Source organism: Polaromonas sp. SP1, from assembly GCF_003711205.1.
GTDB lineage: Bacteria > Pseudomonadota > Gammaproteobacteria > Burkholderiales > Burkholderiaceae_C > Polaromonas.
Genome location: NZ_CP031013.1, coordinates 1077639 through 1186636 on the forward strand (window position 1 = coordinate 1077639; position 108998 = coordinate 1186636).

General features: G+C 61.3%; 124 protein-coding genes, 1 pseudogene and 1 riboswitch (2 of these 126 cut by a window edge). Of the genes and pseudogenes, 49 read left to right on the forward strand and 76 right to left on the reverse strand.

Annotated features, from left to right (window positions below; genetic code table 11):
- Positions 1-63: the beginning of an ATP synthase subunit I gene (locus tag DT070_RS05095; protein ID WP_122954423.1), read on the reverse strand. The gene continues 462 nt to the left of window position 1, outside the view; 63 of the gene's 525 nt are visible here — the first part of the coding sequence; the start codon lies at positions 61-63; its stop codon lies off the left edge, out of view.
- A 228-nt stretch (positions 64-291) separates the two neighbouring features.
- Here DT070_RS05095 and DT070_RS05100 point away from each other — a divergent pair, with 228 nt between their 5' ends.
- From DT070_RS05100 to lipA, 7 genes are all read left to right on the forward strand, one after another.
- On the forward strand, positions 292-741 hold the full coding sequence (locus tag DT070_RS05100) for a CopD family protein (RefSeq protein ID WP_122954424.1): 450 nt from the start codon (positions 292-294) through the stop codon (positions 739-741).
- 79 nt (positions 742-820) lie between these two features.
- Positions 821-1888 carry an MBL fold metallo-hydrolase gene (locus DT070_RS05105; RefSeq protein WP_228778574.1) on the forward strand — a complete coding sequence of 356 codons (1068 nt, stop codon included), beginning with the start codon at positions 821-823 and terminating at the stop codon, positions 1886-1888.
- Positions 1885-2418, forward strand: a complete 534-nt coding sequence (locus DT070_RS05110; RefSeq protein WP_122954426.1) for a DUF2062 domain-containing protein — start codon at positions 1885-1887, stop codon at positions 2416-2418. Before DT070_RS05105 ends, DT070_RS05110 begins: the two co-directional genes overlap by 4 nt.
- A 49-nt stretch (positions 2419-2467) precedes the next feature.
- Complete coding sequence (locus DT070_RS05115; RefSeq protein ID WP_122954427.1) at positions 2468-3373, forward strand: D-amino acid aminotransferase; 906 nt, start codon at positions 2468-2470, stop codon at positions 3371-3373.
- A gap of 13 nt (positions 3374-3386) precedes the next feature.
- The gene (locus DT070_RS05120; protein WP_092130346.1) at positions 3387-3704 is read left to right on the forward strand and encodes a YbeD family protein; all 318 of its coding nucleotides are present in this window, start codon (positions 3387-3389) and stop codon (positions 3702-3704) included.
- A 122-nt stretch (positions 3705-3826) separates the two neighbouring features.
- Positions 3827-4531: a lipoyl(octanoyl) transferase LipB gene (gene lipB / locus DT070_RS05125; RefSeq protein WP_122954428.1), complete on the forward strand. Its 705-nt coding sequence runs from the start codon at positions 3827-3829 to the stop codon at positions 4529-4531.
- Positions 4532-4634: 103 nt separating this feature from the next.
- Positions 4635-5690 carry a lipoyl synthase gene (gene lipA / locus DT070_RS05130; protein WP_122954429.1) on the forward strand — a complete coding sequence of 352 codons (1056 nt, stop codon included), beginning with the start codon at positions 4635-4637 and terminating at the stop codon, positions 5688-5690.
- A 420-nt stretch (positions 5691-6110) separates the two neighbouring features.
- Here lipA and DT070_RS05135 read toward each other — a convergent pair whose 3' ends face one another.
- Positions 6111-6638, reverse strand: a complete 528-nt coding sequence (locus DT070_RS05135) for a hypothetical protein (RefSeq protein ID WP_122954430.1) — start codon at positions 6636-6638, stop codon at positions 6111-6113.
- A 116-nt stretch (positions 6639-6754) separates the two neighbouring features.
- On the opposite strand from DT070_RS05135, the gene DT070_RS05140 reads away from it, so the two are divergent.
- From DT070_RS05140 to DT070_RS21225, 3 genes are all read left to right on the forward strand, one after another.
- Complete coding sequence (locus DT070_RS05140) at positions 6755-7468, forward strand: hypothetical protein (RefSeq protein WP_122954431.1); 714 nt, start codon at positions 6755-6757, stop codon at positions 7466-7468.
- A 70-nt stretch (positions 7469-7538) separates the two neighbouring features.
- Complete coding sequence (locus DT070_RS05145) at positions 7539-9305, forward strand: hypothetical protein (protein ID WP_153976285.1); 1767 nt, start codon at positions 7539-7541, stop codon at positions 9303-9305.
- The gene (locus DT070_RS21225) at positions 9283-10014 is read left to right on the forward strand and encodes a hypothetical protein (protein ID WP_153976284.1); all 732 of its coding nucleotides are present in this window, start codon (positions 9283-9285) and stop codon (positions 10012-10014) included. The genes DT070_RS05145 and DT070_RS21225 overlap by 23 nt, the downstream gene beginning before the upstream one ends.
- 267 nt (positions 10015-10281) lie before the next feature.
- On the opposite strand, the gene DT070_RS05155 is transcribed toward DT070_RS21225, so the two are convergent.
- From DT070_RS05155 to DT070_RS05165, 3 genes are all read right to left on the reverse strand, one after another.
- Positions 10282-11535, reverse strand: coding sequence for an RES family NAD+ phosphorylase (locus DT070_RS05155; RefSeq protein ID WP_122954434.1), 1254 nt, complete (start codon positions 11533-11535; stop codon positions 10282-10284).
- On the reverse strand, positions 11532-12077 hold the full coding sequence (locus tag DT070_RS05160; protein ID WP_122954435.1) for a HEPN domain-containing protein: 546 nt from the start codon (positions 12075-12077) through the stop codon (positions 11532-11534). Before DT070_RS05160 ends, DT070_RS05155 begins: the two co-directional genes overlap by 4 nt.
- A 394-nt stretch (positions 12078-12471) precedes the next feature.
- Positions 12472-12747 carry a helix-turn-helix domain-containing protein gene (locus DT070_RS05165; RefSeq protein ID WP_122954436.1) on the reverse strand — a complete coding sequence of 92 codons (276 nt, stop codon included), beginning with the start codon at positions 12745-12747 and terminating at the stop codon, positions 12472-12474.
- Between the two features lie 105 nt (positions 12748-12852).
- On the opposite strand from DT070_RS05165, the gene DT070_RS05170 reads away from it, so the two are divergent.
- Together DT070_RS05170 and DT070_RS21550 are read left to right on the forward strand one after the other, a co-directional pair.
- Positions 12853-13545, forward strand: a complete 693-nt coding sequence (locus DT070_RS05170; protein ID WP_122954437.1) for a hypothetical protein — start codon at positions 12853-12855, stop codon at positions 13543-13545.
- A gap of 224 nt (positions 13546-13769) precedes the next feature.
- A complete protein-coding gene (locus DT070_RS21550; RefSeq protein ID WP_228778573.1) occupies positions 13770-14057 on the forward strand; it encodes a hypothetical protein in 288 nt (95 codons plus the stop codon).
- A 47-nt stretch (positions 14058-14104) separates the two neighbouring features.
- Here DT070_RS21550 and DT070_RS05180 read toward each other — a convergent pair whose 3' ends face one another.
- From DT070_RS05180 to DT070_RS05215, 8 genes are all read right to left on the reverse strand, one after another.
- Positions 14105-14536 (reverse strand): barstar family protein, encoded by a 432-nt coding sequence (locus DT070_RS05180; protein WP_122954439.1) that lies wholly within the window; start codon positions 14534-14536, stop codon positions 14105-14107.
- Positions 14537-14551: 15 nt separating this feature from the next.
- A complete protein-coding gene (locus DT070_RS05185) occupies positions 14552-15223 on the reverse strand; it encodes a hypothetical protein (protein WP_122954440.1) in 672 nt (223 codons plus the stop codon).
- A 15-nt stretch (positions 15224-15238) separates the two neighbouring features.
- Positions 15239-15634, reverse strand: coding sequence for a hypothetical protein (locus DT070_RS21230; RefSeq protein ID WP_153976283.1), 396 nt, complete (start codon positions 15632-15634; stop codon positions 15239-15241).
- Positions 15616-16203, reverse strand: coding sequence for an RHS repeat-associated core domain-containing protein (locus DT070_RS21555; RefSeq protein ID WP_228778572.1), 588 nt, complete (start codon positions 16201-16203; stop codon positions 15616-15618). The genes DT070_RS21230 and DT070_RS21555 overlap by 19 nt, the downstream gene beginning before the upstream one ends.
- A gap of 13 nt (positions 16204-16216) precedes the next feature.
- Positions 16217-17230 carry a transglutaminase family protein gene (locus DT070_RS21560; RefSeq protein WP_122954441.1) on the reverse strand — a complete coding sequence of 338 codons (1014 nt, stop codon included), beginning with the start codon at positions 17228-17230 and terminating at the stop codon, positions 16217-16219.
- Between the two features lie 406 nt (positions 17231-17636).
- Entirely contained in the window at positions 17637-18167 is a 531-nt protein-coding gene (locus DT070_RS05205; protein WP_153976282.1) for a hypothetical protein, read from the reverse strand.
- A 136-nt stretch (positions 18168-18303) separates the two neighbouring features.
- A complete protein-coding gene (locus DT070_RS05210; protein WP_122954443.1) occupies positions 18304-19032 on the reverse strand; it encodes a hypothetical protein in 729 nt (242 codons plus the stop codon).
- Positions 19029-22076 (reverse strand): class I SAM-dependent DNA methyltransferase, encoded by a 3048-nt coding sequence (locus DT070_RS05215; protein WP_164483716.1) that lies wholly within the window; start codon positions 22074-22076, stop codon positions 19029-19031. Before DT070_RS05215 ends, DT070_RS05210 begins: the two co-directional genes overlap by 4 nt.
- A gap of 94 nt (positions 22077-22170) precedes the next feature.
- Here DT070_RS05215 and DT070_RS05220 point away from each other — a divergent pair, with 94 nt between their 5' ends.
- Complete coding sequence (locus DT070_RS05220; RefSeq protein WP_122954445.1) at positions 22171-23079, forward strand: WYL domain-containing protein; 909 nt, start codon at positions 22171-22173, stop codon at positions 23077-23079.
- 92 nt (positions 23080-23171) lie between these two features.
- Here DT070_RS05220 and DT070_RS05225 read toward each other — a convergent pair whose 3' ends face one another.
- The 7 genes and pseudogenes from DT070_RS05225 to DT070_RS05245 all read right to left on the reverse strand — a co-directional run bounded on the left by DT070_RS05225 (position 23172) and on the right by DT070_RS05245 (position 28133).
- Entirely contained in the window at positions 23172-23600 is a 429-nt protein-coding gene (locus tag DT070_RS05225; RefSeq protein ID WP_122954446.1) for a DUF2513 domain-containing protein, read from the reverse strand.
- Between the two features lie 70 nt (positions 23601-23670).
- Positions 23671-24189: a hypothetical protein gene (locus DT070_RS21565; protein ID WP_228778571.1), complete on the reverse strand. Its 519-nt coding sequence runs from the start codon at positions 24187-24189 to the stop codon at positions 23671-23673.
- Positions 24190-24246: 57 nt separating this feature from the next.
- Positions 24247-24690: pseudogene (locus DT070_RS21750) on the reverse strand (TniQ family protein); the annotation flags it as partial.
- Between the two features lie 5 nt (positions 24691-24695).
- Positions 24696-25592 (reverse strand): TniB family NTP-binding protein, encoded by an 897-nt coding sequence (locus DT070_RS05235; protein WP_122954448.1) that lies wholly within the window; start codon positions 25590-25592, stop codon positions 24696-24698.
- Positions 25592-26752, reverse strand: a complete 1161-nt coding sequence (locus DT070_RS21570; protein WP_228778570.1) for a Mu transposase C-terminal domain-containing protein — start codon at positions 26750-26752, stop codon at positions 25592-25594. Before DT070_RS21570 ends, DT070_RS05235 begins: the two co-directional genes overlap by 1 nt.
- A 56-nt stretch (positions 26753-26808) precedes the next feature.
- Positions 26809-27489 carry a helix-turn-helix domain-containing protein gene (locus tag DT070_RS21575; protein WP_228778569.1) on the reverse strand — a complete coding sequence of 227 codons (681 nt, stop codon included), beginning with the start codon at positions 27487-27489 and terminating at the stop codon, positions 26809-26811.
- On the reverse strand, positions 27486-28133 hold the full coding sequence (locus DT070_RS05245) for a TnsA endonuclease N-terminal domain-containing protein (RefSeq protein WP_122954449.1): 648 nt from the start codon (positions 28131-28133) through the stop codon (positions 27486-27488). The genes DT070_RS21575 and DT070_RS05245 overlap by 4 nt, the downstream gene beginning before the upstream one ends.
- 198 nt (positions 28134-28331) lie before the next feature.
- Between DT070_RS05245 and DT070_RS05250 the strand changes: the two genes are divergently transcribed.
- Positions 28332-29024 (forward strand): AraC family transcriptional regulator, encoded by a 693-nt coding sequence (locus DT070_RS05250; RefSeq protein ID WP_122954450.1) that lies wholly within the window; start codon positions 28332-28334, stop codon positions 29022-29024.
- Here the strand turns inward: DT070_RS05250 and DT070_RS05255 are convergent.
- Complete coding sequence (locus DT070_RS05255; RefSeq protein ID WP_122954451.1) at positions 29021-29227, reverse strand: hypothetical protein; 207 nt, start codon at positions 29225-29227, stop codon at positions 29021-29023. The two genes, DT070_RS05250 and DT070_RS05255, sit on opposite strands and share 4 nt — an antisense overlap.
- A 227-nt stretch (positions 29228-29454) precedes the next feature.
- Here DT070_RS05255 and DT070_RS05260 point away from each other — a divergent pair, with 227 nt between their 5' ends.
- Positions 29455-30297, forward strand: a complete 843-nt coding sequence (locus DT070_RS05260) for a DMT family transporter (protein ID WP_122954452.1) — start codon at positions 29455-29457, stop codon at positions 30295-30297.
- 35 nt (positions 30298-30332) lie between these two features.
- On the opposite strand, the gene DT070_RS05265 is transcribed toward DT070_RS05260, so the two are convergent.
- The 10 genes from DT070_RS05265 to DT070_RS05310 form a co-directional block, all read right to left on the reverse strand.
- A complete protein-coding gene (locus tag DT070_RS05265) occupies positions 30333-31658 on the reverse strand; it encodes a cell wall metabolism sensor histidine kinase WalK (protein ID WP_122954453.1) in 1326 nt (441 codons plus the stop codon).
- Positions 31655-32338: a response regulator transcription factor gene (locus DT070_RS05270; RefSeq protein WP_122954454.1), complete on the reverse strand. Its 684-nt coding sequence runs from the start codon at positions 32336-32338 to the stop codon at positions 31655-31657. Before DT070_RS05270 ends, DT070_RS05265 begins: the two co-directional genes overlap by 4 nt.
- Before the next feature lie 52 nt (positions 32339-32390).
- Entirely contained in the window at positions 32391-32762 is a 372-nt protein-coding gene (locus DT070_RS05275; protein WP_122954455.1) for a hypothetical protein, read from the reverse strand.
- On the reverse strand, positions 32759-33160 hold the full coding sequence (locus DT070_RS05280; RefSeq protein WP_240642560.1) for a DUF4260 domain-containing protein: 402 nt from the start codon (positions 33158-33160) through the stop codon (positions 32759-32761). The genes DT070_RS05275 and DT070_RS05280 overlap by 4 nt, the downstream gene beginning before the upstream one ends.
- Positions 33161-33206: 46 nt before the next feature.
- Entirely contained in the window at positions 33207-33665 is a 459-nt protein-coding gene (locus tag DT070_RS05285; protein ID WP_122954457.1) for a Spy/CpxP family protein refolding chaperone, read from the reverse strand.
- Between the two features lie 223 nt (positions 33666-33888).
- Positions 33889-35658, reverse strand: coding sequence for a phosphoenolpyruvate--protein phosphotransferase (ptsP, locus tag DT070_RS05290; protein WP_122954458.1), 1770 nt, complete (start codon positions 35656-35658; stop codon positions 33889-33891).
- Positions 35659-35804: 146 nt separating this feature from the next.
- Positions 35805-36074: an HPr family phosphocarrier protein gene (locus DT070_RS05295; protein WP_122954459.1), complete on the reverse strand. Its 270-nt coding sequence runs from the start codon at positions 36072-36074 to the stop codon at positions 35805-35807.
- Positions 36043-36486 carry a PTS sugar transporter subunit IIA gene (locus DT070_RS05300; protein ID WP_122954460.1) on the reverse strand — a complete coding sequence of 148 codons (444 nt, stop codon included), beginning with the start codon at positions 36484-36486 and terminating at the stop codon, positions 36043-36045. Before DT070_RS05300 ends, DT070_RS05295 begins: the two co-directional genes overlap by 32 nt.
- The gene (locus tag DT070_RS05305; protein ID WP_122954461.1) at positions 36483-37802 is read right to left on the reverse strand and encodes an MFS transporter; all 1320 of its coding nucleotides are present in this window, start codon (positions 37800-37802) and stop codon (positions 36483-36485) included. Before DT070_RS05305 ends, DT070_RS05300 begins: the two co-directional genes overlap by 4 nt.
- Positions 37803-37817: 15 nt before the next feature.
- Entirely contained in the window at positions 37818-38372 is a 555-nt protein-coding gene (locus DT070_RS05310; RefSeq protein ID WP_122957263.1) for a hypothetical protein, read from the reverse strand.
- 242 nt (positions 38373-38614) lie between these two features.
- Here DT070_RS05310 and DT070_RS05315 point away from each other — a divergent pair, with 242 nt between their 5' ends.
- The 8 genes from DT070_RS05315 to cynS all read left to right on the forward strand — a co-directional run bounded on the left by DT070_RS05315 (position 38615) and on the right by cynS (position 45598).
- Entirely contained in the window at positions 38615-39199 is a 585-nt protein-coding gene (locus tag DT070_RS05315; protein WP_153976280.1) for a hypothetical protein, read from the forward strand.
- A 30-nt stretch (positions 39200-39229) separates the two neighbouring features.
- The gene (locus tag DT070_RS05320) at positions 39230-40414 is read left to right on the forward strand and encodes a PAS domain-containing sensor histidine kinase (RefSeq protein ID WP_122954463.1); all 1185 of its coding nucleotides are present in this window, start codon (positions 39230-39232) and stop codon (positions 40412-40414) included.
- A 56-nt stretch (positions 40415-40470) separates the two neighbouring features.
- Positions 40471-41130: a response regulator transcription factor gene (locus DT070_RS05325; protein WP_122954464.1), complete on the forward strand. Its 660-nt coding sequence runs from the start codon at positions 40471-40473 to the stop codon at positions 41128-41130.
- Between the two features lie 164 nt (positions 41131-41294).
- Entirely contained in the window at positions 41295-41714 is a 420-nt protein-coding gene (locus tag DT070_RS05330; RefSeq protein WP_122954465.1) for a CBS domain-containing protein, read from the forward strand.
- Positions 41715-41992: 278 nt separating this feature from the next.
- On the forward strand, positions 41993-43396 hold the full coding sequence (locus tag DT070_RS05335) for a CmpA/NrtA family ABC transporter substrate-binding protein (RefSeq protein ID WP_122957264.1): 1404 nt from the start codon (positions 41993-41995) through the stop codon (positions 43394-43396).
- A gap of 5 nt (positions 43397-43401) precedes the next feature.
- On the forward strand, positions 43402-44262 hold the full coding sequence (gene ntrB, locus DT070_RS05340) for a nitrate ABC transporter permease (protein ID WP_122957265.1): 861 nt from the start codon (positions 43402-43404) through the stop codon (positions 44260-44262).
- 49 nt (positions 44263-44311) lie between these two features.
- Positions 44312-45106: an ABC transporter ATP-binding protein gene (locus tag DT070_RS05345; RefSeq protein WP_122954466.1), complete on the forward strand. Its 795-nt coding sequence runs from the start codon at positions 44312-44314 to the stop codon at positions 45104-45106.
- 48 nt (positions 45107-45154) lie between these two features.
- Positions 45155-45598, forward strand: coding sequence for a cyanase (gene cynS / locus DT070_RS05350; protein ID WP_122954467.1), 444 nt, complete (start codon positions 45155-45157; stop codon positions 45596-45598).
- A 454-nt stretch (positions 45599-46052) separates the two neighbouring features.
- Here the strand turns inward: cynS and DT070_RS21235 are convergent, their stop codons facing one another.
- The 3 genes from DT070_RS21235 to DT070_RS05365 form a co-directional block, all read right to left on the reverse strand.
- Positions 46053-46622, reverse strand: a complete 570-nt coding sequence (locus tag DT070_RS21235) for a hypothetical protein (RefSeq protein WP_153976279.1) — start codon at positions 46620-46622, stop codon at positions 46053-46055.
- 9 nt (positions 46623-46631) lie between these two features.
- On the reverse strand, positions 46632-47996 hold the full coding sequence (locus tag DT070_RS21240) for a hypothetical protein (protein ID WP_153976278.1): 1365 nt from the start codon (positions 47994-47996) through the stop codon (positions 46632-46634).
- Between the two features lie 183 nt (positions 47997-48179).
- Positions 48180-48674, reverse strand: coding sequence for a hypothetical protein (locus tag DT070_RS05365; RefSeq protein ID WP_122954470.1), 495 nt, complete (start codon positions 48672-48674; stop codon positions 48180-48182).
- A gap of 224 nt (positions 48675-48898) precedes the next feature.
- On the opposite strand from DT070_RS05365, the gene DT070_RS05370 reads away from it, so the two are divergent.
- From DT070_RS05370 to phnD, 8 genes are all read left to right on the forward strand, one after another.
- The gene (locus DT070_RS05370; protein ID WP_122954471.1) at positions 48899-50131 is read left to right on the forward strand and encodes a CaiB/BaiF CoA-transferase family protein; all 1233 of its coding nucleotides are present in this window, start codon (positions 48899-48901) and stop codon (positions 50129-50131) included.
- Positions 50131-50862 carry an alpha/beta hydrolase gene (locus DT070_RS05375; protein WP_122954472.1) on the forward strand — a complete coding sequence of 244 codons (732 nt, stop codon included), beginning with the start codon at positions 50131-50133 and terminating at the stop codon, positions 50860-50862. The genes DT070_RS05370 and DT070_RS05375 overlap by 1 nt, the downstream gene beginning before the upstream one ends.
- The gene (locus DT070_RS05380) at positions 50859-51338 is read left to right on the forward strand and encodes a hypothetical protein (protein ID WP_122954473.1); all 480 of its coding nucleotides are present in this window, start codon (positions 50859-50861) and stop codon (positions 51336-51338) included. The genes DT070_RS05375 and DT070_RS05380 overlap by 4 nt, the downstream gene beginning before the upstream one ends.
- 153 nt (positions 51339-51491) lie before the next feature.
- Positions 51492-52034: a GrpB family protein gene (locus tag DT070_RS05385; RefSeq protein WP_122954474.1), complete on the forward strand. Its 543-nt coding sequence runs from the start codon at positions 51492-51494 to the stop codon at positions 52032-52034.
- Positions 52035-52217: 183 nt separating this feature from the next.
- Positions 52218-52337, forward strand: a riboswitch (glycine riboswitch).
- Between the two features lie 121 nt (positions 52338-52458).
- Positions 52459-53772: a D-amino acid dehydrogenase gene (locus tag DT070_RS05390; protein WP_122957266.1), complete on the forward strand. Its 1314-nt coding sequence runs from the start codon at positions 52459-52461 to the stop codon at positions 53770-53772.
- A 70-nt stretch (positions 53773-53842) separates the two neighbouring features.
- Positions 53843-54052 carry a DUF1737 domain-containing protein gene (locus DT070_RS05395; RefSeq protein ID WP_122954475.1) on the forward strand — a complete coding sequence of 70 codons (210 nt, stop codon included), beginning with the start codon at positions 53843-53845 and terminating at the stop codon, positions 54050-54052.
- Entirely contained in the window at positions 54049-54582 is a 534-nt protein-coding gene (locus tag DT070_RS05400; RefSeq protein ID WP_122954476.1) for a DinB family protein, read from the forward strand. The genes DT070_RS05395 and DT070_RS05400 overlap by 4 nt, the downstream gene beginning before the upstream one ends.
- Positions 54583-54800: 218 nt before the next feature.
- Positions 54801-55760 carry a phosphate/phosphite/phosphonate ABC transporter substrate-binding protein gene (phnD, locus tag DT070_RS05405; protein ID WP_228778651.1) on the forward strand — a complete coding sequence of 320 codons (960 nt, stop codon included), beginning with the start codon at positions 54801-54803 and terminating at the stop codon, positions 55758-55760.
- Between the two features lie 114 nt (positions 55761-55874).
- On the opposite strand, the gene DT070_RS05410 is transcribed toward phnD, so the two are convergent.
- Positions 55875-56588 (reverse strand): DUF4197 domain-containing protein, encoded by a 714-nt coding sequence (locus tag DT070_RS05410; protein WP_122954478.1) that lies wholly within the window; start codon positions 56586-56588, stop codon positions 55875-55877.
- Between the two features lie 48 nt (positions 56589-56636).
- Between DT070_RS05410 and DT070_RS05415 the strand changes: the two genes are divergently transcribed.
- On the forward strand, positions 56637-57119 hold the full coding sequence (locus DT070_RS05415) for a TlpA disulfide reductase family protein (RefSeq protein WP_164483798.1): 483 nt from the start codon (positions 56637-56639) through the stop codon (positions 57117-57119).
- 180 nt (positions 57120-57299) lie between these two features.
- Here DT070_RS05415 and DT070_RS05420 read toward each other — a convergent pair whose 3' ends face one another.
- Entirely contained in the window at positions 57300-57755 is a 456-nt protein-coding gene (locus DT070_RS05420; RefSeq protein WP_122954480.1) for a cytochrome c, read from the reverse strand.
- A gap of 203 nt (positions 57756-57958) precedes the next feature.
- Between DT070_RS05420 and DT070_RS05425 the strand changes: the two genes are divergently transcribed.
- Together DT070_RS05425 and DT070_RS05430 are read left to right on the forward strand one after the other, a co-directional pair.
- The gene (locus DT070_RS05425) at positions 57959-58648 is read left to right on the forward strand and encodes a cytochrome b/b6 domain-containing protein (RefSeq protein ID WP_122954481.1); all 690 of its coding nucleotides are present in this window, start codon (positions 57959-57961) and stop codon (positions 58646-58648) included.
- 96 nt (positions 58649-58744) lie between these two features.
- On the forward strand, positions 58745-59233 hold the full coding sequence (locus tag DT070_RS05430; RefSeq protein ID WP_122954482.1) for a GNAT family N-acetyltransferase: 489 nt from the start codon (positions 58745-58747) through the stop codon (positions 59231-59233).
- 203 nt (positions 59234-59436) lie between these two features.
- Here the strand turns inward: DT070_RS05430 and DT070_RS05435 are convergent, their stop codons facing one another.
- From DT070_RS05435 to DT070_RS05535, 21 genes are all read right to left on the reverse strand, one after another.
- On the reverse strand, positions 59437-59943 hold the full coding sequence (locus DT070_RS05435) for a peroxiredoxin (protein WP_092130380.1): 507 nt from the start codon (positions 59941-59943) through the stop codon (positions 59437-59439).
- Positions 59944-60173: 230 nt separating this feature from the next.
- The gene (gene rpsQ / locus DT070_RS05440) at positions 60174-60443 is read right to left on the reverse strand and encodes a 30S ribosomal protein S17 (RefSeq protein ID WP_092130381.1); all 270 of its coding nucleotides are present in this window, start codon (positions 60441-60443) and stop codon (positions 60174-60176) included.
- Positions 60440-60649, reverse strand: a complete 210-nt coding sequence (gene rpmC / locus DT070_RS05445; RefSeq protein WP_011481236.1) for a 50S ribosomal protein L29 — start codon at positions 60647-60649, stop codon at positions 60440-60442. The genes rpsQ and rpmC overlap by 4 nt, the downstream gene beginning before the upstream one ends.
- A 12-nt stretch (positions 60650-60661) precedes the next feature.
- Complete coding sequence (gene rplP / locus DT070_RS05450) at positions 60662-61078, reverse strand: 50S ribosomal protein L16 (RefSeq protein ID WP_122954483.1); 417 nt, start codon at positions 61076-61078, stop codon at positions 60662-60664.
- Between the two features lie 24 nt (positions 61079-61102).
- The gene (rpsC, locus tag DT070_RS05455; protein ID WP_092130382.1) at positions 61103-62011 is read right to left on the reverse strand and encodes a 30S ribosomal protein S3; all 909 of its coding nucleotides are present in this window, start codon (positions 62009-62011) and stop codon (positions 61103-61105) included.
- 12 nt (positions 62012-62023) lie between these two features.
- Positions 62024-62353, reverse strand: coding sequence for a 50S ribosomal protein L22 (gene rplV, locus DT070_RS05460; RefSeq protein ID WP_007866508.1), 330 nt, complete (start codon positions 62351-62353; stop codon positions 62024-62026).
- 10 nt (positions 62354-62363) lie between these two features.
- Positions 62364-62642 (reverse strand): 30S ribosomal protein S19, encoded by a 279-nt coding sequence (gene rpsS / locus DT070_RS05465; protein ID WP_007866503.1) that lies wholly within the window; start codon positions 62640-62642, stop codon positions 62364-62366.
- 9 nt (positions 62643-62651) lie between these two features.
- Positions 62652-63476 carry a 50S ribosomal protein L2 gene (gene rplB, locus DT070_RS05470; protein WP_122954484.1) on the reverse strand — a complete coding sequence of 275 codons (825 nt, stop codon included), beginning with the start codon at positions 63474-63476 and terminating at the stop codon, positions 62652-62654.
- Positions 63476-63805, reverse strand: a complete 330-nt coding sequence (rplW, locus tag DT070_RS05475) for a 50S ribosomal protein L23 (protein ID WP_122954485.1) — start codon at positions 63803-63805, stop codon at positions 63476-63478. Before rplW ends, rplB begins: the two co-directional genes overlap by 1 nt.
- Positions 63802-64422 (reverse strand): 50S ribosomal protein L4, encoded by a 621-nt coding sequence (rplD, locus tag DT070_RS05480; RefSeq protein ID WP_011481230.1) that lies wholly within the window; start codon positions 64420-64422, stop codon positions 63802-63804. The genes rplW and rplD overlap by 4 nt, the downstream gene beginning before the upstream one ends.
- Positions 64422-65105 carry a 50S ribosomal protein L3 gene (gene rplC, locus DT070_RS05485; RefSeq protein WP_011481229.1) on the reverse strand — a complete coding sequence of 228 codons (684 nt, stop codon included), beginning with the start codon at positions 65103-65105 and terminating at the stop codon, positions 64422-64424. The genes rplD and rplC overlap by 1 nt, the downstream gene beginning before the upstream one ends.
- A gap of 216 nt (positions 65106-65321) precedes the next feature.
- A complete protein-coding gene (gene rpsJ, locus DT070_RS05490) occupies positions 65322-65636 on the reverse strand; it encodes a 30S ribosomal protein S10 (protein ID WP_007838118.1) in 315 nt (104 codons plus the stop codon).
- A gap of 25 nt (positions 65637-65661) precedes the next feature.
- Positions 65662-66852, reverse strand: coding sequence for an elongation factor Tu (gene tuf / locus DT070_RS05495; RefSeq protein ID WP_122954486.1), 1191 nt, complete (start codon positions 66850-66852; stop codon positions 65662-65664).
- Between the two features lie 145 nt (positions 66853-66997).
- Positions 66998-69100 carry an elongation factor G gene (fusA, locus tag DT070_RS05500; RefSeq protein WP_122954487.1) on the reverse strand — a complete coding sequence of 701 codons (2103 nt, stop codon included), beginning with the start codon at positions 69098-69100 and terminating at the stop codon, positions 66998-67000.
- Between the two features lie 222 nt (positions 69101-69322).
- The gene (rpsG, locus tag DT070_RS05505; protein WP_011481226.1) at positions 69323-69796 is read right to left on the reverse strand and encodes a 30S ribosomal protein S7; all 474 of its coding nucleotides are present in this window, start codon (positions 69794-69796) and stop codon (positions 69323-69325) included.
- 223 nt (positions 69797-70019) lie between these two features.
- Complete coding sequence (rpsL, locus tag DT070_RS05510; protein WP_092130055.1) at positions 70020-70397, reverse strand: 30S ribosomal protein S12; 378 nt, start codon at positions 70395-70397, stop codon at positions 70020-70022.
- Positions 70398-70768: 371 nt separating this feature from the next.
- Positions 70769-71995, reverse strand: a complete 1227-nt coding sequence (locus DT070_RS05515; protein ID WP_228778567.1) for a D-alanyl-D-alanine carboxypeptidase family protein — start codon at positions 71993-71995, stop codon at positions 70769-70771.
- A gap of 60 nt (positions 71996-72055) precedes the next feature.
- Positions 72056-72697, reverse strand: a complete 642-nt coding sequence (locus DT070_RS05520) for an alpha/beta hydrolase (protein WP_122954488.1) — start codon at positions 72695-72697, stop codon at positions 72056-72058.
- A 117-nt stretch (positions 72698-72814) separates the two neighbouring features.
- The gene (locus DT070_RS05525) at positions 72815-73162 is read right to left on the reverse strand and encodes a ferredoxin (RefSeq protein ID WP_122954489.1); all 348 of its coding nucleotides are present in this window, start codon (positions 73160-73162) and stop codon (positions 72815-72817) included.
- A gap of 44 nt (positions 73163-73206) precedes the next feature.
- Positions 73207-74277, reverse strand: coding sequence for a VanZ family protein (locus tag DT070_RS05530; protein WP_122957268.1), 1071 nt, complete (start codon positions 74275-74277; stop codon positions 73207-73209).
- Positions 74278-74537: 260 nt separating this feature from the next.
- Complete coding sequence (locus DT070_RS05535; protein WP_122954490.1) at positions 74538-74966, reverse strand: CopD family protein; 429 nt, start codon at positions 74964-74966, stop codon at positions 74538-74540.
- A 557-nt stretch (positions 74967-75523) separates the two neighbouring features.
- Between DT070_RS05535 and hemB the strand changes: the two genes are divergently transcribed.
- The 6 genes from hemB to DT070_RS05565 all read left to right on the forward strand — a co-directional run bounded on the left by hemB (position 75524) and on the right by DT070_RS05565 (position 80435).
- Positions 75524-76555, forward strand: a complete 1032-nt coding sequence (hemB, locus tag DT070_RS05540) for a porphobilinogen synthase (protein WP_122954491.1) — start codon at positions 75524-75526, stop codon at positions 76553-76555.
- A gap of 38 nt (positions 76556-76593) precedes the next feature.
- Positions 76594-77241, forward strand: coding sequence for a hypothetical protein (locus tag DT070_RS05545; RefSeq protein WP_122954492.1), 648 nt, complete (start codon positions 76594-76596; stop codon positions 77239-77241).
- 99 nt (positions 77242-77340) lie between these two features.
- Entirely contained in the window at positions 77341-78456 is a 1116-nt protein-coding gene (locus tag DT070_RS05550) for a magnesium transporter CorA family protein (RefSeq protein WP_122954493.1), read from the forward strand.
- Positions 78457-78505: 49 nt separating this feature from the next.
- Positions 78506-79084 (forward strand): DUF2799 domain-containing protein, encoded by a 579-nt coding sequence (locus tag DT070_RS05555; protein WP_122954494.1) that lies wholly within the window; start codon positions 78506-78508, stop codon positions 79082-79084.
- Positions 79085-79092: 8 nt separating this feature from the next.
- Positions 79093-79845, forward strand: a complete 753-nt coding sequence (locus tag DT070_RS05560; protein WP_122954495.1) for a DUF72 domain-containing protein — start codon at positions 79093-79095, stop codon at positions 79843-79845.
- Positions 79846-79877: 32 nt separating this feature from the next.
- Complete coding sequence (locus DT070_RS05565) at positions 79878-80435, forward strand: DUF1003 domain-containing protein (protein WP_228778566.1); 558 nt, start codon at positions 79878-79880, stop codon at positions 80433-80435.
- 4 nt (positions 80436-80439) lie between these two features.
- Here the strand turns inward: DT070_RS05565 and DT070_RS05570 are convergent, their stop codons facing one another.
- From DT070_RS05570 to DT070_RS05590, 4 genes are all read right to left on the reverse strand, one after another.
- Positions 80440-81105, reverse strand: coding sequence for a glutathione S-transferase family protein (locus DT070_RS05570; protein ID WP_122954497.1), 666 nt, complete (start codon positions 81103-81105; stop codon positions 80440-80442).
- Positions 81106-81250: 145 nt separating this feature from the next.
- Entirely contained in the window at positions 81251-82108 is an 858-nt protein-coding gene (locus DT070_RS05580) for an amidohydrolase family protein (protein WP_369973945.1), read from the reverse strand.
- A 68-nt stretch (positions 82109-82176) separates the two neighbouring features.
- Positions 82177-82866, reverse strand: a complete 690-nt coding sequence (locus DT070_RS05585) for a dienelactone hydrolase family protein (protein ID WP_122954500.1) — start codon at positions 82864-82866, stop codon at positions 82177-82179.
- A 59-nt stretch (positions 82867-82925) separates the two neighbouring features.
- Complete coding sequence (locus DT070_RS05590) at positions 82926-83540, reverse strand: 2-hydroxychromene-2-carboxylate isomerase (RefSeq protein ID WP_122954501.1); 615 nt, start codon at positions 83538-83540, stop codon at positions 82926-82928.
- A gap of 137 nt (positions 83541-83677) precedes the next feature.
- On the opposite strand from DT070_RS05590, the gene DT070_RS05595 reads away from it, so the two are divergent.
- From DT070_RS05595 to creC, 4 genes are all read left to right on the forward strand, one after another.
- Positions 83678-84424, forward strand: a complete 747-nt coding sequence (locus tag DT070_RS05595) for an SDR family oxidoreductase (RefSeq protein ID WP_122954502.1) — start codon at positions 83678-83680, stop codon at positions 84422-84424.
- Positions 84425-84545: 121 nt separating this feature from the next.
- Positions 84546-85178, forward strand: a complete 633-nt coding sequence (locus DT070_RS05600) for a MarC family protein (RefSeq protein WP_122954503.1) — start codon at positions 84546-84548, stop codon at positions 85176-85178.
- Positions 85178-85876: a two-component system response regulator CreB gene (gene creB, locus DT070_RS05605; RefSeq protein ID WP_122954504.1), complete on the forward strand. Its 699-nt coding sequence runs from the start codon at positions 85178-85180 to the stop codon at positions 85874-85876. The genes DT070_RS05600 and creB overlap by 1 nt, the downstream gene beginning before the upstream one ends.
- Before the next feature lies 1 nt (position 85877).
- Positions 85878-87275, forward strand: coding sequence for a two-component system sensor histidine kinase CreC (creC, locus tag DT070_RS05610; protein WP_122954505.1), 1398 nt, complete (start codon positions 85878-85880; stop codon positions 87273-87275).
- A gap of 14 nt (positions 87276-87289) precedes the next feature.
- Here the strand turns inward: creC and creD are convergent, their stop codons facing one another.
- The 6 genes from creD to DT070_RS05640 form a co-directional block, all read right to left on the reverse strand.
- A complete protein-coding gene (creD, locus tag DT070_RS05615; protein WP_122954506.1) occupies positions 87290-88666 on the reverse strand; it encodes a cell envelope integrity protein CreD in 1377 nt (458 codons plus the stop codon).
- 327 nt (positions 88667-88993) lie between these two features.
- The gene (locus DT070_RS05620; protein WP_122954507.1) at positions 88994-89560 is read right to left on the reverse strand and encodes a Crp/Fnr family transcriptional regulator; all 567 of its coding nucleotides are present in this window, start codon (positions 89558-89560) and stop codon (positions 88994-88996) included.
- 33 nt (positions 89561-89593) lie between these two features.
- Positions 89594-90304 (reverse strand): ABC-type transport auxiliary lipoprotein family protein, encoded by a 711-nt coding sequence (locus tag DT070_RS05625; RefSeq protein WP_122954508.1) that lies wholly within the window; start codon positions 90302-90304, stop codon positions 89594-89596.
- Positions 90301-91236 carry an MlaD family protein gene (locus DT070_RS05630; RefSeq protein WP_122954509.1) on the reverse strand — a complete coding sequence of 312 codons (936 nt, stop codon included), beginning with the start codon at positions 91234-91236 and terminating at the stop codon, positions 90301-90303. Before DT070_RS05630 ends, DT070_RS05625 begins: the two co-directional genes overlap by 4 nt.
- A gap of 12 nt (positions 91237-91248) precedes the next feature.
- Positions 91249-92037: an ABC transporter ATP-binding protein gene (locus DT070_RS05635; RefSeq protein WP_122954510.1), complete on the reverse strand. Its 789-nt coding sequence runs from the start codon at positions 92035-92037 to the stop codon at positions 91249-91251.
- Positions 92034-93158: an ABC transporter permease gene (locus DT070_RS05640; RefSeq protein ID WP_122954511.1), complete on the reverse strand. Its 1125-nt coding sequence runs from the start codon at positions 93156-93158 to the stop codon at positions 92034-92036. Before DT070_RS05640 ends, DT070_RS05635 begins: the two co-directional genes overlap by 4 nt.
- Before the next feature lie 338 nt (positions 93159-93496).
- Between DT070_RS05640 and DT070_RS05645 the strand changes: the two genes are divergently transcribed.
- Positions 93497-95239: a GMC family oxidoreductase gene (locus DT070_RS05645; RefSeq protein WP_122954512.1), complete on the forward strand. Its 1743-nt coding sequence runs from the start codon at positions 93497-93499 to the stop codon at positions 95237-95239.
- 7 nt (positions 95240-95246) lie between these two features.
- Here the strand turns inward: DT070_RS05645 and DT070_RS05650 are convergent, their stop codons facing one another.
- Entirely contained in the window at positions 95247-96089 is an 843-nt protein-coding gene (locus DT070_RS05650; protein ID WP_228778563.1) for a phosphate/phosphite/phosphonate ABC transporter substrate-binding protein, read from the reverse strand.
- Between the two features lie 234 nt (positions 96090-96323).
- Here DT070_RS05650 and DT070_RS05655 point away from each other — a divergent pair, with 234 nt between their 5' ends.
- On the forward strand, positions 96324-96740 hold the full coding sequence (locus DT070_RS05655; protein ID WP_122954514.1) for a hypothetical protein: 417 nt from the start codon (positions 96324-96326) through the stop codon (positions 96738-96740).
- Between the two features lie 118 nt (positions 96741-96858).
- Here the strand turns inward: DT070_RS05655 and DT070_RS21755 are convergent, their stop codons facing one another.
- The 6 genes from DT070_RS21755 to DT070_RS05690 form a co-directional block, all read right to left on the reverse strand.
- On the reverse strand, positions 96859-97323 hold the full coding sequence (locus DT070_RS21755; RefSeq protein ID WP_369973922.1) for a hypothetical protein: 465 nt from the start codon (positions 97321-97323) through the stop codon (positions 96859-96861).
- Between the two features lie 37 nt (positions 97324-97360).
- On the reverse strand, positions 97361-98824 hold the full coding sequence (locus tag DT070_RS05665) for an ammonium transporter (protein ID WP_206074066.1): 1464 nt from the start codon (positions 98822-98824) through the stop codon (positions 97361-97363).
- Positions 98825-99461: 637 nt separating this feature from the next.
- On the reverse strand, positions 99462-101546 hold the full coding sequence (gene mrdA, locus DT070_RS05675; protein ID WP_122954516.1) for a penicillin-binding protein 2: 2085 nt from the start codon (positions 101544-101546) through the stop codon (positions 99462-99464).
- Positions 101547-101735: 189 nt separating this feature from the next.
- Positions 101736-102254, reverse strand: a complete 519-nt coding sequence (mreD, locus tag DT070_RS05680) for a rod shape-determining protein MreD (protein ID WP_122954517.1) — start codon at positions 102252-102254, stop codon at positions 101736-101738.
- Positions 102251-103174 carry a rod shape-determining protein MreC gene (gene mreC, locus DT070_RS05685; protein WP_122954518.1) on the reverse strand — a complete coding sequence of 308 codons (924 nt, stop codon included), beginning with the start codon at positions 103172-103174 and terminating at the stop codon, positions 102251-102253. Before mreC ends, mreD begins: the two co-directional genes overlap by 4 nt.
- A gap of 65 nt (positions 103175-103239) precedes the next feature.
- The gene (locus DT070_RS05690; RefSeq protein ID WP_122954519.1) at positions 103240-104283 is read right to left on the reverse strand and encodes a rod shape-determining protein; all 1044 of its coding nucleotides are present in this window, start codon (positions 104281-104283) and stop codon (positions 103240-103242) included.
- 306 nt (positions 104284-104589) lie between these two features.
- Between DT070_RS05690 and gatC the strand changes: the two genes are divergently transcribed.
- Genes gatC through gatB form a run of 3 tightly spaced genes read left to right on the forward strand, consistent with a single transcriptional unit; the run spans position 104590 to position 107915 of the window.
- Positions 104590-104889: an Asp-tRNA(Asn)/Glu-tRNA(Gln) amidotransferase subunit GatC gene (gatC, locus tag DT070_RS05695; protein WP_122954520.1), complete on the forward strand. Its 300-nt coding sequence runs from the start codon at positions 104590-104592 to the stop codon at positions 104887-104889.
- An 8-nt stretch (positions 104890-104897) separates the two neighbouring features.
- Complete coding sequence (gene gatA, locus DT070_RS05700) at positions 104898-106409, forward strand: Asp-tRNA(Asn)/Glu-tRNA(Gln) amidotransferase subunit GatA (RefSeq protein ID WP_122954521.1); 1512 nt, start codon at positions 104898-104900, stop codon at positions 106407-106409.
- 6 nt (positions 106410-106415) lie between these two features.
- Complete coding sequence (gene gatB, locus DT070_RS05705) at positions 106416-107915, forward strand: Asp-tRNA(Asn)/Glu-tRNA(Gln) amidotransferase subunit GatB (RefSeq protein ID WP_369973923.1); 1500 nt, start codon at positions 106416-106418, stop codon at positions 107913-107915.
- A gap of 106 nt (positions 107916-108021) precedes the next feature.
- On the opposite strand, the gene DT070_RS05710 is transcribed toward gatB, so the two are convergent.
- Both DT070_RS05710 and pyrE read right to left on the reverse strand, forming a co-directional pair.
- The gene (locus DT070_RS05710) at positions 108022-108684 is read right to left on the reverse strand and encodes a DUF4124 domain-containing protein (protein ID WP_228778562.1); all 663 of its coding nucleotides are present in this window, start codon (positions 108682-108684) and stop codon (positions 108022-108024) included.
- Positions 108685-108694: 10 nt separating this feature from the next.
- On the reverse strand, positions 108695-108998 hold the final stretch of the coding sequence (gene pyrE / locus DT070_RS05715) for an orotate phosphoribosyltransferase (RefSeq protein WP_194965956.1). 434 nt of this gene lie beyond the right edge of the window; the window shows 304 of its 738 coding nt (coding positions 435-738); its start codon lies beyond the right edge, outside the window; its stop codon occupies positions 108695-108697.

Consider the following 108998-nt stretch of genomic DNA (forward strand, 5'->3'; position numbering starts at 1 on the left):
GCTGACAACCCGGGCTTCCGGATTTATTACTGGGTTTGTCGCGGGCTTCGCCGAATTTGTCATTCTGGACATCACAAATTACGGGGAAGTTACAAGGCGCCGTTATTAGCAAAGCCCTTGATTATACGTAGAAACCCCCGCACATCGGCAAAATCCCGGGATTGAATCCGGATTAGGGGCGATTGGCGCTTTTCGGCCTCAAACCACAAAGGGGTGGTTCACAATCACCGCTCAAAGGCGGCCCCGAAAGCGGGGTACCCACCGCAAACCCCACCCCCACCGAAAGAAGCCATGCACGCCCTGATGAAATTCCTGCACATTGCCGCCGCCGTCACCTGGCTGGGCGGCGCGGCTTTCATGTTGTTTGCGCTGCGGCCGGCGCTGGCGGCGGGGCAACTTGGGCCACCGCAACGCCTGCCGCTGATCGTGCAGGTCTTGACGCGCTTTTTCGCGCTGGTGTGGGCCTCCATCGCCCTCTTGTTGTTGACGGGACTGGCCATGCTGATGGCGGTCGGCATGAAAAACGCGCCTATCGGCTGGCACCTGATGTTCGGCATCGGCCTTCTGATGTTTGCATTGTTCGGCCACCTGTATTTCGGCCCCTTTCGCCGGCTTAAGCTGGCCGTCGCCGCGTCGGACTGGCCTGAAGGCGGCCGCCGCGTCGGGCAGATCGCCACGCTGGCCCTGGCCAACCTCGCGCTGGGCGCCATTGCCATCGCAGCCGTCATTTTCCTGGCGTAAAGCCTTGGGTGCCCCAGCCGCATCCATGCGCGCAAGCCTTGTTTTCAGCAGCTTGCTTTTTCTGGGAGGCTGCACAGCCGTGAACCCTTATTACGACCCCGCCAAACCGCACCATACGCGCGAAGGCTTCAAGAACAACTACACCGCATCGGTCACCCAGGGCTTTGGCGCGCTGATGCGCTGGCAGTGGGAAAAGCGCCAGCAAGGCCTACCCAAACCGCCCGCTGCACCCACCCCGCAGCAAACGCCCGACCTCAAAGCCGTCCTGGCCTACGCTCCGGCGTATGCGGCGTCCGGGCCTTCAGCCGCCCGCCCCGCCATCACCTGGATAGGCCACGCCAGCATGCTGGTGCAGGCCGGCGGGCTGAATGTCTTGACGGACCCGGTGTTCTCGCAGCGCGCCAGCCCGGTTCAATTCATCGGCCCGTCGCGCGCGCAGCCGCCGGGCATCGCGCTGGCCGATTTGCCGCCTGTTGATGTGGTGATCGTGTCGCACAACCACTATGACCACCTGGACACCGACTCGGTGCAGGCCATTGCCGCGCGCTCCGCCGCTGCCGGCCGCCCCACGCTGTTCCTGGTGCCGCTGGGCGTCAAATCCTGGTTCGCCAGCCGCGGCATCACGCATGTCATCGAGATGGACTGGTGGGACACGCACGTTTACCGCGGCGTGGAGTTCAATTTCACGCCCGTGCAGCACTGGTCGGCGCGCAGCTTCGGCGACCGCAGCCAGACGCTCTGGGGCGGCTACGCCGTGTTCGCGCCCGACCTTCACTGGTATTTCAGCGGCGACACCGGTTACTCCAAAGACTTTGCCGACACCCGCGCGCGCTTTGCCGGCCGCCAGGCCGCCGGCCAGGGCGGCGGTTTTGATCTGGCGCTGATTGCCGTGGGCGCCTATGAGCCGCGCTGGTTCATGTCGGGCCAGCACGTCAACCCGGCCGAGGCCGTGCAGATCCACCAGGACCTGGGCGCCAAACGCAGCGTGGGCGTGCACTGGGGCACTTTCGAGCTGACCGACGAGCCGCTGGACCAGCCGCCGCAAGACCTGGCCGCAGCCCGCGCGGCCAAGGGCCTGAAAGACGAGGACTTCAGCGTCATGGCCGTCGGCGAAACCCGTTTTTTAGCGTCCAGGCCGGCCCCATGACGGCACGCCGCAAGCAACGCGAGCCGGGTCAGGCGCACTGGACCGACCGCATCAAGGCATCGATCCCCAGCCGCGAAGTGCTGGCGGCGCATCCCTGGCTCAGGCCCGTCGCGCACCGGGTGCTGGACCCCCAGCTCTGGCGCCTGCAGCACGAAGCCGTGGCGCGCGGCGCGGCCATCGGCATCTTCTGGGCTTTCGCCCTCCCCTTTGCGCAAATCCTGGCCGCCGCGGCCCACAGCGTCTGGTGGCGCGCCAACATCCCGGTCGCCGCCGGCATCACCTTTATTACCAACCCCTTCACCGTGGGTTTCTGGCTCTGGCTGGCCTACCAGGTCGGCAGCCTGATCCTCGATGCGCCGCCGCCGGTCTCTATTTCAGAAGGCGCGGGCGTGGTGGCCTGGGTGGCCTCTTTCGGCGGCCCTGCCATACTGGGCATGGGCATTTTTGCCGTCTTCGGCTCGGCCGGCGCGTACGTCCTGGTCAAGCTGGCCTGGCGCCTGCGCATCTGGTTCAAACGCCGCCGCCGGTAAGCCCGCACAAAGACCCCGCAGCACATTCTTTTTTCTTTCACACCTCACCATGACAACGCCTCCCGCCAGCCCCCTTCCCGACACCCCCTGCTACCTCAACGGCGAATTCACCCCGCTCAAGGACGCCAAGATCAGCGTGATGGACCGCGGCTTCATCTTCGGCGACGGCATTTATGAAGTGGTGCCGGCCTACGCAGGCAAGCCGTTTCGCTTCGAGCAGCACATGGCGCGGCTGGAGCGCAGCCTCACCGAGCTGCGCATCGCCAACCCGCTGAGCCGCGACGAGTGGCTGGCGATTGCTCTTAAATTGATAGCTGCTTGCGCAGAATCCACGGGGGCTTCAGCCGAAAAAGGCAATCAACTCGTGTACATCCAGATCACCCGCGGCGTGGCCATGCGCGACCACCCCATGCTGCCGGGCCTGACGCCCACCGTCTTCGTGATGTGCAACCCGATGAAGCTGCCCGGCGATGCCGCCCGCGAAAAAGGCGTGGCCTGCGTCACCGCCGACGACTTCCGCTGGGAGAAAGCCCATATCAAAAGCACCAGCCTGCTGGGCGCGGTGTTCTCGCGCCAGATCAGCGTGGACGCCGGTGCGACTGAGACCGTGATGTTCCGCGGCGACTACCTGAGCGAAGCCTCTTCCAGCAACGTCTGGATCATCAAGGACGGCAAGGTCTCAGGCCCGCCCAAGGACAACCTGGTGCTCGAAGGCATACGCTTTGGCCTGATCGAGCAGATGTGCCGCGCAGCAGGCATACCGTTTGAGCTGCGCCGCATTACGCGTGCCGAGGTGCTGGCCGCCGACGAAATTTTGCTCTCGTCGGCCACCAAGGAAGTGCTGCCGGTGACCCTGCTGGACGGCCAGCCGGTGGGCAACGGGGTAGAAAAAGGCCGCCCTGGCCCCATTTATGCCAAGCTGTACGCTGAATACCAGCGCGCCAAACAGGCCTGAAAGGACCCTTGCCATGACCACTTCCCCTGACCTCCCGAAAATCATCGGCGTCCCCGGCACCGAGCCATCGCGCCAGGAGTCGCTGATCGACTACCCGTCGCAATTCCCCATCAAGGTCATGGGTCAGAAGGTCGACGGCATGGTCGCGGCCGTCACCGCCATCGCCCACCAGTTCGACCCGGCCTTTGACGCCAGCACCATCGAGCTGCGCGAAAGCAAGGGCGGCAACTACCTGGGCGTGACCATCACCGTCACGGCCACCAGCCGCGAGCAGCTCGACGAGCTCTACCGCACGCTGTCGACGCACCCGATGGTCAAGGTCGTGCTCTAAATAAGACAGAGAAGCGCCGCCATGCAGGTTGACATGTCGCCCCCACGCTCCGCCGCTGCGCGGGTCGCTGCCCCCCGAGGGGGCTGGCCTTGCTTGGGGCGGCCCGGCGCGGCGGCCAGCGTATGTTGATGCGCGCCCTGGGTAGGGTCGACTACCTCCCGACCTACGAAGCCATGCAAGCCTTCACGGCAGCGCGCAGCGCCGCGGTTTCAAGCGAAATCGGCTTCCAGCCCGCACAGGACATGGGCGACCAGCTATGGATTTGTGAGCACCCGCCGGTTTACACCCAAGGGCTCGCGGGCAAAAGCGACCATGTTTTGAACCCCGGCAGCATCCCGGTGGTGCAGACCAACCGCGGCGGCCAGGTGACGTACCACGGCCCCGGCCAAGTGGTCGCCTACCCGCTGATCGACCTGAAACTCGCCGGCTATTACGTCAAGGAATACGTCTACCGCATTGAAGAGTCGGTGATCAAGACCTTGGCGCATTTCGGTGTCACCGGTCACCGCGTGACGGGCTCGCCCGGCATTTATGTGCGGCTGGACGACCCGGCCTCCCACGCCGCCCTGACAGGCCCCGTGAACCCGATTGACCCTTTCCGCGGCCTGGGGAAAATCGCCGCGCTGGGCATCAAAGTCAGCCGGCATTGCACCTACCACGGGGTGGCGCTCAACGTGGCGATGGACCTGGAACCCTTCTCGCGCATCAACCCCTGCGGTTATGTGGGGCTGAATACCACAGACCTTCGTACAATTGGCGTATCCGTGACGTGGCAGGAGGCTGCGGACGTACTGGGGCAGAAACTCGCAACGTATCTGGCACCCTGATCTTTTTTCCGTTCGGGCTGAGCCTGTCGAAGCCCCCGGCCTCAGCCGGCAATGAGCGGATTTCCAGCCCTTCGACAGGCTCAGGGCGAACGGCATTGACCCCATGAGCACACCCGAGATCGTCAACGCGGCTGCAACGCCCTCATCCAACCCCGTGGTCCGCGACGTCCAGACCCTGGAAGGCTACAACCCGCTGGCCAAACAAAAGGCCGCGGCCAAGCTGTCGCGCATCCCCGTCAAGGTGGTGCAGGGCGAAATGCTCAAGAAGCCCGACTGGATCCGCGTCAAGGCCGGCAGCCCGACCACACGCTTCTATGAGATCAAGCAGATCCTGCGCGAGAACAAGCTCAACACGGTGTGCGAAGAAGCCAGCTGCCCCAACATCGGCGAATGCTTCGGCAAAGGCACGGCCACCTTCATGATCATGGGCGACAAGTGCACGCGCCGCTGCCCGTTTTGCGACGTGGGCCACGGCCGCCCCGACCCGCTGGACGTGAACGAACCGCTGAACCTGGCCAAAACGATTGCAGCCCTCAAGCTCAAATACGTGGTGATCACCAGCGTGGACCGCGACGACCTGCGCGACGGCGGCAGCGGCCACTTTGTGGAATGCATCCAGAAGATCCGCGAACTTTCGCCGAACACCACGATTGAAATCCTGGTCCCCGACTTCCGCGGCCGAGACGACCGCGCGCTCGAAATCCTGAAAGCCGCGCCACCCGACGTGATGAACCACAACCTCGAAACCGCGCCGCGCCTCTATAAAGAAGCGCGCCCCGGCAGCGACTACCAGTTCAGCCTGAACCTGCTCAAGAAGTTCAAGGCGCTGCACCCTGACGTGCCCACCAAGAGCGGCATCATGGTCGGCCTGGGCGAGACCGACGAAGAAATTTTGCAAGTGATGCGCGACATGCGCGCGCACAACATCGACATGCTGACGATCGGCCAGTACCTCGCGCCTTCCACCAGCCACCTGCCGGTGCGCCGCTATGTGCACCCCGACACCTTCAAGATGTTTGAAGAAGAGGCCTACAAGATGGGCTTCACCCACGCGGCCGTGGGCGCCATGGTGCGCAGCAGCTACCACGCCGACCAGCAGGCCCATGCCGCAGGCGTGGCTGTTAAGGATCAACAGTTAATGAGAAACTTCACTAGTTAGCGAGACAATTCAACATGGAATGCATGTGATTCACCGCTATGTGTTCCGAAAATCTATTTAAGATCAACGATCTTTGCCAATATTAGACGGGAAATGGCATACAAACAAAAGCCATATTTTTAACGTGCGTCTGGGTCGCACCAACAGGATATCCAAATCGCCTCCTTAAGGGCGTGATTGACAATTAACGTCAATGAGTTAGAATGATCGCTAAGTGTTGGCCCGTCGGCGTTTCCGGACGTTGAACTTGGTTAAACAGCGTCATGAAAATGACGTGAAAGAAGTAGCACAGCGGGGTCGTGAAAACGTGTGAGCAGCTACTCTCCACCACGCAAGTGGCTCCACCCAGAGTGGAATACCCAAGAGATCCCCGCGAACTATTCTCTAAAAAGCCTCCATCCGGAGGCTTTTTTTTGCTCCTCAAGGGGCCCATATCTTCCCCAGCACCTCCACGAAGGGCAAAACCCGCTTCGAGTGGGGCGCCGGAACGTTCGCCAGCAATGGATATGCACTTTCTACGTAGATGCGTATGCGCTTCTCTTTGTTGGGCTCGCTCTCTTTTTCAGCGCTCATAAAAATGTAGTAGCTGATCGGGGTCACGACACCATCAAGAGTTTCTTCCAAATTATCAATCCGGAAAAAATTGTCATGCCTGGATTTGTGGACATCCCCTTGAGCGGCAATCAGCGCATCGATGGATGCAACCAAGTTGAACGACAAGTTATACCGTCGAAGATCAAACACTCGATCTCGCGCTCCGTCGGCCACTTTCATGCCAGCGGGCATAACCTCTCCCTCGGAAAGTCCACGAGAATAGCAATGCGGGGAAAACCGAAACTCAACCAGGATTTTTTTGGTAAAACCACCTTTTAAAGGAACGTCAATCTTGCGTTCGAACTTCGAGAGATGCGAGAGACTGTAAGAGACACCATTGATTTGCAAAGCCATAGCTCGATTATCAGTAGGACTGAGATAGTTTGGTCTTTGGCGAAATCTCCATTTCAAGCAGTTCAAACTTCAGTGTGAAGCCTAAAGTCCGGCCGCCTAACAAGCCATAAGCACCAATGCCCATAATCCGTGTCAACACTGGCCTTTCGCGTCAATTGCTAGAACAAGACCGGCATGGAGAGGCGATCTACCCAGAGAAGTCGGCAACCGTCAACGTCTGCGTTGTGAACGAACTGATCCTGCCGGCCGGCAAGCTTGCATTCAATGTAGTGGCCAAGATCGCAAAAGCACACCTTTCATCGCCAAAAGACGCTGAGGCTGTCGCTATCGGATGGCTAAAGAAAGAATTGCCAGAGCGCCTAGCCAAGGCCAATCATTGGAATTTTTTCGGCCTCACATGGATAGAGCCAGAAGGCCCTCCGATGATCTCGGATGCAAGCCTGCACCACCCTGATGAGCAGGCGACCGAACTGACGGCTCATCTCCTGCCATTGGCGGAAGGCGCTATTGCCCACATCCAGAACTTGAGAGAATCTTTCGAAGCAGCCAAAAGCAAACTCGGGGAATTCGCCAGCACAAACACAGCGCTGGGCTTTACCGTCACCGCTGGGGAAGCCCGCTCTCTGCTAAGAACTATCGAAGGCATTCTGGATGCCTCTGCAGATATGGGTGGTTACGAAGCCAGCAGGGCACGCGCGGCAGCAGCAGACTACGCAGAACTTGCACGGCGGAAAAATGAAGTCAACCATCTCTACCAAAACTCCTTGCACGCCCTTAGGACCTTTGTGTACAGGGTGGATTTCCCGTCCACGTGGTGCCGGCGCCCATGAACTTAAACGCACTCATCCCTACGATGCCCCTGACGTTCACCAGCCGACCAAGATAGATTGCAGTCCGTAGGTGAGTGACTTTCTTGCAATGTGCGCAGAAGTGGAGCTTCAGTGGAAGCTTGCCAGGAGGCCGCACTATGCGCCGTCGATTTCGGCTTTCCCAAAAGGCCTCTGGAGAATTGACTGGATCGGCGATCTGGCTTTTCCAGATAGGACTGTTCGGCGAAAACAATCTTCTGTTTTCGTGCACCTGTCGAGACTGAAATCCGAGTCCATCCTGGACGAGCCTCACTTGCTCCTCTACCCGGATTGCACCGCTCCAGCGCGTTTTCAAAAAAAGATTTGGGTATCAGTTGGCGCACTCTCGCTGCTAAGGGTAGGCGACATTTGGCGAGACGGAAAACTCGAGGATCAACCGGATTACGAGCAGGAAACTTTTGCGGACGTACAGGTTGACGGCTCGACCTCGCACATCATCAAAGCGGGGCTGAAGCAGGATGACGTGAACGGCTACCTTCTACCTCTCGCGGAACACCCTTGGCATGTCAACTGCACCCAGTCTTATTGCGTCATGGTGCGTCTCAACGAGGATCGTCGACTCATTATTCCGTGCATGGAGCTTGTACGTTTTTACTTTGGCTCATCCAGCGAGTTGCTCTCAAGGATTTTTTTGCCTGGACTGAAGCGCGAAACGCTCTATTCCAAGGCGACTTTTCATCTTCTCTCCGGACATCTCAACCTCGACCTGGCTGAAGGTATTTCTGGAGCCTCTGCCGCAGACATCGGGCGCATATCCCAGAACCCGCACGCGTGGCGCGCGGCTGTTCGCGTGTCTACTTCAGCACTCACCGCATCCATAAAGGGAGCCCAAATCTACCCACAGACGTTGTTCCCGTTTGAAGGGATGACCACACTCATGGCGTCGGGAAAATGGTTGTCGAATGCCGGCAAGCCACGGTCTACTTTTCTCGTGTACCGTTTGAAAAGCTGCTCCTACCCCTTTCCATTCCGAGCTCTAAAGTACGAAGCAAAATCAGTTCGCGCGCGGTCATGGGCGCCGCAGGGTGCGTCTTCCGACGTCAAGACAGGCACCCAAGGATCTTCGCAGAGCGGAACCCAGACTATCGTCGAGAAAGACGCGTCAAACAACCTAGCCGCGAAGCGGCGCATTATTCACCACGAGTCAAAGTTTCCTGATCTCCTACCCAAGTACGTCTGGAAGGCTCGCACCCTTAACGCAAGTGGGTCGCGTCATACAAGCTCCGCTGATGTTGCCCAAGCCGCCGTCGGGGAGGGTGGCTCCGAGCGACGCGTCCGCTCTGTCGATTTACTGGTACTGCAGGGCCGACCCGGCCAGCGACGGCTCCCCGATTTTTTGCGAGCGACCGTTGAGGAAGCTTTGTTGATCAAAGACATTGGCATCGAGGTGCTGACCTCCAGTGATCACGATGGGTGGACCGTCCCAGTGACGTTGCTTGCCGATGAAGACGGTGAGCTCGACTCAAAGTTATTCTTCGAATCCGCCGCCGGAATACCTACATTGCGACGCGCGTGCGTTCTGGCGTTTCGCAAAGCCGAGGTCTCGAGCTTTGTGGTGATCATTGAGGCGCCTTCGCCTTGCATTCGCCTGTACGCTCCTGTCGTCGATAGTGATAGCCCATTGTGGGACGCCTTGAGCCGCGCGACCGCGGACTTTCTGCGAGAGCCCAAATCGGAAAATATATCCTTATCGGAGCGGGTCAGTCTGGCTTTTAAGAATATGTTCCCGCAGAACGTGTGCCCGCCTGAAGACATCAAATCGAGTGAGATACCCCATGAAAACAGTAGCCTCTTTTGAGCTTACACGTCAACTGATCGAAGGCTGCGAGCTCGCAATTACACGGGGATATCCAAGATCCATTCCAAAATGGATTCCTAAATTACTGGTGACCTGGTTTGCTGCCGCGGAACTCATTGCTGCGGGAGCATACGCAAGCGTGATGACTTTTGCGTTCTGGTGTGGTCTGACACTATTTAGCGCGCTCGTTTACGCTATGTTGCGTTGGACCCACTGGATAGCTCCGCAAGCCCTGGAAGGCTATTTCTATGCGTGGCTCGTTTTGGCAACAATCTGCTTAGTGGCAGGAAGGCCCAGTACAACGGCTTTTCCAGGATGGGCAGCCCGGAATATTTCGGCCGCCAAGCAACGTTTCCCCGAATTAGACGATCTGCACGAACGTGACTTAGATGGCATACGATATTTTCTCGCAGTTGCTCAGGAGTCGAGCAAGCGAAGGACCACGGCGCTGTGGTGGATGATTGGATCGGTCTGGGCGGTCAGCGCGTGGATGGTCACAAAAGGATTCGATTTGAAGCAGGGAGAAATAATCAGCTACGCGATCCTTCCTGCAATAGGCTGCCTCTTGTTATCAGGCTTGGTCGCCGCCCACACCAGGGCCGTGAGCAACGTCTACGGCCTTTGTGCGATATTGCTGATGGACAGGCAAACGAGCATTGCCTCAAAAGCTCAGGCAGACAGTAAACGGCGGCCGAGCAGGGTCAGATAGAAGGCATATGTAGCAAGCGCGGTAAAACCCGTTAAGTGAACGACTCGCAACTTGAAACCGGTATCCGCCTGCACCCTGCCGTCATCGATAGCGAAAACCTGTTATGAGGCGCGCTGCGCCATGCAACTGCAGAATTTCTGCGAGGGCCAAGTCGGACCATGTGCCTCTATCAAAGCAGGTCCTTCTCGCATCTTTATAGATGCGTCATCAGAGATCATGTGACCCTCGAAGACTCAACGGACGGAGCCAATAACGGAGGCTCAACTTTCAATAGTCCTCCAAGTCAACATCGTCGTGGTCGTCGTATTTGTAGACATCTCCGGAATCCAAAAATACAGATACCTCGCTGTGGATGTATGCAACTGATTGAGTTTTGTACAGCTTAATGCTGTCTTCAACGTAATCGATGCCAAACTTTTGTTGAGTTGTTGGATCCAGCCAGTCTTTTTTCTGCGGGAAGATAACGAGATTGACGCCCTCATTTTTTTGGGTTGACTTGAAGAGTATTCCATCAAACGGGTTTTTGACAACATGCGCCAGGAACTCAGCCATAGTCTGAGTAATTAGATAGTCGGACTCGTGGCCCGGGACGATTGGCTGAGCGATAAGTCTATGTAGTTGCCGAAGAAATAACGCTCTCTCGACTTCGTCGCTGAAATCAGGCTGAAAATAACTCAGAGCTTTGCCCGAACGAGCGCGATCCAACCGAGAGAAATCGAGTACTCGAAGTGGCCTGGTGGTAGTGAGGGTTATGACTACCAACTCATTGGCTATCGCTGGCCTCATTTCTGCCAAACAGGTTTCAAAGTCAAGCGCACCGTAAAGTACTGAAACCCCTTCCGCATTCATCCGGCCGGCTCTTGCAGCCTGGTCAGGCGGGGGACCAACATGTTTCAGCGGCTCCGAATACATTTGCTTCAGCAAATCACCCCCGCCACAAACGCGCGCTCGAAACAACTGCGTTCCCATTGGCAGCTCGGAAACAACAGAGCCGTTGTCGTCAAAACTTTTTAAATCGTCGACGCTTGAAAACAACCAGGTAAAGAGCTCTTGCGCCTCGGTACTAAAGAATCTACGGGTGTGCTTTAACTCCTGCAGCGTATATTGCCATTTCGCATGAAGGTGACCGGTTCCAACTCTCGTAGGAACATAATTTGAGGTGTCGTCCCAGAACGGCGAGTCGCCATCTCTAGGGTCATAGTCTTCCGAACGCACTACGGCTTCAACTAGTTCGTCCTCAAAGCTCACATATTGACCCAGCACCTCCTGAACCGCATAACTCATCGGGTCGCCGGACTGCTCTTCATGTCCATAAGATACGCCCTGTTGAAAGTGTTCCATCATGTGCGGTTCGATGAATGCTGCCAAAGCGTCTACATCAAGCGCAGGGTGTGTGTCTTCGCCGCATTCTGAACATGTAAGCTTCTCACCTTCCTCTTCAATGTGTTTTTTTAGGAAGAGGTCTTCGGCACACTCACTGCAAAGTGCATGATCCGAACCGTCGGACTGTCTCGCGCTCATTCCAAAGCCTGATTGAGTCGAGAATCGGTAGCGTCTACCAGCGCTTTGAGGAAGCGAATGGCCTTGTCCAAATCATCGCGTTTGACCAAATGCGGGGCAGAAGACGCGCCGGCAATCACAGGTTTGGAACGATGCACGGCGTCACCTCTTTTCGATATGAGATCGTCCAAATTTTTCCGGGCCTTTGCGCTGTCAAAGTTTGACCACTCCCAGCAGGCTGTCACGTCGACTTCCAAAAAATCAAGGAAAAGCTTTCGCACCTTCTCCGAGGTGGGGTTATGAAAGCGTTTGAGTTCGTCCTCTAGGCGTTTGAGTACAAACGTCCCCACATAACTCCCGTTTACCACGCGAAGGCGCGTGGTCACCTCCTCAAGAATTCGATCTTCGACATATGTTTCCCAGGCAGTCAAAGCCATAACCAAACCTGCCCGTTTGAGAACATCGGCACTTTGGGGAGGCGGTTTTGGTAGCGCATCAAAATGCGCCAACAGCTCTTCCGCGTCTTTGATTGACGTTTCAAATGATATTTTGGCTTTGGACATAAAGGTATTTTGTGATGCCTTCGAGTAAATCACCGACTCACTAGATGACTTTACCAATCTTACGAATTAAGAGAAACGGCGTTTGGGCCTTTTCTCCAGGGAGTTGCAAGGATGCCTGGTGCTTTTGCCAAGCATTGGAAAAGTTCGCGGGGATCTCTTTGATATTCCACTCTGGGGTGGAACCACTTTCATGGCGTAGAGCAGCTGTTCACACGTTTTCACGACCCCGCTGGGCTGCTTCTTTCACGTCAATCATGACGCTGCCTCGCTAAGTTCAACGTCCGGAAACGCCAACTAGCCAAGCACTTGACGATATCGTATCTCACCGAGTTCGATTGAGTGATGAGAATGACGTCAACAGAGGGGGAGTCAGCGTCCAACGCCTTGCACCAAATTAGCTTTTCGCCTTAGGCAGGTACTTGACTTCTTTCCGATATCGCTTGATCACAGACGTCAACAGCTCGGAAAGTTCACACTCCAAGCCCTCACTCAAGCGATAAATCACCGCCAAAGTCGGCTGATTCTTACCCGTCTCAATCTTGCCAACAAAGGTTCGATTGACTTCCGCGCGGAGGGCCAACTGCTCCTGGCTGATTCCCAACTCAGTCCGGCGCGATTTCAGTTCGGCCGCAAACGACCGTAACAAAGCGAAATCGAGATCTGAGCGCATGCGCTGACTGTGCGCAAATCAGAGCATTTACGCACCCGCATATATGGTACAAACGACATCAGGCCGGCCTAAAAGGGAGGTTGTCCAGCAATTTGAGTTAGTCGGATGAAAACCAATATGAGCTCAGAGTTAAGGATTGGAAACAAGTCCGTCGGACTTATTGCCGTGAGAGGCGTGGTGGCCGAAAGCAGCTCTAGCAGCGCCCGGGACTATTCAGAGCGGTTTTCAAACCTTATGGGTGGGATGTATCTGCACAGCGAGCTTCGGAACGAAACCAGCTTCTTCCTGCAGCGTGACGACGGCGGCGAACTGGCTGTCAGCTTTCCCGCGCAGATTCCACTACGAGGTGGTCACAGGGTAATGGTTGTTTATGGAACGTGCAGCGACGGCAAGTCGGTGAATGCCATTGCGATGTTCAATGAGACGCTCGGGTCAAGCTACGAATTACCCGTTGATCGGCTGCTGTCCCGGCTCGACATCAAGTACAGCCGGACAACGGTATCGAATCTCGGCTGCCTGAGCATGGTGGGCCTAGTCGCTTTTGTGATTCTCGCGGCGGTGTTTTTTCCCAAATACTGGGTTCCTTGCACCGTCACCTCACCTTACTTTTGGATGGTGGTGGGTGGCGTCTTTGTGGCTTCCATGGCGGGCGCCTATGTCATCGACCCATTGATCAACATGGGTGAGATGAAAAAAATAGGCAAGTCTCTTCAGACCGCGGTCGCAGAGCTGCAGGCTGGTCTTGACCAACCGAAGGCACCGGCGGTGAGCGATACGGCCGGATTGCCAGGTACCTGAACGTCCCTGCCGGTGGAATACACCCGCGCAATAGTCCAGATTGTTTCACTCCAATGTTCCTTACACACGAAGCCCACAGATCCCGCCTATCTGACTACTTACCTGACATTGGCGAGACCTACTGGCGCGTCGCTCAGGTGGTCATAAATCAGCCGTGGTTCGTCGTGAAGGCCGTGCATACAGAACGATGCGAGGAGGGGGAGGAGACCAGAACACATCGGACTATGCTGTTTTCCAGCATCGTTGACATAGATGACGCCATGCGCGGAAAGACCGCCCATGTGCTGCAGGTGGCCGCAGCCTTTATTGTCACGCCGGCCTATATGAACAATACCGATGGCTGGAAGATGGAGCGCCTCAGTGCGGTATGGACTGCAAAGGAGCCTCGGGAGCCGACGCAGACCGTGCACATCTTTGAAACCGTTGAAGGCAACGCCTACTCGACGTCTGCCCTAGATACATCTGTTGGAGAGCTTCGGTACAGGATGTTGAGGCTGGTTTTCCAAAGCTAGTTGAATGAGTCTTTCATCATCAGCTTTCTAGGCAGTCAAGGCTAAAGCTAGTTAGCACGGTGACCAAACAACATGGTTGTGATGTCTTGCCGCAGGTTGGCGGGGAAAACCACAGCTAATTCTTGAGTAATAGAGTCTGTAGAAGCATCTCCAATATCCAGCCTCGCAGGGCTTGCAGTCCAGTCTTCTATCGCCGCCTGAAGAGTTTCTAAATAAATGCGGCAATCTGCCGCATTTTCTGCCAGTGGCAAATCGCGGTGCAGGATCACGATCTGCTTTTCCTGTACCCACCCGAAGTCCCGCAGACAATCAGAAAATGCGTCCCAATTTGATCCAAAGTACTCGGGGAATTGCCCAGCACTTTCGAACGCGGCGAACAAGCTCGCCTTCGAGGAGACACCTTTCGGAATCTCCAGTAAGTAACTGTCCGCAGGATTGCGGTAGATAAATGTATTTATGAACTCAAAAGATATGTTCATCACGATGAGCTGCGCTCAGATGCCCTTGGCGAGCAACATTTGAACGCCTTCCGTTTCTGCTTGGCCGAATTTGACGATCCAAGCTTGCTCCGCATTCTCCACCGCGCGCGGTGAGGAGCCCGGCTGAAACTGAAGTCCGACTTTTGCATGGTCCCACAACACACCTTTTAGGTAGGCTGCTTCCCTCTCGATCCGACTCCTGGCGGTAGCAAGGCGCGACTTTTGGCTAAGAACGTCGGCCTCGTTGAACGGGTTGATCGCATGAAGGTGCTGCCCAGCCACGTCATGGATTTCCAGGAACCGGTCTAATAAGGCCACCTCGGATCCATGTTCAAAATGCTTAGTCCCATCCGCTTGAGGCACCATGACTCCCAATGACTTCGGCAAAAAATGTGGATTGACTAGAGCTAGGTGTTTCAACACCTTGGCTGGCTTGCTGTCAACGCGGTAGTCGGCATTCTTGTCTTGCTCTTGACGCAGGGCGGCATAACGCTCTTCATCGGCAGCGATCGCCGAGTACGCCACCAGTTCGACTATCTGACGCAGTTGCAGCCACATGAACTCATCGTCCAGCTCTGATGTCAGCGTCCTCGGCTTTTTTGCACCCAGTATCCGGTCAATTGACTTGAAGCGGCGCTTCACCTCGATCATGTGATCTCGGTATAGATGGGGCGAGACGAGATCCATGCATCACTTCGGAGGCTATTGATCGCCACACACGTTAGGCTTTGCATCAGCAGGACGTACAACGCAACTCCATTTCACCTGCCCTTGATCAACGCGTGGTTCCTGAAGGACAGTAACTGAATATTCCTTGCTATGGATGATGATTGCTCCGCCCGCAGTTACCCAGCCAAACTCAAATTTCACTGGATTCAATCCAGGAGGTGGTGGTAACTGCAACTCCCCAGCCAGCGGAACTGGTTTCCCAGGATTCGCCAGAAGTGATTTGGCGATTTCGAGTTTCAACCTACCCGTATGTCCGACCGCAATTCCCACATATGAGCGCGGAGTAATTTCATCCACGTGATTGCAGCCTGCTAAAAATAGCACGCAAAGTGGCATGAACCACGATTTGGTTAACGAGTGCATGTGCATCCCGAATCTCCTTCATTTAAGGATTTTCGATATTGTTCAAGTAATTGGGGGGTAATCATCGCCTCCGCTTTGGCATCCAGCCGGCGATGAAAAACGCCTATTGGATTACCCATACGAAATTGATTGCTTAGTATGAAGCTGCCAGGACCTTCATTGACGTGGAGCATCTCGTGCGCGAGAGTTTGAAGAAAGCGATCGCGCAAGAACTCATCCACCTTCGTTGAACTGTCGCCGTAAAGCCCGGAATTTAGTTGTATGTTGTTCATCCAGTCCGTGCTTCCAGCTCCCTTTTCACCGAGTGCAACCATGCTGACAGATCGAGGATCTTTTTTAAAGTCGGCGGGGTTGCTGCACTTGAAGGTTGCTATTGCTTTCCTTATCTCTTCAGCAGTGGCTAGGCCAAGTGGATCGGTAAAACTCACGGGGTTGCCGTCTACGTAGCTGTATAGATTCATTCCGCCATTTAAGCCGATGGGGTCAGCTTGCATGTACCTTGCAAAGGCATTGCTGCCAAAACCTGCGATTGCGACGGCCACAATACAAGTCTTCATCAGTCTGAAAATACTCATTTGATTCCTCTCCTTAGTTCGGTCTGACATTCTTAATAGTTCGCATGTACCGCGCGTCGGCCCCAGCGTCAGGCTGACGCCAACCCAATTCTTCGGCCCTGGCATACCAGGCATTATTGTTTCGGCTGAGCTCATCAAACCGTGGGCGGTCCTCAGCCGGGATACCTCTGGGTGACGGGTACTTTGAAAGGAAATCCCGCTTCAAAATCAGAAAATATGCATAACCCTTGTTAAGCATAGCGTCGGCGTTCTTGGGGTAGTATTCCAGCGCCAAATCCGACAAGGCAATAATTCGCTCAGCATTGCCCTGCTGTTTGTGATGCTCTATGAGCGGGTCCATCAGGACCGTCACGATTGCTTCTTTTTTGCTGAAGCCGCGCATATAAATGCCATGCTTGAGCGCTTGCGGCGTCATGGGAGTATCCCGCTGGTAACTCTCGTCAGCCCTTTCGTTGCCGCCCGACGTGGTTTCAAGGTTGTAGCTTCTGCCCGTCTCGTCCCTGTATTTCACAAAGACGTGTCCGGGCGCCTCCGCGAAAGTTGCATCCAACCCCAGCTTCTGAGCTAGCAATACAAACAGCGTAGGCATGGAAACGCAGTTGCCTTTTTTCGTGGCCAAGTAAGTTGGCAGGAGTTTGTTGCTGACCTTTTGCCCCAGTGGATCCGTCAGATCGTATTGGAAGGGTTGTTTGTTGTTCCAGTTGCCGGCGTCATACAGGTATGACCGCAGCATGGAGGCCGTTCTTAAGCTGGTTGGGTTGGCGCCGGCCGAGATCCGAACGGCGGAAGCCATGGCATCAAGCTTCTGAAGATTGCTCTCAATATCGATGCTGGGATCGATCATGCGGTCAATGGTCAGCTTCGCACGAGCCAGGTCAATCTCCACGTCTGACTTTTGCAGCATAGCCCGCAGCGTCTGGACTTCGGGGTCAATCCGTTGTGCTTGGGCGGTACCGTGAGCCAACGATGCCAATAGCAACATGCGGCCCCACATAAAAGCGGCAGCAAACAAACGATAGGGCCGCATGTTTGGTTTAGATTCGAAGGGTGATTGTCATGGTCAACGGCTTCGATCCTAACAAGGATTTCATCCTACATAGGGAGCGGCACGGCAGCCGAGGATGGCAAAACCCAGCGATAGCGCCGAATGTGAATATTCACCAAAATGCAAAGATGCAACTAATTTGCGATGACTACTCAATCCACGCAAGATACTTCCTACATGGATGGATACAGCGCCCGACAACGGCCCTCCTAATGCGACCGGGACAAACTTTTAATGGGGATCTCGAGGGTCTCGCTGCGGCGTTCATCGACAAGTTCGGTCTCAAGTTCAAAAGACAGGCCAAACCCCAGCTCACCTTTGATGCACTGACTGGTTTTAGTTGTCGCTGTTCAAATGGAAAACGACGCCGGCGTGATTCACCCAGGACTCATGGCCGGATCCGGCGTCTACCAATCGAACCGCTGGGAAAGCGCTCGCGGATGGAGCGCGCATTGCCGATGGCAAGCGTTTTATCTGCGGGTTGGTAGACGTCTAAGTGCATCACGAGATCGAGCGAGTCGGACAGATTCTGTACTGTCGCCGGCAGATATGTCTGGCGGCCTAAAAGGCCAGGTTTGTGGTTGAGCAGGACCACCCGATGGGTCAGTTGTTTGAAAGCAATCAACTTTCGGATTGATTTCAATTTCGGCATAGACCAACTATCGATTTCCACGCCGATCAGCTGGCCCTTACCGGCAGCCATCAAGTCAATACGCCCGCCGCCCTTGCCTTGGGTTTCATCATTGTTGATACGGTGGTAGCCTGGTACGCGCATCTCGAGCCGCACTGAAAAACCAAGGCGCTCCAGCAACACCGCAAGCTCCACCTGAGCGACGGCACCCAGAGAACAGAACTGGTGCTTGTGCAATACATCCAGAAGCTCCGTGCTGAGCGATCGAACACTGGATTGATCGGCCATGCGAGCATTTACCATCTGCGCCAATGGAATGTAAATTCAACAATAAAACTTATCACTGCCACAAGGAGTTCGGTGGGTTCAGGGCAAGAAGTCTAGCGGCTTCTTACAGTGCCAGCTACTATCTTAGTGATAGTAGCTATTCCGAAGCTATGGGGTAGTGTGGCAGCCGCACGAAGATGTGCGACAACAACATCGTTCCATGTGAGGGAGCGCTGGCCGCTGGTCGGTTGTGCTCGGTGTCGAACTGGGCCACCCCAGGGAACATGCCAGACGGTTCGCGCAGAAGCGCGCCGGAGGCATCGCCCACCATACGCAAGTCAGCCGTCTCAGCAGTCGATAGAAGTGAACGACGCAAAGTCTGCACGCAAGCGCTCTCATCTCCGATCAACATGCCGACCATCAGCGCCAGGGGGAGGCCCTTGGCATACTCGCCATCCACAAAGCGCCGCATCCCATTCTGACCGAGATAAATCTTGCAACTGCCGTTGGTGGCTTCTAGCTTCTTGAACTCGAATATCAGTTCCACGCGCACAGCTTTCTCGTTCGACTTATAGACCAAGTCCTTGCGAATCCGACTGTGGGCCGTGAGCTCTTCGTCGATGATCACCGACTCACCAGCAGGCTCTTCGTAACTCCACCAGCCCAGCAGCCGCGCCTTGGATAGCGACACCTTTGGCATATACATCCCGAAGCGCTCAGTGATGTGATTCTCGCGGCGACCTGAATGGAATGTCTTAGGAGCCCGGACCGACAAATCATTCCAGGTGTCGTAGACGAACTTGGCTGCTCGCCGAGCCTCGTCCACGGGAAAAGCCTGGAGCCACTGATCGCGGGATGTCCGTAGCGACGTCGGGACTTTGCTCACTGCGCCGCCTGTTCCTGCACGAAACGTACCACCCGCTCTGCGTCCCGGAATGCCTCGGCCTGTAGCCACAACCGTCGAGCCATTGGCTTGACCAGATACAGCGAATCTCCGTGGCGCACAACGATGTCGGCTGCCAAATACACGTTGTCGCGCACTTTCACCGGTAGCACACCTTTGTGCTGCAGTGTTTTTACTAGCGTCGCAACGGCCTGGTCCGCGACCTCGGGACGCATAGCAGCTTTTGAGGATTTTTCCGCTATGGCATCCAGTCGAAGAATAGCCAGTGCGCCATGGGCTTGCGCCGACCCGATGGTCAGGCTAGCGTCGAAGCCGCCTGAACCGCCCATCGCGTCGCGCCATTGGCCTAGCTCGGACAGCAAGGCCTTCACATAGAGTTGCAGGTCATGATCGGATGCACGCATCTGCAGCGGGGTGAGTAGCTTTGTATAAGTAGACGGCTGTAGTCCCGGAACAACCAGTTGGACCATCTCCTGAATCCGCGCAACCTGCGAAGTAGTCAGTCCGAAATACTCGCTGATCAGTTTTTCGGCCTGTTTGCGCCAGCCATCGAACACCTCTTCACGCCCGATGATCGGTGACGACTCTAGCGCCTTCACGAACGCGGCCACTTCGCCCACGATGGCGGCGGCGCGCTGCGGGTTGGAATGATCGCGCGGATGCACGAACGGCAGTCGCTTGACGTTGAGCAGACTTACCCTTTCACGCTCAAAACTGATTTGATAGGCAGTCAGGAGAAGGAGATATCGGACCAGGTCAGAATGCAAATAGACGGACAGGAAGCGCAGCAAGTCCGCTTCCTTTTTGGGTGCCACGATCGCCGTGGTGCTACTGTTGAAAGAGAATTTCTTGGTGCTGAAGCCGGCGCAAATTCTCCGCTCGGACGTCATCCCATCTTTGAATACGATGCGAGGACCCTGGAACGCACCAATGATCTTTTCTGATAGCTTGGCCACATGGGTAACCTTGGCGGGAAAGCGCACGAGCACGCCTTCGTCCAAAAGCGGCCCGTGCAATGCAAATTCGTTGGCGTCTAGATATGGTGCGCTTGCAATCGACTCAACCGATACAGGTTCTGAGACCGCGCTGTCCTTGAGGTGAAAGCCTTTGGTCATTTGCCATCCAGGCTCATCGACCAAGTCCCCAATCTGTCCCAACATTTCGAGACCAGCGATCGTCGCCTGGTCTTGAGGAGTGCCCCAGTACAGAGTAGTGAGTACCGAGTTGTCATAGGCGAGAACGGAAGTCTGAACCGTGTGCCGATCCGTTCCGTGCAGAGTTAGCCGACCGAAGGCTAAGCTGACATCAGCTTTGGGGGTCCAATACTCAAAGGTTTCCGGCGAAGGAATCTCCTCTCTTGGTCGGCGGGGCCTGGCAACCACTACCAAGGTAGGCTGCTTGGCATTCTCGAAAAGCAGTTTGCGCAAATCTCCGAAGTTGACCGCCGTATCCAGCTCGCAGCGGTCGAGCCATAGCTGCACGAAAGGCTGGCTGGTCTGCGCACCAAAGCTGCTGACGGGAAGGATGAAGCAGAACCGTCCGCGCACCGGGTCGACCGCATCTATCGCGCGGAGCATATAGGCGAGACAGACCTGCCTGCGCGGGATCTTAAAGCCTTGGTCAGCCGCCCATCTATCGGAGGAAAGAAGCTCTTTGCCTTTAGGCTCCAACCACGGCGGATTGGAGATCAACAAGGTGAAATTGCCACGCTTGACCAGCGGGTTCTCCCCTGAAAAGAAGTCTCCTTTGGCGCCCCGAATGATGTTCCGCTCATTCAGGGTCGGCAGATGCGCTTTGCCTTGCTCGGTCAGTTTGAGTAGGTCGGCTGGTTGGAGATTTTCCAGTACGCAAAGATAAAGACTGAAGGCCGTAACTCTGCATGCGGATTCGTTGATGTCCGACCCAAAGATATTCTGTTCGAGTAATTGGATGCGTTCAGTAAATGTCCACTGCTTGCCCGCCTTGGCCTCGCCGTAGGCCAACATTCGGCGATAGGCCGTTGTGAGCAAAATTCCGGAACCACACGCCCCATCCAGCACGCGCTCTGCGAGGATGTCTTCCGAGCCGGCGAAGGCTTGATCCACCGTCAATGTCGCTAGGTGGCGCGGCGTGTAGTAAGCCCCAACGTCACGCTTGTCTTCGGCGAGGAAGGATTCATAGATGCCTGAAATGAGCTCTACCGGAATGAAGCGAAAGTCATAGCGCCAGAAGCTTCGTTGCCCGTCGGCCATGTCGACATGGTCCAAGAACTCATTGAGGTGCCCGAACGCTACGTCACTGAAATCGCGCCAGACCTGTCGCCCGCCATCAGGTTCAAGCAGATCACCATTGAAATCTTTCTTGAGGCTTGCCATCAAGGCAATCACGCCTGCTCGGTTAGCCTGAGCCGCCAGTTCGAAGAGACTTCCGACTTTGCGCTGCTTGCGATAAACGTCGCCAACGATGCCGCGGTGCTCGAGATAGGCAACGAACATCACCTGTGCCATCAGCAACTGAGAGGAGCTTTTGCTCAAACCCTCCTTTATCAGGGCCTCCACGATGATTCCCAAGTTCGACAACAGCTTGCGGTCAACACGGTTTTCCGGGGCGAACCAGTCAGCGTGCCGACCGAACACCTCCCCTGATTGAACGTCAGCCCGCGAAAAAGCGCCGAACGGCTTGGCCTGCTTGAACTCGATCTGCTCGAATGAAGCTTCTGGCAGCGATGTCGGCGCCGCTAGCGCGTGTGTGGCGTCGACCACCATCACCATGGACACGAGGTTCTGGTTCCAGGCGCGCTCGCGCACGCTACGCAGCAAGCCTTGATCGTCTAGAGCGTTGCCGTCACTCTCAAGAAAACAGACGGTCGGCACACCTTCGACATCAAAGACCGCTTTTGCGCGGATTGACCCCTTGGGATCTAGCAGGCTGCGGATCTCGGTGCGATAGGGATGGTGGCCAGGCACGGATTCAGCGCGCACATGCAGCGAGCCGGAGGCTTCTGAATAGCCCCAGGCGTCTAGCCACATATCGAGCACACCTTCCACGCGGCCGACCTTTCAAGATATTTTGCGTTAGTATAGTCTAATGATTGAGAACATTAATAGCATTGCCATACTCGTCTGAAATGACCTACTCGTCATGATTGGTACAGATGTCGCTTGGCTCGACGATTTGAGCTTTGCCCAGAAGCAGCGCCTGCAGTTCATCGAGGCTCGGTTAATCTGGGATGGTTCTGTGCGCCGTGGCCAAGTCTGTGAGGTTTTCGATGTCACGCCCAACCACCTTTCACGTGACTTCAGGCGGTACCGACACCACCACGCCCATTCCTTGGAATACGACGTAGAGAAAAAGGCCTACACCCGAGGCCGCGACTTCAAGCCATTACTAGCTTCAGGCTCGGCAGAGGAGTATTTGTCACTGCTGCAGGCCTACAGCACCAGCAAATCGACTGCAGTAGTTCCCGCACTGGGTCAGGTCACCGCGGCGGAATCCATCATGCAGCCCACAGGCAGCATCGACCCGGAGGTCTTACGCTTAATAATGCTGGCGCTGCGCGAAGAATCGGGCCTTGCACTGACATACCAGTCGCTCAACGAACCGAATCCTGTGCCCCGCACCCTTTGGCCGCACACGCTAGTGTTCAATGGCGATCGCTGGCACGCCCGAGCCTTTGACGGCCGCCACAATGAGTTCAGGGATTTCGTACTGGCCAGATGCAGCCAGGCTAAGCTGGACCCAGTGGTAGCACCCTTAGCAGCCTCCGAAGACAAGGAATGGCACGAGGCGGAGACAGTGGATGTGATCCCTGCGGCGCGCCTATCGGCGAACCAGAAATCGGTAGTGGCACGGGAATTCGGAATGAAAGCCACCGGCGATGGAGAGTTTGTATGGTCCTCCTCCATCCGCAAGTGCTTGGTGCGCTACTTCCTGGTCCGCCACAGGCTAGAGGGTGGTGGTTCGACCACAAAGCAGGTGCCAGGGCAACACCCGTACTTAGCATTGAAAGATCCGCAGTTGGCGATTGCCTACAGGTTCGGCGGAGATTAAACAAACTCCTCAATCTCCTGATGCGCCACGGGCTTGTCGGCCAAGCCCAGCCGCATAACCGCGGTTGTGCGGTCTTTTCCGATTAAGCAGTATTAGCTGCCAAGTACAGATTTCAAGGCGACCTCTGCTAATCCTTTGACGGCATCTAAAGTCAGTTCAAGCCCTTTCGCCTTTGCGATGGACTTGATCTTTTCCCACACCGGCTTGGATCGCATTGTATCCAGCAGATCATGCCCCGCCATTGTCAGGCGCGGGCGAGACAACCCATAAAACACACCGGTGCTTCCATGGCGAACGGTAACGCCCTCTATGTATCCACTGTCTATGAGCATTTCAAGATGGCCAAAAACTCTTGCCTCTTGACGCTTATATTCAGCTCTCGCCTTCGCAAATTCGGCTTCGGACTGACCGGCTTGCCAAGTGGGCTCTTCGGTTACGCCTTCCAGCACTGCGACCTTGAAATCCCGCTCATCCTCGATAGCCAGCAGTTGTTCCCGTAGGAGATCCCAATCCCGTTTCATAAAGTCATCTCCTGCGAAACTTTTTTCGTTAGGAGATTATGGACGCAGGAGAGGGACATACTAAAAGCCTTCAACCTAAACGCCAGTCAGAAAAAATCTCTGCAACCTTCACGTAACTTTTTGGAGGATGCTTAAAACCTTTGAGAAGGTGGTTATAGCGTACGGCTTTGTCTCGCCAAGCTTGCCGCAAACGTGACTCCAAATCGAGCTCTAACCAGACCACTAGTTGCATCAGGTGATGACGCTCTACCAGAGATCGCGTCTCAAATGCAACTCGCTCCGGAACAGGACAAATGTCCTCCACGCCCAGTTGGTCGCAAATGTACTGACGCAGAGTGACAGTCTTGTATCGGGACGTCAACAAACTGCAAAGGTGATGCCTGACTCGCATCTCGTCCAGAATCAAACCCATCGACTCAGGCGCACGGCCACTATTCCTTATGCCTTGGCACAACCTCTTGTGCGATTCGCTTGCCTCCGCATCATATGAAATGATCGGCAGCGTCGCCGCGTTGCGCAGATCACACTTACATAGGTGACAGCTCGCGAAGGCGTCCGCATCCGGAACGCTGTCGTAACCAACGTCCATTCTGTGGAATGCAACTCCTGATCCGCATTGCGGACAGCGGTCATGCAGCATGCAGCCGTGCTGCGAACATATGGTATTGAACGATACGCGCCAGGCTTTGCGGAAATACGGTTGCGAGTCCTCCGCCAAGCAACTCCCGCAATACTGCATTCCGAATCCTTCCCTCTTTCGGTGGTACATCTGCAGGGTTTGCATCCACGGCAGTGCTCCGGACGTTTTAAACCGCGCATACAAGACTTCCTCATACACGCGTAACGTGGTTGCCTGCGCCGTATCAAGCGGTGTGCCCGTGCGGGCGCTTAACTCCGCCACAAGCCATGATGGCGCCAGACGATCTACATCACGATTCCAAACTTGGCGGCTGTTTCCAAATATCAGATTGCAAAAGGTCTGGACTTTCAGTCCATTTCCGTTGGCAAGTCTGACCAACCAGGACGATAACAACTCGTCAGGTAGCGGCTTGTAGCGGACCGGCCAAAGCAATGAGGTTGACCCCCTCATTGGAGCTATAGCCGTCGATGTTGCTTGCGCCGAGACGGCGGTACCCACCGCAGGGTTCCAATTCGCTCTAAGGTAATTTCCTCGACTCCAGACTTGATGGCATCGACCGCAAGCGCCTTGAATAGGTCACATATGTCCCCGAGTGTTCCTTCACTTCGCGTATGCAGCGCAAGCATCTTCGCCGGATCCTTCAGATTGGAAGGCTTCTTGAGCGGAGTACGGCTCTCCATGGTGATCAGCAAGGACCCGAAATCGGCATTTGCTTTCCACGTCGGCAGCTCCACAGGATAAAACCTGCTGGACATCTGTGGATCGGTAGCAAACGCGTTATAGGCGTCTTCGATGCCCGCCGCCACGATCACCACCTTAGTTTCATTACCCAAGCTCTTTAGCGCATTTCTGAAGTCCTTTTGTTTGTTGAGAGTCCCGGCTATTAGGTGATGAATTTCATCGAGGATGAGCATCCGGACACCGAGAGACTTGAACAGGCGTTTTATCTGAGAGAGTTTTTCTTGGGGTGGCGCCGTCGGTTTGTAAGGCGCCATCAGGGCGTCCAAAATTCTGGAGTAGAACGCCGAAATGTCCGGCGACGACGGACACTCGATCATGAGAACTGGGCAAACCGTCACTTCACTCTCAGGATCCAATAAGGGAGGGTGAAGGCTCACGAATCGCTCGAGAATCGACGTTTTTCCATTGTTGGACGGCGCTACCAACAAGATGTTCGGCATGCGCGTAACTTGGGGATAGGCCAAGAGGTCCTCTAGCTGGCTCACGGTTTCCTTAGCCAATGTGTAATTCACCCAAGTCCCCCCGCGAATGGCAAGGATGCGGTCCTGGTCGGAAGAGTTAATGAGGGCGAGGGCGGAATCTTTGAGGTGGGGAAATTCTGACTGCGTCACTAATCGTCCTCAAAGGGTTTGATCTCATCTGGGTTGTATCCGCGTACAGCAGTTGGCGGCTGCGTTGGTCCGGCCTGGCCAGAAACGGTGGGCAGGTCCTTCGCTTTGTCGTCTCGATTCTTGACGTGCTCGACTCGGCGCTGCTGCTCACGTCGGGCCGTCTTTGACTTGGCTGCCGCATCCGCTTCCAACGCGCGCTGCTCGGTGATGATGGCAAAAATGGCCTTTTCGTCATCGAGGGAGATGCCTTTTTCTTTAGCTCGACTCTGCCCATCGCGAAACTCCCAGATACTCACTGGAGGAAGACTCGAGTTGCGATACGGGATTGCGACATAACGCTGCGCGATTTCATCGAAGAAGTAGATCTCGCTGATGTCTCGTGGGTCTCGATGAAACCTAAATTTTCGGGTGTGCTTCGGAAAATCGGGATGAGGTGCTTTGATATACGGTCTCAGCAAGTCGTGGTAATAATGCACATCGATTAGCACGCCGTAAGCTTGCACCGTGCGCTCTTCAAACGGCATGAAGTTTATGCGTAATGCTTCCCCATCAAGCCGGCGCGCCGGCAATCCTCGACCTGGTTTGGTCTTCGTACCGAGCAGGCCCTCACGGTATTTCTGAAGCGGAGCCATGCCAATGCCATCGTGCCGCTGTAAGTGGTATCTGGCAAAGAACAGAATCAGCCACTTCTCGATCTCGGCGAACGTCATGCAGGCGTTACCTTCTGCGTCGTACTCGCCTCTCTCTTCTGGTCCTGAGAACGTCGAACCTTTGACCGATTTCAAGCCCTGCGTGACTGTGCCCATCAAACGTTCGATATGAGCGCCGTAGCGAGGTGTTTTGACCGGTCGCAGATGCACGTCTATGTCGTACTGGCGGCAAGCCACCTTCAGCATATCTCCGCGGAACTCGCGTGCATTGTCCAAATGAAGCGCGCTCATCACTCCCCAGAAGGGCCACTCCACAGTTGTGACAGATCTCCGCAGCAGCCATTCCTCTTTCGGCATGATGGCGTGGGAAATGCACATGCCGGCCGACATGGCCGAAGGCGGGTCTAGAGAAAGGTACATACCCAAGCAAACCCGGCTATTCACGTCGATAGCCAAGGTGATCCAAGCTCGATTTATCGGCTTGCGATGGACATCGTCGACGATGATCACTGGGAGCAATGTGTGATCCATCTGCACCATGGCCAACGGCCAGTCAGCATCCGGTATTACGCCCTTGATTGGATCATGACGATCATGGGCGGCTGCATTGCCCTCTCGACTTTTGGTGCGTGCTCGGCCCTCTGTGTCGGCCAAACGCCTTCGCATAGTGTTTTCGGCTGGGGCGGTAACCCAGCGTTCACACAGAGCCGGCGGATTTCCGTGAACGCTTCTTCTTTTGAAGGTTTTTGCTCTGTATCGTAAAAACTTTCTTGTACGGATTTGATGATTGCTTCGACTTCTGGACGAAGCCTGCCGACCCCCTTGCCGCCACGCAAGGTTTTTCGATCCAAAAGTGACGACAGCAAGCCGGTATTTCTGAAGTCCAAAGCCCATCTGTAAACCGTGGCCCGACTCACATCGGCCTCTTCAGCGACTTTCTCGGCAGCAGCGTGACCATACCGATTGCTCAGCAATGGCTGAATAAGCTGGCGCCGAGACTCCGCTGCTGCCCACTCCTCATCAGAAACCGCCCTCAGATCGATATCGGAGGGCGAAAGAGAGCTAGAGGCCTCCACTACATTTGGCAGACTCATGTCGCCAATCTTGAGAAGAACGCTTTGGCCGGTGAGGACGTCTTTGGCGATCGCGAGGTTGATATCGGCGATGGCGATTACCACGTAGTCACGGCCATTGTTCGTTACTGTCGTGCCCTCGGTCACCCAAAGCTGAGTCTTCGGTTGTGTCACTCTTTGCTCTCCGGCAGCCACAGGGGAACATCACCGGTGAATGGCACCTCCAGATTGGTTACCAGCTGCTTGGTCAAGAGCATCGACCAGATGACTGGCAGCCATCGCAGCTTCTCTTCTTCGCTTGCGGCTAAGGAATTCAGCAAAGTTGAGGAAGAGTTCACCACGGTAAAGCAGCGCAAAACTTGTGCGACTTCCTGCTCAGTGGGGGTTGAGTTGCGATATTCCCGTAGGAACTTGAGGTTGGAGAGCCGTGATGTGCGAATTTGGGTTTCGTCCCTGATCACGAATTCCCAGCCTCGCGCCTGAGCGAACTGGGTCGCGGCAGCAAACTTGGGGGCGTACTTTTGCTTGTTCCGCTCCAAGTCTTCTAAAGTTTTCACCTCGATCAGTTGCGACCGTGGCGGCGGGTCTGAGTTTGTTTTGTAGTGGACCAATACGTCAGGGACATAACCGTTGCGAACGCCTGGGACTGGAATACGCACTGGCTGTACATCGAAAGATGTAACCGAATCGTCAAACTCAAGCAGCAGAAGGTGGTCTTTTTCGAGCAAAGACTCGAAACCACGCATCTTGTCATTCTTTTGGCTAGCAAAGCCTCCAGTCACAACCAGGTAGTTTTTGGGAATTTTGCGAGCTTGCATTAAGCTCAGTCTATCCCGAGAAAAAACCAGTCTCACTAACTGTTGAAGATTGTCTCACTAACTGTTAATGGAAATGAGCCGTTTTATGCCACATTGTCTCAAATCAAGTGAAGGCTTCACAGTGGCCGACAAGGCAGACGCGGCCATCGCCGCCCTCTGACCCGCCGCGAAATCAGGCGAGAAAGCCGGCCTGCGCTGATGAACGCACCCAGCCTCTCCTTGCGCCGCTACGGCGCCTCGCACGGCAGCCACGCGCATGCGCACTTCCAGGTGCTGCTGGGCCTCGAAGGCGTGCTCGAACTCGAAGTGCAAGGCCGCGGGCGCCGCATCGCGGCCGGCCAGGGCTGCGTGATCGCGCCCGGTGAGCACCATGATTTTGAATCCCGCGAAGGTGCCCGCTGCCTGGTGCTCGACACCAAACAGGCCGGCTGGGCCCGTTGCGCGTATGACCCGGCCCACAGCGCGCAGGCCCTGGCACTCGGCAACTACCTGGCGCATGCCTTGCAGCAACGCGGCAGCCTCGCACAGCACTACGGCCCCGCTTTGCTGCTGGAGGCCTGGCAGTCTCTGCCTTCAGCGTCAACGCCCACGCGTTACCAGCGCCCCATCCACTGGGAGCAACTGGCGACGTGGACGCAACAACGCCTGCACGAGCCGCTCAGCGTGGCGCAATTGGCCGCGCAGGTGTTCTTAAGCCCGACGCAGTTCGCCACGCGCTGCCGGCGCGAAACCGGCCTCAGCGTGATGCAGTGGCTGCGCCGCCAGCGGCTGGCGCTGGCCGTGCAGCTGCGCGGCCGCGGCATGAGCGTGGCCGACACGGCGCTGCACTGCGGCTACCAGTCGCCGTCGGCGCTGACCGCCGCCCTCAGGCGGCAGTCAACCGACGCTTAATAACGATTCGGATTGTTCGGCCGGCGGTCGTAGCGGTTGCTCACGCCGTCACCATCGCGGTCATAGCGGGGGCCATACGCGGGGCCAGGCGCCGGGCCGCCGCGGTACTGCGGCCCATGGCCGTCATAGACCGGGTAGGCCACGCAGCCCGACAAGGCCATAAAGCCCACGAGCGAGAGCAAGAGGATGGAAAGCTTTTTCATGAGGGTCTCCTTGTGTTCAATCTGTCATCTGTTCAAAACATCTGCACCCTCATTGAACGCCCGGGCCACGCCGCCAAGGTGTCCGGCGTGCGCCCGCAAGGTGAAGCTGGTTACCGGATGTAGGTTGACGCGTAGGACGAGCCGCCGTGTCGATGAAACCGTCGTTGCACGGCAACAGACCGTTGTTGCGCGACGATGCCGGTCCCAGCGGCTTTTAAGCTTGCGGCATGCCAGCCAATCTTTATGCACTGGGCGCCATCGCCCTCTGGGCCCTGCTTGCTTCGCTCGGGGTGTCACTCAAACACGTGCCGCCGTTTTTGCTGACCGGCGTTGCGCTGCTGACCGGCAGCGCGCTGGCCTTGCCCTTTGTGCTGCGTGACCGCGCGCAATGGAGAATCCCGGCCGCCACGCTGGCGCTCGGCGTCTATGGCCTCTTCGGCTTTCACTTCCTGCTCTTTATCGCACTGCGGCATGCACCGGCGGTTGAGGCCAACCTGGTCAACTACCTCTGGCCGCTCTTCATGGTGGTGCTGGCGCCGCTGTTCCTGCGCGATGTGCGCTTGCGCACCGTGCATGTGGCCGCGGCCCTGCTGGGATTTGCCGGCGCAGCCATTGCGATCCTCGGGGCTGGAAGCGGCGCGACTTCGGCCGGCGGCTGGTCGTGGGGCTATTTGCCGGCGCTCGGCTCGGCCTTCATCTGGGCCAGCTACTCGTTGCTGACACAACGCGTGCCGGCCTTCCCCACCGCAGCCATCGGCCTCTTCGGCCTGGTGTCGGGCCTGCTCTCGTTGCTGTGCCACTGGGCACTGGAGCCTGCGGCCGTGCTGTCCGCGCAAGACTGGCTGCTGCTGGCCGTGATGGGACTGGGCCCGCTGGGCGCGGCCTTCTTCCTCTGGGACAAGGCCCTCAAGCTGGGCGATGCTCGGCAGATCGGCATCCTGAGCTACCTCACGCCGCTGGGCTCGACCGCGCTGCTGATGCTGGTGAGCGGCCGCGCGTTGACGTGGAGTATCGGCCTCGCAGCGGTGATGATCATCGGCGCGGCCTTGCTAGGAACAAGGGCCAAATAGCCCTCCAGCCCAATACCCGTCTTGGCAAGCAGCTATCAATTCCATAGCACCTGCACTGCCAGCCCCGGCGCCGCATTGCGCACCTGCAGCTGCGCGCCATGCGCCTCGGCCACCAGCCGGCACAAATACATGCCCAGGCCGACGCCGCCTGTTGCGCGCTGGCGGGCGCCGTCGGTGCGGTAAAACGGTTCGGTCAAACGCTCGATCTGATCCGGGTCCACGCCCGGACCGAAATCGCGCACTTCCAGCGACACGCCGCCTTCGGCCGCCTGCAGCGACACCTGCGGCGGCTGGCCGGCATCCGCGCTGTAACGCAGCGCGTTGTCGAGCAGGTTGCGCACCAGCAGGCGCACACGCGTGCGGTCCAGCGCGAGGGCGGGCAAGCCCGGCGCCAGGTCCAGTTGCACATGCACGGCGGCGGGCATTTCCGCCGCCACTTCGCGCACCAGCGCGGCCAGGTCGGTTTCTTCACGGCGCAGCGCCGCATGCGGGCTGGCCAGGCGTTCGCTTTCGAGCAGATCGCTGATCAGGTCGCGCATCTCGCCGAGGTCGCGCAGCAGCGCGTCGCGTTCGCGCGGTGCGCTGCCTTCGCCGGATGCGGGCAGCAGTTCGGCATTGAGCCGCGCGCGCGTCAGCGGCGAGCGCAGCTCATGGCTGAGCGCCAGCAGCAGCCCGCGCTTGGCGTTGAGCATGTCTTCGATGTCCAGCGCCATGGTGTTGATGCGCTGCGCCAGCTCGCCCAGCTCATCGCGCCGGCGCAGCGGAATGGGCTTGTCGAACACGCCGCGTCCAAAGCGCTCGGCCCCGGCGCGGATGTCGTCCAGCGGGCGCAGCAGGCGCCGCACATAGGCATAAGCGCCAATCAGCAAGCCCAGCAGCAGCGCCAGCGTGATCCAGCCGAACATGCCGTGCGGCGCGCCCTGCCACGGAATGGTGCCGGGGCCGAAGATGACGCGGTGGCCGTCGGCGGTGGTGCGGCTGAGCCAGTCGTTGGCACGGCCTTCAAAAAACTTCAGCTTGCGGTCGGGCTTGTCGGGATGCGACTGCCAGTTCACCGTGGGCCCTTCAATGCGAATCGAAATCGGCAGCCGCGCGGCCAGCGCCTGCGCACGGCCTACGTCGGGCGGCGAGCCCAGGTCGGCCACCAGCCGGTCCATGTAGTCGGTGATGAGCGGTTTGGCCGCGTCGCGCCAGCCGGTGGAAAAGGCGCGCTGCATGCCGCCCATAAACACCGCGCCCATGCACAGCGCCAGCAGCAAAAACACCGTGATCAGCCGCAGCCGCAGCGAATGGCCCCAGCGGTGGCGCCAGCGCTTGGGCCGTGAATAGCCACACACCGCTTCGCGGCGCCAGCGCCTCATGGCGCACCCGCCTTGCCCACCGCCAGCGCGTAACCCGCGTTGCGCAGCGTCTTGATGCAGTCCAGCGGCTCGAGTTTTTTGCGCAGGCGGCTTACCACGATGTCGACGGCGCGGGTGTACAGGTCCACCTCGTGGCCGCGCAGTCGGTTGAGGATGTCGTCACGGCTGAACACCTTGCCGGGGTCGGCCGCCAGCAGGGCCAGCAACTCAAACTCGGTGCCCGTCAGCTCGACCTTCTCGCCCAGGCGCTGCACCTCGCGCGTTTGCAGGTCGATCACCAGGCCCTGGAACTCGCGGCGCTGGCCGGCAGGCGGCACGGCGCGCTGGCGGCGCAAGATGGTCTGCAGGCGCGCGACCAGCTCGCGCGGCTCAAAGGGCTTGGGCAGGTAGTCGTCGGCGCCCAGCTCCAGCCCGACCACGCGGTCCATCACGTCGCCGCGCGCGGTCAGCATGATGACCGGGATATCGCTTTCCTTGCGGATCTCGCGGCACAGCGCAAAGCCGTCCATCTCCGGCAGCATCACGTCGAGGATGGCCGCGTCGTACGCGCCGGCGCGCAGCCGGGCCAGGCCTTCGCCGGGGCGCAGCGCGCTGTCCAGCACAAAGTCAAAACGCGCGAAGTACGCGGCCAGCGGCGCAGCCAGGTGCTCGTCGTCGTCGATCAGGAGGATGCGGGGCATGGGGCCATCATAAGAAACCGGCGCGCCGGCAGGGAAAACGCTGGGGCAACGCTCATGCAGGCACCCGGCGCGCAAAGCGCAGTCCCGCCAGCAGCAAGGCAAGCAGGGCCACATGGAACACCACATCCGGCGCCGACTGCGGGCCGATGCCGGCGGCGATGGTAAACACGCCCACCAGCGTGCCGATCAAGGCGAAAGCCTGGGCCAGCAGCGCCAGCTTGCGCGTGCGGCCGGGCCACACCAGGCTGAGCGCCCACGCCGTCAGTAACACCGCCGCGATCACGGCTTCGGCAACGCGGGCCTGGCTGTGGGCATGGCCCAACAGCAGCAGGCCGCCATGGACCAGTGAAGCCGCCACCAGCAAACCGGCTTCGAGCAGCAGAAAACCGCGAAGCGCCCCGACCGGGGGGTGGGCAGCGTTCACCACGGGTCTTTGCGCCCCAGGCGGCCCAAGTGGGTGTGCCCAAAGCCCGAGTCGTACTTCAGGCCGTAGCCCAGCATGCGGTCAAAGCCGATGTGCGCGCACCAGACCAGCCCCACCGCCAGCAGCATGGGCATGCCGCCGAGGACGCCTGCGGCCAGCAAGCCCATAGCGCCTAAATAAGAGTGCATGGCGTTGTAAGCCCACGCGCCCGCGCGCGGCCCCGCCAGGTAGGCCAGGAAGGACACGTCCGGCAGCAGGAAGAGCGCGGCAAACCAGCCCCAGCCTGCGCCGAATTGCGCATACGCGGCCACGGCGGCGGCCAGCACCACCAGCCCTTCGGCGCGCAGCAGCAGCCGCACCCCGCCGGCGACGCTCCCCGGCTCGGCTACGGTGCTCACGCGCTGCACGGCCTGCCGCGGGCGCACGGTGGGGAGGAAAACCGCCTCAGCCACGGTAACCCCAACGGCGGCCGCGCTCCATGAAGTCGCGCACTTTTTGCTGCTGCTCGGGTTTCAGGTTGTCAAAGAAGTCGGCGGCGGCGGCAATGACGTCGGGGCTGCCGGACTGCAGCGCGGCGGTTTTCTCGTCGATCAGTTTTTTGGCGCCGGCCTGGTCGAGTTTTTCGCCGGCAAAGAGGCCGCGGAAGGCGTCACGCGGCTCGGTCGTGCCGCGCAGGGCCGTGCGCTGGGCCTGGAGTTTTTCGGCCAGCACATTCAGCTTTTGTTTTTGTGCGGCATCCAGGTCCAGGCGCGAGCCGACTTTCTCGACCATGCGGGCGCGCGCCTCGGGTGAGCCGGCATCGCCGCGCCAGCCATGGCCGCCGTGCGAGCACGCACCCAGGCTGCCGACGATGAGCGCCCCGCCGAAAAGGCCGAGCAGGGTTTTTTTGATGATGCGTTTCATGAGAGAGCCTTGAGGAAGTTTTGAGGTTTCCCATGGTGCTCATAGACGGCAGGTCAGTGTTTGCGGGCCGGTTGCGGCGTGTTTCGCTTTGTTTCGGCGGCGGGCGATCAGGCGCCGGTGCTTGCCCGGATTTTTAAGCGATTTTGGCCTCCAGCCCAATCAGCGTATAGACTTTGCGCTATATTTTTAATAGCAGATCTTGGCCGTACGCCCCGGCGGACCGTCAGGCCTGCAACAGCGCCGCCGGGTCTTCGCTGGCCAGCACCTGCTCGGCCCAGGCCTGCAGCTTGCCGGCGTCGGCGCGCAGGATCTGCTGCTTGACCGCCAGGATCTGCGACGGGTGCATGGAAAAGCTGCGCAGGCCCAGGCCCAGCAGCAGGCGCGTCATGCTGGTGTCGCCGGCCATCTCACCGCAGACGCTCACGCCCTTGCCTTGCGCGTTGCACTCGGCAATGGTGTCGGCCACCAGGCGCAGCACGGCCGGGTGGCAGGGGTCATACAGGTGCGACACGGCTTCGTCGGCACGGTCGATGGCCAGCGTGTACTGGATCAGGTCGTTGGTGCCGATCGAGAGGAAATCAAAGTACTTGAGGAAGAGCTTGAGCGTGAGCGCGGCCGCCGGGATTTCGATCATCGCGCCCAGCTGCACCGGGCCGTAAGGGATGCCCTGGTTGTCCAGCATCACGCGCGCATGGTCGATCAGCGACATGGTCTGGCGGATCTCGCTGGCGTGCGCCAGCATGGGCACCAGCAGGTTGACCTGGCCGTGCGCGGCGGCGCGCAGGATGGCGCGCAGCTGCGTGAGGAACATCGGCGGGTCGGCCAGGCTCCAGCGGATGGCGCGCAGCCCCAGCGCGGGGTTGAGCTGGCCGTCCTGCGCGCGGCCGGCGAGTTTGTCGAGCGGCTTGTCGGAGCCGATGTCCACCGTGCGGATGGTGACCGGCAGGCCGTGCATGCCTTCAATCGCCTTGCGGTAGGCCTGGTACTGCTCTTCTTCGCCGGGCAGCTTGCCGGTGCGGCCCATAAAAAGGAACTCGCTGCGAAACAGCCCCACGCCGACAGCGCCGGCCGCCACCGCGCCCGCGGTGTCTTCAGGCATTTCGATGTTGGCCAGCAGCTCGACGCGCTGCCCGTCGATGGTCAGCGCCGGCGTGTTCTTCAGGCGGTTCAGGCGCTGGCGCTCGAGCTCGCCCTGGCGCTGCTTGAAGCCGTACTCGGCCAGGATGATGGGCGACGGGTCGACGATGAGCACGCCGGCATCGCCGTCGATGATGACCCAGTCGTCCTGCTTGATCAGCTGGCTGGCGCTGCGCGCGCCCACCACGGCCGGGATGTCCATGCTGCGCGCCACGATGGCGGTGTGCGAGGTCTTGCCACCCACGTCGGTGGCAAAGCCGGCAAAAAGGCTTTGCTTGAACTGCAGCATGTCTGCCGGCGAGATATCGTGCGCCACCAGCACCAGCGGCACGTCGGTGGTGTCGTCCAGCAGCAGGTCCTGCTGCGACAGCTTGCGCCCCGCACCGGCCTGGGCCGCGGGCTGCACCGGCGAGGCCACGCCCTTCATGTGGCGCAGGATGCGCTCGACCACCTGCTCCAGGTCGGCCTTGCGCTCGCGCAGGTATTCGTCTTCCATGTCGTCGAACTGGCGCGCAATGATTTCGTATTGCGTGGTCAGCGCCCATTCGGCGTTGTAGTGGCGGTCGGTGATCCAGTGCTTGACGCCGCTGATCAGCTGCTCGTCCTGCAGCAGCATCAGGTGCACATCCAGCAGCGCGGCCAGCTCGTGCGGCGCATCCTTGGGCAGGTCCTGCTGCAGGCGCGTGATCTCTTCCATCACCGCGTTGCGCGAAATCCGCACGCGCGTGATCTCGTCGGCCGACTTGTCGTCCTCAATGAAATAGTGCGCCACATCGGCGCGGCTCGAAGCCACGAGCACGGCACGGCCAATCGCGATCCCGCGCGACACTGCAAGGCCATGCACAGAAAAAGTCACAGACGTTCCTCCACACCAAGCCGCGATGCGAAGCGAGCCGGGTAAAGCCAGTCCGAGACGCGGAACCGGCTTTGCCGGGCCGCAGGCGGGGCGGCCCCCTCGGGGGGCAGGAAGTTACACGAAGTGAACGACCGTGGGGGCGTCATTTACTCGCCTTCCCCAAATTTATCTGCAATCAATGCCAGGATCGCATCCATCGCCGCCTGCTCGTCATTGCCGTTGGTTTCGACTTCCACCGTGCTACCCAGCCCGGCGGCCAGCATCATCACGCCCATGATGCTTTTGGCGTTGACGCGGCGCTCGCCCTTGCTCATGAAGACCTCGCAGCCAAAGCTGCCGGCGAGTTTGGTGAGCTTGGCGGAGGCGCGGGCGTGCAGGCCCAGCTTATTGTTGATGGTCGTGCTGGTCTTTATCATGATTTCTGCGTACCTGGTTCTGCGGTGCGGTGATGGCCACCTGCATCACGCCCTGCGTGGCCCCGACCAGCGCCCGGGCCACCAGCGCGTCGAGCGACTCGTGGCGGTAAGACACCGTGCGCAGCAGCATGGGCAGGTTGATGCCGGTGATGAGTTTGGAATGAACGCCGTCGACCAGCTTTTGCGCCACATTGCAGGGCGTGGCGCCGAACACATCGACCAGCACCAGCGCATGCGAGGTGCCCAGCTGCGCCAGCATGATGCGGGCCTGGGCCAGCGTTTCCTCGGGCGGCATGTTGGGCTGCACGTCCAGTGCGGCCACGCCGGGTGCGTTGTCGGGGAACACATGCAACACGCACTGGCGCAAGGCCGAGGCCAGCGGAGCGTGGGCGATGATGAAAATGCCGTTCATGGGTTGGAGGGTTCTGGTGAATTATCGGCGCGGACACTGAGGAAATACCCATATGAGGCGATACAACAACACAAAAACACTCCCATCGCCGCCTGAAAGCTCGCCACCTGCGCCAGGCCCATGGCCGCAAACACATCAATCAAGAGGCCGATGCCCCACTGCACGGTGAACACGCCGGCAAAGATCATGAGGTTGTAGGCCGACAGCGCCCGGCCCGCCAGCGAAGGCCTGAAGGCCATGCCCACCGCGGGTTGCGCCAGCCCCATGACGCTGCAGCCCATGCAAAACAGCGCCCAGCCCAGCCAGCCGGTGGAGGTGCCGGCGGCGATGTTGACGGCCAGCACGATGAGGCTGAAAGGCGTTCCCCAGGCAATCAGCCGCGTGGCATGCCAGCCCTGCCGGGCCAGCCAGGGGTTGACCATGCCCCAGCTCCAGAAGGTCGCCAGCATGGTGGCGTTGATATAGAAGAGGCCGGTCGCGGCCTCCAGCGGCGTGTAGCCCGCGACGCGGATCATCCACGGCCCCGCCCACAAGGTTTGCACGGCGACCAGGCCGCCGTAGTTGAAGAAAGCCAGCGGCGTCATCTTGCGGAAATAGCGGCTGCGCCAGATGGGCGCGTAGCCGGCGTCTGCGTCTGCGGCCGCAGGTGCAGCGGCATCGACGCTTTCGTGCTTCTTGTTGAGCTGCCACGTCGGCACAACCCAGGCCAACGCGGCCATCGACAGCAAAAGCATCGCCGCCAATATCCAGAACAGCGGCCGCCAGCCCGTCAGCGGCATCAACCACTGCACCGGCAAAGTCGAGGCCAGCATGCCGAGCGAGCCCGTCATCAACATCCACGAATTGGCGCGCAGCACCGTCGCCGGCTCATACCAGCGGCGGTAGCCGGTCAGCGGCGCCATCAGGCAGGCGCTGACACCCATGCCCACCAGCACGCGTGAGGCCAGCAGCCAGGCAAAACTGGTCGACAGCGAAAACGCCAGGCAACCCAGCACCGACACCGCGAGGAAGCACAGGATTACGCGTTTGGGGCCATGGCGGTCCAGCCAGGTGCCCAGCGGCAGCTGCGTGGCGGCAAAGCCTAGAAAGTAGCCGCCCGCCAGCAGGCCGAGGTCACGCGCATGCAGCGAGAACTCCTGCGTCAGCACCGGCGCCAGCGTGGCCGTGATGGCCCGCACCAGCGCCGAGCAGAAATACGCCGCGGCAAACGCCAGGAAAACAACCGCACCGGTTTTGGCGTCCAGCCGGCCGGGTTCAGCGCCGGCTTGCGGGGGGCTGGGCGGCAAAGTCTGCAAGGAGGCGTCTGCGGTGGTCATGAAATCAATCGTGTTTTATTCAAACTTGAGGCTGGAAAAAAACGTCTCGGCCACTTCGGGTGTGATGCGCGGCGAATACATCACCACCTGGAACACCTGCGAGCCCTGCGCAAAGTAGGCGGCCTGCCCGCTGACCGGCTTGCCGTCGGGGCCCTGGCCCTCCGCCTTGACCAGCGAAGCGGGCGGCAGCGCAGCGGCGCCGGGAAGTTTGAGCGGCGTCACCTGCGGCGCAGCGCCCGCCTTCATATTGGCCAGCGTCAGGCTTTGCCACTGCGCGAGCACAGGCGCCGCCTTCGCCGCATCACCGATATCCGCCACGGCCACCGCAAACGTGGCGCCACCCGCATCACACCCCAGCATGGACAGCGGCGTCGCCGGCCCGCCCAGCGGCACGATTTTTTGCGCCTTGTCGGGCTTGCAGGGCAGCAGCAGGGCCAGGCGCGTGCCCTCGGGCCGGACTTCGCGCCAGTTCAGGGCGGGGCTGCAGGCCGTCAACATGGCGATGGCCGTCAAAAGGGCAGCGGCCAGCCGCGTCGATGGATGGGCAGCACCCCCGGAATTCGTAAGCATGCCTTCGACTTTACAGCGATTCATGCACCAGCCTGCGCCTGGCGTGGCAGCCTGGCCGGTTTTCGCACCGCTTTGGCGCACCTGGCCCGCCAGGGCTTGCACCAAGCTGGGCACGTTGCTTGCTCATGATGGGCATGCACCCGGAACCCGTATGGAGGAAATTCAGAACGTCGCGCTCAACGGCGCGACCCTGCAGCCGCGGCCGCCAGGGCAAACACCCTGGCTTGATAAGCTCGGCAATGATGAACTTCAAACCATACCCCTTCATGGCCGCGATGCTGTTATGTGCTGCAAACCCCGTTTCGGCTCTGGAGCTCCAGAACCAGAATTTCAGCGACGACGAAATTTTCTCGGCGGTCGTCAACAGGTTTAAAAAGCCGCTTCAACACCGCTTCAACCCGGCCGCCGAGGGCGAGCGAAAGCCGCTGCTGGTGCTGGGCCCGGCGCTCAAGTTCGGCAAAAAAATGCAGTCCCAGACTTTTACCCACCTGACGCAGCAAGAGCTGGTAGCGCAGCAGCAGGCCGTTTTTATATGGATAGAGAAAGCGGCCCCGGATCCTGAGCGCAGCGCACTCTACGTGAACTACGACATCCCGAGCAACGCGTCTTTCGGCGTGTTGAAGGTTTACCCCAAAGACGGCGCACTGGTGGCTGAAAGTCACGACAGCTTTCGCTCATCCTCAGGCGCCAGGGCCACCTACGGCAAGCTCTACAAAGGCGTGGCCTGCCAGGACAACACCGAAATGGCGTATCGCTGGAACTACTACGCGCGCAGCGGCTCAGGCGGGCGTTGCCCTGAGGCGATGTTTACCGAATTCACGGACTGACCGGGTCCTTCAACCCGCCGAGTTACGCCCATGCCCGCCCCCGCCCACCTTCCCGGCGCCAACCAGCCCGTCTGGCGCGACAAGCTGTCGCAGCTGCTCGAATCCACCGGCGAGGGCATTTTCGGCATCGACATGGACGGCTGCTGCACTTTCATCAACCGCGCCGGCGCCGAACAGCTGGGCTACGCGCCCGCCGACGTGCTGGGCCACAACATGCATGAGCTGGCGCACCACTCGCATGCCGGCGGTGCGCATTACCCCGAGCACCTGTGCCCCATCTTCAACGCCTTTCGCAAGGCGCTGCCTTGCCGCATCGACACGGAGCTCTTCTGGCGCAAGGACGGCAGCGCGTTTGCCGTCGAATACTCGTCGCACCCCATCGTCGAAGGCGGCGTGGTACAGGGCGCGGTGGTGACCTTTGTCGATATCTCGGCGCGCCGCCAGGCCGAAGACGCGCTGCGCCAGGCGCATGCCGTGCTGGAGCAGCGCGTGAGCGAGCGCACGCAGGCGCTGTCGGAGGCGCTGCAGCACCTGCGCGAACTCACCGCCTACACCCACACCGTGCGCGAGGAAGAGCGCACCCGCATCGCGCGCGAGGTGCACGACGAACTCGGCAGCCTGCTGGTGGCGCTGAAGATGGACGTCGGCTGGCTCGACAAACGCCTGGGCGAACAACAGCAACGCGAGCCCGTCGCCGCGCAGGCCATGCGCGACACGATGCGCAGCAAATGCCAGAACATGGGCCGGCTGATTGAAAGCGCGGTCGACAACGTGGGCCGCATCATCACCGACCTGCGCCCCAGCATCCTCGACCACCAGGGCCTGTGGGCCGCACTCGACTGGCAGGCGCATGAGTTTGTGCAGTCGGCCGAGCTGGCGCTGGACTGGCAGATGGACGTGGCCGACGCCGCGCCGCTGCCCGAGCCTTCGGCGATTGCCATCTTCCGCATCTTCCAGGAAATGCTCAGCAACGTGGGGCGGCACGCCGCCGCCAGCCGGGTGGCCATCACCATACAAGCCACGGCCGATCACATCAGCATCGCCGTGCAGGACAACGGCCGCGGCGCCGAAGCCGCCGCCTTTGAAGCGGCCAATGCCTACGGCGTGATGGGCATGCGCGAGCGCGCACGGCACCTGGGCGGCAGCCTGGAGATTTCAAGCCAAATCGGCCTCGGGTCCAGGTTCCACCTGGGCATACAGCTATCAAATCAATAGCAATCAAGCCCTTTCCCCACCGTTCCCAACCTTTCCCCCACCTTGCCCGGCCCACCATGACCTCCCTCAAAATCCTGATCGGCGACGACCACCGCATCGTGCGTGAAGGCCTCAAGCAGGTGCTGGCCGATGCGCCTGACATTGAAGTGGTCGCCGAGGCTGAAACCGGCCCCGACATCCTGCAGCGCGTCGACGCGCTGGGCGGCGACAAAGGATTGAGCGCGGTGCTGCTGGACATCGCCCTGCCCGACCGCGACGGCCTGGACGTGTTGCAGGCGCTGAAAAAAAGCTGGCCCCGCCTGCCGGTGCTGATGCTCAGCACCTACCCCGAAAAGCAATACGCGGTGCGCTGCATCAAGCTGGGCGCGGCGGGCTACCTCAACAAAAGCGCCAACCCCGACGACATGATTGCCGCGGTGCGCAAGGTGGCGTCGGGCGGCCTTTACGTTTCAGCCGCCACGGCCGAAGCGCTGGCCAGCGCGGTCGGCGGCAGCGGTGGGCGCAGCGGCGCTGAAGCCCTGTCGCACCGCGAGCACCAGGTGTTCCGGCTGCTCACGGCCGGCAAGTCCGTCGGCGAGATCGGCACGCAGCTGGGCCTGGCGTCCAACACCGTCAGCACCTACCGGCTGCGCATCCTTGAAAAAACCGGCGCCAAAAACGATGTGGAACTGGCGCTGTATGCCGAGCGCCACGCCAAAACACCGGCCGGCGCCTGATCGCGGCACGTCGCGGAACATCGCGGCACGTCGCACGCCCTTGTCATACGGCCGCTCGGGCGCCCGTTGACCGGCCAAACACGCCCGCTCAGGTCATGCTGGCTCCTGCTGGCTGGAGACGGCGATGCCGCTCCAGCCCAAGCCCACCCTCAAGGAGTATTTTTATGACGACCGTCACCGACGTGATGACCCGCAACGTGCGAACCATGGCCCCCGGCGATACCGTGGCCGCAGCCGCCAAAGCCATGCAAGAACTCAACGTGGGCGTGATCCCCGTGTGCGAGGGCGACAAGCTGCTCGGCATGGTGACCGACCGCGACATCGTGCTTCGCGCTGTGGCGAAGGGGCTGGACGGCGCCACCCCGCTGTCCACCGTGATGAGCACCGACGTGCGCACCGCCCGCGAAACCGATGACCTCGACACCGTCCTCGCCGACATGGCGTCCCGCCAGATCCGCCGCCTGCCGGTGCTGGACGGGTCGCAACGCCTGACCGGCATCATTTCCATCGGCGATATCGCCGTCAAGGGCCAGGACGAAGAGGATGTGGGCCAGTCTTTGGCCGATATCTCGTCTCCGGCCTGAGCGAACGGCGCAGGGCCGGCCTGTGCCCTGCTCGAATTTGGTGCAGTGATCAAACCCGCACGCCGCTGCTGAAGGTGAAAAAAACCACCTGACGCCCCGGCCTGCGCACGCAAAAACGGCATGGCAGCGCCTGCTTTGCTGTTTCGCAAGCGATTTTGTAGTGGACGCCCTACACGCTGTCACGGCATCCCCAGCGAAATGCGGCGCATGCTGCATTTCCCGTCAAAGTGGCCCGCTGCTTGCAAGACAGCCGCATCTTCCAACGAAAGGTGCGCGCCATGTCTGACCGTTTCTCCCCTTACGACGCCGACCGGCCCCTGATGCTCAAGTGCAGCTGCGGCGGCAACCACGCCCCGGCCGATCACCACCCGGAGATGAATGCCGACGGCGCCGCCGCCGAGCTGCGCCGGCGCAGCCTGAGCAGCGAGTTCGAGGCCTACTCCAACGAATTTATTGAAGCCACGCTCGTCAAGGCCCTGTTCCCCCAAGACGAAGTGCGCCGCCGCTTCCTGCGCGCTGTCGGCAAAGGCACGGCCATGGCAGCAATCGCCAGTGTGCTGCCCGTCGGCACCATGCAGGCCATGGCGCAAGACAAGGGCCAGCTGGAAAAAACCAACCTGAAGATCGGCTTCATTCCCATCACCTGCGCCACGCCGCTGATCATGGCGCACCCGCTGGGCTTCTACAGCAAGGAAGGCCTGAATGTTGAAGTCGTCAAGACCGCCGGCTGGGCGCTGATACGCGACAAGATGATCAACAAGGAATACGACGCCACGCACTTCCTCAGCCCCATGCCGCTGGCCATCTCGATGGGTGTGGGCTCCAACCCGGTGCCCATGAATGTGGCCACTATCCAGAACACCAACGGCCAGGCGATCACACTGGCCAACAAACACAAGGACAAGCGCGACCCGAAGATGTGGAAGGGCTTCAAGTTTGCCGTGCCCTTTGAGTTCAGCATGCACAACTTCCTGCTGCGCTACTACGTGGCTGAAGCCGGGCTGAACCCCGACACCGACATCCAGATCCGCGTGGTGCCGCCGCCCGAGATGGTGGCCAACCTGCGCGCCGGCAACATCGACGGCTACCTCGGCCCCGACCCTTTCAACCAGCGCGCGGTGTACGAAGAAATCGGCTTTTTGCACCTGCTGACCAAAGACCTGTGGAACGGCCACCCCTGCTGCGCCTTCGGCACATCCACAGAGTTCATCCAGAAGAACCCCAACACCTTTGCCGCGCTTTACCGCTCGGTGCTCACGGCCGCCGCCATGGCGCGCGACCCGAAAAACCGCGAGCTGATCGCCAAGGTGATTGCACCGCAGGCCTACCTGAACCAGCCGGAGACCGTGCTGACGCAGGTCCTGACCGGCCGCTTTGCCGACGGCCTCGGCAATATCAAGACCGTGCCCGACCGCGCCGACTTTGACCCCATCCCGTGGCAGTCGATGGCGGTGTGGATGCTGACGCAGATGAAACGCTGGGGCTACGTGAAGGGCGACATCAACTACAAGCAGATCGCCGAAAAAGTCTTCCTGCTGACCGACGCCAAAAAACGCATGGCCGACCTGGGCCAGAAGGCGCCGGAAGGCGCATACCCCAAGTTCACCATCATGGGCAAGGTGTTTGACGCGGCCAAGCCTGATGAGTACCTGAAGAGTTTCGCCATCAACAAGATGGCTTAGTGGACATGCCCAAGTCACTGAACTTCAAGGCCACGCTGGTCTCGGTCCTGCTGCTGCTGGTGTTCCTGGCGGCATGGCAACTGGCCACGCTGCCGGCCGCCGGCGGCGCAGCCGGGCCCGCGGTGTCAGCCGAGCAGGCCGAGTACCTGAAGATGCTGGGCAAAGACCCAGGCGCGGCCAAGGCCGGCGGCTTTCCCACACCGCTGCAAATGGGCCAAACCGCGTGGCGGCACCTGGCCAACCCGTTTTATGACAACGGCCCCAACGACAAGGGCATTGCCATCCAGCTCGGCTTTTCGCTGGCGCGTGTGGGCCTGGGCTTTTTGCTGGCTTGCATGGTGGCCGTGCCGCTGGGTTTTGTGATCGGCATGTCGCCGCTGCTGCGCCGCGCGTTTGACCCCTTCATCCAGGTGCTCAAGCCGATCTCGCCACTCGCGTGGATGCCGCTGGCGCTCTACACCATCAAGGACTCGTCGATCTCGGGCATCTTTGTGATCTTTATCTGCTCGGTCTGGCCCATGCTGATCAACACGGCCTTTGGCGTGGCTTCGGTCAAACGCGAATGGCTCAACGTGGCCAGCACGCTCGAAGTCAATCCCCTGCGCAAGGCCTTCCAGGTGATCTTGCCGGCGGCGGCGCCCACCATCCTCACCGGCATGCGCATCTCCATGGGCATTGCCTGGCTGGTGATTGTGGCGGCCGAGATGCTGGTGGGCGGCACCGGCATCGGCTACTTCGTCTGGAACGAGTGGAACAACCTCTCGCTCACCAACGTGATCTTCGCCATCCTGGTCATCGGCATCGTCGGCATGCTGCTGGACCTGGCCTTTGCGCAGCTGCAGAAGGCGGTGACCTATGTGGAGTGACCTTGCGGCACGCACCCACGCGCCTCAGCCGATACAGAAAGAACGCACCATGCAGGGATTCCTGAAAATCGAAGGGCTGAGCAAAGCCTTCACGCCAAGCAGGCCGGTGTTTGCCGATGTGTCCTTCACCATCAGCAAAGGCGAGTTCGTCTGCATCATCGGCCACTCTGGCTGCGGCAAGACCACCATCCTCAATGTGCTGGCGGGGCTGGACACCGCCACCGCCGGCCACATCTTTATGGAAAACCGCGAGATAGGCGGCCCCAGCCTGGAGCGCGGCGTGGTCTTCCAGAGCCACGCACTCATGCCCTGGCTCACCGTGCGCAAGAACATCGCGTTTGCCGTCGTATCGCGCTGGCCCGACTGGACGGCCGCGCAGGTCAATGCCCATGTGGAAAAGTTTGTCGCCATGGTGGGCCTGACCCCCGCCATCGACAAAAAGCCTTCACAACTCTCAGGCGGGATGAAGCAGCGCGTCGGCATCGCCCGCGCCTTCGCCATCCAGCCCAAGATGCTGCTGCTCGACGAACCCTTTGGCGCACTCGACGCACTGACACGCGGCACCATCCAGGACGAACTGATGGCCATCGTGCGCGAGACGCAGCAAACCGTTTTCATGATCACGCACGACGTGGACGAAGCGATATTGCTGGCCGACCGCATCTTGCTGATGAGCAACGGCACCGACAACGACGGCGTCTACACGCCAGGCCGCATCGCCGAAGAAGTCATCAACCCGCTGCCCCGCGAACGCACCCGCGCCGGCCTGCACCACCTGTCCGGCTACTACGACCTGCGCAACCACATCGTCGACTTCCTCGTCACCCGCGCCAAGGCGCATTGACTCTCTCGCTTTCACCTTCATCAAACCATTTCAAACACAGGAGCCAACATGAACCGCAACGACATCACCGAAAAAATCATCACCGTCAAAGTCAGCAAAGGCATCACCTGGGAATCCGTCGCCAAAAAAGTTGGCCTCAGCAAAGAGTGGACGACTGCAGGCTGCCTCGGCCAGATGACCTTCGACGCCAAACAGGCCAAAGTGATCGGCAAGATTTTTGGCTTGACCGCCGAAGAACAAAAGTGGCTGCAAGTCGTGCCCTACAAAGGCTCACTCCCCACCCCCGTGCCCACCGACCCCCTGATCTACCGCTGGTATGAAATCGTCAGCGTGTATGGCACCACCATCAAAGAACTGATCCACGAAGAATTCGGCGACGGCATCATGAGCGCGATCGACTTCAGCATGGACATCGTGAGGCAGCCGGATCCCAAGGGGGATCGGGTGAATGTGGTGTTGTCGGGCAAGTTCTTGCCGTACAAGACGTATTGATTACTCTGACCCGGGATGCCTACTGGCACCCTGGAGTCCCGCGCCGGAGGCCTAGAGCCCTCTAACCCGGCACGCAATCAGCAGCAGGCCGAAACCAATATTCACGACCAGCTCGCAATGGGCGCGCCCAAGCGGACCACACCAAACTGCGCGAGCGGAGCAACAACAAAGATGACAAGGGAATCTAGGCGTCATCAGACCTCGACTTGACCGCTGAGTACTTCTCAAAACCCGGGAATATCTCGAAGTAGCTGTCCGGAAAGTGCACGTCGAACTCGTGAAACTTTGCGGATGCGAGAAGTCGCTCGTGCGCTCGTATGGTCGCCTGCCTCGAAACGGCGCTCCGAGCGATGGTATTAGCATTGCTATTCAACGCATGCACTATTCCTGCAGCGTAATCGGCGAATAGCAGCAGAGGCTCAGATTCCTCGCTAGTCAGCGTGAGCGTAGTAGCCTAGTGAAAGATTCCGAGTGAATTTATTTTCGGCTGATGTTCGTTCATCGAACGCCACGCCCCAACGAGAGCATCTCTATTCTCTTCACCTTGAATTTCATTATCGAAAATCACACATTCCGATATATTCAGTCGACCCTTCCTATCAGTGATACGTGGCAATGTTCCCACCTTTATTGAGTGCCCCATCGCCAGCGTGGAAGCTTGCCCAAGCAGCAGCATCTTTATCAGTGTTCCAGCCTTCAGGAATGCGATAGGCCCACCAGCGAGCGGAGCGGTCCTCGCATGGATTTCACGGGAATCACGCCAGAATTCCGACCATCGCTTATCGCGCTTATCGAGCGACCCGGCAGCTATCGACCACGCTTCCCTAAGAAGCAGATCAGTCACCGCAGCAACATGATCGTCATCTGAATTTCGCCATTTCGGAAGCCCCGCCGGAATCAATGACCTTATTCTCTTCACAGAACCCGATGGTAAGCATATTGAAGCAACTGTTAGCTTATCAGCGTTCAGCGCATTCTCAGACACTTGACCCGCGATGTCCGACACTGACGTGATCGCAACCATGTGTGAGCGCTACGCGAGAAGACCGAACGTATGTGAAAGCTGTGCGATGCCACGTAACCTATAGGTTACGGTTCGCCCCTCTTGCTTACGCGTGAGAAGGTTCTGCTTATGTAGTTTTGTCAAATAGTTGCTAGAGAAATCTTGCATAGACCGAACAGGGAAACTCTTAAAGTCGCTGGCCCTCGCTTGTCCTGCCTTACCAATTGCTTCTAGAACGGCCATTTCCTTCGCATTCAGGTATAGGCCCTTCAGCTCGCTTTCAACAATCTTACGTAAGTAGCTTGCGGCTTGAGGATGCGCCAACTGCTGGTTGATTAGCATCTGGCCGATCGAGGCATTAAAGGCCGTATCGAATGTCTTTTTGAACCCGGGCGTGTTTTGGACAACTTTAATAGCGGGCGTTTTGAGCACTTGATCTCTGACACTTTCAACAAATTTGGCGCATATGCTGTTGCTGTATTTAAGAACAAAGCGCATCTCCCCAAACGAGGCCTCATACAGACGCTTATGTGTTTCCTCTGTAAGAGGAGACTTACCTCCCTTTGAGTTGTGAAATCTAGACACTCGAATGGCGATAGCTTCATGAAGCTCCCCAATTTCAATTGGGCGAATTTCAATTCCGGAACCGGTAGTACGTTCAAAAACTCTTGGGTCCAGCGACTGAATCAAGCTACCCAAACCGCTTTGCCCGATAAGCACCCACCAAACGTTAGCGATCGAAAATAGAGTGTCACGAAACGAGATCAACATCGATCCGAGTTGCTCATCGGACAGATTTTCGAGGTTATCTAGAGCGATAACTGCAGATTGAAATCCGAGTGTTGTGACAACCTCAGAGGACATCGCCGCCAGAGCATCAGCTATCGCTTCAAAGGATGCATCAGACGCCTTGGGAAGCTGTGCTGTTCGCCCCACAGATCCACCACATCCAAGAACGGAAATGCCGAGGCTAAAAGCCGACGTACCTGTGCCGGCCAGCCATTCGCCAATTTCCTTTATCTGCTTGGGAACAGGCTTGGCATTCAGCGCGCACCAAGCATCAATTGAACGATATAGCGAATCAACGGCACGAAGCGCGAGTCTCTTTAAGTCGTCTGTCGGCTGTACGGGGCAAAGAGTTCTCGCAGCAAGCAACTTAGGGCCAAAGGGTGCTAAGTCATTCTCCAAACGATATTGCTGCACGTTGAAGAAGCTGGTTTTTCCGACGCCAGGCGTACCCGAGAGCACCAATACACCACCTGCAGATGTCCCCAGTTGAGTACAGAGTTCCGTTGCTTCGTTATCGCGCCCCACCAATAGGTCAATATCTTCCGCCCGCGGCAGTAGCGGATTTGTGTTGTACGGACTTTCGCGAAAGCCAAGAGATGCCCACATTTCTTATATCTCCTCCAACAGAAATTTATCTTGCGAAGTTTCCAAGACTTAACGTCATGCGCGCTGCAAACTACAGCTCTCGCTAACAAATTCTAGGCTTTTCACGCTTTGATCCCCTCATCCAATCGGAGGGAATTCACGCTTTAAATATCTAACCAACTTGCTCACCTGCATTCTTGCTTTTCACGATTTCTCTAGGTAGCTGCGCAACAACGATTCAAGCTTGGGCAGCCGATCTTGCAGTTCATGAAGTTTGGAGGCTTGGTTATTGTTGACGTTCTGAAGCCTCGCGGAGATCATTTGCAGTTGAACTGAAAATCTTTCAGTTAATGTCACCATCGATAGAGTTGAACTCCTAATCTCGGGGGATAACTTATCGCCGCGCTCAATGATTTTCAGAAGAATGCCCTCCAGACCTTCGGCTAGCTCTGCGACTAGATCGGTCTGATTAAACATCGTTTGCTCTCGGTCACTAATGGGTTGACCCGTATTTTTTCGCTCCCTCTTAAGCGTTTCGGCGTCGACCCGGTATTGCGTGAAAGCGGCTATTGCGCTTCGCAGTAAATCTTCATCTCGCTGACGTTCAGCTCGTTTGAAGTAGTGATGCGATGCCAGCGCCGTCCCAACAGCAACTAGCAGTGACAGAGTGGATAGTGCACTATTTAGGTCAATACTCATGCTTATGGCGTTCAAGTCGGACGTACCCAGTGAGCTGTAGCCACTACGGCGCGTCAAGATCACGCGTCTTGGTCACCCAAACATCAGAGCTCCAGCTAATGGGAAGAGTGTGTCGCTTTTTGGCTCTATCAAAACTACTGGCTTACCCGCCCCATCCCTCTTCCTTTGGGTAAAGGATTCTCGTGACTCTCTCGAAGCACTTGGCTAAAGGCAAAATGCCACACATGAACTCCCTATCCGGCATCCGCATCCTCGACCTCTCCCGCGTGCTCGCAGGCCCCTGGTGTACCCAGACACTCGCTGATCTGGGTGCGGACGTGATCAAGATTGAGCGCCCTGGCACGGGTGACGACACACGCACCTGGGGTCCGCCGTTTTTGAAGGATGCGCAGGGGGCGGACACCGAGGCCGCTTATTACCTGGGCACGAACCGCAACAAGCGCTCCGTCACATGCGACATTGCGCAGCCCGCGGGCCAGGCGCTGGTGCGTGCGCTGGCTGCGCATTGCGATGTGTTTGTGGAGAACTTCAAGGTGGGCGACATGGCGCGTTATGGGCTGGACTATGCGTCGCTCAAAGCCATCAACCCGCGCCTCGTTTACTGCTCTGTCACGGGCTTTGGGCAGACGGGGCCTTATGCCGACCGTGCGGGTTATGACTATGCGATCCAGGGCATGGGTGGGCTGATGAGTGTGACGGGTGAGCGTGACGACCTGGGGGGTGGGCCGCAGAAGGTGGGTGTGGCGGTGGCGGATTTGATGACAGGCATGTATGCGACGGTGGCGATTCTTGCTGCGCTGCGCCATGCCGAGAAGACCGGCGAGGGCCAGCAGGTGGACATGGCGCTGCTGGACACGCAAGTGGCGATGCTGGCCAACCTGGGCGCCAACTATCTGGTGAGCGGCAAGGCGCCGGGCCGTGCGGGCAATGCGCACCAGAACATCGTGCCGTATCAGGTGTTTGAAGTGGCGCCTGCCGCTGACGGCAGCAAGGACCATTTGATTCTCGCGGTGGGCAATGACTCGCAGTATGCGAAGTTTTGCACCGTGGCCAACATCCCTGAGCTGGCAACCAACCCGCTGTTTGCCACGAATCGCAACCGCGTGCAGAACCGCGGCCAGCTGGTGCCGATTCTGGAGGCGGTGATGAAGACGCGCAGCAAGGCCGACTGGCTGAGCGCGCTGGAGGCGGCGAAGGTGCCGTGTGGCGCGATCAACAGCCTGGCGGAGGTGTTTGCCGATCCGCAAATTGAGGCGCGCAAGATGGTGACCGAGTGGCAGCACCCGGTGAAGGACGATTTGAAACTCGTCTCCAGCCCCATCCGCATGAGCGCGACGCCGGTGCGCACCGACTTGCCGCCGCCGCTGCTGGGCCAGCACACGGATGAAGTGCTGCGCGAGCTGCTGAACTATTCGGACGCGCAGCTGTCTGAACTCAAACACATAAAGGTGATCTGATGGCAAATTTTGTTTTGGTGCACGGTGCCTGGCATGGCGGCTGGTGCTGGCAACGCGTCACCGCCCCGCTGCAGGCGCAAGGCCATCGCGTGTACGCCGTCACGTTGACGGGCCTGGGCGAGCGCGCGCACCTGCTCTCGCCCGCGATCAACCTCGACACGCATATCAACGACGTCATCAACCTGATCGAAGCGGAAGAGTTGCATGACGTCATCCTCGCCGTGCATTCGTACGCCGGCATGATCGGCACGGCGGTGACTGACCGCATGCCCGAGCGCATCAAGCACCTGGTGTATGTGGATGCGGTGGTGCCCAAGCCCGGCGAAAGCTGGAGCAGCACGCAGGCCAGCGCGACGCAGCAGCAGCGCATGGCGGCGGCGCAGGCGTCGCCGAACTTCAGCTTTCCGCCGCCTGACCCGGAGGTGTTTGGCCTGCATGACGCCGACCATGCATGGGTAAAACGCCGGCAGACGCCGCACCCAGGCAACACCTACCAGGCGCCGCTGCACTTTGATGTGAAGCGTGTGGCGGCGGTGCCGCGCACCTTTGTCAATTGTGTGGACCCGGCGCTGGCGACCATTGCACCCAGCCGCCTGCGTGTGCAGGACCCGAAATTCTGGGACGGCGCGTGGCTGCCGAATTCGCGGGTGGTCGAGATCAAGACCGGGCACGACCCGATGATCAGCGAGCCTGCGGCGCTGACAAAATTCCTGCTGGAAAGCGCCGAATGAATTTGCTCGGCCGCCGCCAGTTCACCGCCGCGTTGGCGGGCAGCCTGGCCTTGCCGCAGCTGGCGCGGGCGGCAGACACGGCATTGCCGGTGCCCGCATCGTTGCCGGCGGCTGCCGGCATCGCGGCACTGAAAAAAGAGCCGCTGGTGCTGCTGGTCAGCCTGCCCGGCTGCCCGTATTGCGAGCTGGTGCGGCGCAACTACCTGTTGCCGGCGCAGCGTGAGGGCAGCATGCACGCCTGGCAGCTCAACATCAGCGACCGCATCACGCCGCTGACGGGCTTTGACGGCAAGGTGACGACAGCCGCCGCGCAAGTCGCGGCATGGAAGGCGGGCTTCACGCCGACAGTGCTGTTTCTCGGCCCGGCTGGGCAAGAACTGGCGGAGCGGCTGGTGGGCCTGGCGTCTGTGGATTTTTATGGTGCCTACCTGGATGCGCGGCTGGCAGAGGCGCGCAGGGCGGTAAGGGCGCTTTAGCCAGCACCCGGCCGTTGAGGCTGCCGCCGGGCAGAAACTTCATTTGCTATTATTTTGATAGCTGCTAGTCAAGGCGGGTATTGGGCTAGATGCCTTTTTTATCATTAATACTCCTTTGGCCGCCCTGAACCAGAATCTGCCCTCTTCCCAACCATGACTGGCCCCAATTCCCTGCTTGCCGCCATTCACGAGGAAGTGAGCCTGCAGCCCTATGACCCGCGCTGGCCGGGCCTGTTTGCCGCCGAGCGGGACCGGCTGCGGCTGCTCGCGCCGCAGCTTCCGGCGCGCCTGATCGACATCCAGCACATCGGCAGCACGGCGGTGCCGGGCCTGGCGGCCAAACCGGTGATCGACATGCTGGCCGGGGTCGAATCGATGGCGGCGGCCGAGGCGCTGTTGGCGCCGCTGTGCGCCAACGGCTACACCACGTCGGCGGAGTTCAACGCCTCACTCAACGACCGCAAATGGCTGATGCGCTGGGCCGACGGGCGGCGCACGCACCATTTGCACATCGTGGTGCACGGCGGCGATGTGTGGGCCGGGCGCCTGCGCTTTCGCGACGCACTGCGTGCGGATGCGGCGCTGGCCGCGCGCTATGCCGCCCTCAAGGCGGAGCTGGCGGCGAAGCACCCGCGCGACCGTGAGGCTTACACCGATGCCAAGGCCGCGTTTGTGCAGGCGGCCAGCAAGGGCTGAGCGCTTCTACTATTAAGGTTCTGAATCACTCCGCTAGACCAGTACTGAAGGCCCCATCCACGCTTGGCAAAACCGCCTTCGGTGGTAAATTCAAACCCGTTCAAGCAGGAGAGCGCTGCCCGCAAAGGCAGCCACCGAAGGCGCAAACTTCCATAATCGCTCAGGTCCCGTACTGCCCGGAACACACAGCCGTCTGGAGAGACGCCGCACGCAATGTGCAGCGCACCGAAGGAGCAAAGCCGATGCTTGTCATAGACATCAAGCACGGCTGAATCTCTCAGGTACCAAGGACAGTGGAAGCGGCCGCAAGCATGCTGACAGGCGATGCTTGGCGGTTGCCACGTTTCTTTTTTGAATCACGCACCCCCCAAGACCCTGCAGCACTTGCGCAACTGCAATGTTCTGCTTGAAAAAAGGATTCGCCATGAAAGTCATGGTTTTGGGGGCGGGTGTCACGGGGATCACCACCGCCTGGTATTTGGCGCAACGCGGTCATGAGGTGACGGTGGTCGAGCGCCGCGGCGCGGCCGCGATGGAAACCAGCTTCGCCAACGGCGGGCAAATATCGGTGAGCCACGCCGAGCCCTGGGCCAACCCGGGCGCACCGCTCAAGGTATTGCAATGGCTGGCGCGTGAAGATGCGCCGCTGCTCTTCAGGCTGCGGGCCGATGTGAACCAGTGGCTGTGGGGCCTGGAGTTTCTGCGCAACTGCACGCCGGCGCGCACCGCAGAAAACATCAAACAAATCGTGAGCCTGGGCATGTACAGCCGCGGCGCGCTGCAAAAGCTGCGTGCCGAGCTGGGCCTGCAATACGACGCGCAGACCAAGGGCATCCTGCACTTCTACACCAGCCAGGCCGAGTACGACGCCGCGCAGGAACCGGCGCGCATCATGCGCGAGCACGGCTGCGAGCTGGACATGAAAACCGCCGACGAGTGCGTGGCCATTGAGCCGGCGCTGGCGCAATGCCGCAGCAGCATCGTGGGGGGCAGCATGACGCCGAGCGATGAGTCGGGCGATGCGCAAGCTTTTACCACCGCGCTGGCCGCGCGCTGCGAGCAGGCGGGCGTGAAGTTTTTGTACAACACCACCGTGCTGGGGCTGGATGCCGCAGAGGGGCAACTCAATGGTGTGCAAGTCGCGATGGGCCGCGGTGAGGCCGGCGGCAAGGTCGAGATGCTGAAGGCCGACGCCTATGTGATGTGCCTGGGCGCCTTCAGCGCGCAGTGGGCCAAGGTGCTGGGGCAAAGCCTGCGCATCTACCCGGCCAAGGGTTACTCGGTCACGCTGCCGGTCATCAACGAAGCGGCCTCTTACCAGGTCAGCCTGACGGACGACGAGTACAAGCTGGTGTTCTCGCGCTTTGGCAATCGCCTGCGCATTGCCGGCACGGCCGAACTCAACGGCTACAACACCGAGCTGAACCTGGTGCGCTGCAATGCCATCGTGCGCCGGGTGAAGCAGCTCTTCCCCGAGATGACGGACGGCGAAGGCGCGCAGTTCTGGACGGGCCTGCGCCCGGCCACGCCGAGCAACGTGCCGTACATCGGCAAGAGCCGCGCATCCAACGTCTTCCTCAACACCGGCCACGGCACGCTGGGCTGGACGCACGCCTGCGGCTCGGGCGCGGCGATCGCGGACATCGTGAGCGGGCGCGTGCCGGAGGTGGACTTTGCGTTTACCGGCATGCCGAAGGCGGGGCGCGTGATGGCATTGCCGGGGATGGTGAAGGCCTGATCGGCGAGCGGCTGCATCAGATGAGCGGAAACGGTAATATCGCCCTCCGTTCATCAAGCCACTGCAGCCAATGACATCACCTGCCACCACGCCGCCCGACGGCCTTCCGCACTACCGCCTCCTCACCGGCCCGGACGACGCGAGCTTTTGCCACCGGGTGAGTGAAACCCTCGCGCTGGGTTACGAGCTTTACGGCTCACCGGCGGCAACCTTCAACGGCGAGCGTGTGATCGTGGCGCAGGCGGTGCTGTGGCCTGCAGTTCGCAACGGCAAGGCATGAGCAACGCCCTGCCCCTGAACCCCGCCACCCTGCAGGCGATGGCGGATTTCCCGCGCCAGCTGGAGCAGTTCTACGACGCGATTCCGCCAAGCCACAAGGACTGGACGCCGCCGTCATGGGACGGCATTCCGAGCGAAACTTTTACGGCACTGGGCCAGGTTTGCCATGTGCGGGACATCGAGATCGACGGCTACCACGTGCGGATTCAGCGCACGCTGGCAGAAAACAATCCGCTGCTGGAATCGCTGGACGGCTACGTGCTGGAAAAGGAACGCGACTACGCACACGCCGATGCGAATGAAGTGCTGGCGGCGTTTCGCGCCGCGCGTGTGAAGACGATGGCGATCCTGGCGGGCATCACACCGCAGCAGCTGGACCGCACGGCGGAGTTCGAAGGCTACGGCGCGCTGACGCTGCGCAGCCTGGTGCACTATTTGTGCAGCCACGACCAGCAGCATTTGGCGGGTTTGCAGTGGCTGCTGGGGAAGATTGATGCGGCTGGCGCTGCAGATGAAAAAGGGAAGTTGTAACGCTTTCTTATCAGGAAAGCTGCTTAGCGCGCTACCTCGCCCCCTCTTTTTTCAACTGAAAAACAACGAATTTCCCACGTCAAGCCCACTTTATGACCCTTTAGAGTTGGTCAACCTGTAAGTAAAAGTTAGTTTGGACGCACACTGAGACCAACCGGCGTCTCTGCCGTGCGGCCGCAATGCGGTTCTATCCATAACTACTGGGGTGATTAAAGATGATGGTGTATCTACGTAACGCGGCGGTTCTGACCGGCACCGCCCTGGCGCTGAGCGCAAGCTGGGCCCAAACCGAAACCCCGCGCGCGCCCGCCAAGGCCAAGCCAGCGGCCGCAGCGCCTGTCGAAAAATTTTCAGGCCCGCGCGAAAAAATGGTCGTGGCCATGCCCAAGACCTACGGCAAGACCGAGACGATGGCGCTGTGGGGCGACTATTTCAGCCACCTGTCGCGCTGCGCCAATGTGGAACTGCAGAACGCCCAGGGCGATTCGCTCGAGCGCACCAGCAACGTCGACATCCTGGGCGAGAAGGAACTGGTCGAAGCCCTGTCGACCGGCAAGGCCCAGATCGGCCAGGTGAACCCCGGCCTGGCCGCGCAGATGGTGACCGCCGGGCAGGCCGCGCCGTTCGGCGTGCCGGGCAACAAGGCCACCGGCCAGCGCAATTCCTACAAGCTGATCCTGATCAGCCGCATCGACAGCCCCTACAAGGAACCCAAGGACCTGGTGGGCAAAAAGATCGCGCACACCACACCCACCTCCAACTCGGGCAACCTGGCGCCGCGCGCGCTGTTCCCGGCGCTGGGCCTGACACCTGACAAGGATTACGAGGTGGTGTTTTCCAACGGGCATGAGCGCTCGGTGACCGGTGTGATGCATGGTTTTTACCCTGCCGCGGCCGTGGCCAGCGATTTGTACCAGCGCATGGTCGTCAAGGGCGACGTGAAGGGCTCGAGCATCCGCACGCTCTGGGAAAGCCCGCCCTTCATGACGGAAACCTGGACCATGAACAAGGACGTCTCGCCCGAGCTGCAGGCGCGCGTGAAGAAGTGCTCGTTCAGCTACAACTTCTCGCCGACGCTGAAGAAACAGCTGCCCGGCAACGACACCTTCCTGCCCATCAATTTCGATCGCGATTTTGCGACGGTGATGCAGGTGTACCGCTCCACGCAGAAGAAGTAACACCCCCGTCCAGGCTCACTGCGTGTAGCCTGTTCCCCCCTCAAGGGGGCGGCGCCTGCAGTCTGGCAAAGCCAGTCCCGCGGCTGCCCGCTGGCGTGAGCGATCGTGGAGACACTACTTCATCCCACCGAAGACTTTTTTCAAAATCGCGCTGCCGGTGCCAACCGGGTCCTGGCGGATCTTCTTTTCTTCTTCGCCGATGATGAGGTAAAGGCCGTCCAGCGACTTGCCGGTGACGTATTGCTGGATGTTGGCGTCTTCTTTCTTGACCAGGCCAAAGCCGGCGGCCTTGCCAGCGAATTCGTTGTATTTGTTGGCCAGCCCGACTTTTTCGGTCGCCTTGGTCACCACGGGCAGAAACTTCACGCCCAGCGGGGCGCGGGTTTTTTCGGCAAAGAAGGTGGTCACTGAAGTCTCGCCACCCGTCAGGATGTTCTTGGCGTCGTTCACGTTCATGGTGCGCACCGCATTGACCAGCAGGTCCTTGCCCATGGGCACGGCGGCTTCGGCGGCGCGGTTGATGGAGGTGACCAGCTCATCGATGCGTTTGCCCTGGCCGAAGTTTTTCAGCAATTTCGACGCGTCTTCCAGGTATCCGGGCAAAGGAATGCGAACTTTTGGGTTTCCGAGGAATCCATCTGTCTTGCCCAGCAGGGCGACGGCTGCAACCGCGCCTTTTTCAAGGGCGGTTTTCAGGCCCGCGCTGGCGTCGGCATTGCTGATGCCGGACAAATCCCCGAGTGAAAGCGCGTGGGCTTGGTGGTAGGTGGCCAATATCAGTGCGCCCAACGCGCTGACGCCTGCCTGGTTAAAATTGCGACGTTGCATGATGAGGTTCTCCCGATGAAATTGACATCCAGCCAGACAGTATGCCGCATGGCCCTGGCCGGCGTTTTGGCCCTGGCAGCCCTTGCCAGCCTGCCCGGGTGCAGCGGCGCGCAAGCCGCTCCGGAGTCGACCTTCGTGCTGCTCGACGGCAGCAAAAAGACCACCGCCGACCTCAAAGGCAAGGTCACCCTCGTCAACTTCTGGGCCACGAGCTGCGTGACCTGCGTGGCCGAAATGCCCAAAGTCATCTCCACCTACAACAAATACCAAAGCCAGGGCTACGACACGCTGGCCGTGGCCATGAGCTACGACCCGCCGAGCTACGTCGTCAATTACACCGAAACGCGCAAGCTGCCTTTCAAGGTGGCCATCGACAACACCGGTGCCGTGGCCAAGGCCTGGGGCGATGTGCAACTCACGCCGACGACCTACCTGGTCAACAAGCGCGGCGAAGTCGTCAAGAAGTATGTGGGCGAGCCGGATTTTGCGGCGCTGCACCAGCTGATTGAAAAGCTCCTCGCAGAGACTTGAAGCGTTTCGTGCCCCCAAAAGAAAAGCCGGTTCAAACGAACCGGCTTTTTTGTTCCCCAAGCTCGAAAGAGATATCTCTAACCAAGCGGGGGCCGTGGAACCGGCTTTGCCGGGCCACAGGCTCCGCCCCCTGCAAGGGGGGAAGGCGCTACACGAAGTGAGCGTCCGACGGGGGTGTGCTTACTGTGCTCTGAAAGCGTCGTGGCAAGCCTTGCAGCTGCCGGCGGTCGCCGTAAACGCCGTCTTCAGGTTGTCCAGGTTGCCGGTTTTGGCGGCAGCGGCCAGCTTGGCCGACTCTGCCACCAGCTTGTCGCTGTGTTCCTTGAACTTGGCCTGCTCGGTCCAGATTTCAGGCTTGGCCTTGGTGTTGCCGCCCTTGTCGGTGCCGGGGCCAAAGGCAACCCATGGCAGCTTGGCCATCTCGGCCACGATTTCGGCGTTTTCCGCAGCGACCTTGGCGTCGAAAGGCACACGGCCGTTGGCCATGGCGCCGACGCGTCCGAAGTGCTGGCCCATCACAAACAGCGCGCTCTGGCGGTATTTGATGGCGTCTTCAGGCTTGGCAAACTGCGCCGAAGCCGGGGCGGCCAGGGCCATCAGGGTGGCGGCCGCAGCGATACAGGCAAATGCTTTCATGGGGGATCCTCGTAGGTTTATTCTTGAGATGGGGCAATGGCAACGCAGTTTGCCTGTTGCCATGTGGCTGAGTTTAGCGGCCGGCGATAAGTTCCGCAGGAACTTATGCTCTACGGGAAAGCACCAAGAGCTCAGCGGGCCGGCCGCGCACAATGCCTTGGCAATGCCTTGCATAGAACAACCCACATGAACGAGGAGTGAGCATGTACACCAACAAAAATCTTCACAAGGTGCGTGTCTGGGATCTGCCGACACGGGTTTTTCACTGGGCGCTGGTCGCCTGCGTGGTCGGCCTGGCCATCACCGGCACCGTGGGCGGCAACGCCATGGTCTGGCACTTCCGCTTCGGCTACACCGTGCTGGCCTTGTTGCTGTTTCGCATCGTCTGGGGCCTGGTGGGTGGGCGCTGGTCCCGGTTTGGTGCGTTTATTTACGCGCCGCAGAGCGTCATCAACTACCTCAAGGGGCGCGGCAAGCCCGAGCACGGCGTGGGCCACAGCCCGATCGGCGCGGGTTCGGTGTTTGCGATGCTCGGCTTCCTCGTCGCCCAGGTAGGCACGGGGCTGCTGAGCGACGATGAAATCGCGTTTGCCGGCCCGCTGACGCGTTTTGTCTCCAACGCCACCGTGAGCCTCACGACCAACTATCACAAGAACATCGGCAAATGGGTGCTGCTGGCGCTGGTGGTGCTGCACATCGCGGCCATCATTTATTACCTGAGCCGCAAGCACAACCTGGTGGGCGCCATGCTGCACGGCGACAAGGAACTGGTGGTGGCAGCGCCGCCCTCGCGCGACGACACGGTGTCGCGCGTTGCGGCGGTGCTGATCCTGGCGGTTTGCGGCGGCGTGGCCTACTGGGTGTCGACGCTGGAAGCGGCGCCCGCGTTCTGACGCACCCGGCGCCTGGCGGTACGGGAAACCGGCAGGCCTGCCGCGCCGGGGAATCACGGTAAACTGGTTCTCGACTTTTTGCCCTGCCGCCGACCCGTGCAACGCCCCAACATCCAGTTCATCACGCCCGACACGCCGGAGCAATTGGCCGCCACGCGGCTGATTTTTCGCGAGTACGCGGAGCAGCTGGGCATTGACCTGTGCTTCCAGAATTTCGAGGCCGAGCTGGCCGAGTTGCCCGGCGAATACGACGAACCCGAAGGCACGCTGCTGCTGGCGCTGGTGGACGGCGAAGTCGCCGGCTGCTGCGCATTGCGCGCGCTGGACTCCGTCGACTACCCGAACGCCGGCGAAATGAAGCGGCTTTATGTGCGCAACGCGTTTCGCCGCTTCGGCTTGGGCCGCCAGCTGGCGGAGGCGATCCTGGAGGCGGCGCGCGTGGCGGGTTACAGCTCGGTCCTGCTGGACACGCTGGACGACATGGAATCGGCCCGCGCCTTGTATGCCGAGCTGGGGTTTTCGGAGATCCCGCCCTACTATCACAACCCGATTCCGGGGGCGCATTACCTCAAGGTCGATTTATAAGAAATCGGCCTCCAGCCCAATATCGATATAGACTTTGTGCTATTAAATTTATAGCAAATCACCGGTGGGCAGACAAAACCCGGATCACCCGCGCGCCGGGGTGAGGTCATCAAAAAAGCCACCTGCTTGCGCGAGGTGGCTTTTTTCTTGAACGGCGGCCGCCCTGCCTGGAGGGGCGAGGCGGGGCGGCCGTCAGGCCGGACTCAGCCCTTGGCCTGGGCGAGCAGGGTGGCGGCGTCGCTGACTTCAAATTTGCCGGGGCCTTCCACATTGAGGCTGGCGACTTTGCCGTCCTTGACCAGCATGGAATAGCGGTTGCTGCGCAGGCCCATGCCGCGCGCGGTCAGGTCCAGCGTGAGGCCGGCGGCCTTGGCGAAGTCCGCGCTGCCATCGGCCAGCATGCGCACCTTGTCGCCGGTCTTCTGGTCGCGCGCCCAGGCGCCCATGACAAACGCGTCGTTCACGCTCAGGCACCAGATCTCGTCGACACCGGCAGCCTTCAGTTCGGCGAATTTCTCCACATAGCCGGGTACGTGTTTGGCCGAGCAGGTGGGTGTGAAGGCGCCTGGCAGCGCAAACAGGGCGATGGTTTTACCGGCACTGGCTTTGGCCACATCCACCGGGTTGGGGCCGATGCTGCAACCATTGCCTTCGACTTCGGAAAATTCCATCAGCGTGGTGGCCGGAAGGGTGTCGCCTACTTTGATCATGGGGTGCTCCTCAAGAATGGATGGGTTTGTGATGGGTCAGGGAAAATCAACCCCCGAAGTGTAGTGCGGCGGCAGCTAGCGTGTGCTCACTGTGCGAAAGGCGGCCTGGGCTGGAAGGTCATGCCTTGAAAGCCGGCAAAAAGAGGACGGCGGCACAAACAAAAACGGCCCACCGAAGTGAGCCGTTTTTAAAAGCCTGACCGGGGTCAGCCCGAGCTTGAACCCAGGACTTAAACGATCACGGCCTTTTCAACCAGACGGGTCACAACCCAGTTCTTGGTCTTGGAGATCGGACGGCTTTCGGTGATCTCGATCACGTCGCCCGTGTGGTACTCGCCCTTTTCGTCATGGGCGTGGTACTTGCTGGACAGCGATACGATCTTGCCGTACAGCTCGTGCTTCACACGGCGCTCGACCAGGACCGTCACGGTCTTGGCGCGCTTGTCGCTCACCACCTTGCCGATCAAGGTGCGCTTGAGGGATTTTTTAGCTTCCGTCATTTTTTGGCTCCTTGCTTGACGATGGTTTCGGCCAGGATAGTCTTGGCGCGAGCGATGCTGCGACGCGTGGAACGCAGCGTGGAAGTGTTGGTCAGTTGCTGCGTGGCTTTTTGCATACGCAGGCCAAAGTGGGCTTTTTGCAGCTCTTTGACTTCGGTTTTCAGGCCGGCAACGTCTTTTTGGCGCAGTTCAGTAGATTTGGTCATTGTCATTTCCCCTTACTGGCCAATCATGCGGCTGACGAAGGTGGTGCGCAGCGGCAGCTTGGCAGAAGCCAGGCGGAACGCTTCGCGGGCCAGCTCTTCAGGCACACCGACGATTTCAAACACGATCTTGCCGGGCTGGATTTCAGCCACGTAGTACTCTGGATTACCTTTACCGTTACCCATACGCACTTCAGCAGGCTTTTGGGAAATCGGCTTGTCCGGGAAGACACGGATCCAGATACGGCCGCCACGTTTGACGTGACGGGAAATCGCACGGCGTGCGGCTTCAATTTGACGAGCAGTCAGGCGACCACGGTCGGTGCACTTGAGACCGAAGTCACCGAACGCAACCGAGGAACCCCGGGTTGCGATGCCGGTGTTGCGGCCTTTTTGCTCTTTGCGGTATTTTCTGCGAGCGGGTTGCAGCATTTTGATTCTCCGTTAATAGACCGATTACTCGGTCTTGGCACCGTCAGCTGCTGCAGCTGGCGCGGCTTTACGGACGCGCTTAACGGTGGTTTTCGGGGCTTCGCTACCTGGGGTAGCTTCAGCCGGCTTGTCGCTTCCATCTACCGGAGCGGTATTGGTCGCACCACGAGGTGCACGGGCACCGCGTGGAGCAGGACGGTCGGAACCAGGACGATCGCCAGGACGGGCATCACGGCGTGGGCCGCGCGGCTTGCGTTCTTCGTCGGCCGGTGTTTCCACCATCTTGGCGCCCGGCGCATCGTTGCGGCCCAGCGTGTCGCCCTTGTAGACCCAGACCTTGACGCCGATCACCCCGTAGGTGGTCTTGGCTTCAGAGGTGCCGTAGTCGATGTCGGCGCGCAGGGTGTGAAGGGGCACGCGACCTTCGCGGTACCACTCGCAACGAGCGATTTCAATGCCGTTGAGGCGGCCGGACGACATGATCTTGATGCCCAGGGCACCCAGACGCATGGCGTTTTGCATGGCGCGCTTCATCGCACGGCGGAACATGATACGTTTTTCAAGCTGTTGGGTGATGCTGTCGGCGATGAGCTTGGCATCAATTTCAGGCTTGCGAACTTCTTCGATGTTCACGGCGACCGGCACGCCCAGCTGGCGGCTCAGTTCTTTCTTGAGGTTCTCGATGTCCTCGCCTTTTTTGCCGATCACGACGCCCGGACGTGCCGAGAAAATCGTGATGCGGGCGTTCTTGGCGGGGCGCTCGATCAGAACGCGCGAAACTGCGGCGTTCTTGAGCTTGGCCTTGAGGTACTCGCGAACCTTGATGTCTTCAGCCAGCATGCCGGCGAAATCACGGTTGCTTGCGTACCAGCGGCTGGCCCAGTTGCGGCTAACTGCAAGGCGAAACCCGGTTGGGTTGATTTTTTGTCCCATATCCTGCTGCCTTTAGTTGCCAACCACCACGTACACATGGCACGTGGGTTTGCTGATGCTGTTGCCGCGGCCTTTTGCGCGCGCGGAGAAACGCTTGAGCGTGGCGCCTTGTTCGACGTAGATGGTTTTCACCTTCAACTCGTCGATGTCGGCGCCATCGTTGTGTTCAGCGTTGGCGATGGCGGACTCCACAACCTTCTTGATGATTCCAGCAGCTTTTTTCTGCGTGAAGTTCAGGATGTTGAGGGCTTGATCCACTTTCTTGCCGCGGATCAGGTCAGCGACCAGACGGCCTTTGTCGACCGACAGACGAACGCCCCGGAGGGTTGCACGTGTTTCCATGGTCTTTTCCTTACTTTCTCACAACTTTTTTATCAGCCGGATGACCTTTGAAAGTCCGGGTGAGTGCGAACTCGCCCAGCTTGTGGCCAACCATTTGATCGGTGATGTAGACAGGTACGTGCTGCTTGCCGTTGTGAACGGCGATGGTCAAGCCGATGAACTCGGGCAGGATCATGGAGCGACGCGACCAGGTCTTGATCGGCTTTTTGTCCTTGTTGGTAACGGCCTTGTCGGCTTTTGCTACCAAATGATGGTCGACAAACGGACCTTTTTTGAGTGAACGTGTCATGGGTTAGCCTTACTTCTTGCGACGCGAAACAATCATCACTTGCGTGCGCTTGTTGTTGCGGGTGCGGTAGCCCTTGGTCAGGTTACCCCATGGATCGACAGGATGACGGCCTTCGCCGGTCTTGCCTTCACCACCGCCGTGCGGGTGGTCAACCGGGTTCATCACCACACCGCGAACGGTCGGGCGAATACCCATCCAGCGCTTCACACCGGCCTTGCCGAGACGGCGCAGGCTGTGTTCTTCGTTGGCGACTTCACCGATGGTGGCGCGGCACTCGATGTGGATCTTGCGAACTTCACCGGAGCGCATACGCACCTGGGCGTAAGTACCTTCGCGGGCCAGCAACGTTGCCGAGGTGCCGGCGGAGCGGGCGATCTGCGCGCCCTTGCCGATTTGCATCTCGATGCAATGGATGGTGGAACCCACTGGGATATTGCGGATAGGCAGCGTGTTGCCGACGCGAATCGGCGCTTCCGAACCGCTGATCAGCGTGGCGCCGACTTCAAGGCCGCGAGGGGCGATGATGTAGGTGCGCTCGCCGTCGGCGTAGCAGAGCAGGGCAATGTGGGCCGTGCGGTTGGGGTCGTACTCAATGCGTTCGACCTTGGCCGGAATGGCGTCCTTGTTGCGCTTGAAGTCCACCACACGGTAGTGGTGCTTGTGACCGCCGCCTTTGTGGCGCGTCGTGATGTGCCCGTTGTTGTTACGGCCGGCCTTCTGGAATTGTGGCTCCAGCAGCGGCGCGTAAGGTTCACCCTTGTGCAGGTGATCCCGGGAGATCTTCACCATCCCGCGCATGCCGGGGGAGGTGGGTTTCATTTTAATGACAGCCATTACGCAGACTCCCCACCGAGGTTGAGTTCCTGACCGGGCTTGAGCGTCACGTAGGCCTTGCGAACGTTGTCGCGGCGGCCGACGGATTTGCCAAAGCGCTTGGTCTTGCCTTTGATGTTGAGGACGGCAACCGACTGGACATCCACCTTGAACATCAGCTGCACGGCAGCCTTGATTTCAAATTTGGTAGCGTCCTGCAGCACCTTGAAGGTCACGGCATTGGTCTTGTCCGCAATCATCGTGGCTTTTTCAGACACGATGGGAGCGACCAGAACCTGCATCAGGCGGCCTTCGTCGAATTTCAGAGAAGATGGGTTACGGGCGCTCATGCGAACATCTCCTTGAGTTGGTCCATGGCAGCCTTGGTGACCAGAACCTTCTTGTAGTGAACCAGCGACACCGGATCGGCGTAACGGGGCTCAACCACGAGGATGTTCACCAGATTGCGGGAAGCCAGGTAAAGGTTTTCATCAACCACATCAGCGATGACCAGCACCGAGTTGAGGTTCATGGCCTTGAATTTGTCAGCCAGGACCTTGGTCTTGGGTGAATCCACAGCCAGGGAATCAACCACAGCCAGGCGGCCTTCGCGCGCCAGTTGCGAGAAGATGGACGCCATGCCGGCGCGATACATCTTCTTGTTGATCTTCTGCGTGAAGTTTTCGTCAGGCATGTTCGGGAAGATACGACCGCCGCCGCGCCACAGTGGCGAAGACGTCATACCAGCACGTGCACGGCCAGTGCCCTTTTGTTTAAAAGGCTTCTTGGTCGAGTGACGAACCTGCTCACGGTCCTTCTGGGCCCGGGTACCCTGGCGGGCGTTGGCCTGGAAGGCCACGACCACCTGGTGAATCAGGCTTTCGTTGTATTCGCGACCAAACACGGTATCAGGCACGTCCACCTTGGACGAAGCCAGACCTTGGTCATTCAGGAGTTCGACCTGCATCAGTTCGCTCCTTTAGCAGCGGTGGTGGGCTTGGCTTTGATCGCGGCACGAACCGTGACAAAACCGCCTTTGGAACCAGGCACAGCGCCGCGAATCATCAGCAGCTGACGGGCTTCGTCGATGCGCACGATGTTCAGGTTTTGCGTGGTCACGGTGACGTCACCCAGGTGGCCCGTCATGCGTTTACCAGGAAACACACGGCCGGGATCCTGCGCCATACCGATGGAGCCGGGAACGTTGTGCGAACGGCTGTTACCGTGCGACGCGCGTTGCGAGCTCATGTTGTGGCGCTTGATGGTGCCGGCATAGCCTTTACCAATGGAGGTGCCCTGCACGTCCACCAGCTGGCCCACGGCAAACACGTCGGCTGCGGGCACAACAGTACCGGCAGCGTATTTGCCTGCGACGTCAGCCGTCACGCGGAATTCTTTCAGGATCTCACCAGCTTCAACGCCTGCTTTCGCAAGGTGGCCGGCGGCCGGCTTGGTCACGCGCGATGCTTTGCGTGCGCCAAATGCCACTTGAAGGGCATCGTAGCCGTCATTTGCTTCGGTTTTAACCTGGGTCACGCGGTTGTTTGATACATCCACCACGGTAACAGGAACTGTGTCCCCATCATCCGTGAACAGACGCATCATGCCAACTTTGCGGCCCAGCAACCCGAGGGAGTTGCTCAGACTCATGATGTGTTCTTTCGTAACTTCCACCGCTGCGACTTCAATTGGCCGCAGACGTTTTGATGTGAAAGACTGTTAATAAAACCGCCCAATCCATGCCAGCAAAAGAACCAACATGTAAAGGACAGCCCAAGAGTATAGCCCAGGCTGCCACAAATGGCAAACCTGGGCTAAAACCTGTCGATTTGGGGCCCGGCTTGTGGCCGAAACCCCGATTTTTGCTTACTGCAGCTTGATTTCGACGTCCACGCCGGCAGGCAGGTCGAGCTTCATCAGGGCGTCCACGGTTTTGTCCGTAGGGTCCACGATGTCCATCAGACGCTGGTGCGTGCGGATTTCCAGCTGGTCGCGGCTCGTCTTGTTGACGTGGGGCGAACGCAGGATGTCGAAACGCTTCATGCGGGTTGGCAGGGGTACGGGGCCCTTGACAATCGCGCCAGTGCGCTTGGCGGTGTCAACAATTTCGGCTGCCGATTGGTCGATCAGCTTGTAATCAAACGCCTTCAGGCGAATGCGGATTTTTTGCTTGGTGGCCATGGTAATTCCTTAAAGATTTGCAGAATTACGCAATGATCTTGGCCACGACGCCAGCGCCGACGGTCTTGCCGCCTTCACGGATGGCGAAGCGCAGACCTTCTTCCATGGCGATCGGGTTGATCAGCTTGACGGTGATCGACACGTTGTCGCCTGGCATGACCATTTCCTTGCCCTCTGGCAACTCGATCGCACCGGTCACGTCCGTCGTGCGGAAGTAGAACTGGGGACGGTAGTTGTTGAAGAATGGCGTGTGGCGGCCGCCTTCGTCCTTGCTCAGAACGTAGATCTCGCCGGTGAAGTGCGTGTGCGGCTTGATGGAGCCGGGCTTGCACAGCACCTGGCCGCGCTGCACGTCTTCGCGCTTGGTGCCGCGGAGCAGGATACCGACGTTGTCACCAGCCTGGCCCTGGTCCAGCAGCTTGCGGAACATTTCCACGCCGGTGCAGGTGGTCTTTTGCGTGTCAGCGATACCGACGATCTCGATTTCTTCGCCGACCTTGATGATCCCGCGCTCGACACGGCCGGTCACGACGGTGCCGCGGCCGGAGATGGAGAACACGTCTTCCACGGGCATCAGGAAGGCGCCGTCAACAGCGCGCTCTGGCAGGGGAATGTAGGTGTCAAGGGCTTCTGCCAGCTTCAGGATCGCGCCTTCGCCGAGGTCGCCCTTGTCGCCTTCCATGGCCAGCTTGGCTGAGCCGTGGATGATGGGGGTCTTGTCGCCGGGGAAATCGTACTTGTCGAGCAACTCGCGCACTTCCATTTCGACGAGCTCGAGCAGTTCGGCGTCGTCAACCATGTCGCACTTGTTCAGGAACACGATGATGTAAGGAACACCCACCTGACGGGCCAGCAGGATGTGCTCGCGGGTCTGGGGCATGGGGCCGTCAGCGGCCGAGCACACCAAAATGGCGCCGTCCATCTGGGCCGCGCCGGTGATCATGTTCTTCACATAGTCGGCATGGCCTGGGCAGTCCACGTGGGCGTAGTGGCGGTTGGCCGTTTCGTACTCGACGTGGGCGGTGTTGATCGTGATGCCGCGTGCTTTTTCTTCGGGCGCCGCGTCAATTTGGTCGTAGCCCTTGGCTTCGCCGCCGAATTTGGATGCCAGAACGGTCGTGATCGCCGCCGTCAGCGTCGTCTTGCCATGGTCCACGTGGCCAATCGTGCCAACGTTGACGTGCGGCTTGGTCCGCTCAAATTTGCCTTTTGCCATTTTTATCTCCAGATAAAGAACATGCCCGTGTACGGTTTAACGTCTGCACTGTGTTGCTGATTCACTTCGCACGGGTACAAAGTGGCACACAATCGCAGACAAGGAAAAAGCGGCCGGCCCCACTGGAGACGGCCGCGAACGTTACTTACTTGGCGCGCGAGGCCATGATGGCTTCCGACACATTGCGCGGGGCTTCAGAGTAGTGCTTGAACTCCATGGAATACGTTGCACGACCCTGCGACATCGAGCGCAGCGTGGTCGAATAACCGAACATTTCAGACAGCGGCACTTCTGCCTTGATGGCCTTGCCGCCACCGACCATGTCTTCCATGCCCTGCACCATGCCGCGACGTGAGGACAAATCGCCCATCACGTTACCGGCGTAGTCTTCAGGCGTCTCAACTTCCACGGCCATCATGGGCTCAAGGATCACCGGGCCGGCCTTGCGGCAGCCTTCCTTGAAACCGAAGATGGCAGCCATCTTGAACGCAAGTTCGTTCGAGTCCACATCGTGGTACGAACCGAAGTGCAGCGTGACCTTGACGTCGACCACCGGGTAACCAGCCAGCACACCGGAGGTGACGGCTTCGTTGATGCCCTTTTCGACCGCGGGGATGTATTCGCGAGGAACCACACCGCCCTTGATGGCGTCGATGAACTCGATGCCCTTGCCGGCTTCGTTGGGTTCGATCTTCAGCACGACGTGGCCGTACTGGCCCTTACCGCCGGACTGACGCACAAACTTGCCTTCAGCGTCTTCCACCGTCTTGCGGATGGTTTCGCGGTAAGCCACTTGCGGCTTGCCCACGTTGGCTTCCACGCCGAACTCGCGCTTCATGCGGTCCACAATGATTTCCAGATGCAGCTCGCCCATACCGGCAATCAGGGTCTGGCCGGACTCTTCGTCGGTCTTGACGCGGAAAGACGGATCTTCCTGGGCCAGACGTTGCAGCGCGATACCCATTTTTTCCTGGTCAGCCTTGGTCTTCGGTTCCACAGCCTGCGTAATCACGGGCTCAGGGAACACCATGCGCTCAAGCATGACGATGGCATCGGGATCGCACAGGGTTTCGCCCGTGGTCACGTCTTTCAGGCCCACGCAGGCGGCGATGTCGCCGGCGCGGATTTCGCTGACTTCTTCACGGTTGTTCGCGTGCATCTGCACGATACGGCCGATACGCTCTTTCTTGCCCTTGATCGGGTTGTAAACGCTGTCGCCCTTTTTCAGAACGCCGGAGTAAACACGCACGAAGGTGAGCTGGCCCACAAATGGGTCAGTCATCAGCTTGAAAGCGAGCGCAGAGAACTTTTCTTCGTCGTCAGCCTTGCGGGTGACGGGCGCTTCGTCTTCGTCCATGCCCTTGACGGGTGGAATGTCGATCGGCGACGGCATGAATTCAATCACGGCGTCCAGCATGCGCTGCACGCCCTTGTTCTTGAAGGCGGAGCCGCAGTACATCGGCTGGATTTCGCTGGCGATGGTACGCGTGCGGATGCCCAGCTTGATTTCGGCTTCGGTCAGGTCGCCCTCTTCCAGGTACTTGTTCATCAGCTCTTCAGACGACTCGGCCGCAGCCTCGACCATCTTCTCGCGCCATTCCTTGGCCAGCTCGACGAGCTCGGCAGGAATATCGCTGTAGGTGAACTTCATGCCTTGCGAGGCTTCGTCCCAGATGATGGCCTTCATCTTCAGCAGGTCGACCACGCCGGTGAAGTTTTCTTCGGCGCCGATGGGGATCACCATCGGAACAGGGCTGGCCTTCAGGCGCAGCTTCATCTGCTCGACGACCTTGAAGAAGTTCGCGCCGGTGCGGTCCATCTTGTTGACGAACGCGAGGCGGGGAACCTTGTACTTGTTGGCCTGGCGCCAGACGGTTTCAGACTGTGGCTGAACGCCGCCCACGGCGCAGTACACCATGCAGGCGCCGTCGAGCACGCGCATGGAACGCTCCACCTCGATGGTGAAGTCCACGTGGCCCGGGGTGTCGATGATGTTGATGCGGTGCTCAGGCAGGGACGTGTCCATGCCCTTCCAGAAGCAGGTGGTGGCGGCAGAGGTAATCGTGATGCCGCGCTCCTGCTCTTGCTCCATCCAGTCCATGGTGGCCGCGCCGTCGTGAACTTCACCAATCTTGTGGTTCACGCCGGTGTAAAAAAGGATCCGCTCGGTGGTGGTGGTCTTGCCGGCGTCAATGTGCGCGGAAATTCCGATGTTGCGGTAGTTTTGAATGGGGGTAGCGCGGGACATAAATTACTTTCAGTTCGGGGTTACGAACAAAGACTCGTTGAAAGACTGCCCGACCCCGGGCATCTCTCATCTCTTCTACGCGTCTGCCGGCCGGGAAGCGATGTCGTGCATCACATCCGGCTGACAGGAATTGGGGTTGAACCGGTGGCAATCAAGATGAAGATCATCTTTAAACCACCCGGCAACCCGTCAATCCAGCGCAGCAAATACTGCGATCGAAAATTAGAAGCGGAAGTGGCTGAACGCCTTGTTCGCTTCTGCCATGCGGTGAACTTCGTCACGCTTTTTCATGGCGCCGCCACGGCCTTCGGTGGCTTCCATCAGCTCATTGGCCAAACGGAGGGACATCGACTTCTCGCCGCGCTTCTTGGCGGCTTCTTTCAGCCAGCGCATGGCCAGGGCCATACGGCGGACAGGACGCACTTCAACCGGCACCTGGTAGTTGGCGCCGCCGACGCGGCGGGATTTCACTTCAACCATGGGCTTGATGTTGCCGATGGCCATGTGGAAAGCCTCAAGCGGGTCTTTTCCGGGGTTCTTTTTCTCGATGAAATCGAGCGCGCCGTAAATGATGCGCTCGGCGACGGCCTTTTTGCCGCCTTGCATGATCACGTTCATGAACTTGGCGAGATCAACATCGCCAAATTTTGGATCAGGAAGAATTTCACGTTTAGGGACTTCGCGACGACGTGGCATTTTTCACCTCTTTGCTTCAGTTGGCATTGCTTTTGGCAACACCGCGAGAGTTATCAAAACCCTCACTTACTCGACCGGTGCAACTATTTGCACTTGGGTCACTTCGTTTCAGACACCTGCCAGGGCGAATGAAACACCTGTTTTGAAGAACTATCACAGAGGACTGTGACAACTGCTTCTGGCGCGAGCTCCCGGTAAAGGGAACACCCGAGCCGGTTTGGCTTTATTTGGCCTTTGGCTTCTTCGCACCGTACTTGGAGCGCGACTGCTTGCGGTCTTTCACGCCTTGCAAGTCGAGCGAACCACGGACGATGTGGTAACGCACACCGGGCAAGTCCTTGACACGACCGCCGCGAACCAGCACCACGCTGTGTTCCTGCAGGTTGTGGCCTTCGCCGCCGATGTAGGAAATGATTTCAAAACCGTTGGTCAGGCGCACTTTGGCGACCTTACGCAGAGCGGAATTGGGCTTTTTAGGCGTCGTGGTGTACACACGGGTGCACACACCGCGGCGCTGCGGAGAATTTTCCATCGCAGGGCTCTTGGACTTGATCTTTTCGACCTCGCGCCCCTGACGGACTAACTGATTAATGGTTGGCATTGAAAACGTCCCTAAACGTCTGAAAACTACATTTACCGTGTTGATACGGCCACAAATATTTCCCGCCGTGAAAGCGGAAAAGCCTTCTAGTATAAACCGGAAGGGAAAAAGGCTCAAGTAAAAGGCGATCGGCGCGAGAAAGGTATGCGGGCGAACAGCCCGAATCGGCACCGTGACCCCGGCTTTTGGGGGTCCGCATGCGCGCAGGCTTCAACGATGTTAGCGCCCACTCCAGCATCTCGAGGATGTCTTTGCCTCTGAACTTACCCTGGAGGCCAGAACACCCGGTGATTGAAGCGCAGACTTCCCCGCCGTCTTCAGCGAAGCGCCAACCAGCCCCCAGGCGCTCCGCCAAACTTCCTTGACTGTCTTTATTTGATCCAGAGCCGGATCGCGTCCCAGGCGCGGCCGAGAATGCCGGCTTCTTCCACGGCTTCCAGCGCCACCAAAGGCACCTCCGCCACTGGCGTAGGGTTGTCGCCCAGTGTGACTTTCAGGGTGCCCAAGGCCTGCCCTTTGGCAAATGGCGCCACCAGCGGGTCGGGCCGGGCGACCTGGGTTTTCACTTTGGGCGCGCTGCCGGCGGCCACGGCCACCACGATGGCTTCGGGGCGGCCCAGCTTGACGGTCGACGACTTGCCCTTCCAGACCGCGGGCGCGACCACGGCCTGGCCGGCGTCGAACAGCTTGACGGCCTCATACGCGGTGTAGCCCCAGTTCAGCAGTTTTTGCGACTCATTGGCGCGGGCGCTGTCGCTGGAGGTGCCCAGCACGATGGCCAGCAGGCGGCGCCCGCCGGGAGCGCCCGCCGAGCCCAGATTCGGGAAGTCGCGTTTGGCGGTGGCGATCATGCAATAGCCGGCGGCGTCGGTGTGGCCGGTTTTCAGGCCATCGACGGACGGGTCGCGGAACAGCAGGGTGTTGCGGTTGGTGTCGTTGGCGGCCGGGGTGCCGGGGTAGCGGTATTTCTTGATAGCCGAGTAGCCGATGTAATCCGGGAAATCCGTCATCAGCCGCGTGGAAAGGATGCTCAGGTCGCGCGCCGTGGTGGTGTGGCCGGGTTCGGTCAGGCCTTCGGGGTTTTTGTAGCTGGTCGACTTCATGCCCAGCGCCTTGGCCTGCTCGTTCATGAGCCGGACAAAGTTTTCGGCCGTGCCGCCCACGCCTTCGGCCAGCGCCATGGTGGCGTCGTTGCCCGACTGCACGACCATGCCCTTGATCAGGTCCTCGACGGGCACCTTCATCTTCGGATCGATGAACATGCGCGAACCCGGCATCTTCCAGGCGCGCTCGCTGACGCTAAAGGTTTGTTTCAGGTCGATTTTTTTGGATTTGAGCGCGTCGAACACCAGGTATTCGGTCATCAGCTTGGTCAGCGACGCCGGCTCGACCGGGGAATCAATGTCCTTGGCCGCCAGGATCTGGTTGGCGGTGACGTCCAGCAGCAAATAGGAACGTGCTGCGATTTCGGGCGCCTGCGGCACCTGGGCGTGCACCGCGGGCAGCACAACGGAAAAAGCCAGAAACAGGGGGGCGACAAAAGCGCGCAGGCCGTGGGCAGGGGAAAAGTCCGTGAGGGCCTTGAGTGAACGTTGCATGTAAGAGGTATCAGTGAAGGGTGAAGAAACCGGATGAGCCGGATAAGGCCTGCGGCACGCTCAGATCGCGGGTGAAGACAGGTGGCGGACCACCAGGTTTTTCAACAGCGGCAATTGTCCATGAAAGAAATGGCCGCCCCCGGGGACAACCGTAACAGGGAGTGCCTGCGGGCGCGCCCAGTCCAGCACGGCGGAAAACAGCACGGTGTCGTCCTCCTCGCCGTGCACCACCAGGGTTTTGGGGTGCGCGGCAGGGTCGATCGGCGCGGCCGGTGCTCGGGTGACGCTGGTGCCGACCAGCACCAGCTTTTCAATGTCGCGGCTGGCGGCCAGGCGCGCAAAGGCATGCGTGGTGACAAACGCGCCGAACGAGAACCCCGCGAGCGCCAGCACCTGGCCGCCGGCGGCCGGCGCGGCGTGTTCGACCACGGCCAGGAAATCCTCCAGTTCGCCCCGGCCTTCGTCGTGGCTGCCGGCGCTGCCGCCCACACCGCGAAAGTTAAAGCGTACCGCCGTCCATCCGCACTGCACAAAGGCCCGCGCAAGCGTCTGCACCACCTTGTTGTCCATGGTGCCGGCAAACAGCGGGTGCGGATGCGCAATCACCGCGATGCCGCGCGACTCGCCGGCGGGACGGTCCAGCGCGATTTCAATGGCGCCAGCGGGCCCCTGGATGAGGGATTTTTGGGTTTGGGCGTTCACGAAAAAAACCTTTGAGACGGGTTATTTGCTATCAAAATTGTAGCTAAAAGCCAAGGCGGCGCCTGATCTGGAGGCCTAAATCATGCCGAATCTTGTCAACACGTGACGAAGGCCGGCCTAGCGCCCCAGATGCGCCGGTGTCACCAGGCGTTCCACCACTTTGCCGTTTTTCAGGTGCGACTCAACGATCTCGTCGATGTCGCTGGCATCCACGTAGGTGTACCAGACGGCTTCCGGGTAGACCACCGCCACCGGGCCGCCCGCGCAGCGGTCCAGGCAGCCGGCCTTGTTCACGCGCACCTTGCCCGGCCCGGCCAGCCCGGCGGCTTTTACCTGCGACTTGCAGCGGTCAAAGCCTTCCTGCGCGCGGTGGTCGGCGCAGCAGTCTTCGCCGTTCTCGCGCTGGTTCAGGCAAAAGAAGATGTGGCGTTCGTAATAGGAATGGGAGGATTTTGAGTCGGGCATGCCGTGACTTTAGAGGATTGCGGTGTTCCCTCGCCCCAGCGAGGTCAAGGTCGCGGCTCGCGGCCCGAAAGCCGCAGCAATACATAGAGCAGCGCCGCATAAGGCCAGATCCAGCCGAGCCACTGCACCACGCCGTGGAAACGGATGAAACGGCCCTGCTCCCAGGTTTGCAGGGTTTGCGCAAAGTAAGGATCTGCGGGCGCCTGATTCAGCAGCCCGAGGTGAATGGCCAGCGCCAGCAGCGCCAGCGCCGCCGCAGCGCGGCGCGGCACCGGCAACAGCGCCAGGGCCAGCAGCGCTGCTAAGCCGATGCCCACCTGCACCGGCAAATCCAGCCAGGCCCAGGCGTGGTCCGGGCCATAGCTGAGGGCGGCCGACAGCGCCGACACCGCAATGCCGGTGGCGATGATTGCGGCGGAGAACGCCGCGCGCTGCCAGAGCGTGCGGATCACGCAGTAGCCGAGCAGGCAGGGGATCAGCGCGCCCAGGGCGACGCACAGCAACTCGGCGGCCGGCACCAGCGGCTGCAGCTCCATGTCGCGCACCGGCATCCATTCCAGGAAGGGCGTATCGGTCAGCACCTCGGCCAGCGCCGCCTCCAGCCGCTCGAACACCTGGCCCAGCCCCATCGGCACCGACGCCGGGAACAGCAGCGCCAGCGGCCAGAGCACGAGCAGCACCAGCGCGCCGCGCGCATCCTGCGCAAACCAGCGCGCCCGGAAGCGGCTCCAGCGGTCGACCACGCCGGCCCTTTCAAGCGCCCAGGCAAAACAGGCGCCCAGCCAGGCGCCCAGCGTGTTGAGCGCCAGGTCGACATTGGAAGGAATGCGCGACGGCAAATAGCTTTGCAGCGTTTCCATCGCCAGCGACAGCAGGCCGCAAGCCAGCACCGCCACCGTCACCGCCCACGACACACGCCGGCTGCGCAAGGCCGCCAGCGCCAGCAGAAAACCCAGCGGCGCGTAGCCGAACAGGTTGGCGCCCACATCAAAACCCGTCCAGTACTGCGGCAGCGGCGCGGTCAGGAACCGAAACGGTGAAATGCCCTGGTCGCGCCAGTCGGCGAAAGGGTAGAGGCTGGCGTAGACGACCAGGCAGATGGCGGCGAGGGCCAGGGGCCAGGCGGTGGTCTTGTGAACACCCCTATTGGAATGTTGCGCACCCCCGACATTCTCACTACGCTTCGCTTCGTGTAGTTCTGCCCCCCCTTGCAGGGGAGTACGTTGCACACCCCTATCGTTCTCACTCCGCTTCGCTTCGTGTAGTGCCTTTTCCCCTTGCAGGGGACGACGCGAGGCGCCCGGCGAAACCGGTTCGCCCGCGTCTGCTGGGTTGGGAGGGGGCGTCTTTTTCACTGCGCTGCCCTGGCTGTGACTTAAAAGGGCTTGACCACAACCAGGACGACTGCTGCGAACAGCAGCAGCACCGGCACTTCATTGAACCAGCGAAACCACTTGTGGCTGCGGGTGTTGCGGTTGGCGACAAACTTGCCGAGCAGGCGGCTGCAGGCGTGGTGGTAGCCGATCACCAGCACCACCACGGCGAGCTTGGCGTGCATCCAGCCGTTGCCCGGGCCGCGGCCTATGCCGTAACCCAGGTACAGCCACAAGCCGAAAGCCAGCGCCGGCACGGCCAGGATGGTGGTGAAACGCATCAGCTTGCGCGCCATCAGGATGAGCCGCTCACGCTCTGCCACGCTTTCCGGCGGCACCATCGCCAGGTTCACAAAGATGCGCGGCAGGTAAAAAAGCCCCGCGAACCAGCTGGCGATGAAAACGATATGGAGTGATTTGACCCAGAGCATGAACAAAGTGTAGCCCCCACGCTCCCCACTGCGTGTGGTCGCTGCCCCCCGAGGGGGTCGCCCGCCTGCGGCCCGGCAAAGCCGGTTCCGCGGCTCATGCTGGTTTAACCCGCGCCCACTCCCCTGAGACGATGACGGCACTGCGGCCGCGCGTTCAGAAATTCGTTTGCCGGGATGAAGCGCCCGGAGCACAGCAACCGGAATGGACTTAAGTCCATGAGGATTCCGAGCACCGCGCAACGCAGCGATTCGCCCGGCCAGCGGATTTATGAATGTGCGGACAAAAAAAATGCCCGGGGCATAAGCCACCGGGCTGGTAAGCCTTTTTTGCTGTCACACGCAAAGGCCCCGCTCAGGGAGGAAAAGCGGGATGCGGTCGCCAAATTGGTAACCACACGTATTAATTCTAATCATGCACATCCTGTTTTGGCAATGGTTTTCTAAGTAATCTAAGAAACTTTCATGTAAAGCTGGCCATAGCTTGAAGCCGTCAAGCGCCGCCATGGCCGGCGCCAAATACTTCGAGGTATTCATAAAGCTTTGGCACAATTTGCCGCATGACCTCCCATGCCTCCAACTCCGCCCCTTTTGCGCCTTTTCCGGCCGGCCGCCCCCGGCGCCTGCGCCGCGACAGCTTCACCCGCAACCTCGTGCGTGAGCACGCACTCACCGCGCATGACCTGATTTACCCGGTGTTTGTGGTCGACGGCAAGCAGCAGCGCCAGCCCGTGGCGTCCATGCCTGGCGTAGAAAGGCTGAGCCTGGACCTGTTGCTGCCGGTGGCCGAAGAGTGCGTGAAGCTGGGCATTCCGGTGATGGCGCTGTTTCCGGTGGTCGATGCGTCCCTGAAGACCTACGACGGCGTGGAAGCGACCAACCCCGACGGGCTGATCCCGCGCGTGGTGCGCGAACTCAAGAAGAACTTCCCCGGCCTGGGCGTGATGACCGACGTGGCGCTGGACCCCTTCACCACGCACGGCCAGGACGGCCTGCCGGATGACAGCGGTTACATCCTGAACGAAGAGACGACCGCCATGCTGGTGCGCCAGGCGATGTGCCAGGCCGAAGCCGGCGTGGACATGGTCGCGCCCAGCGACATGATGGACGGCCGCATCGGCGCCATCCGCCAGGCGCTGGAGGCCCAAAAGCTCATCCACACGCGCATCATGGCCTACAGCGCCAAGTACGCCAGCGCGTTTTACGGGCCCTTCCGCGACGCGGTCGGCTCGGCCGCCAACCTGGGCAAGGCGGACAAAAAAACCTACCAGATGGACCCGGGCAACAGCGACGAAGCGCTGCGCGAAGTGGCCATGGACATCGCCGAAGGCGCCGACATGGTGATGGTCAAACCCGGCATGCCCTACCTGGACGTGGTGCGCCGCGTGAAAGACGCGTTCGGCGTGCCGACCTTCGCCTACCAGGTCAGCGGCGAGTACGCCATGATCAAGGCCGCCGCACAAAACGGCTGGCTGGACCACGACGCCGTGATGATGGAAAGCCTGCTGGCCTTCAAGCGCGCCGGCGCCGACGGTGTGCTGACCTACTTTGCGATCGACGCAGCGCGCAAGCTGCAGCAGCAGCGAAGCTGAACCGGCCAAGCCTTCCACGCCAGGGACCCGACTCCAACATGAGCGCAGTGGATTGCTTCAAGCACGAGTTTTTGGGCTACCTGAATGGCCTGCCGATCTATCACCCACTAGAGAAAGTGACGCTGGAAGACACCGGCCGCGGCTATCGTGAATTTGCGTGCGACGAATCCTCGTTGGTCATAGGAGGGGGTTCAGGCGAGCATCCAGCGCTCGTGATCCACGGGATTGACTCGCTGGTCGCCAAATACCTGTTGCACGACCTGGACATGTCCGCAGCGCACGATCAACGAAGACCCGCGACACCCTCTACGGATGCCATCGACAGGCTGGTGGACATCGTTGAGGCCGACAGCCATTCGCTCGTTTTTCATGACTGGACCATGCAGCACCACAGGCGCTTCTGTGAGCACGCCATGTCGCCGCTGAACCAGACGCCCCTCGGGGAAAAAGAGGCTGCCGAGCAGTGGATAAAACTCTCCCTGGGCGAATTTGTGTACTTCTCCCTTCCCGAGCTCTGCCCCAGGCTTGGTGAGATGCAGGATCTGGCAGGCCTCTTCAAGGAAGACGGTTGGGAAGCCGGCTATTGGATGGGCAATGTCTCCTGCCCGCCACCGGGATACAGGCCCAGATCGCAGTTTCAGAATCAGGGATTCTTCGGGTGGGAGTACACGCGTTCAAAACCGTGACAATGCACGGCCGCTATCAAAACAATAGCTATCAGCCCATACAGTACCTGGGCTGGAGGCCAATTTGATTCATAAATAATGCAGGGCTGAGAAACTTTCATGCGCGTTTTCAACATCACCACCGGCGGACAGGGCGTTACCGAAACCGACGCCCTGCCGACCGCGCTGCCCGCCCAGGGTTTTGTATGGGTCGCCTGCGCGCGGCGCGAGTTCGAGGTGCTGCAGGCGCAGATCCAGGCCAGCCTGCAGTTGCTGTGCGGCACCCAGCTGGTCGACCTGCATGTGGCCGATTTGCTGAACAACCAGCTGCCTTCGCACTACGACTACACCTCGCAGTACGACATCATGGTGTTTCGCCGCCTGGCCGCCGGCCAGACCGAAACCGACCTCAGCACACCCGGCGAGCCGCTGCACGAGCGCATGAAACGCAGCGGCCCGCCGGTGCTCAAACGCATCGACACCAGCCCGGTCGGCTTTGCCGTGTTCGACCAGCTGCTGCTGACCGTGCACCCGACCGACTGCGCCGTGCGCGACGCCTATGCGGCCCGGCTGCTCAACGCGACGACGGCGGAGTCGCGCTCCAGCGGCGTCAAGCTGCCCACCAGCCCCGCCGACATGATGCTGCGCATCGTCAACCAGATGGTGGACGGCTACCTGGAGCTGCGGCGCGAGCTCACGCGCCAGCTGGACCACTGGCAGTCCGAGCTGCTCAAGCCCGGCACGCGGTTTACCAACTGGAGCTCGGTGCTCGACGCACGGCTGGCCATGCACCACCTCGACGAGATCTGCGAAGACCAGCGCTCGGCCGTGCAGGACTGGGTCGATTCCATCGAAACCTGGCCCGAGAGCGCAACGCCGGCGGCGATGCGCGAGCGCGAGCTGCTCAAGGTGCGCTCACGCGATGTGCTCGAGCACATCGAACGTGTGGTGCACCACGTGCGCCGCATGGAGCAAAGCGCCGAAACCGCGGTGCAGATGCATTTTTCGGCGCAGAGCAACCGCACCAACGACATCATGCGCACGCTGACGGCACTCACCGCCATCTTCCTGCCGCTGAACCTGATCACCGGCTTCTTCGGCATGAACTTCGAGTTCATGCCCTTTATCCACACGCCCACCGGCTTCTGGCTGACCTTCGGGTTCATGATCCTGCTCGTCGTGGTGGTGGTCACGGTGTTCTGGCGCAAGCAATACCTGGCCCGGACCCGGCGTTAAGTTCACGCACCCGTTGTCTGTCGCTCCTCATCGCCAGCAGGAAACACCCATGACCCCAGCCCTCATCCGTTTCTTTCCCGTGTTGCTCATCGCCGCAGCCGCGCTGCTGGCCGGCTGCGAAAGCCTCAGCCCCGCCGAATGCGCCACCGCCGACTGGCGCCAGCTGGGCATCCAGGACGGCAGCCGCGGCCGCAGTGACCGCGCGGCCGACTACTACGAGTCCTGCGCCAAGGCCGGCATCCCGGTCAACGTGGCCGTCTACCGCCAGGGCCGCGACCAGGGCCTGGTGAGCTATTGCCAGCCGGCCAACGCCCTGAATGAAGGCCTGGCGGGCAACAGCTACGAAGGCGTGTGCCCCGCGCCCATGGACCAGAACTTCCGCAACATCCACGGCATCGCCTGGCGTGAGCAGGACGCCCGCAAGACGCTGGCGCGGCTGCAGAACGAGCAGGACCGCATGCAGTCCGAGCTGCGCGATTCGAAAACCGCCGAAGACCGCAAACGCACCCTGCGCGAGCAACTCTCGCGCTCGGACCGCCGCATCGAAGACGCCCGCCTCGCCCTGCGTGACGCCAGCTACCAGCTGGACCGCCTGCGCAGCGACATGCACCAGCGCGGCCAGTACTGACCCCTGCCATGCCGCCTGCCCACGGAGATCTGTCAAACGTGCGGGTGGGCTGTGCGGGCTGGAGCCTGCCGCGCGAAACCTGGCCGGAGTTTCCCGAAGCCGGCAGCCACCTTGAGCGCTATGCCGCGCGTTTGAATGCGGCCGAAATCAACTCGTCGTTTTACCGCCCGCACCAGCCCGCCACCTATGCGCGCTGGGCCGCCAGCGTGCCGGACGGTTTCCGCTTCAGCGTCAAGCTGCCCAAAACCATCACGCACGAAAAGCGCCTGCGCGATTGCGAAAACCTGCTGGACGATTTTTTGCCGCAAGTCACCAGCCTCGGTGAAAAGCTCGGCTGCCTGCTGGTGCAACTGCCGCCCAGCCTGGCGTTTGATGCGGCCGCCGTGCGGGCGTTCTTCGATGCGTTGCGCGAGCGGCATGCCGGCGCCATCGCGATTGAACCGCGCCATGCCAGCTGGTTCACGCCGGCGGCCGACGCGTTGCTGCAAGCTGCGGGCGTGGGCCGCGTGCTGGCCGACCCGGTGATGTTTGACGCAGGCCGTGCACCCGGCGGCGATCCGGGCCTGGTCTACGTGCGCCTGCACGGCTCGCCGCGCATGTATTACTCGGCGTATGCGCCGGCCGTGCTGGATGCGCTGATTGTCCGGCTCAAGCTTGCGGCGGCGTCTGACGCTTCGCTCTGGTGCATCTTTGACAATACAGCCAGCGGCGCCGCGGTGCCCGATGCGCTGTACCTGGCGCGCGGGCTGGCCCGGCGCTGATCCCGGCGGCCACGCCGCCCGAAAGGATGCCCATGACCCCACACTCCGGCGCTAAATCCGCGACCTGCGCCGACGACCTGACGCGCGAAAACGTGCAGTCCATGCGGCGCGTGGAAGAAGCCGCACTGGCCAACCGCAGCCGCGCCGACCGCATGGCCGCCTTTATCGCCACCTTCTGCGGCTCCATGCCGTTTGTGTGGCTGCACGTACTCGCCTTCGCCTTGTGGATAGGGCTCAACTCGTGGCCGGGACTGAAGCACTGGGACCCGTATCCCTTTACCTTCCTCACGCTGGTGGTGTCGCTTGAAGCGATCTTTCTCTCGTCCTTCATTTTGATCAGCCAGAACTACGAACTGCGCATCAGCGACAGGCGCAACCAGCTGGATTTGCAGATCAACCTGCTGACCGAGCAGGAGAACACCAAGATGATCCAGATGCTCGAACGCATCGCCAAAAAAGTCGGCGCCGACGTCGCCGACCCGGATGTCCGCATCCTCAAAGAAAGCACCGACCCGGAAAAGTTGATCGCCCAGATCGAGCAGGCGCAGCGCGACAACCCGCCGGCGGCGGACGCCGCGGCGAAGGGTTAGAAACTCACACCCAAGGCTGGGCCAGACCTTCTTCGTTGAAAGCCTTGATCACCGCGGGCCGCGCCAGTGCCCGTTGCAGGTAAGGCCCCAGGTGCGCACGGTCGCGCGCGGGTTTGGACGCGAAGTTGCGCGTCCACCGGCACAGCGTCAGCGCGTAGATGTCCACCGCCGAATACTTCGCGCCCAGCAGCCAGGGCTGCGCATGCGTTTTTTCCAGCCTTGCCAGTTCGGCGTCCAGCTGGTCCAGCATCAAGCCGACCTTGGTTTCGGCGTGCGACTTCAACTCGGCCACACCGGCGTCGTTGCCGGGGTTCATCCAGCGGTCGGTGTAGAAATAAATAATCAGCGTCGACTGCATGGTGTTGGTCAACCAGATCAGCCATTTGTAGAAATGCGCGCGCTCCGTGCTGCCGACGGCCGGGGCCAAACCAGCTTCAGGATGCGTGTCGCACAAATGCAGACAGATCGCCGCGGTTTCATACAGCACCAGATCGCCGTCGACCAGCGTCGGGATCAGGCCGTTGGGATTGAGCTTGCGATAAGCCTCGGAGCGATGCGCACCTGTGCTGGTGTCGACCAGGATTTTTTCAAACGGCACGCCCAGTTCCTGCAGCAGGATATGGGGTGCCATGGCGGCGGAACTGGGGGAAAAATGCAGTTGGTATGTCATATGCCCCCACGCTTTTCACTTCGTGTAATGCGCTGCCCCCCGAGGGGGCCGCCCGCCTGCGGTCTGGCAAAGCCAGTCCCGCGGCTCATGCTGGGTTGAAGAGTCTCGTCGTCGTTCATATCGATGCCATCCTATTCGCGAATAGTTATTTTTCGGCGAGTCCAAAGATGCCCGCCGCATTGCCCCAGGCGATTTTGCGGGCTACATCGGCGGGCAAATCTCCCAGCCAGCCGCGGTAACCCTTCATCAGCTCGTCGTAGTATTGCCAGCGCTGGTTGACCCAGGTGTCGGAGCCGATCATGAAGCGGCCGGGGTACTTGAGGATCAGCGTGCGCCATTCGGGGCACAGCCTGCCGCCTTCACAGGTCAGGCCCGGCCGATACGACAGCTCGCCCATCAGCTGCGGGTATTTGCCCAGCAGCGCATCGACACGCGCCACGGGCGCGCCGCCTATGCCGGTGTGCGCCCAGATGAGGCGCACGTCGGGCGCGTGGGCCATCAGCAGGTCGATCGCCGTGTCGTCGACATGCGAGAGCACGGCGAGCCTGTTCTTTGCCGCGAACTGCATCAGCTTTTTGGCGACCGGGCCGTTGGCGTTGGCGCTGTCGTAGAGGTGGAATTCGCCGATGCCTTTGTACGGCCCGGCCTGGTCGCCGGTGACGCCGCGGGCAAACTCGGTTTGCACCATCTCGTAAATCGTCTCGTCCCGAAACCAGTTGTCGTAGTCGGCGCGGTTGCGGTACAGGCGGATAAAGGGCACCACGGTGACGCCGGCCTGCCGGGTTTCGGGCATGGCGGCGAGCGATTTGGTGCCGTCGTTGGGCCGGGAGTTGGCGACGATGGCTTTGACGCCGTTGCGTTTCATGCGCGCCAAAACATCCGCCGGCGTGTGGGGTCCGCTGTTCCCGTTCCACGCCTCTTCGTTGTAATGCAGGTGCGTGTCGAACAGCGGGCCGACGTAGTCGGCCGCCAGGCTTGGCGCGGCGCTTGCTATCAAAACAATAGCTACAAGCCCATGCCCCACCTTGGCTAGAGGCCTAAAACGATTGAAACCCGGCGCGCCGCGCATGATCAGGCCAGCTTGTCCGCAAAGAACGCCAGCGAGCGCTCACGCGCCAGTTTGGCGGCGGCTTCGTCATACGCGCCGCGCTGGTCACAATTAAAGCCGTGGTCGGCCGGGTAAATATGGGTCTCGACTTCCGGGTGCGCCTTGATAAAAGCGTGGATGGTGTCCAGGGGAATCGAATGGTCGCGATCGCTGAAGTGGGCCAGCACCGGGCATTGCGGTTGCAGGGCGATCTCGGCCGGGGCCGTCATGCCGCCGCCGTAGTAAGGCACCGCCGCGCTCAGGCCCTTGAGCAGGCACGCCGCGCGCCACGCCAGAAAACCGCCCCAGCAAAAGCCGATGATGCCGACCTTGCCGCCGCCGGTTTTGGCCGCGTAATCAATGGCGGCCTGGATGTCCGTCAGCACGCCCGGCGCGGGCAGCCCGTTGACGGCAGCCTTCAATGCGATGCCCTCTTTGATCGTGGCGTCGTCGTAGCCCATGTCAACGCCGGGTTTGACGCGGTGAAACGTCGCCGGCGCCACCGCCAGGTAACCCTGGGCGGCAAAGCGGTCCGTGACAGCCTGGATGTGCGAGTTGACGCCAAAAATTTCCTGCAAAACCACAACAGCAGCCTTGGGTTTGCCCGCTGGCTCGGCGACGTAGGCCGGAAACACAAAGCCGTCAGCGGCCTTCAGATCGATGAATTTACCCACGGTGCAATCTCCTTGGTTTCAATAAAAGTGTCAAAAAATCGGTCGGCTTATGAACGGGCTCAAGGGTTGGCTTTGGCGGCCAGCGCGCGCTCCACAAAATCAAGCCGGTCCTGGCCCCAGAACAGTTCGCCTTCGATGACATAACTGGGCGCGCCGAACACGCCGGCGTCAATCGCCTGCTGGGTGTTGGCTTCATAGCGCTCCTGCACGGCCTGGCTGAAGGACTGCTCCAGCCGCTCGGCAGGCAGGCCGCATTCGGCGAGCAGTTCAGCCAGCACTTTTTCGTCGGCGATGTGGCGCTCACGCACCCACACGGCGCTGAAGATCGCCCCGCCGATTTTCATCGCGGCTTCTGCGCCGTCATGCTGGTCGACCGCGATGATGAGGCGCGACGCATCGTCGCCCGAGACGGGGAAAAATTTGGGCTTGAGGTTCAGCGGCGCATGCAGAAAGTCGGAAAAACGCTGCAGCTCCAGCAGCCGGTAGGCCTGGCGCTGCGGCGCCCGCTGGCCCAGCGGCAGCCCGCCCGAGATCGGGAAGACCTTGCCGCCCAGGTCAATGGGCAGCACCCGTACGGTGGCGCCGGCCGCGCGTGCGATCTGCGCAAAGCGCTCGTGGCCCAGGTAGGTCCAGGGGCTTTGCGGGGTGAAGTAGTAGTCGACGGTGGTGCTCAAGATGGTCTCCTCCAGGTTGGCTGGATGGTTGGGTTCGCGCAGGCGAATACGGTATGGGGATGATGCAGCTTAAGGTACATTGATCCGCCCAAGGCTTGTTTTTACCCGGGATTGCCATTCCCTGCAGGAGGTGCGGTTTGTCAAAAGTTGTTCTGATCACCGGCGGCTCACGCGGCATTGGCGCCGCCTCGGCCCTGCTGGCGGCACGCCAGGGCTGGGCGGTGGCCGTCAACTACACCCGCAACTCGCTGGCCGCCGACGAGGTGGTGCGGCAAATCCGCCAGGCCGGCGGCCAGGCCATCACGGTGCAGGCCGATGTGGCCGACGAGGCGCAGGTGCTGGCCATGTTTGAAAAGGTCGACGCCAAGCTCGGCCGCCTGGACGGCCTGGTCAACAACGCCGGTGTGGTGGACCGCACCACCCGCGTCGACGCCCTGACGCTGGAGCGGCTGCGGCGCATGTTCGAGATCAATGTGTTTGGCTCTTTTCTCTGCGCGCGCGAGGCCGTCAAGCGCATGAGCACCCGCTACGGCGGCACGGGCGGCGCCATCGTCAATGTCTCCAGCGCCGCGGCGCGGCTGGGCGCGCCCGGCCAGTATGTGGACTACGCGGCGGCCAAGGGCGCCATCGACACCTTCACCATCGGCCTGGCCAAGGAAGTCGCCGCTGAAGGCATTCGTGTGAACGCGGTGCGGCCCGGCATCATTGACACCGACATCCACGCCTCGGGCGGCCTGCCCGACCGGGCGCGCGACCTGGCGCCGCAAGTGCCGATGCAGCGGGCCGGCACGGCAGAAGAAGTTGCTGAATCGATTGTCTGGCTGCTGGGGGACAATGCGGGCTACACAACAGCGGCATTGATTGACGTCGCGGGAGGAAGGTAGTGCCCCCACGCTCCCCCACTGCGTGTGGGTCGCTGCCCCCCGAGGGGGCCGCCCGCCTGCGGTCTGGCAAAGCCAGTCCCGCGGCTCATGCTGGAATTGGGCTCAACTTTAGGGAAGAACGATGGACTTCAAACCGCTAATCACCTTATTGGCCATCGTCAACCCGCTGGCCATCGTGCCGTTTTTCATCCACTACACGCAGGGCTTTTCCGACGAGCAGCGCCGCCGCACCATCCTGGTCGCGTCCTTCGCGGCCTTTGTGGTCATTGCCATCAGCGCGCTGCTGGGGCTGGAGATCCTCGACTTCTTCGGCATCTCGCTGGCGAGCTTCCAGGTCGGCGGCGGCATGCTGCTGCTGATCAGCTCGATGAACATGCTGAACGCGCAGCCGGCCGAAGCCAAGCCGCTGACCAACGAAATGGAGGACGGCGCCGAAAAGGCCGCGCGCGGCGCCAGCATCGCCGTGGTGCCGCTCACCATCCCGCTGCTGACCGGCCCGGCCACCATGTCGACCGTGGTGATTTACGCCGAGAAAGCGCAGACCGCCTTGCAGGTCGCTGCTCTCGTCGGCTACGGCATCGTGATTGCGCTGGTGACGGCCATCAGCTTTTCGCTGGCCGAGCCGATTGCCCGCGTGCTGGGCAAGACCGGCATCAATGTGATGACGCGTTTGATGGGCCTGATCCTCGCCGCGCTGGCGGTTGAAGTGATGGCCGGCGGGCTCGGAAAGCTTTTCCCCATCCTGCGCAGCTGATGGCCAGTGCGCGCATCCTGCTGGTGGAAGACGACCCGGCGATTGCCCGCTCCATCATCTACACGCTGGAGCGCGACGGCCTCAGCGTGACGCACAGCCTGTTGCTGGGCGATGCGCGCGCGCAAATCAGCCGGCAGCCGCCCGACGCAGTCATCCTTGATGTCGGCCTGCCCGATGGCAGCGGCCTGGATTTGTGCCGCGAGCTGCGCGCCGCCGGCAGCTTGCCGGTGCTGATGCTCAGCGCGCAAGGCGAAGAGATCGACCGCGTGCTCGGGCTGGAGCTGGGCGCGGACGACTATGTGAGCAAACCCTTCAGCCCGCGTGAGCTGCTGGCGCGCGTGCGCAGCCTGCTGCGGCGTGCGCGCATGCCGGCTCCCGCAACGGCGCCCTCCTCCACTCCTTTTGAGATCGATGCAGCGGGCCAACGCGTCACGCTGCACGGCCGCCCGCTCACGCTGACGCGCCGCGAGTTCGGCTTGCTGGCCGAGCTGCTGCGCCACAGCGGCCGGATACGCTCGCGCGACGAGCTGCTCAACGCCGTCTGGGGCACGGATTCGGACAGCACCGACCGCACTGTCGATACCCACATCAAGACCTTGCGCGCCAAGCTGCAGGAAGTCACGGCGGGGCAAGACTGCATCACCACGCATCGCGGCATGGGTTACAGCCTGGATGTAGACCGCCTCAAAGGCGACTGACATGCGCCTGGGCATCCGTCTGCTCTTTGGCTTCTTCCTGGTCACGGGCCTGGCGGCCTTCTTTGTGCTGCGGGTCTTCGTCGCCGAAGTCAAGCCCAGCGTGCGCGAGGTGATGGAAGACATGATGGTGGACACGGCCAACATCCTGGCCGAGCTGGCCAGCGACGACGTGGCGGCCGGCGCCATCGCCGAGGGCCGCTTTGCCGGCCATGTGCGCAACTACGCACGCCGGCCCATCGACGCGAAGATCTGGGGCATGGCCAAGCAGTCGCTGGACTTTCGCGTGTATGTGACCGACGCCGGCGGCAAGGTGGTGTTTGATTCTGAAAACTTGGCGGTGGGCCAGGACTATTCGCGCTGGCGGGACGTGGCCCTGACCTTGCGCGGCGAGTACGGTGCGCGCGCCACGCGTGAAGTGCAGCAGGACGACCGCAGCTCGGTGATGTATGTGGCCGCGCCCATCACCCATGCGGGCAAAACCATCGGCGTGCTGACGGTGGCCAAGCCGATGTCCACCATCCAGGCTTTCATCGACCGGGCCGAACGCAAGATTTTGCTCAGCGGCCTGCTGCTACTGGTGCTGTCGCTGGCCATCGGCGTGGCCGTGACCTTGTGGGTGGTGTGGAGCATTCGCAAGTTGCGCCGCTATGCCAACGCCGTCGGCCAGGGCGAGAAACCCGCGGTTCCGCAGATACCGGGCGAGCTTGGCGAGCTGGCCATGGCAGTCGATGCCATGCGCCTGAAGCTCGAGGGCCACGAGTACATAGAAGATTACGTGCGCGCCCTGACTCATGAGCTCAAGAGCCCGCTCGCCGCGATCCGCGGCGCCGGCGAGCTGCTGCAGGACGAGCTTCCCGAACACGCGCGCCGCGAGTTTTCGGGGCAGGTACTGGCCCAGTCCGGCCGCATGCAGGCGCTGGTGGACCGCATGCTCGAGCTGACGAAGCTGGAGCAGCGCCATGCACAGGTACAGCGCGAGCGCCTTTCGTGGGCCGGCTTCTTCCAGTCGTTTGAGCTTGCGGGCGGTGCCGGCCGCGCCCAGCATGTCCTCAAAGTCGTAATCAGCCCGGAACATGCCGGCGTGCATGCGGAGCCCGGCCTGCTGGGCCTGGCGCTCAGCAACCTGCTGGAAAACGCGCGCTCGTTCGCGCCCGAGGGCTCGACGATCACGCTGGAGGCGGGGCCAGACTTCATTGCCGTGCAGGACAGCGGGCCCGGCGTGGCCGACTACGCCCTGCCCCGCCTGGGCGAGCGCTTCTTCTCGACGGTGCGCCCCGACGGCCACACCAAGGGCTCGGGCCTGGGACTGGCCATCGTGCGGCAGATCATGCTGCTGCACGGCGGGCGCATGGTGGTGCGCAACACACAACCCGGGCTGCGGGTCGAGCTGCATTTCTAGACGCGCCGCGCCCATCACAGGGCCGCCTTCACGGGTTCAGGTTTGGGCGCTTCAACCTGCTTGAAGCGTGCATACCAGTCGACCTGGCGGGTCAGCATCATGATCGCTGCAAGCACGGCGAACAGGGCCACAGCGCCCAGCAGCAAGGCCGTCTGCTCCATCCGCAGCAACACGAACAACATGCCGTACAAGGTGGCGATGCCCAGGCCGAAGGGCAGGCCGCGCGACCAGCGGCCCAGCATATAGCTGGCGTAAAACGTCAGCAGCAGCACGCAGGCGGCAGCGGCAATCGCATAGGCGGTTTCAAAAGGCATGTGCTCCGACAAACTCACCAGCAAGAGGAAAAACATGCTCATCGCCGCCCCCACCAGCAGGTACTGGATCGGGTGCACGCGCAGCGACTTCATGAATTCAAACAGCCCTACGGCCAGAAAAGTCAGGCCGATGAACAGGAGGCCGTATTTGGTGGCGCGGTCGCTCAGCGCATAGGTGTTGGAGGGGTCGACAAAAGTCACGCTGAAGGCCTCGACGCAAGCGCCGTGACTCGAACCGTCGCTGTAGGAAGGGCAAACGCCCCTGCGCTTGGTGGCGTCCTGTTGCGTCACGTCCTGTTGCGCCGTGCTGGCCAGCGAGCTGACGCGCCAGCTGGCCTCAAAGCCGTCCTCCGTCACCTTGCGGTCCATCGGCAAAAACTGCCCGCCAAAACTCGGGTGAGGCCAGTTGGACGTCAGCTGCACCCGGGTGTCGCCGCCCAGCGGCACGACCGAAATGCTTTCGGTGCCCACCAGTTCCAGCGCGATCTGCGCCTGCAGGGGCGCCGCGCCCACGGCGGCCATGGACAGCGGCGCGTGCACGCCGCGCGGGTAGCTGCCGTAAAAGGTGCCGGGCTTGAGTGCCAGCAACTGTTCACCGATCTTTACGCTGGCATGGCGGATGCCGCGCGAATCGGACACCGCCATCATCAACAGGGGCTGGCCGCAGTTCATGCGCGAGCCAGCATGCTGGGGCACGGGCTTGAGCACTTCGGTATCGGCCCATTCGGCGACGATGTCGGCCTTGAGGTTAAAGACCTGCGTCGCATGCAGGCCGCGGGCGCGCGCCTCCAGCTTGCTGCCGCCCTTGATCGTCAGCGAGGCCGGCGCGGCCACCAGCGTGAACTCGCGCCGCTCGCTGCGCACCTTTTTGTCCTCATCCTTGACATCCCACTCCTCGGTGCAGGCCCGGTGGATGAGCGGGCCGGTCAGCGTCTGCGGCCCGGCCAGGCTCTGCGCCACGCTCTGGATGGCGATCTGCCGGTAATTCTGGCGGTCGTGCACCACACCGCTGATCTGGAACAGCGCAAGCACCAGCAAGACCAGCACGATGGCCAGCGCGAAGAGTTTTTGTTTCATGACTTCCTTTCGTTTTTGAACAACGAAAGGGAGTGTGCAAATCCTGTGTGAGCTCAGGATGAGCTATCGAGCGCCTGTGTGAAGTCTGCGTGAAGTGGAGTGTGACGGGGAGCGTGAAGCCCACGCCTCTCCTCCGTTCGCCCTGAGGTATCGAAGGGCCGGTGCGCTGAGGGTGCATTCCCCGGCCGGCTTTCAATCTGCGTAAATCTGCGAAATCTGTGGTTACGGATTCATCCGCAGATTACGCAGATTTGCGCAGATAAAAACCATTAAAGGACTTCGATTGCCCAGCCTGAACGGGAAAGGACTGAACCTGTACGGGTGGTTCTATTTTTTGCGGAGGAGTTTCACGAGCTGATTACTCGTGTTGCGCAAGCGCTGCGCCATCATCTGCGTGATCTTGACCAGCAGCTTGGCGCCGACGCCGGGGTGGTCGCGGATCAGCAGGGCGATTTCGTGGCGGCCCCACACGCCGGCTTCGACGGCCTCGATGGCGGTGCAGGTGGCGTAGCGCGGCTCGCTGTCGAGCATGGACATGTCGCCGACCGCCGCGCCGCTGCGCACCACGGCCACGCGCGAGACGGTGGGCTCGGCCTGCGGATTGGCGTCTACCTGCGCCGCATCGGCGGCAGACTCCAGGCGTTTGGTCACGTCGACCGTGCCCTTGAGGATCACCATCATCCAGTCGCCGAATTCGCCTTCCCGGATCATCACCTGGCCCGGCTCGGCGTGCACCAGCAGCATGGATGCGCCCAGGATGTCGGCCTCGGCCGGCGTGAAGTCCTGCAGCAGTTGGGAGTTTTGCAGAAACTCCGGCCCCCAGGCGCTCAGGCCTTCGCAGCAGCCCAGCACTTTCAGCCCGGCCGCATCGAGTTGTTCTTCAAGCGTCTTCATGATGAGCCTGGTCAGCGCAAGGGGAGCGCGGCGTTAACGCGAGGACTGCTGCAGCCATTGGTCGATCTCTTCAATGGCGGCGTCGGTGGCGGCCGTCAGGGCCTGCACGCCGCCGGGCGCGTCGCTGCTGGGCGCGGGGCGCTGCACGATGACATTGCGCTGGCCCACCAGTTTTTCGCCGGCCGGCGTCACCTCGACCAGCGTGGCGCGCAGGCGGATCAGGCCGACGCTCTCGTTGGGCGTGCTGAAAAGGTGGCTGAATTCTTCGAGGTCCAGGCGCAGCACCAGCGGCAGCACCGCGTTCTGGCTGCGGTTCAGCGCCACGCTGGCGCCGGCGCCGAAGACGGCGCGGCGCTGGCCGAGTTTTTCGCGCACGCGCTGGCGCACCAGCTGCGCGGGCGGCATGCTCCAGCGCGCCTGCGAGTAAGGCCGCAGCTGCTGCGCGTCGGCATAACCCAGGCGGTAGAGCACCGCCATGTTGTCGAGCGCACCGCCGGAGGTGGAAACATCGTCCAGCGCCAGCGGCGGCAGCGGCGCCTGGCGCGTGCTGGGCGGCGTGGCGAGCAGGCCGGGGCCGAAGTCGTACATGGTGGCGCGCGTGGGCTTGTCGGGCAGGCCCGAGCAGCCGGTGAGCGCCGCCGCCAGCAATATCAAGCCAAAAATGCCTCCAGCCCAGGCGCCGCCTGGGCTTTTAGCTACTGAATTGATAGCATATTGATGCGAACTGGAAATGGATGGGGTCATTTTTTCTCTCCTCCTTGGGCGGAAAAGCCGGGTTCACCCGGGCCGGGTACCGGCGGGCCGTTGCCGAAGATCAGCGACTGCGGGTTGTCGTCCACCGCGCTCACGGTGCGGCGCAGCTGGCGCATCGCCCGCGCGGTTTCGTCGGCCACCTCGCCCAGCTTGGGCAAGGTGCCCGCGCTGAAGGTTTCGACGCCCGAGGCCAGCGCGGCGCCGCCCTCGGCCAGTTTGTCGAGCGGCCCGCCTTTTTCATTCAGGCGTTTGGCGGTCACCGTGACTTCGTCGGTCGCCTTGCGCACCGATGCCAGCGTGGCGCTGGTGTCACGCGACAGACCCGGCAGGCTTGCGACCGTGGGCTCCAGGCCCTTGACCACGCGGTCTATGCTGCCGGCGGCATCGCCGAGCTGTTTGACAGCCGCGGTGACGGCCGCCTGGTTTTCATCCGACAGCAGCTTGTTCAGCCGCGTGCTGGCCTGCTCGACCTGGTCGAAAATGACTTCACTCTGCTTGAGCAGCTTGTCCAGCCCGCCGGGCTTGAGCGGAATGCGCGGCGGGTCGTCGTCGTTGACTGCCAGCCGTTCATTTGACTTGCCGTCATCGTCCAGCTGGATAAAGCCCAGGCCCGTGACGCCTTGCGAAGCCACCGTGGCGAAGGTGGATTTGGTGACCGGCGCGGTGCGATCAATGGAAATGCGGATCAGCACATTGCCCTTGACCTTGGTGTCAAAGCCGATGAGCTCGACCTTGCCCACCGGCACGCCGCGAAAGCGCACGGTGGCCTGCGGCTGCAAACCGGAGACGGTTTCGCTGGTGCTCATGTCGTAGAGGTCGCGCTGGGTGTTGTCGCGCGTGAGCCAGATGGCCAGCAAGGCCAGCAGGGCGGTGACCACCAGGACAAACGCACCGGCGGCCATGGCATGGGCTTTGTTTTCCATATCGAAGCCTTTCTAAACAGTAAAGGGGTACTCGCGCAATAGTTCCATCGCGCGTTGACCCCTTTCACCAAGGAAAAATTCGTGAATGAAGGGGTGCGGGAAGGCCACCACCTCTTTGGGCACATCGTTGACGATGACCTTCTGCTCGGCCAGCACGGCAATGCGCGTGCTGAGCTCGAACAGCGTGTCCAGGTCATGCGTCACCATCACCACCGTGAGCTCCATGTCGCGGTGCAGCGAGCGCAGCAGCGCGACAAAGCTGTCGGAGCTTTCCGGGTCCAGCCCGGCGGTGGGCTCATCGAGCAGCAGCAGCGGCGGGTCCATGATGAGGGCGCGCGCCAGCGCCACGCGCTTGATCATGCCGCCCGATAAATCGCTGGGCATCTTGTCGGCGGCGTCGGGGCCGAGGCCCACCATCTGCAGCTTGACCATGGCGGCCTCACGCACCAGCGCCTGCGGCAGCGTCTTGAGTTCGCGCAGCGGAAAGGCGATGTTCTCCAGCACGGTAAAGGCCGAGAACAGCGCGCCCTGCTGGAACAGCATGCCGACGCGGCTGGCCGCGCCGCGCTTGCCGAGCTCGGCCGCCGGCCGGCCCAGCACGGTGATCTCGCCCTGCGTCGGCTTTTCCAGCCCCAGCATCTGCCGCAGCAGCACCGTTTTGCCCGTGCCCGAGCCGCCCACCAGCGACAGCACCTCGCCGCGCTCCACGCGCAGGTCGAGGTCCTTGTGCACCACGGCTTTTTTGTCGCCGTTCTGGAATACGGTCCAGAGTTTTTTGATGTCGACGATAGGTTCGCTCATATGCCTACGCTCTTGAACAGTACGGCAAACAGCGCGTCGACCAGGATGACGACTGTGATCGACGTCACCACCGACGCCGTCGTCCCCTGCCCCAGGCTCTCGGTGTTGGGCTTGACGCGCAGGCCGTAGTGGCAACCCACCAGCGCGATCAGCAGGCCGAACACCACCGACTTGGCCGTGGCCAGCGTGAGGTTGGCCACCTCCACGGCGGCCGGCAGCGAGTTGATGAAGTAAGACGGCGAGATGCCCATGGACACGTTGGCCGCCAGCATGCCGCCCAGCAAGGCGGCAATGGTTGTCCAGACGCTGATCAGCGGCATCACCACCGCCAGCGCCAGCGCACGCGGCATCACCAGGCGAAAGCCGCGTGCAATGCCCATCACGCGCATGGCGTCGAGCTCTTCTGTCACCCGCATCACGCCGATCTGCGCGGTGATGGCCGAGCCGCTGCGCCCGGCGATCAGGATGGCGGCCAGCACCGGGCCGAGCTCGCGGATCAGCGAGATGCCCAGGATGTTGACGATAAAGGCGTCGGCGCCGAACTGGCGCAGCTGCTGCGAGATCAGGTAGGCGAGCACCACGCCGATCAAAAAACCCACGAGCGCGGTGATGGGCAGGGCCGTCGCGCCGATATGAAAGAGGTGGCCCGACAAATCGCGCCAGGGGCCTTCCTGCGGGTGCTTGATGAGCCGCAGGATGTCGAGCAGCAACTGGCCGATCAGGCGCACCAGGCCCTTGAGGTGGTCCAGCAGCCGAAACAGCCGCTCGCCCAGCAGGATGAAGGGCGCGCTCCAGTCGGACTTGCGGGCTTTGGCAGGGGCCTCGATGCTGAATTTGGCGACGGTCTCCAGCACGGCGCGCTGGTTGGGCTCGGCCTTGATCTGCTCCGGCCACTTGCGGCCCCAGTGGTTCCACAGCACCTGCGCACCGAGGTGGTCGAGCTTGTGAACGGACTCGAGATCCCAAGCCGCTGCGGTGTCGGGCAAGCCCTTGAGCTGCGCGGTCAGCGCCTGCCAGACTTCTTCACCGGTCAGGTCGGCCGCCGTCCACGCACCACGCACGACATACAGCCGGCCTTGCGGCGTGTCCTGCTGTTCGATGCGGGGGGTGGCGTCTTCCATAAGCATCCGGTAAAGCCGGGCGCGGGCCGGCGAGACAAACGCGCTAAATCCCAAAACAGGTCAACAGCGACCACGCAGTGGCGCACCGTGCCCAGGAGCAACACTGCATGGTAACTGCTGAAAACACAAATTACGTCCCTGTGAGCGCGCTGTCGATTTGGTCCTACAGCCGAGCGGGGCAGCGGGTAATCCCCGCCCGTGCGCAAGCCCCGCTTTTGCCACAATCAGCCCCAGGCACGGCGGTCAGTCTCGCGTTAGGCTGGGCTGGCACCATGGTGCGAGTCGGCGTGAGCCCGAGCTGCCGCCCCTTACGAAGAGACAACCCGAGACAAGCCCCCATGCAAGACGAGAGCCAGGTTTTTGACTACATCATCATCGGCGCCGGCACGGCCGGCTGCCTGCTGGCCAACCGCCTGAGCGCCGACGCGTCCAAGCGCGTGCTGCTGATCGAGGCGGGCCGCAAGGACGACTACCACTGGATCCACATCCCGGTGGGCTACCTGCACTGCATCGGCAACCCGCGCACCGACTGGCTCTACAACACCGAGCCGGACGCAGGCCTGAACGGCCGCGCCCTGCGCTACCCGCGCGGCAAGACGCTGGGCGGCTGCTCCAGCATCAACGGCATGATCTACATGCGCGGCCAGGCGCGCGACTACGACCAGTGGGCGCAGCTCACGGGCGACATGGCCTGGCGCTGGGAGAACTCGCTGCCGCATTTCAAGCTGCACGAAGACTATTACAAGGGCGCCGACGCGATGCACGGCGCGCGCGGCACCGCGCCCGAGCTGATGCAGGACAAAAGCCAGCCTTACCAGAAGCTGCTGCGCCACCACAACTCGGGCGGCGAATGGCGCATTGAAAAGCAGCGCCTGCGCTGGGACATCCTGGACGCGTTTGCCGAAGCGGCGGTGCAGGCCGGGATACCGGCCACGGCCGACTTCAACCGCGGCGACAACGAGGGCGTGGGTTACTTTGAAGTCAACCAGAAAAACGGCTGGCGCTGGAACACCGCCAAGGCCTTTTTACGGCCGGCCTGCTACGCGCGCCCCAACTTCGAGCTGTGGAACAACGCGCAGGTCTGCAAGCTGGTGATTGAGCCGCAGGCCGACGGCGGCCAGCGCTGCACCGGCGTCGAGGTATGGGCAGGCGACGAGCGCATCACCGCGCATTCGACGCGCGACTCCGGCCCCATGGGGGAAGTAATCCTCTGCGCGGGCAGCATCGGCTCGCCGCAGATATTGCAGCTCTCGGGCATAGGCCCCGCAGCTTTGCTGCAGCAGCACGGCATCCCGGTGCTGCAGGATTTGCCGGGCGTGGGCGCCAACCTGCAGGACCACCTGCAGATCCGTTCGGTCTACAAGGTGCAGAACCCTCCGGGCGGCAAAAGCTGGGGCCTGTCGCTCAACACCATGGCCAGCTCGCTGTGGGGCAAGGCCCGCATCGGGCTGGAGTACGCGCTTCGCCAGACCGGACCCATGAGCATGGCGCCCTCGCAGCTGGGCGCGTTCACGCGCTCGTCACCCGACCAGCCCTACGCCAACCTCGAATACCACGTGCAGCCGCTGTCACTCGACGCGTTTGGCGAGCCGCTGCACAGCTTCAATGCCTTCACCGCCAGCGTGTGCAACCTCAACCCGACCAGCCGCGGCACGGTGCACATCAAGAGTGGCCGCTTTGAAGACGCGCCGGCGATTGCGCCCAACTACCTGAGCACCGCCGAAGACCGCCAGGTGGCGGCCGATTCGCTGCGCGTGACGCGCAAGATCGTGAGCCAAAGCGCGCTGGCCAAATACCACCCCGAAGAGTTCAAGCCCGGCGTGCAGTTCCAGACGGACGAAGAGCTCACGCGGCTGGCCGGCGACATCGCCACCACCATCTTCCACCCGGTGGGCACCACCAAGATGGGCAAGGAAGACGACCCGATGGCGGTGGTCGATTCGCACCTGCGGGTGCGCGGCGTTCGCGGCCTGCGGGTGGTCGATGCCGGTGTGATGCCGTTGATCACCAGCGGCAACACCAACTCGCCGACCTTGATGATTGCGGAGAAAGCCGCAGCCTGGATTCAGGCCGGCATCTAGGCAGCTCTTAAATATTCAGCCACTTCAGCAGCTCGCGCATGCGCGGCTCTGACGTGGTGTCAAACTGCTCGACGCCGATGCGCTTGAGCACGTCCTTGCCGGCGTCGCTGGCGGGCAGGGTCAGCAGCTCCTCCTGGATGGCCTTGACCTGCTCGGGTTTGATGCGTTTGTGCGCCACCAGCGGAAAGTAAGGCTGCGGCACGCTCTTGTGCAGGATGCGGCCGCCATCCTTTTCCCACTTCCTGCCGATGCCTGAATAGGAGGCGACGCCGCCCACGTCGGCGAACTTGTTGTCCAGGTAAAAGCCGACCGCCGCCTGCTCGCGCACGAACTGCACGTTTTCCTTGTCGACCAGGATGCCCTTGTCGCGCAGCTCGGCGGCGCAAAATCGCGACATGTAGGCGATCTGCTCCGGCAGCGCGATGCGCTTGCCCTTGACGTCGTTGATCGTTTTCAGCTCGGACCCCTTGGGCGCGATGACAAAACACTGGCCGTCGGGCTTGGTGCTGGCGATGTAGCTGTAGCCGTAGTCGCGCATGCCGCGCGCCGGGTAGTCGCTCGGCCGGGCCATCACCAGGTCGAAGCGGCCGGTCTGCATGCCTTCTTCAAGTTGCTTGAATTCGCGTGCAAACACGACGCTGACCTTGGCCTTCAGCGCTTTGCCGATCACCTCGGCCAGGCCCTGGTATTTGGCGATCACCTGGGCGTGGTCCAGCCCGCCGGAGGTGCCTTCGCTGATGCCCAGCACCAGTTGCTGGGCCTGGGCCTGGGCCGGGCCCGCCAGGAACGCAAAGGCCATCGGCAGCGCCATCAGGAAAAGTCCAAATGTTCCCTCGTGTCTTGATTTCATCAGCAACCTCTTATATTTAAAAAATGCCATGCTACGGGCCGCTTCGGAGCCTGTCATCCCGCAATTTGTCACTCCTTGTTACGTCAATCAACCTTTGCAGACACTGCTGACGGAGGAGAGCCGCCAAGGGGCCAGGCCGCGCCTATCTGTGACGAGATGTAGCGGCCTGGATGAGTCATGCAAAATTCGCAAACCCGCCCACTCGCAGGGCCTGAACCCCCTGCTCCGCACCCCATGAAAAACCCGCTGCCGGCATGTCCCGCCACGCTGTGCCTGATCCCCCTTGTGCTGGCCCTGGCGGCCTGCGCGCCCGGCGCGCGAACCAGCCACGACCCCTTGTCCATCGCGCGCGCGCCGGTGGCCACCGCCATCAATGATTACCAGCGCTGCGCACAGGACGCGCTGGCGCCGCTCATGAAGGACGCCACCGCGTCGGTGTTCGCGCTGGCCGATGCCGCCCTGGCCACCTGCGCACCCGCCCACGACGCCGTGCGGCGCAGCATCCTGGCGGACAACGCCGGCCACCCGTATGTGGCAGCCTTTGCCGACGAAGCCAGCGAGAACGTGCGCCTGCGCACGCGCAACATGCTGGCGCACAGCGTCAACCGCGCACGCGAAGCCGCAGCGCCACAAATCCAGCAGGCAAAGTAATCAGCGAAAAACCGGCAGCGCCCGGGGACAAGAACACCGCAGAACCGGCTTTGCCGGGCTGCAGGTGTTGCCCCCCTGAGGGGGGTTCCGGCTACACGAAGTGAGCCGAGACAGGGGGCTACCGCAGACCCTTTACGTAGCGCGGTGCGTTCGGGTCGCGGTGCTTGCGTTCGCGGTGCGACTCGCTGTCGCCAAAAATCGCGCCGAAGGTGGATTCGATAAAACCCGATTCCGGGTAAACCTCTTCCTCGGTGTCGATGGAGCGGGCCGGGGTCAGCCTGTCGGGCGGCGGCGTCTCGCGCGGGGCGGCCACTGCGCGCTCCTTCACCACTTCGCTCACCAGCTGGACCAGGGGCACGCGCGGCTTGGGGTCGGGCGTGGCCATGATCTCCTCGAGCTTGTCGGCCCAGACGGCGAGATCGGGGTGGTTGTCTTCCGCCGCCTTTTCGCGGGCAAAACGCGCCACCTCCACCGCGTACTCGTGGTTGCTGGCCATCCACTCGGTATCGGTCACCCGGCCGGTCTTGCGGCGCAGCAGCACATGCAGGTGGGCGGCGATGGCGATTTTTTCGTTGGAAGGCATGGTGTGCTGTCCTTCAAAGTTGGAGACCGCTGTCAACTCACGTACCGAGGCGTTCAGCGTGCTGGGTGATGTCCAGGCCGTCGCTCTCGGAGGCTTCGCTCACACGCAGGCTCACCAGCAACGACGTGATCCACAGCGCCACCGCCGTCATGAAGAGGCTGTAGAGCATGACCGAGCCGGCGCCTATGGCCTGGGTCAGCACGCTGCCCTCGGCACCTGAAATGGCCTTGCTGGCAAAAACGCCGGTGAGCAGCGAGCCCACGATGCCGCCCACGCCGTGCACGCCGAACACGTCGAGCGAATCGTCGGCATTGAGCAGGCGCTTGAGGCCCGTGGCGCCCCAGTAACAGGCCAGGCCGGCCACCAGGCCGAACACCAGCGCCGAGCGCGGCGAGACAAAACCGGCCGCCGGCGTGATCGCCACCAGCCCGGCCACCAGGCCCGAGCACAGGCCCAGCAGCGAAGGCCGGCCGCGCACCATCCATTCCGCCGCCATCCACGACAGCGCACCGGCAGCCGCCGCAATGTGCGTGACCGCCATGGCCAGGCCGGCGCGGCCGTCAGAGGCCACGGCCGAGCCGGCGTTGAACCCAAACCAGCCCACCCACAGCATGCCGGCGCCGGCCATGGTCAGGCCCAGGTTAAAGGGCGTGAAGGGCTCGCGGCCGTAACCGTGGCGCGGGCCGAGCACGTAAGCGCAGACCAGCCCGGCCACCCCGGCGTTGATGTGCACCACCGAGCCGCCGGCAAAGTCCAGCGCGCCCATGCGGGCCAGCCAGCCGTTGGGCTCCCACACCCAGTGGGCGATGGGGGCGTAGACGATCAGCGTCCACAGCGACATGAAAACCAGCATGGCCGAAAAGCGCATGCGCTCGACAAACGAGCCGACCACCAGCGCCGCCGTGATGATGGCAAAGGTCAGCTGGAACATCGAATAGACCGATTCCGGGATGTTGGGCGCGATGTGGCTGACGGCGACTTTGCCGCCTTCCTTCACATAGTCGAGCCCGGCGAACCAGAGCCGCTCGGTGCCGCCGATGTAGTGGCCGAGCGCGCCCGAGCCCGGCGTGAAGGCAATCGAATACCCGACGGCGAACCACAAGAGGCTGACAACCGCGCAGATTGCGACGACGCAGGCCATCACATTGAGCACGCTTTTCTTGCGCACCATGCCGCCGTAAAAAAGCGCGATGCCGGGCAGCGTCATCAGCAGCACCAGCGCGGTGGAGGTCATCATCCAGGCGGTGTCGGCGCCGTTAAGGGTTTCCGCGCCGACCAGGCCCGGCTGCGTGAGGGGCGCGGGGGCGGGCGCTGCTGGGGCGGATGCGACCGCGGCGGCCACGGGGGCCGGCGCAGCAACGGCAGCGGGTGCAGCCGCCGGTGCGGCCTCAGGCGCGCTGGCGGGGGCTTCCGCTGCAGGCGCGGCGGGGGCTTGCGCCAGGGTTTGCTGGCCCGCCAGCCCCGCACAGATCAACAGGACCGACGCCAAAAAGCGCTTCATCAACAACATACTGTTTGCCTTTCGTGCAACGCCCAACAACCCAACAATTGGTAACAACAGGCATAAGTCGTGCCAGCGTGGTTTAAAGGGAATTGGGGGCAAATGAGTACAGAAGACTGCGTGGAGAAGGCCCGGCGCGGCGGGCGGCGCGGCCCGGCCGCCTGGTCAGGCGCACTTGTGGGCATTTCCGGGCGCATTTCCGGGCGCATTTCGGGGGCGGGAAACTCCCAATGCACTATCGGAGTGCGCGGGCTACATTGGAGGACTTGCTGACGAGCCTAGCTGCTCGCAACGCGAGGAGCCGAGGAGACACGAGAGAGTCAACTAAAAGTACACAGCAAAGCGCATTCCACAAGATGCCGTTTTGCAAAAAGCGCTGGTAACCCCAGCGCTTTTTTTATGCCCGTGTTTTTTTGATGCTCCGGCGCCAGGCTTGGCATCCAATCGGCCTCAAACCCTTTATCCACCTGGGCAGTGTGCTATCAATTTTATAGTGAAGGGCCATTTCGGTGCGGGCCGGCGTCAGCCCCGGCCGGGAACCCCGGCAATCCGGGCTGGCCGGAATTTCTAGATGAAATCGGCCTCCGGCCCAGGCGGCGCGTGGACTATTTGCTATTCATTCAATAGCAAAAACCGCTCAATCCGGGTTGATGCCCGCCGCAGCCATGGGCGGGGGCAGCTTGCTCAGCGCCTCGGCAATTGCTGCCGCCTTGGCTTTGGCGGCGGCCGCCGCCGCTGCGGTGGTGGGGCCGGGCGTGGCGCCGGCGCCGCCGGGGGCCAGCAGGCTGGCCACATCGGCCGCCTGGCGCGGTTTGCCGATGGGCGCGGCGGCCAGGCCTTTTTGCACCGCGATCATGTCTTCTTCGCTGGGGTACTGGCCCAGCAGCACGTAGTCGAACACCCGGCGCGCGATCGGGGCCGCCACGCCGGCGCCCCAGCCGGCGTTTTCGACGATCACGGCCAGCGCGATCTTCGGGTCGTCGGCCGGCGCGAAGGCCATGTAAACGGCGTGGTCGCGCTGGTATTCCTCCATCTTGGCGCTGTTGTATTTGTCTTTCTGGCCGATGGTGACGGCCTGCGCCGTGCCGGTCTTGCCGCCGCTCAGGTACCCCGCGCCGGCAAACACGCGCGCCGAGGTGCCTTCCTGCGTCACGCCGACCAGCGCCTTGCGCACGATGGCGATGTTTTCGGGCTTGTAGCCGAGGTTTTCGGCGGGCTCCTCGGGCAGCGGGTGCATCACGCGCGTGACCGGGTCCTGCGTGCCGATGACCAGGCGCGGGCGGCGCTTGACGCCGTTGTTGGCCAGTACCGCCGTGGCCTGCGCCAGCTGCAGCATGGTGAAGGTGTTGTAGCCCTGCCCGATGCCCAGCGAAATGGTTTCACCGGGGTACCACTTTTGCTGCGCCGCGCCGCGTTTTTTGTAGGCCTCGCGCTTCCAGTCCTGGCTGGGCAGCACGCCGGCCAGCTCGCCGCCGATGTCGATGCCGGTGATCTGCCCGAAGCCCAGCGGCTTCATGAAGTCGTGCATGGCGTCCACGCCGAGCTCGTTGGCCAGGGAGTAGTAATACACATTGCTGGACTTGACGATGGACTTGTACATGTCGACCGCGCCCAGCGCGATGTCGCCGTGGCTGCGGAACACGTGGCCGCCGAAAGCCCAGGAGGCGTTGTCGTTGACGATAAAGCTGGCCGAGCGTTTGCCGGTTTCCAGCGCGGCCATCGCCATGAAGGGCTTGTAGGTCGAGCCCGGCGGGTAGGTGCCGCGCAGCGCGCGGTTGAGCAGCGGTTTGTCCAGCGAGTCGCGCAGGTACTGCCAGCTTTCCGTGTCGATGCCGTCCACGAAGAGGTTGGGGTCAAACGTGGGCTTGCTGACAAAAGCCAGCACGTCGCCGGTCTTCGGGTCCAGCGCCACCAGCGCGCCGCGCCGGTCGCCGAACATGTCTTCGACCAGCTTTTGCAGGCGGATGTCGAGCGACAGCCGCACGGTGTTGCCGGGCGTGGCCGGGTTGCTGGCCAGCTTGCGCATGGCGCGCCCGCCGGCCGAGGTCTCGACCTGCTCGACACCGGTGATGCCGTGCAGCTGCTGCTCGAAGCTTTGTTCTACGCCAAGCTTGCCGATGTAGTCGGTGCCGCGGTAGTTGCCTTCGTTTTCGCTGCCTTCGATGTTTTCTTTTTCGGCCTGGTTGATGCGGCCGATGTAGCCCACCACATGGCTGCCCAGCTCGCCATACGGGTAGCTGCGGAACAGCCGGGCCTTGATGTCGACGCCCGGAAAGCGGAATCGCTGCGCCGCGAAACGGGCCACTTCCTCGTCCGTCAGGCGCGTGCGGATCGGCAGCGACTCGAAATTTTTCGATTCTTCGCGCAGGCGCTTGAAGCGGCGCTTGTCGCGCAGCTGGATGTCGACCACTTTTTCCAGCGCGGCAATCGTTTCCTCGAGGTTCTCCACCTTCGACGGCGTGATTTCCAGCGTGTAGGCCGAGTAATTGGTCGCCAGCACGATGCCGTTGCGGTCCAGGATCAGGCCGCGGTTCGGCACGATGGGCACGATGGCCGTGCGGTTGCTTTCCGCCTGCTCGTTCAGGTCGGCATGGCGGTACACCTGCAAATACACCAGCCGCGCCGCCAGCAAGGCAAACGCACACAACACCACCAGGCTCGCCACCAGCACCCGCGCGCGAAAACGCGACAGGTCGGCTTCAACGTTGCGCAGTTCAGTCATGGTGGTGCGACTCTACAACCGCGAGAAAGTGCCCGCAATCCCGTGTTCTTGCCCCGCATAAAACCGGGGCGATGCGAAGCGAGCCGTCCAAAAGCCAGTCCGAGACGCGGAACCGGCTTTGCCGGGCCGCAGGCGGGGCGGCCCCCTCGGGGGGCAGGGAGCTACACGAAGTGAGCGACCGTGGGGGCTTCATAGTGGTCTGTTCTGGTCGGGATCGGGCGCCCGCCGCTGCGGCGCCAGCAGCAACACGCTCACGACCGGCCACAACAGCGCTTCGATCAAAGGCGCCAGCAGCATGTTCCAGCCCGGAAAAATACCGCCGCCGATCATGCGGATGATGAGCTCCACGCCGTGCGCCACCGCAAACAGCGGCAGCACCTGCAGCGCCTGCGAGGGCACCGTGAACCACAGCAGGCGGCGGTGGATCATGGTGGCAAAAAAGCTCAACGCCGTGTACGACAGCGCATGCTGGCCCAGCAGCGAGGACTGGTGCACGTCCATGCCCAGGCCGAACATGAAAGCCACGCCGATGCCGACGCGCAGCGGCTGGTGCACGTTCCAGAACACCAGCACCAGCGCCAGGAAGTCGGGCATCCAGGGCACACGGCCCAGCGGCAGCATGTCCAGCAGCAGCGCCGCGATCAGGCTGCACCAGATAAAAACGGGGTTGGCCGGCAGCAGCAACTGCTGGCCCGATCGCATGATCATTTGGAAGCCCCTTTCTTCTTGGCCGGGGCTTCCGGCGCATCGGCCTCGGGCCGCGGCGGGATCTGGCCCGTGCCGGGCTTGACGACGATGACGTGCCGCGCGCCCGTCACCAGCGCCTGCGGCGTGCAGAAAATTTTGGCAAACGCCGATTCGGCGCGCCGCTCGATACGGCTGACTTTGGCCACCGGCAGGCCCGGCGGGTAAACGCCGTCGACGCCGCTGGTGGTCAGCAGGTCGCCCTGCTGCACATCCGAGTTGCTGCCCATGAAACGCAGCTCCAGCCCGCTGCCCGAGACCGTCGGGTCGCCATACGCCACGCTGCGCGCGCCGGTGCGCACATTGAGCACGGGAATGGCCAGGTCGCGGTCGATCAGCAAGGTGACTTCGCTCACCAGCGGGTGCACGCGGGTGACCTGCCCCAGCACGCCGGATTCGTCCAGCACGGGCGAACCGAGGTCGACGCCTTGCGCCAGGCCTTTGTCGATGATCACCTTGCGGGTGTAGGGGTCGGCCGCGTCGTACAGCACCTCGGCCGCCATCACCGGCACGGCGAGCTGCTCGCGCAGGCCCATGAGCTTGCGCAGGCGGGAGTTTTCCTGGGTGAGCTGCTCGACCTGGCCGGCGCGCAGCGACTGCAGCGCGAGCTTGCGGCCGGCCTCCTCGCTGGCGACCTTGGCCTGGTTCAGGGTGATGAAATATTCGCCGCTGCCCTGCACGGCCCGCACCGGCTGCAAGGCCAGCCACTGCACCGGGTAGAGCGCGGTTGCCAGCGCGGCGCGCACCGGCTGGGTGATGCGAAAACGGGTGTCCGCGACCATCAAAAACAGCGACAGCGCGCTGAAGAACATCAGCTTGGACAGCGCCGACGGCCCCTGCTTGAAAAAGGGCGGCGGGGATCTGTCAAGGGTTCCTAAGGGCATGGTTCGCTGTCAGGCTGGCCCCGCTTCATGCCCTGGGGTAAGGCATGAAGTACGGCATGGAGACCTTATTCCGAAGTGAAGATGGAACCGAGGCGGTCCATGCGCTCCAGCGCGATGCCGCAACCGCGCACCACGCAGGTCAGCGGATCTTCGGCCACCAGCACCGGCAGGCCGGTTTCTTCGGCCAGCAGGCGGTCCAGGTCGCGCAGCAGCGCGCCGCCGCCGGTGAGCATCATGCCGCGCTCGGCGATGTCGGCGCCCAGTTCGGGCGGCGTCTGCTCGAGCGCGTTCTTCACGGCGCTGACGATGTTGTTGAGCGGGTCGGTGAGGGCTTCGAGGATTTCGTTGCTCGAGATCGTGAAGCTGCGCGGCACGCCTTCGGAGAGGTTGCGGCCCTTGACTTCCATTTCCTTGACTTCGGAGCCGGGGAAGGCCGAGCCGATGCTCTTCTTGATGGCTTCGGCGGTGGGCTCGCCGATCAGCATGCCGTAGTTGCGGCGGATGTAGTTGATGATGGCTTCGTCGAAGCGGTCGCCGCCGACGCGCACGCTGCCTTTGTAGACCATGCCGCCCAGCGAGATCACGCCGACTTCGGTCGTGCCGCCGCCGATGTCGACGACCATGGAGCCGCTGGCTTCGGACACCGGCAGGCCGGCGCCGATGGCTGCGGCCATGGGCTCTTCAATCAGGAAAACGTCGCTGGCGCCGGCGCCGAGCGCGCTTTCGCGGATGGCGCGGCGCTCAACCTGGGTGGAGCCGCAGGGAACGCAGATGATGATGCGCGGGCTGGGCTTGAACAGGCTGCGCGGGTGGACCATCTTGATGAACTGCTTGAGCATCTGCTCGGTCACCGTGAAGTCGGCGATCACGCCGTCTTTCATCGGGCGGATGGCTTCGATGTTGCCGGGGACCTTGCCCAGCATGGCCTTGGCTTCATGGCCGACGGCCTGGATGGTTTTTTTGCCCTGGGGGCCGCCTTCGTGGCGAATGGCAACAACCGAGGGCTCATCCAGCACAATACCGCGGTCGCGTACAAAAATCAGGGTGTTGGCGGTGCCGAGGTCAATGGCCAGGTCGGTGGAGAAGTACCGACGGAAAGATTCAAACATATGCAGGGGTCCGGTTAGGGCATTGGGCACACTTCGTTGCCCCATCGCCTTTTTATTGATCAAGCCATGATGGATACCGGGGCCGGCGGCGTTGCTGAGGCTGCTTCCGGCACCTAAAAAGCGCCTAAAGAGTGCATCCGGCCCTGATTTCACACCAAAGGCGGGATAATAACGCATCCCCTGTGAATCCATGGGTCTCCGGGGGCGTTTTTTCAGCTTTACACCTCGTTTCAGGCCCCTGTTTTCAGCCTTTTTTCGCCGTTTTCTTTCGCTGTTTATTTCCTCCCGAATTCTTCAAACCTGACCATGGCATTGACACCCCAAGACATCGCCCGCGTCGCCAACCTGGCGCGGCTGGAATTGCGCCCCGACGAAACCGAGCACACCCTGGCCCAGCTCAACGGCTTTTTTGCCCTGGTCGAGCAGATGGACGCCGTCAACACCGAAGGCGTGGAGCCCCTGGCCCACCCGGCCGCGGTGATCGGTGAAGTCGCCCTGCGCCTGCGCGAAGACATCGCCAGCGAACCCAACCAGCGCGAAGCCAGCCAGGTGAGCGCCCCCGCCGTGGAGCGCGGCCTTTTCCTCGTGCCCAAGGTGATCGAATGAGCAGCGCCATGAAACCCACCGCCTCCTCCGACCTGCACGACCTGGGTGTTGCGCAACTGGCCGCCAAACTGGCCGCCCGCGAAGTTTCCAGCGTCGAGGTGACGCAGCATTTCCTGGCCCGCATCGCCCAGGAAAACCTGGGCGCCTTCCTGGCCACCAACCCCGACATTTCGTTGGCGCAGGCCAAGGCCGCCGACGCGCGCCTGGCCGCCGGCGAACGCACGCCCCTGCTGGGCGTGCCGCTGGCGCACAAGGACGTGTTTGTCACGCGCGACTTCCCCACCACCGCCGGCTCGAAGATGCTGGAGAACTACCGCAGCCCGTTTGACGCGAGTGTGGTGAAAAACCTCGGCATCGAAGGCGCCGGCATGGTCACGCTGGGCAAGCTCAACTGCGATGAATTCGCCATGGGCTCGGGCAACGACAACAGCGCCTACAAACCCGTCAAAAACCCCTGGGACCTGGAACGCATTCCGGGCGGCTCCTCGGGCGGCTCGGCAGCCGCCGTGGCGGCCCGCCTGGTGCCCGCCGCCACCGGCACCGACACCGGCGGCTCCATCCGCCAGCCCGCCTCCCTCACCGGCATCACCGGCATCAAGCCCACCTACGGCCGCTGCTCGCGCTACGGCATGGTGGCCTTTGCCTCCAGCCTGGACCAAGCCGGCCCGATGGCGCGCAGCGCACTCGACTGCGCCCTGCTGCTGTCGGCCATGGCCGGGCCGGATCCGGACCGCGACTCGACCTCGCTGGACTTGCCCGTCACCGACTACGCTACTGATTTGATAGCAGCAAGCCAAGACAACACAAGGGCTACACCCCTAAAAGGCTTGCGAATCGGTTTGCCCAAGCAATTCTTCGGTGCAGGCTGCTCACCCGACGTGCTGGCCGCTGTGCGCGGCGCCCTGGCCGAATACGAAAAGCTGGGCGCCACGCTGGTCGATGTGAGCCTGCCGCTGACCGAGCTGTCCATCCCGGTGTACTACGTGATCGCACCGGCCGAGGCCAGCAGCAATTTGAGCCGCTTTGACGGTGTGCGCTATGGCCACCGCGCGGCCAACTACACCGACCTCAACGACATGTACAAAAAGTCGCGCAGCGAAGGCTTCGGCGACGAGGCCACGCGCCGCATCATGATCGGCACCTATGTGCTGTCGCACGGGTACTACGACGCCTACTACCTCAAGGCGCAAAAAATCCGCCGCCTGATCGCGCAGGATTTCCAGACTGCGTTCACGCAGTGCGACATCATTGCCGGCCCGGTCTCGCCCACGGTGGCGTGGAAGATCGGCGAAAAGTCCGACGACCCGGTCGCCAACTACCTGGCCGACATCTACACGCTGTCATCGAGCCTGGCCGGCCTGCCCGGCATGAGCGTGCCGGCCGGCTTTGGCGCAGGCGGCATGCCCGTGGGCCTGCAGCTGATCGGCAACTACTTCAAGGAAGCGCAACTGCTGGGCGCCGCCCACCAGTTCCAGCTCGCCACCGACTGGCACCTGCGCCAGCCCCAAGCCTCCAGGTAATTTGACATGAGCCAGACCCAAGCTACCCCCAACCCCTTCGCCGAAATGCAGGCCGGCCGCCCCACCGGGCCGCTGGTGCAGGGCTACGAAGTCATCATCGGCTTCGAGACCCACACGCAGCTCACCACGCAATCGAAAATTTTCAGCCGCGCCTCCACCGCGTTTGGCGCCGAGCCGAACACGCAGGCGTCTGCTGTCGATTTCGCACTGCCCGGCGCGCTGCCGGTGATGAACAAGGGCGCCGTGCAGCGCGCCATCGAGTTCGGCCTGGCCGTCAACGCGCACATTGCCGAGCAGAGCGTGTTCGCGCGCAAAAATTACTTCTACCCCGACCTGCCCAAGGGCTACCAGATCAGCCAGTTTGAAATTCCGGTGGTGCAAGGCGGCAGCGTCGAGTTTTTCGTGGACGGCAAACCCCACTCGGTGCGCCTGGTGCGCGCCCACCTGGAAGAAGACGCGGGCAAGTCACTGCACGAAGACTTCATCGGCATGAGCGGCATCGACCTGAACCGCGCCGGCACGCCGCTGCTGGAGATCGTGACCGAGCCCGACATGCGCTCGTCGGCCGAAGCCGTGGCGTACGCCAAAGAGCTGCACAAGATCGTCACCTGGATCGGCATCTGCGACGGCAACATGCAGGAAGGCAGCTTCCGCTGCGACGCCAATGTGTCGGTGCGCAAGCCCGGCGCCGAACTGGGCACGCGCCGCGAGATCAAGAACCTGAACAGCTTCAAGTTCATGCAGCAGGCGATTGACTTTGAGGTGCGCTGGCAGATCGAGCAGATCGAAGACGGCCACACCATCCAGCAGGCGACCGTGCTGTTTGACCCGGACACCGGCGAGACGCGCAGCATGCGCACCAAGGAGGACGCGGCGGATTACCGCTACTTCCCCGACCCTGATTTGCCGCCGCTGGTGATTGGGCGCGACTGGGTGGAGAAGACGCGGTCAGAGATGAGCGAGTTGCCGCGCGTGATGGCGGCGCGCTTTGTGGCTGACTACGGCTTGCCTGAATACGACGCCGGCCAGCTCACCCAGAGCAAGGCGACTGCCGCCTACTTCGAAGCGGTGGCAATGGCAAGCAAGCAGCCCAAACTGGCCAGCAACTGGGTAATGGGTGAGCTCTCGCGGCGCCTGAACAGCGAAGAAAAATCGATTGAGACGTCCACTGTCAGCGTGGCGCAGTTGGCCGCCTTGATAGTCCGCATCGCCGACGGCACAATTTCCAACAACGCCGCCAAACAGGTGTTTGATGCGCTGTGGACCGGCGATGGCAAGGACGTCGACGCGATCATCGAAGCCAAGGGCCTCAGGCAGATGAGCGACACCGGCGAGCTCGAAAAAATCATCGACGATGTGCTGGCCGCCAACGCCAAGAACGTCGAGGAGGTCCGCGCCGGCAATGCCAAGGCGATGAACGCGCTGGTCGGCCAGGCGATGAAGGCGACCAAGGGCAAGGCCAACCCGGCGCAGGTCAATGAGTTGCTGAAAAAGAAGCTGGGCTGAAGCGGGCCGGCGGGCAGAGGGGTTGCCCGCCTGCGCTATCAAAATAGTAGCGCTCGGCCAAGACGAGTATTGGGCCAGAGCCCGATTTGACTCCGAACCGGCTTGGTCAGTTCTTCGCCGCCGGCTTGACGCCGGCCGGCGGGGCCGCCAGGGCCCACAGCGGCTTGAGCTTGACCAGCTCTTCGTCAAAACGCACGTTGACGCGCTTTTTCTCCTGCTCCTGCTCAAGGATGAAGCGCTTCTGCACGTTCGAGCTGTTGTCGTTTTCTTCCAGCTTGCGCTTGAGGGACGGCGGCGCCTTGCCGGGGTCTTTCGCGTAGAACTCGAACTCGGCCTGGATGGCCTTGCGCTGCTCGGCCAGCTCCAGCGTTCTTTTATGCGATGCCTTGATGACCTCGTCGACCTGCGCCAGCGCGGCAACGCGCTCCTGGTCGTGCACGGTGCGGCTGGGGTAGCGCAGCAGCAGGGCGCGGTCGCGGCGTTTTTCTTCGACCTCACGCGCGCGCGCTTCCGCGGCGGCCTTGTCTTTTTCTTCCTGCACGGCGCGTTCTTCCGCGGTCAGCGAAGGCCCCACCTGGCGCTTGACGGTGCCGGTGCGGTTAAGTTCCTGCTGCGTGCGGTCAATGCACTCGACGATGGGGCGGTCGGCCGTGATCTTGCGGCCCTTGCCGTCGACGCAGGTGTAGATGCTCTGGGCCGAGGCATTGCCTGCCAGGCATGCGAGCGAAATCCAGGTGACCGTCAGCGCTATAGGGAAGGGGAAGGGCAATTTCGATTCCTTAATCCACGCCGTAGCGTTCGCGATAGGCCAGCACAGCCTGGTAGTGGGTCTTCAGGGACAACGAGTCCGGAGCGCCCGGCGCGCTGCCCTGCACCGACAGATACTGCAGCAAGTCGGTCAGCCGCGCAATCGCGCAAACCTGAAGGCCCAGCTGATTCGTAACATATTGCACGGCACTGTGGCTCACATCCACGCCGTTTTCGGTGGCTTTTTCCTGGCGGTCCAGCGCAAGCGCCACCGCGTGGGGCGTGGCCCCGGCGGCCTTGATGATGGCGATCGATTCACGGGCGGCCGTGCCGGCC

Bases quoted from the DNA above. Each gene is read 5' to 3' on its own strand.
- rpsQ (WP_092130381.1), bottom strand. From the start codon at position 60,443: ATGACGGAAGCTAAAAAATCCCTCAAGCGCACCTTGATCGGCAAGGTG.
- DT070_RS05155 (WP_122954434.1), bottom strand. From the start codon at position 11,535: ATGAGCGCGAGACAGTCCGACGGTTCGGATCATGCACTTTGCAGTGAG.
- DT070_RS05370 (WP_122954471.1), top strand. From the start codon at position 48,899: ATGAACTCCCTATCCGGCATCCGCATCCTCGACCTCTCCCGCGTGCTC.
- DT070_RS05435 (WP_092130380.1), bottom strand. From the start codon at position 59,943: ATGATCAAAGTAGGCGACACCCTTCCGGCCACCACGCTGATGGAATTT.
- DT070_RS05385 (WP_122954474.1), top strand. From the start codon at position 51,492: ATGACTGGCCCCAATTCCCTGCTTGCCGCCATTCACGAGGAAGTGAGC.
- DT070_RS05365 (WP_122954470.1), bottom strand. From the start codon at position 48,674: ATGAGTATTGACCTAAATAGTGCACTATCCACTCTGTCACTGCTAGTT.
- DT070_RS05315 (WP_153976280.1), top strand. From the start codon at position 38,615: ATGAACTTCAAACCATACCCCTTCATGGCCGCGATGCTGTTATGTGCT.
- DT070_RS05665 (WP_206074066.1), bottom strand. From the start codon at position 98,824: ATGAAGCGCTTTTTGGCGTCGGTCCTGTTGATCTGTGCGGGGCTGGCG.
- DT070_RS05295 (WP_122954459.1), bottom strand. From the start codon at position 36,074: ATGATAAAGACCAGCACGACCATCAACAATAAGCTGGGCCTGCACGCC.
- DT070_RS05285 (WP_122954457.1), bottom strand. From the start codon at position 33,665: ATGAAACGCATCATCAAAAAAACCCTGCTCGGCCTTTTCGGCGGGGCG.
- DT070_RS05205 (WP_153976282.1), bottom strand. From the start codon at position 18,167: ATGGCCGATCAATCCAGTGTTCGATCGCTCAGCACGGAGCTTCTGGAT.
- hemB (WP_122954491.1), top strand. From the start codon at position 75,524: ATGACCTCCCATGCCTCCAACTCCGCCCCTTTTGCGCCTTTTCCGGCC.
- DT070_RS05390 (WP_122957266.1), top strand. From the start codon at position 52,459: ATGAAAGTCATGGTTTTGGGGGCGGGTGTCACGGGGATCACCACCGCC.
- mreC (WP_122954518.1), bottom strand. From the start codon at position 103,174: ATGCCCTTAGGAACCCTTGACAGATCCCCGCCGCCCTTTTTCAAGCAG.
- phnD (WP_228778651.1), top strand. From the start codon at position 54,801: ATGGTGTATCTACGTAACGCGGCGGTTCTGACCGGCACCGCCCTGGCG.
- rplC (WP_011481229.1), bottom strand. From the start codon at position 65,105: ATGAGTCTGAGCAACTCCCTCGGGTTGCTGGGCCGCAAAGTTGGCATG.
- DT070_RS21230 (WP_153976283.1), bottom strand. From the start codon at position 15,634: ATGCACATGCACTCGTTAACCAAATCGTGGTTCATGCCACTTTGCGTG.
- DT070_RS05630 (WP_122954509.1), bottom strand. From the start codon at position 91,236: ATGGAAAACAAAGCCCATGCCATGGCCGCCGGTGCGTTTGTCCTGGTG.
- DT070_RS05140 (WP_122954431.1), top strand. From the start codon at position 6,755: ATGCCCATAATCCGTGTCAACACTGGCCTTTCGCGTCAATTGCTAGAA.
- DT070_RS05535 (WP_122954490.1), bottom strand. From the start codon at position 74,966: ATGCTCTGGGTCAAATCACTCCATATCGTTTTCATCGCCAGCTGGTTC.
- DT070_RS05640 (WP_122954511.1), bottom strand. From the start codon at position 93,158: ATGGAAGACGCCACCCCCCGCATCGAACAGCAGGACACGCCGCAAGGC.
- DT070_RS05300 (WP_122954460.1), bottom strand. From the start codon at position 36,486: ATGAACGGCATTTTCATCATCGCCCACGCTCCGCTGGCCTCGGCCTTG.
- DT070_RS05560 (WP_122954495.1), top strand. From the start codon at position 79,093: ATGCCGCCTGCCCACGGAGATCTGTCAAACGTGCGGGTGGGCTGTGCG.
- DT070_RS05225 (WP_122954446.1), bottom strand. From the start codon at position 23,600: ATGAAACGGGATTGGGATCTCCTACGGGAACAACTGCTGGCTATCGAG.
- DT070_RS05270 (WP_122954454.1), bottom strand. From the start codon at position 32,338: ATGCCCCGCATCCTCCTGATCGACGACGACGAGCACCTGGCTGCGCCG.
- lipB (WP_122954428.1), top strand. From the start codon at position 3,827: ATGTTGATGCGCGCCCTGGGTAGGGTCGACTACCTCCCGACCTACGAA.
- DT070_RS05690 (WP_122954519.1), bottom strand. From the start codon at position 104,283: ATGTTTGAATCTTTCCGTCGGTACTTCTCCACCGACCTGGCCATTGAC.
- DT070_RS05220 (WP_122954445.1), top strand. From the start codon at position 22,171: ATGATTGGTACAGATGTCGCTTGGCTCGACGATTTGAGCTTTGCCCAG.
- DT070_RS05250 (WP_122954450.1), top strand. From the start codon at position 28,332: ATGAACGCACCCAGCCTCTCCTTGCGCCGCTACGGCGCCTCGCACGGC.
- DT070_RS21550 (WP_228778573.1), top strand. From the start codon at position 13,770: ATGCTGTTTTCCAGCATCGTTGACATAGATGACGCCATGCGCGGAAAG.
- DT070_RS05165 (WP_122954436.1), bottom strand. From the start codon at position 12,747: ATGCGCTCAGATCTCGATTTCGCTTTGTTACGGTCGTTTGCGGCCGAA.
- DT070_RS05310 (WP_122957263.1), bottom strand. From the start codon at position 38,372: ATGCTTACGAATTCCGGGGGTGCTGCCCATCCATCGACGCGGCTGGCC.
- DT070_RS05260 (WP_122954452.1), top strand. From the start codon at position 29,455: ATGCCAGCCAATCTTTATGCACTGGGCGCCATCGCCCTCTGGGCCCTG.
- gatC (WP_122954520.1), top strand. From the start codon at position 104,590: ATGGCATTGACACCCCAAGACATCGCCCGCGTCGCCAACCTGGCGCGG.
- rpsC (WP_092130382.1), bottom strand. From the start codon at position 62,011: ATGGGACAAAAAATCAACCCAACCGGGTTTCGCCTTGCAGTTAGCCGC.
- DT070_RS05255 (WP_122954451.1), bottom strand. From the start codon at position 29,227: ATGAAAAAGCTTTCCATCCTCTTGCTCTCGCTCGTGGGCTTTATGGCC.
- DT070_RS05410 (WP_122954478.1), bottom strand. From the start codon at position 56,588: ATGCAACGTCGCAATTTTAACCAGGCAGGCGTCAGCGCGTTGGGCGCA.
- fusA (WP_122954487.1), bottom strand. From the start codon at position 69,100: ATGTCCCGCGCTACCCCCATTCAAAACTACCGCAACATCGGAATTTCC.
- DT070_RS05395 (WP_122954475.1), top strand. From the start codon at position 53,843: ATGACATCACCTGCCACCACGCCGCCCGACGGCCTTCCGCACTACCGC.
- creC (WP_122954505.1), top strand. From the start codon at position 85,878: ATGCGCCTGGGCATCCGTCTGCTCTTTGGCTTCTTCCTGGTCACGGGC.
- DT070_RS05635 (WP_122954510.1), bottom strand. From the start codon at position 92,037: ATGAGCGAACCTATCGTCGACATCAAAAAACTCTGGACCGTATTCCAG.
- ntrB (WP_122957265.1), top strand. From the start codon at position 43,402: ATGCCCAAGTCACTGAACTTCAAGGCCACGCTGGTCTCGGTCCTGCTG.
- DT070_RS05265 (WP_122954453.1), bottom strand. From the start codon at position 31,658: ATGAGGCGCTGGCGCCGCGAAGCGGTGTGTGGCTATTCACGGCCCAAG.
- DT070_RS21235 (WP_153976279.1), bottom strand. From the start codon at position 46,622: ATGGTTGCGATCACGTCAGTGTCGGACATCGCGGGTCAAGTGTCTGAG.
- DT070_RS21555 (WP_228778572.1), bottom strand. From the start codon at position 16,203: ATGAGTATTTTCAGACTGATGAAGACTTGTATTGTGGCCGTCGCAATC.
- DT070_RS05245 (WP_122954449.1), bottom strand. From the start codon at position 28,133: ATGCAAGCTCGCAAAATTCCCAAAAACTACCTGGTTGTGACTGGAGGC.
- rplW (WP_122954485.1), bottom strand. From the start codon at position 63,805: ATGAGCGCCCGTAACCCATCTTCTCTGAAATTCGACGAAGGCCGCCTG.
- DT070_RS05555 (WP_122954494.1), top strand. From the start codon at position 78,506: ATGACCCCAGCCCTCATCCGTTTCTTTCCCGTGTTGCTCATCGCCGCA.
- DT070_RS05320 (WP_122954463.1), top strand. From the start codon at position 39,230: ATGCCCGCCCCCGCCCACCTTCCCGGCGCCAACCAGCCCGTCTGGCGC.
- DT070_RS21225 (WP_153976284.1), top strand. From the start codon at position 9,283: ATGAAAACAGTAGCCTCTTTTGAGCTTACACGTCAACTGATCGAAGGC.
- DT070_RS05170 (WP_122954437.1), top strand. From the start codon at position 12,853: ATGAAAACCAATATGAGCTCAGAGTTAAGGATTGGAAACAAGTCCGTC.
- DT070_RS05625 (WP_122954508.1), bottom strand. From the start codon at position 90,304: ATGACCCCATCCATTTCCAGTTCGCATCAATATGCTATCAATTCAGTA.
- DT070_RS05650 (WP_228778563.1), bottom strand. From the start codon at position 96,089: ATGAAATCAAGACACGAGGGAACATTTGGACTTTTCCTGATGGCGCTG.
- DT070_RS05550 (WP_122954493.1), top strand. From the start codon at position 77,341: ATGCGCGTTTTCAACATCACCACCGGCGGACAGGGCGTTACCGAAACC.
- DT070_RS05400 (WP_122954476.1), top strand. From the start codon at position 54,049: ATGAGCAACGCCCTGCCCCTGAACCCCGCCACCCTGCAGGCGATGGCG.
- DT070_RS05110 (WP_122954426.1), top strand. From the start codon at position 1,885: ATGACGGCACGCCGCAAGCAACGCGAGCCGGGTCAGGCGCACTGGACC.
- tuf (WP_122954486.1), bottom strand. From the start codon at position 66,852: ATGGCAAAAGGCAAATTTGAGCGGACCAAGCCGCACGTCAACGTTGGC.
- DT070_RS05415 (WP_164483798.1), top strand. From the start codon at position 56,637: ATGGCCCTGGCCGGCGTTTTGGCCCTGGCAGCCCTTGCCAGCCTGCCC.
- rplP (WP_122954483.1), bottom strand. From the start codon at position 61,078: ATGCTGCAACCCGCTCGCAGAAAATACCGCAAAGAGCAAAAAGGCCGC.
- DT070_RS05100 (WP_122954424.1), top strand. From the start codon at position 292: ATGCACGCCCTGATGAAATTCCTGCACATTGCCGCCGCCGTCACCTGG.
- lipA (WP_122954429.1), top strand. From the start codon at position 4,635: ATGAGCACACCCGAGATCGTCAACGCGGCTGCAACGCCCTCATCCAAC.
- DT070_RS05425 (WP_122954481.1), top strand. From the start codon at position 57,959: ATGTACACCAACAAAAATCTTCACAAGGTGCGTGTCTGGGATCTGCCG.
- creB (WP_122954504.1), top strand. From the start codon at position 85,178: ATGGCCAGTGCGCGCATCCTGCTGGTGGAAGACGACCCGGCGATTGCC.
- DT070_RS05545 (WP_122954492.1), top strand. From the start codon at position 76,594: ATGAGCGCAGTGGATTGCTTCAAGCACGAGTTTTTGGGCTACCTGAAT.
- DT070_RS05305 (WP_122954461.1), bottom strand. From the start codon at position 37,802: ATGACCACCGCAGACGCCTCCTTGCAGACTTTGCCGCCCAGCCCCCCG.
- DT070_RS21240 (WP_153976278.1), bottom strand. From the start codon at position 47,996: ATGTGGGCATCTCTTGGCTTTCGCGAAAGTCCGTACAACACAAATCCG.
- DT070_RS05160 (WP_122954435.1), bottom strand. From the start codon at position 12,077: ATGTCCAAAGCCAAAATATCATTTGAAACGTCAATCAAAGACGCGGAA.
- DT070_RS05570 (WP_122954497.1), bottom strand. From the start codon at position 81,105: ATGACATACCAACTGCATTTTTCCCCCAGTTCCGCCGCCATGGCACCC.
- DT070_RS05135 (WP_122954430.1), bottom strand. From the start codon at position 6,638: ATGGCTTTGCAAATCAATGGTGTCTCTTACAGTCTCTCGCATCTCTCG.
- rpsS (WP_007866503.1), bottom strand. From the start codon at position 62,642: ATGACACGTTCACTCAAAAAAGGTCCGTTTGTCGACCATCATTTGGTA.
- rplV (WP_007866508.1), bottom strand. From the start codon at position 62,353: ATGGAAACACGTGCAACCCTCCGGGGCGTTCGTCTGTCGGTCGACAAA.
- DT070_RS05565 (WP_228778566.1), top strand. From the start codon at position 79,878: ATGACCCCACACTCCGGCGCTAAATCCGCGACCTGCGCCGACGACCTG.
- rpsJ (WP_007838118.1), bottom strand. From the start codon at position 65,636: ATGGCCACCAAGCAAAAAATCCGCATTCGCCTGAAGGCGTTTGATTAC.
- creD (WP_122954506.1), bottom strand. From the start codon at position 88,666: ATGAAACAAAAACTCTTCGCGCTGGCCATCGTGCTGGTCTTGCTGGTG.
- DT070_RS05645 (WP_122954512.1), top strand. From the start codon at position 93,497: ATGCAAGACGAGAGCCAGGTTTTTGACTACATCATCATCGGCGCCGGC.
- mrdA (WP_122954516.1), bottom strand. From the start codon at position 101,546: ATGACTGAACTGCGCAACGTTGAAGCCGACCTGTCGCGTTTTCGCGCG.
- DT070_RS05525 (WP_122954489.1), bottom strand. From the start codon at position 73,162: ATGCCCGACTCAAAATCCTCCCATTCCTATTACGAACGCCACATCTTC.
- DT070_RS21565 (WP_228778571.1), bottom strand. From the start codon at position 24,189: ATGGACGTTGGTTACGACAGCGTTCCGGATGCGGACGCCTTCGCGAGC.
- DT070_RS05375 (WP_122954472.1), top strand. From the start codon at position 50,131: ATGGCAAATTTTGTTTTGGTGCACGGTGCCTGGCATGGCGGCTGGTGC.
- DT070_RS05335 (WP_122957264.1), top strand. From the start codon at position 41,993: ATGTCTGACCGTTTCTCCCCTTACGACGCCGACCGGCCCCTGATGCTC.
- rpsL (WP_092130055.1), bottom strand. From the start codon at position 70,397: ATGCCAACCATTAATCAGTTAGTCCGTCAGGGGCGCGAGGTCGAAAAG.
- DT070_RS05330 (WP_122954465.1), top strand. From the start codon at position 41,295: ATGACGACCGTCACCGACGTGATGACCCGCAACGTGCGAACCATGGCC.
- DT070_RS21755 (WP_369973922.1), bottom strand. From the start codon at position 97,323: ATGCCTTCCAACGAAAAAATCGCCATCGCCGCCCACCTGCATGTGCTG.
- DT070_RS05600 (WP_122954503.1), top strand. From the start codon at position 84,546: ATGGACTTCAAACCGCTAATCACCTTATTGGCCATCGTCAACCCGCTG.
- DT070_RS05655 (WP_122954514.1), top strand. From the start codon at position 96,324: ATGAAAAACCCGCTGCCGGCATGTCCCGCCACGCTGTGCCTGATCCCC.
- DT070_RS05380 (WP_122954473.1), top strand. From the start codon at position 50,859: ATGAATTTGCTCGGCCGCCGCCAGTTCACCGCCGCGTTGGCGGGCAGC.
- DT070_RS05420 (WP_122954480.1), bottom strand. From the start codon at position 57,755: ATGAAAGCATTTGCCTGTATCGCTGCGGCCGCCACCCTGATGGCCCTG.
- cynS (WP_122954467.1), top strand. From the start codon at position 45,155: ATGAACCGCAACGACATCACCGAAAAAATCATCACCGTCAAAGTCAGC.
- gatB (WP_369973923.1), top strand. From the start codon at position 106,416: ATGAGCCAGACCCAAGCTACCCCCAACCCCTTCGCCGAAATGCAGGCC.
- DT070_RS05120 (WP_092130346.1), top strand. From the start codon at position 3,387: ATGACCACTTCCCCTGACCTCCCGAAAATCATCGGCGTCCCCGGCACC.
- DT070_RS05325 (WP_122954464.1), top strand. From the start codon at position 40,471: ATGACCTCCCTCAAAATCCTGATCGGCGACGACCACCGCATCGTGCGT.
- DT070_RS05345 (WP_122954466.1), top strand. From the start codon at position 44,312: ATGCAGGGATTCCTGAAAATCGAAGGGCTGAGCAAAGCCTTCACGCCA.
- DT070_RS05515 (WP_228778567.1), bottom strand. From the start codon at position 71,995: ATGCAACGTTCACTCAAGGCCCTCACGGACTTTTCCCCTGCCCACGGC.
- DT070_RS05620 (WP_122954507.1), bottom strand. From the start codon at position 89,560: ATGAAGACGCTTGAAGAACAACTCGATGCGGCCGGGCTGAAAGTGCTG.
- rpmC (WP_011481236.1), bottom strand. From the start codon at position 60,649: ATGACCAAATCTACTGAACTGCGCCAAAAAGACGTTGCCGGCCTGAAA.
- DT070_RS05180 (WP_122954439.1), bottom strand. From the start codon at position 14,536: ATGAACATATCTTTTGAGTTCATAAATACATTTATCTACCGCAATCCT.
- mreD (WP_122954517.1), bottom strand. From the start codon at position 102,254: ATGATCATGCGATCGGGCCAGCAGTTGCTGCTGCCGGCCAACCCCGTT.
- DT070_RS21560 (WP_122954441.1), bottom strand. From the start codon at position 17,230: ATGCGGCCCTATCGTTTGTTTGCTGCCGCTTTTATGTGGGGCCGCATG.
- rplD (WP_011481230.1), bottom strand. From the start codon at position 64,422: ATGCAGGTCGAACTCCTGAATGACCAAGGTCTGGCTTCGTCCAAGGTG.
- rplB (WP_122954484.1), bottom strand. From the start codon at position 63,476: ATGGCTGTCATTAAAATGAAACCCACCTCCCCCGGCATGCGCGGGATG.
- gatA (WP_122954521.1), top strand. From the start codon at position 104,898: ATGAAACCCACCGCCTCCTCCGACCTGCACGACCTGGGTGTTGCGCAA.
- rpsG (WP_011481226.1), bottom strand. From the start codon at position 69,796: ATGCCACGTCGTCGCGAAGTCCCTAAACGTGAAATTCTTCCTGATCCA.
- DT070_RS05185 (WP_122954440.1), bottom strand. From the start codon at position 15,223: ATGGATCTCGTCTCGCCCCATCTATACCGAGATCACATGATCGAGGTG.
- DT070_RS05115 (WP_122954427.1), top strand. From the start codon at position 2,468: ATGACAACGCCTCCCGCCAGCCCCCTTCCCGACACCCCCTGCTACCTC.